The organism is Pantoea brenneri (assembly GCF_038594305.1).
Lineage (GTDB): Bacteria > Pseudomonadota > Gammaproteobacteria > Enterobacterales > Enterobacteriaceae > Pantoea > Pantoea brenneri.
The window spans coordinates 461372-562507 of sequence record NZ_JBCGBG010000003.1 but is presented as its reverse complement, the minus strand read 5'-3'; the positions used below and the strand labels follow the sequence as shown (position 1 = coordinate 562507).

The window sequence follows — 101136 nt, the reverse complement described above, 5'->3', positions numbered from 1 at the left end:
TGTAAAACGTCATAATGAATTTCATTATGTGTTCACTCGTGAGACTTGATATTTTTTACGTCCGGAGACGCTGATATCAATCCTGCGAGTGCCCACACAGATTGTCTGATAAATTGTTAAAGAGCAGTGCGAGCAGCGGGTTAACCGTCTGTCGCGAGGTGGCGTATATTACGCTTTCCTCCCTCAGAGTCAACTTCTTTTTCAGAAGTTTTTCTCCGGCGGCGCAGTCTCCTGTGCCTGCTGACCCGTCTCTCCGTAAGCCGGTGTTCCGTGTCAGTGGAGGCGCATTATAGGGAACGCTTCAGATAGCGCAAGTGCAAATTCAAACTTTTTTGCTGTTCGTCTGAAATTTGCACAAAAGCGCCGTTTTAGCCCTGTTTGATGCGTGCCGGCAGCGCGGCAAGGCTATCAATTACCCAGTCTGCTGCGGCTTCGCCTTCGGCGGTGACCGGCTTGCCGCTGCGCACCAGTACTTTTTTACCGACACCCGCAGCCTGACCCGCCAGCATATCTTCCAGCTTGTCACCCACCATATAAGAAGCGGCCATATCAATATGCAGTTCCTGCTGGGCGGTTAACAGCATGCCCGGCTGCGGTTTGCGGCAATCACACTCCTGGCGGAACTCTTCGACCGCCGCCTCAGGATGATGCGGACAGAAATAGATGCCATCCAGATCCACATCGCGATCGGCTAATGACCAGTCCATCCACTCGGTCAGGCGCATAAAGGTATCTTCAGTAAACATGCCGCGCGCAATGCCAGACTGATTGGTCACCACCACCAGCGCAAAACCCATCTGCTTCAGTTGCTGCAGCGCCTCAATAGTGCCGTCAATGAACTGGAAATCATCAATTTCATGGACATAGCCATGGTCGACGTTAAGGGTGCCATCGCGATCAAGAAAAATGGCTGGGACTTTATTCGCCACGTAGAAACTCCTGCTGTAAAAATTGCCGATCAGTATCGCATGATTGCTATAAAAGGGAGAATGCCAGATTGAATCACTTCCATTGATTTAGACGTCTGGATGCCTTACCATCCATCCAGCTTTGACAGCATATCAGGCTTAACCGCCTGCCACACCACGGACAACGCAACACGATAATAAATAACGTAATGATTAAATTAGAAAATATCACCAAGGTGTTTCAGCAAGGCAACCGTACCATTCAGGCGTTATCTGACGTCAGTCTGCACGTGCCTGCCGGACAAATTTATGGCGTCATCGGGGCTTCCGGTGCCGGCAAAAGTACATTGATTCGTTGCGTTAACCTGCTTGAACGCCCTACTTCGGGCCGGGTACTGGTGGATGGCGCTGACCTGACCGCGCTTAACGAACGCCAGCTGACCCAGGCGCGTCGTCAGATCGGCATGATCTTTCAGCACTTTAACCTGATGAATTCCCGCACCGTCGCCGGCAACGTTTCGCTGCCGCTGGAGCTGGGTAACCTGTCACGCGAGCAGATTAAGGCGCGGGTCGCTGAACTGCTGGAGCTGGTCGGCCTGTCCGATAAGCATGATGCCTGGCCCGCAAACCTTTCCGGCGGCCAGAAGCAACGCGTCGCGATTGCCCGTGCCCTGGCCAGTAATCCTAAGGTGCTGCTGTGTGATGAAGCCACCAGCGCCCTCGATCCGGCCACGACCCGCTCGATTCTGGAGCTGCTGAAAGACATTAACCGCCGGCTCGGCCTGACCATTCTGCTGATCACCCATGAGATGGATGTGGTGAAACGCATCTGTGACCAGGTCGCCGTCATCAGTCAGGGTGAACTGATTGAGAAAGATAGCGTCAGTGAAGTCTTCTCACATCCGAAAACGCCGCTGGCGCAGCAGTTCATTCAGTCGACGCTGCATCTGGATATCCCGGATGACTATCAGCAGCGTCTATCCGCCGCCGCCAGCCACGATAGTGTGCCGCTGCTGCGTCTGGAGTTCACCGGCAAATCTGTCGATGCACCGCTGTTGTCGGAAGCGGCACGCCGTTACAACGTCAATAACAACATTATCAGTGCCCAGATGGATTATGCCGGCGGTGTGAAGTTCGGCATTATGCTGGCCGAAATGCACGGCACAGAAAGCGATACCCGTCAGGCCATCGCCTGGCTGCAGGAGAATCACGTGAAAGTAGAGGTGTTAGGTTATGTCTGAGGCGATGATGTGGTTGCTGGGGCGCGGCGTATGGGAAACGCTGATGATGACCTTTGTCTCGGGCTTCTTTGGCTTTGTGTTGGGTCTGCCAGTCGGCGTGTTGCTGTATGTCACCCGTCCGGGACAGATTCTGCAGAATCAGGGGCTCTACCGCGTGCTCTCGGCGCTGGTGAATATCTTCCGTTCGATTCCTTTTATTATCCTGCTGGTCTGGATGATTCCGTTTACCCGCGTCATCGTCGGTACGTCGATTGGCTTACAGGCCGCGATTGTGCCGTTAACCGTCGGCGCCGCACCTTTTATTGCACGTATGGTGGAAAATGCTCTGCTGGAACTGCCCACCGGACTGATTGAAGCGTCACGCGCGATGGGCGCTACGCCAATGCAGATTATCCGCAAGGTTCTGTTACCTGAAGCGATGCCTGGCCTGGTCAACGCGGCGACCATCACCCTGATTACGCTGGTCGGTTACTCCGCAATGGGCGGCGCAGTGGGAGCAGGCGGTCTGGGTCAGATCGGTTATCAGTACGGTTATATCGGCTACAACGCCACGGTGATGAATACGGTATTGGTGTTGTTAGTGGTTTTGGTGTATCTCATTCAATTCTGTGGTGACCGCATCGTACGTGCGGTGTCCCATAAGTAAGCCAGCAATATCACTATTAAGGAAAGGATATGTCTTTCAGATTTAAAAAAATTGCCGCTGTGGGTGCACTGATTGGCGCAATTGCGCTGGCAGGATGCGATCAAAAAGAGAAAGATCCCAACCATATTAAAGTGGGCGTGATTGTCGGTGCTGAGCAGCAGGTAGCTGAAGCAGCGCAGAAAGTCGCGAAAGAGAAATATGGCCTCGACGTTGAACTGGTGACGTTTAACGATTACGTGCTGCCTAACGAAGCGCTGAGCAAAGGCGACATCGACGCCAATGCTTTCCAGCACAAGCCGTATCTGGATCAGCAGATCAAAGATCGTGGCTACAAGCTGGTATCAGTCGGTAACTCCTTCGTCTACCCTATCGCGGGCTACTCGAAAAAGATTAAGTCACTGGATGAGTTGCAGGACGGAGCTCAGGTCGCGATTCCTAACGACCCGACCAACCTGGGCCGTACCCTGCTGCTGCTGCAGAAAGTGGGTCTGATCAAGCTGAAAGATGGCGTGGGCCTGCTGCCGACCTCACTGGATATCACCGAGAACCCAAAACATCTGAAAATTGTTGAGCTGGAAGCGCCACAGCTGCCGCGCTCACTCGACGATCAGCAGATTGCGCTGGCGGTTATCAATACCACCTACGCCAGCCAGATCGGTCTGACGCCGGCTAAAGATGGCATCTTTGTCGAAGATAAAGATTCTCCTTACGTGAACCTGATTGTGGCACGTGAAGACAATAAAGATGCGGAAAACGTGAAGAAGTTCGTACAGGCTTACCAGTCTGACGAAGTCAACGAAGCCGCAAACAAAGTCTTCAACGGCGGCGCCGTTAAAGGCTGGTAATTCGGTTACTCCTCTCTTCCAGGGCGGCGCTATGCCGCCCTTTCTGTTATTGGGTGCCCTGCCCGACTTGTTATTTATTCTGGTCCTTGTTTCAATAACGCCACTTTTTGAAACTTGAGGATGTTGCCATGCGTTTTTTACCGCTCTGCTTGTTAGCATTGATGCTGACCGGGTGTGTTCACGAATATCACCCAATAAGCAGCGCACCTTCTCGTCCGCAGCAATCCAGCGAACCGACCCGTAAACCTACGCCACGTCCTGCGCCGGTTAAGCTCTATACCGATGCGGCCGATCTGGTCAGCAAACCGTTCCGCGATCTCGGCGAAGTCTCTGCTGAAGATTGTCAGATCAGTAATCAGAACTCACCCGCTAACATCGCCACTGCACGTAAACGCCTGCAGATCCGCGCCTCTCAGATGAAAGCCAATGCGGTACTGCTGCATAAATGCGAAATCGTAACCGGTACGCCAGGCTGCTATCGCCAGGCGGTGTGCCAGGGTTCGGCGCTGAAAGTCAGTAATCAATGAGTGACTTCGCCTTTGCGCAAATTGGGGTAATCCGCTCGCCGTGGAAAGAGAAGTTTGCCGTACCGCGCCAGCCTGGCCTGGTGCAGGATGGCGGCGGCGAGCTGCACCTGCTGGCACCTTATAACCAGCCGGAAGCAGTGCGCGGGCTGGAAGCTTTCAGCCATCTGTGGCTGCTGTTCGTGTTCCATCAGACCATGGCGGGTGGCTGGCGACCAACGGTACGTCCGCCCCGTCTCGGCGGCAATGCGCGCATCGGGGTTTTCGCGACCCGCTCAACCTTCCGACCTAATCCGATTGGTATGTCACTGGTTGAGCTTAAGGGCATCCATATCGATAAACAGCAGGTCATCCTGCAACTCGGCAGTCTGGATCTGGTCGACGGGACGCCGGTAGTTGATATCAAACCTTACCTGCCGTTTGCAGAAGCCTTACCGCACGCCGAGGCCGGTTTTGCTCAGGCAGCACCAGCCGCTGATATGCCGGTCCGCTTCTCGGATCAGGCGCAACAGCAATTGCAGCAGCTGCAGCCGCGCTACCCGCATTTAGCGCGCTTTATCAGCGAAGTCCTGGCGCAGGATCCCCGTCCGGCTTACCGTAAAGGCGAAGTGGAGCAGCGGGAATATGCCGCCTGGCTGATCGATTTTAATGTGCGCTGGCGAATCGACGCGGCCGGAACGGAAGTGATCGCCATCGACCCGCGTTAAAACCCGCTTTTGAGCCGGTGATCTCACTGGTACACTAGCCGCCAGCAAAATTCTGTCTGTGACTTTCCGATCAACTGGAATCGTAATCAATGCGTACTACTCAATATCTGCTCTCTACTCAGAAAGAGACGCCTTCCGACGCTGAAGTGATCAGCCATCAGCTGATGCTGCGCGCCGGTATGATCCGCAAACTGGCTTCTGGCTTGTATACCTGGTTACCGACCGGGGTGCGCGTGCTGAAAAAAGTCGAAAATATCGTGCGTGAAGAGATGAACAACGCCGGCGCGATTGAGATTTCAATGCCGGTCGTGCAGCCTGCCGATTTATGGCAAGAGAGCGGTCGCTGGGAAGAGTATGGCCCGGAACTGTTACGTATTGCGGATCGCCATGATCGTCCGTTCGTGCTTGGCCCGACGCATGAAGAAGTGGTCACTGACCTGATCCGTAACGAGCTGAGCTCCTATAAGCAGCTGCCGCTAAATCTGTATCAGATTCAGACCAAATTCCGTGATGAAGTGCGCCCGCGTTTTGGCGTGATGCGTTCACGTGAATTCATTATGAAAGATGCTTACTCGTTCCACGTTTCTCAGGAGTCGTTGCAGGAAACATACGAGGCAATGTACCGGGCTTACAGCCAGAGCTTCACTCGCATGGGGCTGGATTTCCGCGCGGTGCAGGCGGATACCGGCTCGATCGGCGGCAGCGCGTCACATGAGTTCCAGGTGCTGGCGCAGAGCGGTGAAGATGATGTGATCTTCTCTACTGAATCGGATTATGCGGCAAATATCGAGCTGGCCGAAGCGGTTGCCCCGGCCGGGGAACGCGCTCAGCCGACGCAGGAAATGCGCATCGTTGATACACCAGATGCCAAAACTATCGCCGAACTGGTAGAGCAATTCCAGCTGCCGATTGAGCAGACGGTGAAGACGCTGATCGTAAAAGGTGCCGAAGAGAGCGGCCATGCGCTGGTTGCCCTGCTGGTGCGCGGCGATCATCAGTTGAATGAGATCAAAGCGGAAAAAGCGGACATCGTGGCTGCGCCGCTGGTGTTCGCTACCGAAGAAGAGATCCGTGCTGCCGTAGGTGCCGGTCCAGGTTCTATCGGTCCGGTCGGCCTGAAGATGCCGATTATCGCCGATCGTACCGTGGCGAAGATGAGTGATTTCAGCGCTGGCGCAAATGTCGACGGTAAACACTACTTTGGCATCAACTGGGAGCGCGATCTGCCGCTGGCCAGCGTAGCGGATATCCGTAACGTGGTTGAAGGCGATCTCAGCCCGGATGGCAAAGGCACCTTGCAGATTAAACGCGGTATCGAAGTGGGACACATCTTCCAACTCGGCACCAAATACTCTGATGCGATGAAAGCCTCGGTTCAGGGTGAAGATGGCCGCAACCAGGTGATGAGCATGGGCTGCTACGGCATCGGCATTACGCGCGTGGTCGCGGCGGCAATTGAACAGAATCATGACGAACGCGGCATTATCTGGCCTGCGGCGCTGGCACCGTTCGAAGTGGCGATTCTGCCAATGAATATGCAGAAATCGTTCCGGGTGAAAGAGCTGGCGGAAGAGCTGTACGCGACGCTGCGTGCCAAAGGCGTGGATGTCATTCTGGATGACCGTAAAGAGCGTCCGGGCGTGATGTTTGCTGACATGGAACTGATTGGCGTGCCGCACACCATCGTGATTGGCGATCGCAATCTCGACAATCAGGAGATTGAATATAAAGCGCGCCGTGCCGGTGAGAAGCAGATGATCAAGCAGGATGAGATCGTCGACTTCCTGCTGAAAGCATTGAATAAGTAATCGTTTCAGACGCCCCGCTTGCGGGGCGTTTTTTATTGCACCTTACCGCGCATCGACTTAGTGGTACTGCGCCGGGCTTTCCCCTCCAGCCGTCGTTCTTTAGAGGCGCGGGTCGGCCGCGTGGCACGACGAGCCTTTTCTACCGTACTCAGTTCCCGAATCAGATTAACCAGACGCTGCAGCGCCGCTTCGCGGTTCATCTCCTGACTGCGGTGCTCCTGCGACTTAATCACCACAATCCCTTCGCGCGTAATCAGATGGTGACTGGCGGCCAGCAGTCGCTGTTTATAAAAGGGTGGCAACGAGGACGCGGCAATATCGAACCGCAAATGTATCGCCGTGCTGGCTTTATTGACATGTTGTCCCCCGTTGCCCTGCGCCCGAATCGCGGTCAGCTCAATTTCACTCTCCGGGATTTCAACACTGCGTGACAGCATAATCATCTGCCACCTTCCCGTACGATTAGGGTGTTTACTGCCGATAACCTGTTCATCAACTTAACCTTTTGTGCTTTGACTCTTTCCGCGTCAGACAGCGGAATCTGTCACTTTAGCAGTGTTTTGCGTGCTGTTCCTTCTTTAAGCGGGCTGATTTCCTGCAAATGGCTGTGATATAGTCGCCAGTTAACCAGAGTATTGACGCTCTGCTGAGGAGGGCCACGTGCAAAATTATTGTGAGTTAGTTCGCCGAAAATATGCCGAAATCGGCAGCGGGGATTTAGGTTACATACCCGATGCGATTGGCTGCGCATTGAAGGCGCTTAATGATATTGCCGCAAATACTGCGCTAAACTCTTCTGTCAGGGAACAGGCGGCCTACGCCGCTGCTAACTTATTGGTGAGCGACTATGTTGATAAATGAAGCGTACCAACCCATCAATTGCGATGATTACGACAACCTGGAACTCGCCTGCCAAAATAACTGGATGCTGTCGCTGGAAATGAAAAATGGCGAGCAGCTCAAAGCGAAGGCCTGCGAGATTTTTTCACGTAAAAATGTGGAATATCTGGCCATCGATCTTGACGGTGAAACCCGCGAGTTACGCCTCGACCATATCGCCAGCTTCACGCATCCGGAGCTGGGAACGGTAGTTGTCAGCGCAGAATAATCCACGCTTTCCGGGCGGGACTTCCCCGCCCTTTCCTCTTTCAGGGCTGTAACGAACCGTAGTACGCCGCTAAATCCGCCATATCTGCATCACTTAATCCCGCGACAAACGCTTTCATCACCTCGGCCTGCCCCCCGCTGCGTTCACCTTTTTTGTACGCCTGCAGGGCATGCTCAAGATAGGCCGCCTGTTGCCCGGCCAGGTTAGGATAGAGCGGCACCGAGGCCTTTCCTTCTGCACCGTGACAGGCCATACAGCTGGCTGCTTTCTGCGCCCCGCTCTGCGCATCACCCGCCGCCCAGGCCGGTAGCGCGGCGGCCAGTAAACACGCCGCGATCCACGTTTTCATCATTGCTCTCCTGCGTTTTTATTTTGAATGCCAGACAGCCTGCCAGCCATGCTGGTCGATGGCCGCGCCCTCACGGGTAATGAAGAGATCCGGCGCGCAGACCAGCGTCTGGTTGTAAAAAATTAACGGAATCCGTTCGCGTTGCCACGGCGGAATGTGCAACGCCTGCCACACCTTCTTCATTTCCCGTCCGCCGCTGCGCCCCACCAGATGAATCTGGCCGTGGGCGTGAAACCGCACGCTGATCTGCTCATCCTGTCGGGGAAGACGTAACGGGCGCTGAGACTGGCTGGCCTGCAACGTGCCCAGATCGTCAGGCAACCGCAGCGGCTGGTGAAGATCGGGCCACGCCAGCTGGATATCGCGTAACGCGCTGAGCAGCGGCAGCCAGTAGAGTTGCTGGCGATAGCGTCGCAGTTCAGCCTGACCAAACTGCAACCGCGGCTGGGCATCTTCGCGACTCGCCATCACCTCATTACGGATGCGGTTCAGGCCATCTCGTGACGGCATCACCCCGCTCTGACCCGCGATCCAGCGGCGCAGCAGCGCATTGGCGCGCGCCTCACTCATCGTCAGTAAGGGCGGAAAGTGCAAGCTGCCGTCAGGCTGGATCAGCGCACTGAGCTGTTCAGCCAGCAGCTCATCCAGCAACTGCTCCTGCTCGCTGCAGAGTGCCGCGCTACGGGCCGTCGCCTCGGCAAAATGGGGCCAGCGCTGACTGAGTTCAGGCAGCAGACGCTGGCGCAGAAAGTTGCGGTCGTAGCGCAAATCCTGATTGCTCTCATCCTCAACCCACACCAGCTGATGCGTCCGGGCATACTGCTCCAGCGACTGGCGGGAATGATTGAGCAACGGCCGTAACAGACGATGCGCGCCCAGCGAGCGGGATTGCGGCATCGCGGCTAAGCCGGCCGGGCCGCTGCCACGCTTCAGCGCCAGTAACAAGGTTTCACATTGATCGTCGAGATGCTGAGCCGTCAGTAAAATTTCGCCCGGCTGCAGCGCCGTGCTCAGCGCCTGATAGCGAGCGGTACGGGCGGCTGCTTCAATGCCGCTGTCACGCCCATCGACCCTGACCCGCAACACCTCACACGGTAACTGCCATTGCTGGCAGAGCGCCATGCAGTGCGCTGCCCAGCGATCGGCGTTCGGACTCAGTCCGTGATGCACGTGCAGTGCCCGCAGGCGGGATTGAGGAGAGTGCTGTTGCCATCGCCATGCCTGATGCAGCAGCACGGTTGAATCGAGTCCGCCGCTGAATGCCACCACCAGCGCGGCATCCGGTTGCAGCAGTGAATTAAAAGCAGACAAAGACATGGCGCAATCCAGACAATCGGGCCACCGGATGTGGCCCACTGAGCGCGCTATTTTACGCCTGATAAAGCTCCAGCGGCAAACCATCTGGATCGGCAAAGAAAGTACACTGTTTGCCGGTCAGTTCATCAATGCGGATTGGCTCGCACACGACGCCTTTCTGCGCCAGCGTTGCGACCGCTGCCTCAACATCCGGCACGGTGAACGCCAGATGACGCAGGCCGCAGGCTTCAGGATGGCTGACCCGTGCCGGTGGCTGAGGAAAAGAGAACAGTTCAATCGTGTACTGACCCTGAAGCGCCAGGTCCCCTTTCCATGAGTCGCGAGCTTCGCGGTAATATTCGCCCAGCAGGCTGAAGCCGAGCACGTCACAGTAGAACGCTTTGCTGCGCTGATAATCTGACGCGATGATCGCAATGTGGTGGATAGCCGTTAACTGCAGCATTTCAATTCCTTAAGTTCAGACGAGTGCCTACCTTACGCAGGCACCCGGTAGCTGACAATCTACAAAGTTCTTAACCAGCGTCGTTTTTCAACACCCGAACGCGATATTCCCCTTCTTCGGTCAGCGTGGCGCCATGAATATCGGTTTCAAAGCCCGGATAGTTACGACCAATGCTGCACAGCATCAGCAGGAAATCGAGTACCGCACGGCTCTCTTCGGTAATCATCTCTCCCGGCATCACCAGTGGCACGCCCGGCGGATAGGGTAAAATCATGTTGGCTGAGATCCGTCCGACCAGCTGACTGATATCGACAGTTTCAATATTGCCTTTCACCTGCTGCTGGAACGCCTGATGTGGCGTCATCTTCATCTCCGGCAGCACATCAAACGCCTGCAGCATCAGCCGCGGCAGATCGTGATGGCGGATCAACTGATGAATGCCCTGCGCCAGCGTCTGGATCCGCATGTTGCGGTAGAAGTCGGGATCTTCAGCATAGAGATCCGGCAACATGTTTTTCACCCGCAGATTAAGATCGTAGGCGCGTTTGAACTCGGTCAGCCCGCGCAGCACGCTCATCGCTTTGGTTTTGTCGATGCCAATACTGAACAGGAACAGCAGGTTATAGGGACCGGTTTTCTCTACCACGATGCCACGCTCATCCAAGAATCTGGCCACCAGCGCGGCCGGGATCCCCTCGTCAGCCATCTCACCCAGTTCGCTCATGCCCGGCGTCAGAATGGTGACTTTGATCGGATCGAGATACATATGATCGCGATCGGCCTGGGTAAAGCCGTGCCACGCCTCGTCGCCTGGCTGGATCGGCCAGCATTGCGCCTCATCGATCTGTTCCGGCTGCCAGATATCAAAGAACCAGCTATCAGACTCTTCGCGCAGGCGCTGGATCTCGCGACGGAAATGCAGGGCGCGTTCCACCGAACGATTGATCAGTCGCTTGCCCGGGTTACCGCGCAGCATCGCCGCCGCGGTTTCAATCGACGAGACAATGGCGTAATTCGGTGAGGTGGTGGTATGCATCATGTAGGCTTCGTTAAAGGTCTGCTCGTCATAGTCGCCTTTAATGTGAATCATCGATGCCTGTGAAAAGGCCGCCAGCAGCTTGTGGGTTGACTGGGTTTCATACACCACTTTGCCCGGAATACGTTCACCACTCATGCCGCTTTTACCGGCGTAAATCGGGTGGAAGTTGGTATAGGGCACCCAGGCGGAATCAAAGTGAATCGACGGCACATCCAGCGTCTCTTTGATGTACTGGGTGTTATACAGCAGGCCGTCATAGGTCGAGTTGGTGATCACCGCGTGGACCGGCCAGCTGGCACGTTCGGTCGCCGCCACTTTTTGCGTGATGCTGGCGCGAGTGAATTCCTGTTTTGGAATACCGCCCAGAATACCCAGCGCGTTGCGGGTTGGCTTCAGCCAGATTGGGACCAGATCGCTCATCATCAACAGATGAGTCAGCGACTTGTGGCAGTTACGGTCTATAAGCACCGTGCTGCCGGCGGGTGCCGCGTACATCCCGACAATTTTATTGGAGGTCGAGGTGCCGTTGGTCACCATGTAACTCTGCTCAGCGCCAAAGGTGCGCGCTACATACTCTTCCGCCTCAAGATGCGGGCCGGTATGATCGAGCAGCGAGCCGAGTTCCGTCACCGAAATTGAGATATCGGACTTCAGGGTGTTGGCGCCGAAGAAATCATAGAACAGGCAGCCGACCGGGCTTTTCTGAAAGGCGGTGCCCGCCATGTGACCGGGCGTGCAGAAGGTGTACTTACCCTCTTTGACGTAGGTGAACAACGCTTTAGTCAGCGGTGGCGTGATGTGGTCAATATAGTCATCGGTGTACTGACGGATATGCAGCGCGATATCGTCGGCTGCGTTGAGCGCGTATTCAAAGAAGTGCAGCGGCATCCGCATCTCATTGACGCTGATATCCATCTGCGAATGGGTATTGATGAAAGCATAGAGCGGCAGGTATTCATTGAGCTGATTGATCTCGCCGCACAGTTCCGGGCTGTTGTGCGCATCCCAGTCAAAGATCACCCCGCTGATACGCGGATTGTGTTCAATCAGCTTGAGCAGATCGTCGCTGTTTCTCGGATAAAGTAGCTGAAAACCTTGCAGATTTAATGCCGCGTCGAGTTCACGCAACGGCTCATCTTTATAAAACACGCCGTGCGCGCCCATGATCGCCAGAATATTCAATGCTCACCTCCCTTTGTCGTGGCATCGGGTAAGCATATACGCTAACCGATTGAAGGTGTAGGCGGAGAGCCGTGCAGGCGGCGGAGCATGCGGAATATCGGGCAGAGTGAGGCTGGCGGCATAAAAAAAGCGGACCGGAGTCCGCTTTGTTTTGACCATCAGCCTAATCAGGCGTAGCCGTAGCTCATCAGACGCTGATAACGACGATCCAGCAGCTCTTCAGTGCTCAGACCGTCGAGATCGGCCAGGTCGGCCAGCAGTTGCTGTTTCAGTGACTGCGCCATATCGACCGGATGACGATGCGCACCGCCTAACGGCTCAGGAATAACCGAGTCGATCAGCTTCAGCTCTTTCAGACGGTGAGCGGTAATGCCCATCGCTTCCGCAGCCAGAGGCGCTTTGTCAGCGCTCTTCCACAGAATCGAAGCACAGCCTTCCGGAGAGATCACCGAATAGGTGCTGTACTGCAGCATGTTAACTTTATCGCCCACGCCAATCGCCAGCGCACCACCGGAACCGCCTTCGCCAATCACCGTACAGATGACCGGCACTTTCAGACCCGACATCTCACGCAGGTTGCGTGCAATGGCTTCTGACTGACCACGCTCTTCGGCGCCCACGCCCGGATAGGCGCCAGGGGTGTCGATGAAGGTGATGATAGGCATTTTAAACCGCTCAGCCATTTCCATCAGGCGCAGCGCTTTACGATATCCTTCCGGCGCTGGCATACCAAAGTTACGACGAATTTTCTCTTTGGTTTCACGGCCTTTCTGGTGGCCGATGATCATCACCGGACGGCCGTCAAGACGCGCAATACCGCCGACAATGGCTTTGTCATCCGCATAAGCACGGTCACCCGCCAGCTCATCGAAATCGTCGAATGCGTTACGGACGTAATCAAAGGTATAAGGACGCAAAGGATGGCGCGCCAGTTGGGCGATTTGCCATGCGCCTAAATCGGCAAAGATTTTACGGGTCAGCTCAACGCTTTTTTCGCGCAGACGCTGAACTTCTTCATCCAGATTAACGTGTTTATCATCCTGACGACCAATCGACGTCAGCGAATCAATCTTCGCTTCCAGTTCTGCGATCGGCTGTTCAAAATCCAGGTAATTAAGACTCATAATGTTCCTGTTTTAGTCAAACTCCAGTTCCACCTGCTCCGATCCAATCAACGAGCGCAGATCGTTAAGTAAACGATCGCTGGGCGAAATTCGCCACGCTGCACCAAAGCGCAGCTTCGCTCGCGCGTCGGCTCTCTGATAGTAGAGATGCACCGGAATAGTCCCTGAGCGATGGGGTTCCAGGGACTGACGGAGTCGGTTTAATAGCTGGTCATCAATTTGCCTGTCCGTCAGCGATATAGCAAGTCCGCGCGCGTATTTTTCGCGCGCTTCGTCGATGTCCATGACTTCCCGGGCGGTCATTTTAAGGCCGCCGCTGAAGTCATCAAAGCTGACCTGTCCGCTGACGATCAGGATACGGTCTTTCTCCAGCAACTGCTGGTATTTGTCTAACGCATCGGTAAATAACATCACCTCAAGACGGCCGGAACGGTCGTCCAGAGTACAGATACCAATTCGGTTGCCGCGTTTGGTCACCATTACGCGCGCAGCGATCACCAGACCAGCCGCGACGGTAATTTTACCGCGATCGGTAGGATGCATATCTTTCAGTCGCACCCCGCCGACGTAACGCTCAATTTCTTTCAGATACTGATTAATCGGGTGGCCGGTAAGATATAACCCCAGCGTTTCCCGCTCGCCATCCAGCTGAACCTGCTCTGGCCACGGCGTAACGCTGGCGTAGGATTTCTCTACCTGCTCCGGCTCATCGGCCAGCACGCCAAACATATCTGCCTGTCCAATCGCTTCCGCTTTGGCATGCTGATCGGCTGCTTTCAGCGCATCGCTGAGGGAACTCATCAGCGCGGCGCGGTGCGGTCCAAGGCGATCGAAGGCACCGGACATGATCAATTTTTCCATCACCCGGCGGTTAATCTTTTTGGTATCGGTGCGGGCACAGAGATCAAACAGTTCGCGGAAGTAGCCGCCTTCGTTACGGGCGTCGATGATCGCTTCGATGGGCCCTTCACCGACGCCTTTGATCGCGCCGATACCGTAGACGATTTCACCTGCCTCATTGACGTGGAACTGATACAGACCGGAGTTGATGTCCGGCGGCAGGACCTTCAGCCCCATGCGCCAGCATTCATCGACCAGACCCACCACCTTCTCGGTGTTGTCCATATCAGCCGTCATGACCGCAGCCATAAACTCGGCCGGATAGTGGGCTTTCAGCCACAGCGTCTGATAAGAGACCAGCGCATACGCGGCGGAGTGTGACTTGTTAAAGCCGTAGCCAGCAAATTTTTCTACCAGATCGAAGATCTTCATCGACAGTTCGCCGTCGATGCCCATTCTTTCCGCACCGTCACGGAATACCGACCGCTGCTTGGCCATCTCTTCCGGTTTCTTTTTACCCATTGCACGGCGCAGCATGTCCGCTCCGCCAAGGGTATAACCGGAGAGGACCTGGGCGATCTGCATCACCTGTTCCTGATAGAGAATGATGCCGTAGGTCGGTTCAAGCACCGGCTTCAGGCTCTCATGCTGCCACTGAATATCAGGATAAGAGATCGCTTCACGGCCATGTTTACGGTCGATGAAGTTATCCACCATGCCGGATTGCAACGGACCCGGACGGAACAGCGCCACCAGCGCGATCATATCTTCAAAGCAGTCAGGCTTCAGACGCTTAATCAGATCTTTCATGCCGCGCGATTCAAGCTGGAACACCGCAGTGGTTTCCGAGCGCTGCAGCATGTCGAAGCTTTTTTTATCGTCCAGCGGGATGGCGGCGATATCGATCGGCTCCAGTCCCTGCTTTTCCCGGCGCGGGTTGATCATCTTCAGCGCCCAGTCGATGATGGTCAGAGTACGCAGGCCGAGGAAGTCAAACTTCACCAGCCCGGCATATTCCACATCATTCTTGTCGAACTGAGTCACCGGGAACTGGCCGTTTTCGTCGCAGTAAAGCGGGGCAAAATCGGTAATTTTGGTCGGCGCGATCACCACGCCACCAGCATGTTTACCGGCATTACGCGTGACGCCTTCCAGCTTACGCGCCATATCGATCAGCGCCTTAACCTCTTCGTCCGCGTCATACATGGCCGGCAGCTGCGGCTCAGCGATAAAGGCTTTTTCCAGCGTCATGCCGGGATCGGGCGGGATCAGTTTTGAAATACGGTCGACGAAACCGTAAGGGTGCCCCAGTACGCGGCCAACATCGCGGATTACCGCTTTCGCCGCCATGGTACCAAAGGTAATGATCTGCGAAACCGCCTCACGCCCGTACATATCCGCGACATGTTCAATCACCTGATCGCGCTTTTCCATACAGAAATCGACGTCGAAGTCGGGCATCGAAACACGTTCCGGGTTAAGGAAACGTTCGAACAGCAGGTCAAATTCCAGCGGGTCGATATCGGTAATTTTCAGCGCATAGGCCACCAGCGAGCCTGCACCGGAACCACGACCCGGTCCGACCGGCACGCCGTTATCCTTCGACCACTGGATAAACTCCATCACGATCAGGAAGTAGCCGGGGAAACCCATCTGGTTGATAACGTTGAGCTCAATCTCAAGACGTTCATCATATTCCGGGCGTTTCTCTGCACGTTCCGCTTCGTCAGGGAACAGGAACGCCAGACGCTCTTCCAGCCCTTCACGCGATTTCACCACCAGATAATCTTCGGTGGTCATGTCACCAGTCGGGAATTGCGGCAGGAAGTACTCACCCAGCCGGACCGTGACGTTACAACGCTTAGCAATCTCTACGCTGTTTTCCAGCGCTTCCGGGATGTCCGAAAACAGCTCACACATCTCCGCTTCGCTGCGCATATATTGCTGAGGACTGTAGTTGCGCGGACGTTTTGGATCGTCCAGCGTGTAGCCATCATGAATCGCAACGCGAATTTCGTGAGCGTCGAAATCCTCTTCATTGATGAAGCAGACTTCGTTGGTGGCGACGACCGGCACACCTTCAGCGATCGCCAGTTCAACCGCCGCGTGCAGATAGCTCTCTTCATCCTGACGACCGGTGCGCACCAGTTCCAGGTAATACCGATCGGCAAAATGCTGCTGATAAAACGCCAGACACTGCGAAACCAATGCCGTATTGCCACGCAGCAGGCTGCGACCGACATCGCCCCGACGTCCACCCGACAGCAGGATTAATCCCTCATTTAGCTCCAGCAGCCAGTCACGATCGATGATCGGTCCGGCCACACCGTAGCCTCGCTGATAGGCGCGTGAAATCAATAGCGTCAGGTTCTGATAACCGGTGTTGTTGGCGGCCAGCACTGTCAGCTGGGTCAACTCATCCCCCATCAGCTCACTGGCGACGTTGAAGTCGGCACCAATGATCGGCTTGATCCCTGCGCTGTGCGCACCACCGTAAAACTTCACTAAACCACACAGATTAGTGAAATCGGTAATCGCAATCGCGGGCATGCCAAGTGCAGCCGCCTTCTTGATCAGCGGCCCGGTTTTCGCCAGGCCATCAACCATCGAATAGTCGCTATGGACACGCAGATGTATAAAACGGGGTTCAGCCATATCAGTTTCCGGTTAAAACAGTGTCAGGCTATTAAAGCGTATGGGGCTGGCGGGCAGCCAGTACGTCAGCATCGATCAGCGCGTTGCGTACCGGAGCAAAACTGCGACGGTGGTGCGGCGTGGCACCATGCTGCGTCAATTTTTCCATGTGCAGCGCGGTAGGATAGCCTTTGTGTTGCGCAAAGCCATACTGCGGGAACAGCAGATCGAGTTCCGCCATTTCGCGATCACGCGTCACTTTGGCAATGATGGAGGCAGCGCTTATTTCCGCCACCAGACTATCCCCTTTGACCACCGCCTGCGACGGCATCGGCAGCGCCGGACAGCGGTTGCCATCAATCAGCACGTAGTCGGGCAGGATCGGCAAACCGGCGACCGCGCGCTGCATCGCCAGCATGGTGGCGCGCAGAATATTAAGCTGGTCAATCTCTTCCGGCTCTGCGCGGCCCAGGCTCCAGGCCAGCGCCTTCTCTTTGATTTCGTCATACAGCGCCAGACGGCGTTTTTCTGACAATTTTTTCGAATCCGCCAGGCCGATAATCGGTTTTGCCGGATCGAGGATCACCGCGGCAGTGACGACCGCGCCGACCAGTGGCCCGCGCCCTACTTCGTCTACGCCGGCAATCAGCCCGACGGCAGGATAGATAAAATCAGGCATTCACCAGCTCCAGTACCGCATCCGCCGCTTGTTCGTCGGCGTTCCAGCGGATCTGTTGATGTAATTCATGAAACGTCTGTAGCAGAGTGTCGCGCTCAGGTCCGGCGTGCAGCAGCGGATCTAACGCCGCCGCCAGCGCGTCCGGCTGGCATTCATCCTGCAGCAACTCGGTAACCAGTTCGCGCCCGGCCAGCAGGTTCGGCAGCGAAACGTACGGCGTTTTCACCAGCCGCTTCGCCAGCCAGAAGGTGGCGGGCTTCATCCGGTAACCCACTACCATTGGGCATTTTGCCAGCATGCATTCGAGTGCGGCAGTGCCTGACGCCAGTAATGCGGCGTCGCTCGCAATCATCGCCTCACGCCCATGCCCATCTAACAGATGCATCGGCAGTTCCGGCGCCACCTCGGCTTTGATTTTCTCAAACTGCTCGCGGCGACGGGCGTTAACCAGTGGCACCACGATCTCCAGCGCCGGATAGTGGCGGCGCAACAATTGAGCGGTTTTCAGGAAATCAGCGCTGAGCATTTCCACTTCCGCACCACGGCTGCCGGGCAACAGCGCCAGACAGAGCGCATCATCGGCAATCGCCAGGTGGCGGCGCGCAGCCAGCTTATCGGGATGCAGCGGCATCGCATCTGCCATGGTATGGCCGATAAAGCGACAGGGAACGTTATAACGATCGTAAAAGGCTTTTTCAAACGGCAGAAACGCCAGCACCAGATCGGTGTTGCGGCCAATCTTGAACACGCGTTTTTGTCGCCATGCCCAGACTGACGGGCTGACGTAATGAATAGTGCGAACCCCCGCACGCTTGAGGTTGCCTTCCAGCGTGATATTAAAATCGGGCGCATCGATGCCGACAAACACATCGGGGCGCAGTTCGCTGAAGCGCTGAGTGAGATCGCGGCGAATCGTCAGCAGACGTCGCAGTCGGCCGAGCACTTCGACGATGCCCATCACCGCCAGTTCTTCCATCTCGTACCAGGCTTCACACCCTTCCGCCTGCATCAGCGGACCGGCTACGCCAACAAAGCGTGCCTCAGGATGGCGCGCTTTTAACGCACGGATCAGGCCTGCACCAAGAATATCGCCGGAGGTTTCTCCGGCGACCAGGGCAATCGTTAAAGGACGCGCTGACATGGATTAACGAATTAATCCACGGGTTGAGCGGGCAAAGAAATCGTAGAAAGGCTGCACTTCGCTGTGCTGCTTCGCGATCGCTTCAATTTCAGGCTTCACTTCATCCAGCGTTCTGCCGCTGCGATAAAGCAATTTGTAGGCATTGCGGATCGCGTGCAGTGACTCTTTACTGAAGCCACGACGTTTCAGACCTTCAATATTGATCCCGAACGGCGTGGCGTGGTTGCCCTGGGCAATCACATAAGGTGGTACATCCTGCGCTACGCCAGAACAGCCGCCAACCATCACATGCGCGCCAATCGTGCACCATTGATGCACCGCCGTCATGCCGCCAATAATGGCGAAATCATCGACCGTGACGTGACCACCGAGGGTGGCGTTGTTGGCGAAGATACAGCGGTTGCCGATCACGCAGTCATGCGCAATGTGCGCATTCACCATCAGCAGATTATCGCTGCCAACCTGGGTGACATGGCCGCCCTGGATGGTGCCGCGATGAATCGTCACGCTTTCACGAATGCGGTTACGATCGCCGATTTCAACACGCGTCGGTTCACCGGCATATTTCAAATCCTGATTCACTTCACCAATTGAGGCGAACTGATAGATCTGGTTATCTTTGCCGATACGCGTATGGCCATTAATCACGACGTGTGATTTCAGGACCGTTCCTTCACCGATTTCAACGTTGGCACCAACAAAGCAAAACGGACCAATGTGAACATTAGCGCCAATGATGGCACCTTCTTCGATGACAGAACTGGCATGGATAGTGGCGGTTGGATCAATCACGAATTATGCCTCCCGGCTACGGGCACACATCATGGTCGCTTCACAAACGATTTTGCCATCGACGGTCGCCACGCCTTTAAAGCGGGTCAGACCACGGCGGGTTTTCTCGAAAGTGACTTCCATGATCATTTGATCGCCCGGCACAACCGGACGCTTGAAGCGAGCATCGTCGATGCCGGCAAAGTAGTAGAGTTCGCCCGGCTCCAGTTTACCCACGCTTTTAAACGCCAGAATACCGGTGGCCTGCGCCATCGCTTCCAGGATCAGAACGCCAGGAAAAATCGGTTTACCAGGGAAGTGCCCCTGGAAAAACGGTTCATTAACAGAAACGTTCTTCACTGCGCGCAGGTATTTGTGCTCTTCAAATTCCAGCACGCGGTCTACCAGCAGAAACGGATAGCGGTGCGGCAGCAGCTCTAAAATCTCTTCAATTTTCAGAGTATGAGTTTCAGTAGTCAAAATACTCTTCCTGTCCTAAAAATCTGATGACATCAATAACACGGCCTGCACAGATCAACATGATCTTCCGCAGGCCGCAAATAGGTTCTGTGGCGCCTGGCTTCCCTGCTTAACACTTTTATTATGAAAGCCGGTCAGTTTTGGGATGGCGGTCAGTCGTCTTTACCGACCTTGCGCTCGATGGCTTTTAAGCGTTTGCTCATGTCATCGATGTTCATCACCAGCGCTGCAGTTTTGCGCCAGGTTTTGTTGGGTTGTAGCGGAATGCCTGACGAGTATACACCAGGCTCTGTGATCGGACGCATGACCATACCCATACCGGTCACGGTGACTTTGTCACAGATTTCCATATGTCCGTTAATGACGCTGGCACCGCCAATCATACAATAACGACCAATTTTTAAACTACCCGCCATGATCACACCGCCTGCAACCGCAGTATTGTCACCAATAACCACGTTGTGGGCAATCTGACACTGGTTGTCTATGATAACACCATTGCCGATCAGAGTGTTATCCAGCGCACCGCGATCAATGGTGGTACAGGCACCTATTTCCACGCGATCGCCGATAATCACTGCGCCTAACTGAGGGATTTTCACCCAGTTGCCGCGATCGTTGGCATAACCAAAGCCATCAGAACCAATAACGGTGCCGGACTGAATCAGACAATCCTGACCGATCTGAATCTCGTGATAAACAGAGACATTGGCCCACAGACGCGTGCCGCTGCCAATGCGGGTCTTTTTGCCGACAAAACATCCGGCACCAATTACCACGTTATCGCCCAGTTCAACCTCTGCCTCAATCACCGCATTCGCACCGATGGCGACGTTTGCACCAAGTCGGGCGCTGGGATCAATCACGGCGCTGGGCGCAATATTTTGTGCCGGTTGGGGGGTGGTATCGAGTATTTGCGCCATACGCGCATACGTCAGGTAAGGGTTTTTCACCACCAACGCTGCGGTGTGGCACCACTCCAGATCCGCTTCCGTCAGCACCACGGCTGAGGCCTTAATCAGGGCGAGTTGCTCGCGGTAACGGCTGTTTGCAAGAAAAGTGATTTGGCCAGTTGTGGCGGATTGCATAGAAGCAATGCCGGAGATGACGATATCGCCATCTCCGTGCAATTCTGCATCCAACTGCTGGGCTAAATCAGCCAGTCGAATAGATGACATCAATTATTTAACCTGTTTCAGCACGTCAGCAGTGATGTCTTTTGCGTTTGACGCATAAGCCACCGCGTTCGCGTCGATCACGACGTCGTAACCATCGCTGTCAGCGACTTTCTTGACGGCATCCTGAATACGGCTCAGCAGCTTGTTACGCTCTTCCATCTGACGACGACGGTTATCCTGCTCGAAAGCCTGCGCTTTAGAGGAGAAAGCTTCGCGCTGTGACATGACGTCTTTTTCCATGCGGCTGCGTTCGCTGGCCTTCATGGTTGAACCGTCACGCTGCAGACGCTGCATTTTGGTTTGCAGATCGCGTTCCTGGCTCTGCAGTTCAGTCGCACGGCCTTTGAACTCATTTTCCAGCTGTTTAGCAACAGTCGCACGTTGCGGTAACTGTTGGAAAATGCTGGACACGTTTACCACTGCAATTTTGTCAGCAGCCTGAACACCAGCGGAAACCGCTAAAGCAAGACCCAGACCTGCGGCACACAACAACTTTTTCACTATAAACTCCTTACCATCAACGTTTGTGTCAGCGACACAGTGTTTGCCCCGGAACAGCCACATGAGCTGCCCGGTGGCAATACTTCAGCTATGCATCCATGCGCAGAACATTACCAGGTTTTACCGATGTTAAACTGGAACTGCTCTGACTTGTCTCCCTCGATTTTCTTGATCGGCTGGGCGTAAGAGAACACCAGTGGGCCGAGCGGCGACATCCACTGCAGCGCAACACCGCTTGATACACGGATGTTGTTTGGATCGCTGTAGTCAGGAATGCCGGCAGCACGCGTCTCCGCGGTATTTTCCCACTTGGTATCCCACACTGTACCGGCATCGACAAACACCGAGGTACGGACCGAGTTAGCATACTTCTCGCTCAGGAACGGCGTTGGCGTGATCAGCTCCAGGCTGGCAATCGCCATGGCGTTACCGCCCACCGCATCATCCGACTTACAGACACCGTTTGGATCGGCGATCCGGCAGTTGGACGAGTTGTTATTGTAGTACGCAGCCTTCGGACCAATGGTATTGGACTGGAAGCCACGCACGGTGCTGGAACCACCGGCATAGAAGTTCTCATAGAACGGCATCTCTTTGCCGTCGAGACCATCGCCATAACCGACACGGCCACGGCCTAACAGCACCCAGGTACGATCCTGGTTAATCGGCACATATTGCTGTGTATCCAGCGTGGCCTTATAGAAGCTGTTATCCGAGCCCGGAATCGTCACCTTACCGTTCAGGTTGGTGCGGTTACCGGAGGTCGGGAAGAAGCCACGGTCGAGGGTGTTGTAAGTCCAGCCGTAGTTAAAGGTGAAGTCATCTGCTGAGAAATCGCCTTCGTCATTGAGCTGTTGCGGCTTGCCGACCGAATTAAGATAACGCCACATCGCAACCTGCGGCTGCATGTTTGACAGGTCATTGTGGACATAGCCCAGACCGACACGCAGGGTGTTGTTTTCGTTAATCGGGAAGCCAAGCGTACCGTCCAGACCATAACTTTTGTTGGTATAGTCAGAAAGGTCAGCGTTATCCGCTTTAAAGTCGTTATAGAACAGGCGGCCACCCAGACTCACACCGTCAACGGTGAAGTACGGGTCAGTCAGCGAGAACTCGGCATAGGTCTGGTAATCGTTTTTGGTACCGCTGATGCCAACGGTATTACCGGTGCCCAGCCAGTTATCCTGCGTGACGCCGACCTGGAAGCTGACGCCACTTTCGGTGCCGTAGCCGACGCCGAAGTTAAAGGTCCCGGTGTTACGCTCTTTAACTTTGTAGACCACGTCCACCTGGTCAGGTGAGCCTGGTACACGCTGCGTATCGACATCAACCGTTTCGAAGTAGCCGGTACGGTTCAGACGCTCTTTGCCCTGCTCAACCAGATCGCTGCCCAGCCATGCCCCTTCCATCTGGCGCATTTCGCGACGCAACACCGAATCTTTTGAGGTGTCGTTGCCTTCGAAACGGACATTACGGACGTAGTAGCGGTTGCCGGCATCGACGTTGATATGCAGTTTTACTGTCTTATCCGCATCGTTGATTTCCGGCTGGGTGACCACGCGCGGATAGGCGTAACCATAGCGCCCCAGCAGCTTCTTGATCTCATCTTCCATCTTCGTGACTTTCGCGCCGTTATACAGCTCGCCCGCCGGAATCTTGGTCAGATGTTCAATTTCTGCTGAATGGCCTGCCATGCTGCCGTTGACGATAACGCCAGCGATTTTGTACTGATCGCCTTCGGTGATGTTAACGGTGATGTAGATGCCCTTCTTATCCGGCGTCAGGCTGACCTGCGTGGAATCGATGTTGAAGCGGGCATAACCGCGATCGAGATAGAAGCTGCGCAGGGTTTCAAGGTCGCCCGCCAGTTTCTGTTTCTGGTATTTACGATCGCCAACCACGTTCCACCACGGCACTTCATCGCGCAGCTGGAAACGGGAAATCAGTTCATCAGAACTGAAGGCTTTGTTGCCGACGATATTGATCTGCTGAATTTTGGCAGAGACACCTTCGGTGAACACCAGCTTCAGATCGACACGGTTACGCGGCAGCGGCGTAACGACCGCTTTCACGCTGGCAGTATATTTACCGACGCTGTAGTAGAAGTCCTCCAGTCCCTTCTCGATCGAAGAGATCATGGTACGGTCCAGCGCTTCGCCGACCCGTACGCCTGAGGCTTCCAGATTTTGTTTGAGCTGATCCTCTTTCACCGCTTTGTTACCGGTGAAGGTAATGCTGGCAATGGTAGGACGTTCTTTGACCTGGACAATCAGCGTTGTACCGTCTCGCAGGACCTGAACATCCTCAAAGTTGCCAGTAGCGAACAGCGAGCGAATGGTATTTCTGACATCATCGTCATTCACCGTATCGCCAACCCGTACTGGCATGCTCAGCAGAGCCGCGCCGACGGCGACTCGCTGCAGCCCTTCGAAATGAATATCCTTCACCACGAAATCGTCTGCACCGTAAACGGTGGCGCTGCTAAACAGCAGCGACGCTATGAGCAACTTTTTCATCGCCATCGTTATTATGCGTTTTCCTAACACATCCCTCGAATGTTCGCGTTCCCGCGATTACAGACGTGAGAAATCATTGAAAAGTGCAAGCCCCATTAACAGCACCAGTAAAATCGAACCGATGCGATAACTAAAGTCCTGAACTCGCTCGGACACCGGTCCACCCTTGATCTTTTCGATCGCCAGGAAGAGCAAGTGCCCACCATCTAAAACCGGCAGAGGGAACAGATTGATGATGCCCAGGTTGACGCTAATCAACGCCAGAAACATCAGGTAGTAAATCAATCCATACTCTGCTGACAATCCTGCACCCTGCGCAATCGAAATTGGCCCGCTCAGGTTGTTCAGCTTTACGTCACCGGTTATTAACTTGCCCAGCATAGAGACGGTGAGCTTCATCAGTTGCCAGGTTTTTACACTGGCCTCGCCGATAGCCGCAAACGCGCCATACTGTCTTACCGTTTTATACTCTTCTGGCAGAGGAACAATTCGTGGGATAACCCCCGCAAATCCTTCCGCTTTATTGCCAGGTTTCGCTTCCGGCGTCATCGTCAGCGCGATTGAGTCACCGCCACGATCCACCTCAAGCGCCATGCTTTTGCCCGGGTTATCCCGGACCTGGGCGACAAAAGCCTGCCACTGCGATAATGGCTGACCATCGACTTTAACGATCCTGTCGCCTGCTTGCAAACCGGCTTCACTGGCTGGCGAGTTCGCCTGAACTTCGGCCAGCGTGGTTTCTATCTGCGGACCGCGCGGACGAATTCCCAATGCCACCACCGGATCCTGCTTATCAGGTTCAAACTGCCAGTGACGCAAATCCAGCTGTTTCTGTTGCGTGGCATCTTCGCCGAAACGCGCCACGGTTAAGGTGGCATTGCTGTCGCCGATTTTGCCGACCAGCGCCATACGCACAGCATCCCAGTCAGGCGTTTCGATACCATCGACAGCCTTAAGTTCCATGCCGGGTGTAATTTGCGCTTCCGCAGCCACCGAACCGTTTAAAATTTCGCCAATCACCGGACGTACGCCAGGTACGCCGTGAATAAACACAACCCAGTAAGCAAAGATGGCGAAGAGGAAGTTGGCGACAGGACCGGCCGCAATAATCGCGGCGCGCTGCCAGATAGCTTTGTTGTTGAACGCCTGATGACGCAACTCGGCTGGCACGCTCTCGACACGTTCGTCGAGCATTTTGACGTAGCCGCCGAGCGGGATCAGCGCGATAACAAATTCGGTACCGTGACGGTCGCGGCGTTGCCAGAGTGACTTACCGAAACCGATGGAGAAGCGCTCGACTTTGACGCCGCAGCGACGAGCGACCCAGAAGTGGCCGAACTCATGTACGGTAATCAACACGCCCAGCGCGACGATAAAGGCGACAAAACTCCAGAGAATACTCAACATCGTTGCCTGTCCTTAAAGGGTGCGGAACACCAGCAGCAATAAACAGGCAAACACCGGCACCGCCGCAGTCAGACTATCGATGCGATCCAGAATGCCGCCGTGACCGGGAATCAGATGACCGCTGTCTTTAATGCCCGCTTCACGTTTGAACATGCTCTCGGTCAGGTCGCCCAGCACCGAGGCCAGAGTGGCGATAATGGCGCAGATTACCAGCGTGCCTGCTGACACCGTCAGCGGGGCCAGCGAGGCGAACAGCAGCGCAATCAGCGCCGACGAGACCAGACCGCCGAGGAAACCTTCCCAGGTTTTGCCCGGTGAAACGCGCGGTGCCAGCTTGTGCTTGCCAAACATTTTGCCAAACATATACGCACCGGAATCCGCACCCCACACCAGCAACATCACGAACAGTAACCACCAGGCACCGGCGAAATGATCGGTGTCGTAATGATACTGACGCAGCGCCATCATGCCCCAGAAGAAGGGCACCAGCGTTAACACGCCAAACAGTAATCGTAGCGGACGCGAATGGCGCCAGAACGAGGCTGACGCCGGATAAGAGAGCACCAACAGCAGCGCAACGACCCACCACACCAGCGACGCCCAAAGCGATGTCGCGACCTGCGGCAGATGCACATCATGTTGATAGGGTGGCAGAGTGAACAACATCAGCGCCAGCAGCAGCCCACAGAGCACAGCCAGCCAGATGCGTTGTTGACGGGACGCCATGCCGGCCAGTTGCCCCCATTCCCAGGCAGCCAGCATGCAGATGACGATAGTTGTAATTGCAAAACCAACCGGCGGTAACCAGAACAGAGCAGCAATTACCAGCGGAATTAATATCAACGCGGTAATCAGACGAGACTTCAGCAAAGGTTACCCCCAGATTGCTCAGGCGCCGCCTGGTGCAGCGCCGCCAAAACGACGCTCCCGCAGAGAGAATGCATTCAGTGCACCTTCAAAAACGTGTTCATCGAAATCCGGCCAGAGCACATCGGTAAAATAGAATTCAGCATAGGCAATTTGCCACAGCAGGAAGTTGCTAATCCGATGCTCTCCCCCGGTCCTTATCACTAAATCCACTGGCGCCAGCTCCTGCATGCAGAGCTGCGACGTCAGGCTCTCTTCGGTAATCTGGTCAGGACGCAGTAAACCTTCCTGCACCTGTTCTGCCAGTTTTTTCACGCCTTCGATAATATCCCAACGGCCGCCATAATTAGCAGCGATGTTGAGCGTCAGGCCATCATTATTTTCAGTCAACGCCTCAGAACGGCGAATCCGCTCCTGAATACGCGGACTGAAGCGGCTGGTATCGCCAATGATGCGTAAACGGACATTGTGCTTGTGCAGGCTCTTCACTTCACTGTCGAGTGCCCAGACAAACAGCTCCATTAATGCGGTCACTTCCTGTGCCGGACGGCTCCAGTTTTCGCTACTGAAGGCGTACAGCGTCAGGGCCTCAAGTTTGTTACTGACGGCAAAGCTGACAGCGCGGCGTACCGATTTCACGCCCGCTTTATGGCCGGAAATACGCAGTTTTCCCTGATTTTTGGCCCAGCGACCATTGCCGTCCATGATGATAGCGACGTGGCGCGGACCGGTTCCCTGCTGGTCATCAGTGTTGTTGTGATTGTTAGACGACATAACGCGTACTCTATTCCTTTCATCAGAAATGCTGTGGTTTCTGAATACATTGCGCCCGATCTAAATCCCGACACGTTGTGCCAGGCTACACCGAATCCGGTGACAGACCGTGAAACGCGAGCCAGCGACTATACCATTTTCACCTGAAGCGAACAAATGGCCTCATAATGATCGGCTTCACGACGTGAAGCGCGACAACATTTCTGTCGCCAGCGTGCGTGCAGTGCGATCGATTTCGAGGACAGCGTCCACCGAATCCGGTTCCGGACACGCCTGCGCCGCCAGCACAGCGCTGTTCAGCGCGGCGATGTCGGTAAAGCGAATCTGGTGATTCAGGAAAGCCGCAACGGCAACCTCGTTGGCAGCATTGAGCGTGGTGGTCGCCGCCTGCCCTGCTTCGCAAGCATCAATCGCCAGCTTCAGACAGGGATAGCGACCAAAATCGGGTTCTGCAAACGTCAGCGCCGACATGCGGGTGAAATCCAGCGGCGTTACGCCAGCGTGAATACGCGCCGGCCAGGCCATGCTGTGGGCAATCGGCGTACGCATATCAGGAGAACCCAATTGAGCCAGCACGCTGCCATCGCAGTATCGCACCATGGAGTGAATCACCGATTGTGGGTGCAGTATCACTTCCATCTGCGCTGCGCTGGCATTAAACAGCCAACGGGCTTCAATGTACTCAAGACCTTTATTCATCATGGTGGCCGAATCAACGGAGATTTTTCGTCCCATTGACCAGTTCGGATGTGCACAGGCCTGATCCGGCGACATGGCGCTGAGATCCGCTAAATCTGTGTCACGAAAAGGACCACCTGATCCCGTAAGGATAATCGACTCGATGCCATTATCCCGCAGGTCAGCGTAACCTAACTGATGCTGGATGGTAGCCGGTAAACTCTGAAAAATGGCGTTATGCTCACTGTCGACCGGCAGTAAACGGGCATTATGATGACGCACCGCCTCCATAAACAAACGGCCGCAGGTGACAAGCGATTCTTTATTCGCCAGCAGCACGATTTTGCCAGCGCGGATCGCCGCCAGCGTCGGCAGCAAACCTGACGCGCCGACTATCGCCGCCATCACCTGATCAACCTCATCCAGCGCCGCCAGCTCGCAGGCTGCCTGAACGCCGGAGAGCACTTCAGTGTTTACCTTGAGTGCTCTCAGTCGCTCACGCAGGGCGGCGGCGGACGCATCATCGGCCATTGCGGCATAGCGCGGCTGGAAAGTGGCACACTGTTCGGCCATCAGCGCCACGTTGTGGCCGGCAACCAGCGCGGTGACCTGATAAAGCTCGGGGTTGGCGCGAACCACCGCCAGGGTACTGGTGCCGATTGACCCGGTTGAGCCCAGCAGAGTTAATCGCTTCATGATGCTATCCATGTGAAGTCAACAGACGTGCCCGCAGACACAATGTAAAACGCCGCCAGATGTCGCATTCATACGAATACCTCTCTGTACGGCGTTTTTTCCGGCAGTGATGGGATTAGAAATCCATCAGCTCCGTCTCTTTTTCTGACAGTGCAGCATCAACTTTCTTGATGTGTGCATCGGTCATTTTCTGAATTTCATCCTGCGCACGACGCTCGTCGTCTTCGCTGATCTCTTTATCTTTCAGCAGCGCTTTGATTTTATCGTTGGCATCGCGACGGACGTTACGTACCGACACGCGGCCCTGCTCGGCTTCGCCGCGCACGATTTTGATCAGATCTTTACGACGCTCTTCCGTCAGCGCAGGCAGCGGAACACGAATATCCGTACCGGCTGAACTTGGGTTCAGACCCAGATCGGACGTCATGATCGCCTTTTCGACTGCCGGACCGAGTGAGCGATCAAACACGTTGATTTTCAGCGTGCGTGAATCTTCCACGGTAACGGAAGCAAGCTGACGCAGTGGCGTTGGCGTGCCGTAATATTCGACGACGATGCCGTCGAGCAGCGAAGGTGAAGCACGACCGGTGCGCACTTTGCTGATGGTGGTTTTGAATGCTTCGACGCATTTATCCATGCGCGTATCAGCATCTTTTTTGATGTCGTTAATCACGTTGAAACCCTTGGATTCGGTTTGACCTGGCCAGTTCCGGCATAACCGGAAGCGGGATCGATAATCATCGATAATCCTGACTGGTGCGCGATGCGTTATCATCGCGCTGACAGAATATACCTTATTTTATCTCGCCTCGGGTATTAATGCGTAATCAGGGTGCCTTCTTTTTCACCCATGACTACACGACGCAGTGCGCCAGGCTTATTCATGTTGAACACGCGGATCGGCAGTTTGTGGTCACGCGCCAGGGTAAAGGCCGCGAGATCCATCACTTTCAGCTCCTGATCCAGCACTTCGGCGTAGGTCAGTTGTTCATACAGCGTCGCGTCCGGGGTTTTCACCGGATCGGCAGAATAGACGCCATCAACCTTGGTCGCTTTCAGTACCACGTCGGCTTCAATCTCAATGCCGCGCAGACAGGCAGCAGAGTCAGTGGTGAAGAACGGGTTACCGGTACCGGCGGAGAAAATCACCACGCGGTTATTGCGCAGCAGGCTAATCGCTTCCGCCCAGCTGTAGTTGTCACAGACGCCATTCAGTGGAATCGCCGACATCAGGCGCGCGTTCACATAGGCGCGGTGCAGTGCGTCACGCATTGCCAGACCGTTCATCACGGTTGCCAGCATCCCCATGTGGTCGCCCACTACGCGGTTCATTCCCGCCTGCGCCAGGCCTGCGCCACGGAACAGGTTCCCCCCGCCAATCACAACGCCAACCTGGATGCCCAATTCAACCAGTTCTTTTACCTCTTGTGCCATACGGTCAAGCACACTCGCGTCGATACCAAAACCTTCAGCGCCTTGCAGTGCTTCGCCGCTCAGTTTTAGCAGGATACGTTGATAAACAGGTTTTGCGTTGGTCGCCATGGTCAGTTCTTCCTGGAAGATAGGGTGATAAGGAGAAGTAAAATCTGATCGATCATCCGCTTACCGCAATGAAATTGCTATTGGGATGAAACTGAAAACGTGTCTGTTGCGGTTCACAGACAAAAAAGAACCGCCTTCTGGCGGTTCTTTCAGAGCATTAAGACTGTTTGGACATGGCTGCAACTTCTGCAGCAAAGTCAGACTCAACTTTCTCGATGCCTTCACCCACTTCGAAGCGGATGAAATTGATGACGTCAGCGCCCTGCTCTTTCAGCGCCTGGCCAACGGTTTTGCTTGGGTCGATAACGAAAGCCTGACCGGTCAGAGAGACTTCACCGGTGAATTTCTTCATACGGCCTTCAACCATCTTCTCGGCAATTTCTTTCGGCTTGCCAGACTGCATCGCGATGTCCAGCTGAACCTGGTACTCTTTCTCTACCACGTCTGCAGACACGTCTTCTGGCTTAACGAATTCAGGCTTGCTCGCCGCAACGTGCATCGCGATCTGTTTGATCAGATCTTCGCTTGCGCCGGTGGTTGAAACCAGAACGCCGATACGTGCGCCGTGCAGGTAGCTGCCCAGCTCTGCGCCTTCCAGGATAGCAACGCGACGGATGTTGATGTTCTCACCGATTTTAGCAACCAGCGCAACGCGCTCTTCTTCGAACTGCGCTTTCAGCACTTCAACGTCAGTGATGCGATCCGCTGCAGCTGCATCCAGAACTTTGTCTGCGAATGCCTGGAAACCACCATCTTTTGCGACGAAGTCAGTCTGGCAGTTCACTTCCAGAATCACACCGTAGTCACCAACGATTTTGGTTTTGATTACGCCATCAGCAGCAACGTTGCCTGCTTTTTTCGCTGCTTTGATTGCGCCAGACTTACGCATGTTCTCAATCGCCAGCTCAATGTCGCCGTTCGCTTCAGTCAGCGCTTTTTTGCAGTCCATCATGCCCGCGCCAGTACGTTCGCGCAGTTCTTTTACCAATGCAGCGGTAATGTCAGCCATTCCAGAATCCTCGGTTCGTGCCTGTGTACGTTTGCACCAGCAGACACTTATTTGCGGAAAATTTACTCTGTCCCGCCGTCCGGTTGGGGGCGTGACAGACTTAGATAAAATAAAGGGGCCAGTATAGGCCCCTTACAGATCACATCTGAATGCTAAGGGCTCTTATGCAGAGCAAACCTTATTAAGCGTTTTCTAAAGACGCTTCTTCAGCTTGCTCAGCCAGGTCCTGAGAGCGGCCTTCGCGAACGGTGGTCGCAACGGCAGTCAGGTACAGGTTTACAGCACGGATCGCATCGTCGTTACCTGGGATAACGAAATCAACGCCATCTGGATCTGAGTTGGTATCAACGATAGCAAATACCGGGATACCCAGGTTGTTTGCTTCTTTGATTGCGATGTGTTCGTGGTCAGCATCGACAACAAACAGTGCGTCTGGCAGACCGCCCATATCTTTGATACCGCCCAGGCTGTTTTCCAGCTTGGCCAGCTCACGCGCACGCATCAGCGCTTCTTTTTTGGTCAGTTTGTCGAAAGTACCATCCTGAGACTGAGTCTCCAGATCTTTCAGACGCTTGATTGACTGACGCACGGTTTTCCAGTTAGTCAGCATGCCACCCAACCAGCGGTGGTTTACGAAGAACTGGTCGCAGCTCAGTGCAGACTCTTTTACCGCTTCAGCAGCAGCGCGCTTAGTACCTACGATCAGGATCTTACCTTTACGGGAAGCGATCTTGTTCAGTTCAGCCAGAGCTTCGTTGAACATAGGGACAGTTTTTTCCAGGTTGATGATGTGAACCTTGTTACGGGCACCAAAGATGAATGGCTTCATTTTTGGGTTCCAGTAACGGGTCTGGTGACCGAAGTGAACACCAGCCTGGAGCATGTCGCGCATGGAAACAGTTGCCATGATAACCTCTAAAGTTTGATTGGGGTTGGGCCTCCATGTATCCCATACGACCGACCTTTTTCAAGGCACCCCGGCGTATGTGTCGATACATGTGTGTTTTATTACACATAATGAGAGTTATGCGTTTCCTGCTGACCGAAACGGCCATACAGAGAATCGTCGGCGCGCTTTATACCACAATCAGCCCAGTGACGCCAATAAATGATCGCTGACCGCGGCCAGCGTGTTCTCTATTTGGCAGCCCATTTGCTGACTGCTAACATGACAGCACAGAGTTCATTATTGTCGGAAATTTCGACAAATGCGGATTAATTTAATGGCAATTTCAATTAAAACCCCTGAAGAAATCGAAAAAATGCGCGTCGCCGGCCGTCTGGCTGCCGAGGTGCTGGAGATGATCGAGCCACACGTTCAGCCGGGCGTGACTACCGGTGAACTCGATCGCATCTGCCATGACTACATCACACAGCATCAGCAGGCGATTTCTGCCTGTCTGGGCTATCACGGCTTTCCGAAATCGGTCTGCATTTCGGTCAATGAAGTCGTTTGTCACGGTATTCCCAGCGATGACCGCCAGCTAAAAGACGGCGACATCATCAATATTGATGTCACCGTAATTAAAGATAGCTATCACGGCGATACCTCTAAGATGTTTATCGTCGGCAAGCCGACCATCCAGGGCGAACGTCTGTGCCGCGTCACTCAGGAGAGCCTCTATCTCTCATTGCGTCTGATCAAGCCCGGTATCCGTCTGCGTGAGCTGGGCCGGGCGATTCAGAAATATGTCGAAGCGAATGACTTCTCGGTGGTACGTGAGTATTGCGGCCACGGCATCGGCAAGGGCTTCCATGAAGAGCCACAGGTGCTGCATTATGATGCCGACGATGGCGGCGTGGTGCTGCAGGCGGGCATGACATTTACCGTGGAACCGATGGTGAATGCGGGCGATTACCGCATCCGCACCATGAAAGATGGCTGGACGGTAAAAACCAAAGATCGCAGCTTGTCCGCGCAGTATGAGCATACTATTGTGGTGACGGAAAACGGCTGTGAGATCTTAACCCTGCGCAAAGATGACACCCTGCCTGCGGTGCTGGTTGCTGAAGGGTAATTCCCCCACTACAGAATCAAGCCGGCGCTAAGCCGGTTTTTTTTTGGCTGAAGAAGAGAAGAGCTGCATGAGCGTGAGCCTGTCGGAAGAGGTACAAAACGGTCTGATCGATTCCCCGGCCGAATGGGATGACGATCAGCTCACCCGCGACATTCTGAAACAGCGGCTGGAGCAGTTTCAGCACCATCTGTCTGCCGCTTTCGACGCCGGTGAAGCCGTCGAGCCGCTGATTGATGCCCGCACGCTGTTTATCGATCGCCTGCTGCGTCGTCTGTGGCGCTTTTTCGGCTTTGATCAGATGAGCGCCATCGCGCTGGTGGCCGTTGGCGGCTATGGCCGTGCCGAGCTGCATCCGCTCTCAGACATAGACGTGCTGATCCTCAGCCGTCAGCCGCTGGATGAACAGGCTGCACAGCGCACCAGCGAACTGCTGACCCTGATGTGGGACCTGAAGCTGGAGGTTGGCCACAGCGTGCGCACGCTGGAGGAGTGTCTGCTGGAGGGCTTATCGGATCTGACGGTAGCCACCAATCTGATTGAATCGCGGATGCTGACCGGTGACGTGGCGCTGTTCCTTGAACTGCAAAAAAACGTCTTCAGCGACGGCTTCTGGCCTTCATCGTGCTTTTTCGCCGCCAAAATTGAAGAGCAGCAGGAGCGTCATAAGCGCTATCACGGCACCAGCTACAACCTTGAGCCAGACATCAAAAGCAGCCCCGGCGGCCTGCGCGATATTCATACCCTGCAATGGGTGGCGCGCCGCCACTTTGGCGCCACCACCCTGGATGAGATGGTCGGCTTCGGTTTCCTCACTGAAGTGGAGCGCAGCGAGCTGAATGAGTGTCAGGAATTTCTCTGGCGGATCCGTTTCGCATTGCATCTTTCGCTGCCCCGCTACGACAACCGTCTGCTGTTTGATCGCCAGCTCAGCGTGGCGCAACGTCTTAATTATCAGGGCGAAGGCAACGAGCCGGTCGAGCGGATGATGAAAGACTTTTACCGGGTGACGCGCCGGATTGGCGAGCTGAACCAGATGCTGCTGCAGCTGTTCGATGAAGCGATTCTGGCGTTGTCCACCAGCGAAAAACCCTGCCCGATCGACGATGACTTTCAGCTACGCGGCGACCTGATTGACCTGCGCGATGAAACGCTGTTTGAGCGTGAGCCGCAGGCAATTCTGCGCATGTTCTACGTCATGGTGCGTAACGACAGCATCAAAGGCATCTACTCCACCACCCTGCGCCATCTGCGTCATGCGCGCCGCCATCTGAAGCAGCCGCTGTGTCAGATTCCGGAAGCGCGCCGCACCTTTATGTCTATTCTGCGTCATCCTGGCGCCGTCAGCCGGGCGCTGGTGCCGATGCACCGTCACAGCGTGCTGTGGGCTTACACCCCGCTGTGGGGCCATATTGTCGGCCAGATGCAGTTTGATCTGTTCCACGCCTACACCGTTGATGAGCACACCATTCGCGTATTGCAGAAGCTGGAAAGCTTCGCCAGCGAAGCCACCCGCTCGCAGCATCCGCTGTGCGTTGAACTCTGGCCGCGCCTGCCGCAGCAGGAGCTGTTGCTGATGGCCGCGCTGCTGCACGATATCGCCAAAGGGCGCGGCGGCGATCACTCGATTCTCGGCGCACAGGACGCACTCGACTTCGCTGAAATGCACGGCCTGAACTCGCGTGAAACGCAGCTGGTTGCCTGGCTGGTGCGCCATCATCTGCTGATGTCGGTCACCGCGCAGCGCCGCGATATTCAGGACCCGACGGTGATCCAGCAGTTCGCCGAGGTGATGCAGAATGAAAATCGCCTGCGCTATCTGGTCTGCCTCACCGTAGCGGATATCTGCGCCACCAACGAAAGCCTGTGGAACAGCTGGAAGCAGAGCCTGTTGCGCGAACTGTTTTTCGCCACCGAGAAACAGCTGCGACGCGGCATGGAGAACAGCCCGGACCTGCGTGAGCGGGTGCGTCACCATCGTCTGCAGGCGCTGGCGCTATTGCGGATGGACAATATTGATGAAGAGCGGCTGCATCAGATCTGGAACCGCTGCCGCGCCGATTATTTCCTGCGGCATACGCCGAATCAGATCGCCTGGCATGCCCGCCATCTGATGGGCCACGATCTGACAAAACCGCTGGTGCTGGTCAGCCCGCAGGCCACGCGCGGCGGCACTGAAATCTTTATCTGGAGTCCGGATCGGCCGCACCTGTTTGCCGCAGTGGCGGGCGAACTGGATCGCCGTAATCTCAGCGTGCACGATGCGCAAATCTTTACCAGCCGCGACGGCATGGCGATGGATACGTTTATCGTGCTGGAGCCCGACGGCAGCCCGCTGGCACCGGATCGCCATCCGATGATTATTCAGGCGCTGGAGCAGGCGATTACCCAGTCAGACTGGGTGCCGCCGCGAACCCGTCGTCCGTCGGCCAGGCTGAAGCACTTCAGCGTCGATACCGAAGTCAATTTTCTGCCAACCCATACCGATCGCCGCAGCTACCTCGAGCTGGTGGCCCTTGATCAGCCCGGCCTGCTGGCGCGAGTGGGCGAAGTGTTTGCCGATCTCGGCGTCTCGCTGCACGGCGCGCGCATCAGCACCATCGGTGAACGGGTCGAGGATTTGTTTATTCTCGCCAACAGTGAGCGTCAGGCGCTGGATGAAGAAATGCGTAAAGCGTTGCAACAACGGTTGACAGAAGCCCTTAATCCAAACGATAAAGTGTGACCAAAGTCGATTTGTGAACCTTAAACTTTTTACTCGTGTCGGGTGATTATCCGGCACTGCACATGACAGATCAGGAAAAAAATATGCAACAGTTACAGAGCGTTATTGAATCCGCCTTCGAACGTCGTGCTGATATCACCCCAGCCAGCGTTGACAGTGAAACCCGTGATGCCATCAACCAGGTTATCTCTCTGCTGGACAGCGGTGCACTGCGCGTTTCCGAAAAGATCGACGGTGAGTGGGTAACGCATCAGTGGCTGAAGAAAGCGGTACTGCTCTCTTTCCGCATCAACGACAACCAGGTGATGGAAGGTGCTGAAACCCGTTTTTATGACAAAGTGCCGATGAAATTTGCTGGCTGGGATGAAGCGCGTTTCAAAGAGGCCGGTTTCCGTGTGGTTCCGCCAGCGGCTGTGCGTCAGGGTGCCTATATCGCCCGCAACACGGTGCTGATGCCCTCTTACGTTAACATTGGCGCATTCGTGGATGAAGGCACCATGGTGGATACCTGGGCAACCGTTGGCTCCTGTGCGCAGATTGGTAAAAACGTTCACCTCTCCGGCGGCGTAGGCATCGGCGGCGTGCTGGAACCGCTGCAGGCCAACCCGACCATCATCGAAGATAACTGCTTCATTGGCGCACGCTCTGAAATCGTCGAAGGCGTGATTGTTGAAGAAGGCTCAGTGATCTCAATGGGCGTTTACATCGGTCAGAGCACCAAAATCTATGACCGTGAGACCGGCGAAGTGCATTACGGCCGCGTGCCAGCCGGTTCCGTAGTGGTCTCAGGTAACCTGCCGTCTAAAGATGGCAGCTACAGCCTCTACTGTGCGGTAATCGTGAAGAAAGTCGATGCGAAAACGCTCGGCAAAACAGGTATCAACGAACTGCTGCGCACCATCGACTGATTTAAGTGACGGGCTGGAAACCGGCCCGTCATCTTTTCTTTACACTTCCCCGCCAACATCCTGTTTTGCGCCGCGAATTAACTGGTGCGTTTATTTTTTATTCAGGTCATAATCCGCGCCAGTTAAATCCCGTCGCGCAATGTTCATCCTGCTTATTTATGTCTACAGTTGTCAGACGTCATGAACAAGACTGCGCGCTTCTCACCTTTTGATGGAAACAACGCTATGTATGACAATCTGAAAAGCTTAGGTATCAGTAATCCGGATGATATTGATCGTTACAGCCTGCGTCAGGAAGCCAATAACGATATTCTGAAGATCTACTTCCGCAAAGATAAAGGCGAGTTTTTCGCGAAAAGCGTGAAATTCAAATACCCGCGTCAGCGTAAAACAGTGGTGGCCGATCACGCTACCCAGGGCTACAAAGAAGTACAGGAAATCAGCCCGAATCTGCGTTACGTGATTGACGAGCTGGACCAGATTTGCCAGCGCGACCAGGTTGAAGTGGATCTGAAACGTAAAATTCTTGATGACCTGCGCCACCTGGAAAGCGTAGTGTCACACAAAATTACCGAAATCGAATCTGACCTCGAAAAACTGACCCGCAACGGTCGTTAATCGGCTGTCAGTGACGAAAAAGGCCAGCTCTGCTGGCCTTTTTTATGTCGGCGTTACCGCCCCGCTCATCCCTGCTCATCCAGCTGCAGCGCCACATAGAGCAGCAGCCGATCGTCAAAGTGCCCGAGATTCAGCCCGGTTAACTCCGAAATCCGATTCAGCCGATACTCCAGCGTATTACGGTGAATAAACAGCGCACGCGCAGTCGCGCTCGGCTGCACATTATGGGTGAACCAGGCGATCAGCGTTCGCCGCAGCAAACCGTTGTTATCCATACTCTTGAGTTTCGCCAGTGGCCGCGCCAGCTCATTGGCCTGCCAGCCGCCACGCAGACTGTCGAGCAGCACCGGCAGCACCAGATCCTGATAAAAATAGCTGCGCACCTCGGGCATACGCTGTTTGCCAACCATCATGGTGGTGCGGGCGGTACGATAGGAACGCGCAATACTGCCGGGGCCGGTGAAAAAGTTTCCCAGCGCAATCCGCATCCGCAGATGGCCGCTCTCTTTCATTCGCTGTAATAACTGCTCGACCCGCCGACGATGATCCTCCTGATCGTAACGGCCGTGCCCATTCAGGGCCGGCTTCAGCACCACCATTTCGGTCAGCGAAACAATGGCGATCAGGTTGTCGCGCTCCGGCGTGATCAGCAACGTTTGCAGCTGCTGCAACTCTGACATTGCGCTATCGACGCCCAGCTGGCCGCTATCGACCTCAACCACGGCCACCACGCGCGGCTGATTAAGATCGATGCCGAGCCGCTGCGCCCATTCGGTCAGCTGCGGCGACAGGGTATCGCTGCGAATCAGATTCAGCACCAGCTCTTCGCGCAGACGGCTGTCCTGCGCCAGCATATGCAGCAGTCGCGCCTGCTCCAGCATCATCTCCGCCGTCATACAGACCAGCTCACCATAATGCCGCAGCGCCAGCGGCTCACCGGTCAGGCCGATGACCCCGACAATATCGCCGTCTATCCGCAGCGGCAGATTAATGCCGGGCCGCACCCCGTGCAGATGTTTCGCCACCGCTTCATCAATGTCCACTACCCGCCCCTGAGAGAGCACCAGCAGCGCGCCTTCGTGCAATTCCCCAATGCGCTCGCGATCGCCGCTGCCAATAATCCGGCCGCGCGCATCCATCACGTTGACATTGCTGTCAATAATTTTCATGGTGCGCGCCACGATATCCTGCGCCAGCCGGGCATCAAGATGATAGGTAGCCATCCATTACTCCTGAAAAAGAGGGGGAGAGATAGAATACGCATGCAAGGCGGCCAGAACATTGTGCAACTGCACAGAGCCAGGTGGGCATTTAGTGAATTTGCGGTCAGCATCACACTCTGACCGGCACGAATTGAGGCAATAAAAAAGGCGGACCGAAGTCCGCCTGATAGCAATGCCTTGCCGCTTACTGCATCAGCAGGTAGATGCTGCTGTCGCCGCGCTTGACGTTCAGCGCCAGCACCGACGGTTTGGAATCAAGGATTTTACGCAGTTCGCCCAGGTTGGTCACCGGCTGCTGGTTCACGCCCTGAATCACGTCGCCTTTTTTCAGGCCGATACGAGCGGCAGCGCTGCCCGCTTTGACGTTATCCACGCGAACCCCTTTATCGCCAGCGTCGCTATTGCTGAGATCGGCCCCTTCAATGCCGGTGTAGATGGTGGCCGACTGGACTTTCGCCTGGCTGCTCTGCTGCAGCTGAACCGACACATCCAGCGGTTTGCCATCACGCAGCAGACCCAGTTTCAGGGTGGTGCCAATCGGCAATGAACCGACTTCAGCACGCAGCGCAGCAAAGCTGGTCAGCGGCTTGCCGTTCATCGACACCACCACATCGCCCGCTTTGATACCGGCTTTCGCCGCCGCCGAACCAGGCAGTACCTGGCTGACAAAGGCTCCGCGCTGTGCATCGACCTTCATCGCTTTCGCCAGCTCAGAGTTAAGCTCGGTGCCCATCACACCCAGTTCACCGCGTTTAACCTGACCAAACTCCACCATCTGCGCCGTCAGGTTTTTCACCATGTTGCTCGGGATAGCAAAGCCGATACCGATGTTGCCGCCATCCGGTGCCAGAATCGCGGTGTTGATGCCGATCAGTTCACCGTTAAGGTTAACCAGCGCGCCACCGGAGTTACCGCGGTTAATCGCCGCGTCCGTCTGGATAAAGTTCTCGTAGTTTTCCACATTCAGGCCGCTACGGCCCAGCGCGGAGACGATACCTGAAGTGACTGTTTCACCCAGGCCATACGGGTTACCGATCGCCACGGTGTAGTCACCGACCCGCAGATTGTCAGAGTCGGCCAGTTTCACCGCCGTGAGGTTTTTAGCGTCCTGCAGCTGGATCAACGCAATGTCGGAGCTGGGATCTTTACCGATCACTTTGGCGTCATAGCGGCGGCCATCGCTCAGCTGGACCTGAATTTTAGTGGCATTATTCACTACGTGGTTGTTGGTCACCACATAGCCTTTTTCAGCATTGATCACCACGCCCGATCCCAGCGCACGGAATTTTTCCTGCTGGGTATTTGGTGCCGGCGCGCCGCCAGCAGAGCCGTCGCCGCTCTGGCACATCGGTGAACTCTGGAACGGCGAGCCATCCTGACAGAAAGGCGAGTTATCACCAAAGAATTGCTGGAACTGCTGCGGCATACGCGGCGTTTTCACCGTGGTGGTGCCTTCAACGCTGATACTGACCACTGACGGCATCACCTTCTCCAGCATCGGTGCCAGGCTCGGCAGTTGCTGACTATCAGAAGAGGCGGTTTGCGCAGCGGAAACCGTGACGGGCGCCAGGGCCATACTCAGGCTCAGGGCCAGCGCACTTAACATTAAACTCTTTTTTTTCATTTTTGGTTTCTCTTGAGGATAACTGTTCAGACCATTGCTGTGGTCGGTGTTGAGATAAATGTTTTAGCGCGAAGTTCCTTTTAAAGTTTCAAGCAAAGGTAAAAATTTATTCGCGCTCTTTACAATTGGTGATTATTCGACAGCCATCAGCCGCCGGTACTCATCCCAGGCATAGAGATCGGTCATTCCGCTAATATAATCCTGAATCAGACGAAAACGATAATATCGCTCCCACAGCAGGCGCTCATATTTATGTTCCACCACCAGGGTGCGCATTTTATGCAGATAAGCTTTACGATGCTTGCCGGAAAGTTTATGAAAAAGCCGGGTCTCAATCGGATGGTGCCGCAGAAAGTCTTCATTTATCAGCGTGGTAAACGATTCATAATTGAGCAGCATCAGCGGCTGATAAATTTCCAGTAATCCCTTAATAACCCGATATCCCTGTAATTCCAGCTGCTCGACTTCGGAATGATTAAATACCTGCTGGCGCGCCACCGTTTTGAACAACTGCAACAAACGGCCCTCTTCGCCATCATCTTCCAGCAAGGCATGATTGAAATTACCGTCAAATATGGCGGGCAGATTATCAACAAAACGCTTCACTGCATAGGTCACCAGCACGCTCTGAACATTTACGCGTAATGACATAAAGAATTGATCGCTACGGCTGCGGCGCTTTTTACTGCAGGCCTCACGCCAGGCTTCGCCGATGGTACGGCTGAAAGCGTCATTATTTTTTACCGGCCCCCAGGCTTTATTGAGAAACTCATACAAACTCTCAACATTAAATATATCTTTTTCTACAGCGTCGTCCAAATCGGCAATGCAATAGGAGATATCATCGGCGGCTTCCATTATATAGGTCAGCGGAAAGCGATGGTGCTCTGCCATATTGGTCGCGGCGCGCAGGTCGCTAATATAGTCCTGCTCGGAGAGATAAAAGCCCGGCTTTTTCATTAACACGCTGAATTCGGCGGGCTTCTCGCCCTGCCACCAGGCGGGGGCGGTATATTTAAGAATGCAGGCAACCTGTGAGTAGCTGAGGTTAAGTTGCAGCAGCGTATGAACCATACGAATCGCCTGCGCATTGCCTTCAAAGTGGCACAAATCCTGTCGAATCATCGCGTTTAGCTGATCGAAGGCGCGGCGTTGCATCTCGCCTTCTACCCCGGCCACCAGCGGATCAACCAGTTCAGCCGGCAGATTATCTTCAAACCAGTCGTTGATCGCCGCCTCACCAAAATGCCCGAACGGGGGATTCCCCACGTCGTGCATCAGACAGGCCATCTCAATCAGGCTCTCAAACGCGCCTTCCAGCTCGTCCAGTCCATATTGCGCCAGTCCGCCCTGCATTTTCAGGGTCTGCAGGATCTCCTTGGTGATATAGCGTCCGGTCTGCTGCACCTCCAGCGAATGCGTCAGCCTTGAACGCACCGCGGCATTGCGCTCCAGCGGAAACACCTGGGTTTTTTGCTGCAAACGGCGAATCGCTGCGGAGTTAATAATCCGTCCACGATCGCTCTCGAAGTGGCGGGTAATGTAATATTCCCCCTCCGGATCTTTTCGACTGGTATAAGGGCGCGAGAAGCTGATCTTCTTCCTGAAATTGATCGCTGACATTCATTACCCCTTATTTTTTGGTGAATTAATCCCCTGTTAGCCATGGTAGACTATGCCTTAAATTATGACTTTTTACATTAGCGGGACTCACTATGAAAGCAGGCATTATTGGTGCGATGGAGCAGGAAGTTACCCTGCTGCGCGACAAAATCGAAAACCGTCAAACTTTATCGCTGGCTGGCTGTGAAATTTATACCGGCACCCTGAATGGCGTTGAAGTTGCGCTGTTGAAATCGGGCATTGGCAAAACCTCCGCCGCGCTGGGTACCACCCTGCTGCTGCAACTGTGTAAGCCAGACGTGGTGATCAACACCGGTTCGGCTGGCGGCTTAGCGGCTTCGCTGAGCGTGGGCGATATCGTGGTATCAGAAGAAGTGCGCTATCACGATGCCGACGTCACGGCTTTTGGCTATGAGCCCGGTCAGATGGCAGGCTGCCCGGCAGCCTTTGTTGCCGACAGGGGTTTGATTGCAGCAGCCGAAGCCTGCATTAAGCAGCTCGATCTGAATGCGGTGCGTGGTCTGGTGGTGAGCGGAGACGCCTTTATCAACGGCGCCGAGCCGCTGGCGCGCATTCGTCAGCAGTTTCCACAGGCTATTGCCGTGGAAATGGAGGCCGCAGCTATCGGTCACGTCTGCCACCAGTTCCAGGTGCCTTTTGTGGTGGTTCGTGCCATTTCTGACGTCGCTGATCAGGCCTCGCATCTGAGCTTTGATGAGTTCCTCAGCGTCGCGGCTAAGCAGTCGTCGCTGATGGTGGAGAACCTGCTGGCGCGTCTGGCGCGTGGCTAAAACTCTGCTGTTCTGCTGGCTGCTGCTGATCAGCGGCAGCCTGCTGGCTTCCTCTCCGCGCGTTATCACCCTCGCGCCCCACCTGACTGAACTCGCCTTCGCCGCCGGCATTACGCCGATTGCGGTCAGCGCCTGGTCCGACTATCCGCCGCAGGCGAAACCGATTGAGCAGGTAGCCAACTGGCAGGGGATTAACCTCGAGCGTATTCTGCAACTGAAGCCGGATCTGGTATTAGCCTGGCGTGGCGGCAATCCGCAGCGACAGATCGACCAGCTGCAGCAGCTCGGGTTGAAAATCGAATGGATCGATCCGGTCACGCTGGATCAGATGATTGCCTCACTGGAAAAACTGGCGCAGTGGAGTCCGCATCCTGAACAGGCGGTTAAGGCCGCGCAGCAGTTGCGTCAGCAGCAAGCCGCGCTGCGCCAGCGCTACGCTCACCTGCCGGTGGTGCCGCTGTTTTTACAGTTTGGTCAGCAGCCGCTGTTTACCGCCGCAAAATCGACCTTACAGAATGAGATCATTGAACTGTGTGGCGGCAGGAATATCTTTGCCGACAGCCGGGTCAGCTGGCCGCAGGTCAGCCGTGAACAGGTACTGATGCGGCACCCGCAGGCGATTGTGATCGGCGGCAGTGACCACCAGGCTGACAACGTCCGGACCTACTGGCAACCGCAGCTCAGTGTGCCGGTGATTGCGATTAATGATGACTGGCTCAGCCGTCCCGGCCCGCGCCTGTTACTGGCGGCAAAACAGCTGTGCGCTGCGCTGCATCCCGCACAAAAATCCAACTAATCGATTAAAGAAACAGCCTTTTTTGCCGTTAATCAAGATATGAGACGCGCGCGCCACGTATGCTCGCCGTCCTTTTTAGCGCTTAGCGCTTTTTGAACAACACCAGGAACTTTACATGACCAGAGCACTGCTACTGGCGATGGGGCTGCTGATCCCGGCGTACACGCTGGCGGGATCGGTCACCGGCTCTATTGGCGTCAGGCTTGTCATCTTTTCACGCTGTGAAATTCACAGTCCTGATGCGCAGGCTGTGCCGCAGATCGATTGCGGCAGACAGGCAAGCGCGCAACCGCGGGTGACACGCAGTGTCATTCAATCAGAGGGGAATCAGAGACGGAACCATCAGCTGGTAACGATAGAGTGGTAAACGAGGCCGTCAGGAAGACGGCCTGCGTCATCAGATACTGAAAGAAGAACCACAGCCGCAGGTGGTTTTCGCGTTCGGGTTAGTGACGATAAAACGCGATCCTTCCAGCCCTTCGGTGTAGTCCACCGAGCCGCCCACCAGATACTGCAGGCTCATCGGATCGACCACCAGCGAGACGCCCTGCTTCTCAATGGTCATATCGCCGTCATTCATCTGGTCATCAAAAGTAAAACCGTACTGGAAGCCGCTGCAACCCCCGCCGGTGATATAAACGCGTAATTTCAGCGCCGGGTTCTCTTCGTCGGCAATCAGGTTCTTCACCTTGGTGGCTGCTGCGTCGGTAAACTGCAACGGCAGTGCTGCTACATCATCACTCATGTTTTACTCCGCTAAACGTCCAGGTCAGAAAACGACCTTAATACCGCTATTATCTGCCAGCACCTCAGCGCAATCAAGCTCTGCCCTTCGCACTCTGTGCCGCTTTCACTAAGGTTAAGTATAGCGGCTGGTGAAACCGGCTTTCGTCTGCTGCGCCTCTTCCGTAGAATGGCGCGATATTTTTATGAACCGCTGGAGCCGAAAATGAGTAAGTCCGAACAACTGTTTGCCGAGGCACAACGCCTGATTCCGGGTGGCGTAAACTCGCCGGTACGCGCATTTACCGGTGTGGGCGGCGTTCCGCTGTTTATCGAACACGCCAACGGTGCCTACCTGTATGACGCCGATGGCAAAGCCTACATTGATTATGTCGGATCATGGGGCCCGATGGTGCTGGGGCACAATAACGCCGGGATTCGCAACGCGGTGATTGAGGCCGCTGAGCGCGGTCTGAGCTTTGGCGCACCAACGGAGATGGAAGTCACCATGGCGCAACTGGTGTGCGAACTGGTGCCGAGCATGGAGATGGTGCGCATGGTCAACTCCGGTACCGAAGCCACCATGAGCGCCATTCGTCTGGCGCGTGGCTTTACCGGCCGCGATAAAATTATCAAATTTGAAGGCTGCTACCACGGTCACGCCGATCATCTGCTGGTCAAAGCGGGTTCGGGCGCATTAACCCTCGGCCAGCCCAATTCGCCAGGCGTCCCGGCCGATTTCGCTAAGCATACCCTGACCTGCACCTACAACGATCTCGATTCGGTCCGCGCCGCCTTTGAACAGTACCCGGAGGCTATCGCCGCGATCATCGTTGAGCCGGTGGCCGGCAACATGAACTGCATTCCGCCGCAGCCAGACTTCCTGCCGGGCCTGCGGGCGCTGTGTGATGAGTTTGGCGCGCTGTTGATCATTGATGAAGTGATGACCGGCTTCCGCGTGGCGCTGGGCGGTGCGCAGGAGTATTACAACGTCCGTCCTGACCTGACCTGCCTCGGTAAGATCATCGGTGGCGGTATGCCGGTTGGCGCGTTTGGCGGTCGTCGTGAGGTGATGGCGGCGCTGGCTCCGACCGGTCCGGTCTATCAGGCTGGCACGCTGTCGGGCAACCCGATCGCCATGGCAGCCGGTTATGCCTGTCTGACCCAGATAGCGCAGCCCGGCACCCATCAGACGCTGGATGCCCTGACCCGCAAACTGGCGACTGGCCTGCGTGATGCGGCGCAGCAGCAAAATATTCCGCTGGTGGTCAACCACGTTGGCGGGATGTTTGGCCTGTTCTTCACCGATGCTGACAGCGTGACCTGTTACGCCGACGTGACCCGCTGTGATGTTGAGCGTTTCAAAACTTTCTTCCACCTGATGCTGGAAGAAGGCGTCTACTTTGCTCCGTCGGCCTTTGAGGCTGGCTTTATGTCGCTGGCCCACAGCGAGGAAGATATTCAGCGCACCATCGACGCCGCACGTCGTTGCTTCGCGAAGCTGTAAAATGGGTAATAAGACCGGCTGAGGCCGGTCTTTTTTAGCCTGAACGTCGCAGCAGCCAGATGAAGTAAGGCGCGCCGAGAAAGGTCGCCATCAGCCCGGCCGGAATCTGATCCGGAAACGCCAGCATCCTCCCGCACCAGTCCGCCAGCACCATCAGTCCCGCCCCAAGCAAGCCTGACAGCAGCAACTGCGGTAATGCCCGACGGAAGCCCAGCATCCGTGCCATATGTGGTGCCATCAATCCGACAAAACTCAGCGGGCCGATGGTCAGCGTGGCGCTGGCCGTCAGCGCGGCTGCCAGCAGCAGCAGGCTGAGGCGGGCCGGGGTTAACGCCATGCCAGCTGAGCGTGCCGTGGCACTGCCGAGCGGCAGCAGCGTCAGCCAGCGGCTGGCCAGCGGAGCCAGCGCCACCAGCAGCAGCGCGCAGCCAGCGCTCTGTATCGCCTGGCTGGCACTGATATTGTAGGTTGAGCCGGAGATCCAGCTCAGCAGGCCGCCCATGCGCGGATCGCCACTGGCCAGCAGCAGCATCAGCAGCGTGACAAAGGCGCTGTTCAGCGCCATCCCCGCCAGCAGCATCCGCTCCGGTGAAAAACCGCCACGGCTGGCCACCAGCATAATCACCATCAGGGTCAGCGCCGCGCCGATTGCGCCGGCTGGCAGCAGCCACATCAGCGCATCGCCGGGCACCAGGAACATCATCACCACCACACCACAGGCGGCACCGGAACTGATGCCAAGCACTTCCGGGCTGGCCATCGGATTGCCGGTCAGCCGCTGGATCAGGCTGCCCGCTACGCCCAGCATCAGGCCGGTCACCAGCGCGGCCAGTACCCGCGGCGCGCGCCACGGCAGCAGCTGATGGAGCATATCGCCCGCAGACCAGATCCAGCCCTGGGCATTGCGGCCAAACGCCAGGCCGCCCCACGCCAGCAGCGCCAGCGCCAGCAGGCCAGTCAGCACCCAGCGCAGCAGATGCTGGCGCTCGGCCGGAACGTTATCCCCCTGATCCAGCGCCGGTGGCACCGAACCGGTACGCAGCCGCGGCAGCAGCCACAGCAGAATCGGCACCCCCAGCAGCGCGGTGGCGGTACCGGTCGGAATCTCGCGCCAGTGAACGCTTAGCCACTGCACGCACCCATCCGCCAGCCACAGCAGTAGCGCGCCGATCAGCGGTGCCAGCAGCATGCGGCTGAGTAACCGCCGGCCACCCAGCAGCTTCGCCAGCAGCGGCGCAAACAGCCCGATAAAGCCGATAATACCGGCGGCATTAACCAGCTGTGCGCTGAGCAGGATCGCCAGGGTCAGGCCGCCAATTCGCGCCAGCGACAGCGCCAGTCCCAGATTTTTTGCCACGCCATCATCCAGCCCCATCAGCGTCAGCGGACGCAGCAGTGCCAGCGTCAGCAACAGCGCCAGCAGCAGACGCGGCCAGAGTTGCAGCACGTTTTCCCAGCTCATCTGATTCAGCGCACCGGTGCTCCACAGGAACATGTTCTGCAACTGGTCGTGATTGAAGATGGCGAAAATCTGGTTCACCGCGCCGCTGTAGAGACTCAGCACCAGGCCAGCCAGAATCAGGGTGACCGGCGACAGACGTTTGCGCCACGCCACGCCAAACACCAGCACGCCAACCACCACCGCCCCGATCAGGGCAGCAAACTGCTGGGTCACCGCGCCGCCGGGCAACTGCCACAGGGTCGCCACGGTGATGCCGAGCTGTGCGCCAGATGAGACGCCCAGCGTGGTCGGTTCGGCCAGCGGATTACGCAGCACCTGCTGAAACAGCAAGCCTGCTAATCCCAGCCCGGCCCCCACCAGCAGTGCCAGCACCAGCCTTGGCAGCAGGCTGTAGTGAAATACCATCTGCGATACGTTATCGGTGGCAGGCGACCACAGCGCCTGTGACCACTGCGCCAGCGGTAACGCCTGCTGCAGGTTAACCAGCGTCAGGCCAAGCGCCAGCAGAAACAGCAGGCTGAGCAGCGCCGCAGGGAACAGAGCATGGCGCATCAGTGCGTCTCCAGCGCGCGTTCCAGCACGCGAACAAAGTGCAGCGCCGACAGCGTTGCACCGTAATACCAGACCGCCGGTACGCGCTGAAAGCGTCCGGCACGCACAAACGGCAGCGACTGCCACAGCGGGCTGCGCATCAGCTGCTGCATATCTGCCTCGTTATCATGATCAAAGCAGATGACATCCACATCGCCCAGCGGGGCCAGTTGTTCGATCCCAACCACCGCACTGCCCCAGAAGTTAGTTTCGCCCTGCCAGCCATTCTTCAGGCCCAGCAGGGTCATGATTTCAAGAAACAGGCTGTTTTTACCGAAGGTGATAGCATGACGGCTGTCGAGCAGCGACATCAGCAGCAGCGTCCGCCCGGCGTAAGGTGCCAGACGCTGACGCGCTGCGGCCAGCTCGCTGTCGACCGCGCGCAGGTGCTGCTCTGCCCTGCGGCTCAGCCCCAGCTGCGCAGCCAGCTGACGTAACGAGGCGCGCGCGGTGCTGAACGGTTTACCATCACCGCTGTTGAGGTCGAACCCCATAATCGGCGCGATGCGCATCAGTTTCTCTTTTGAAGGGCCGTAGCCATTGGAGCAGAGGATCAGCGAAGGCTGCATCTGCGCCATCAGCTCAAGGTTCGGTTCGGTGCGCAGGCCGACGTCAACCACACCGGCGGGCAGTGACGGCTCACCGACCCAGATGTTGTAATTGTGGAGATCCGCGACCCCATAGGGCGTAACGCCAAGCGCCAGCAGCAGTTCGGTGGGTAACCACTCCAGGGCAATAATGCGCGACAGGTCGGGCGTGGCGGCCTGCAGCGGCAGGCTGCGGAGCAACGGGGCAGCCGCCAGTGCCAGCATCAGCCGACGGCGTAACAGATCGGGCATGAAGCCATCCTTAGTAGACAAAACTGACCGGGGCACCGCCCTGCGGGTGCGGTAAAATGCCCATCGGGATGCCATATATCGTCCCGAGCACCTCAGCCTGCATCATCGTCTCTGGCCCGCCTTCGGCGATCAGTGCACCCTGACGCAGCGCCACCAGATGATCGCAGTAGCGCGCCGCCATGTTGATATCGTGCAGCACCGCGATGACGGTCAGCCCACGCTCACGGCTTAGCGTCTGAATCAGCGCCAGCACCTCAACCTGATGGGCGATATCCAGCGCGGAAGTCGGCTCATCCAGCAACAGACAGCGGCTATTCTGCGCCACCATCATCGCCAGCCAGGCGCGCTGACGCTCGCCGCCCGACAGGCTGTCGACCAGACGCCCGGCAAACGCGTTCAGTCCGACCCGTGCGATGGCGTCATCCACCCGATCGCGATCTTCCTGACCAAAGCGCCCCAGCGCACCGTGCCACGGGTAACGACCAATCGCCACCAGCTCGCGAACCGTCATCCCTTCCGCGGCGGGCAACTGTTGCGGCAGATAGGCGACCTGACGGGCAAAGGCCTTGCTGTTCCAGCGATCAACCGGCTGCTGGTTGAGCAGCACCTGTCCGGCGCTGGCGCGATGATGCCGACCCAGCATTTTCAGCAGCGTCGATTTGCCTGAGCCGTTATGGCCGATCAGCGCGGTGACCTTGCCTGGCGGAAAGGTCAGCGACAGCGGTTGAAGGAGGGTACGGCCCGGCACCTGGAAGCTGGCGTTATCCAGGGCAAAGGTCACGTCTTCTGCGTGCGGATACGACATGGTAATCCCTGTGAACGGGCGCCGCAGCGCCCGGCTAAATCAAAATCTGAAGGTGGCGGTGCCGACAATCTGGCGTTCCGCGCCCCAGTAACAGGCGTAGTCACGATAGCAGCTGGCAACATACTCGCGGTCAAACAGGTTGTTGACGTTGACGCCGACTGACGAACCGGGCAAACCGAAGCGAGCGAGATCATATTTCAGCGCGGCGTCGACCGTGGTGTAACCGGCAACCTTAAAGTTCTGGTTCGAGAGTCCAGCAGCGGTATTAGCTGGGGTCTCAGCATACAGCCCCTGGCTTTCCCCCACGTAACGAACTCCGGCGCCGATTGTCACCCCTGACAGGGCGGTTTCGTGGAAGGTGTAATCACTCCACAAGGAGGCCATATGCTTCGGTACCTGTACTGGCGTTTTGCCTTTCAGCAACGTGTCTTCGGTATATTCCGCATCGGTGTAGGTGTATGACGCGGTCAGGTTGACGTTAGCGTTGAGCGCCGCTTTGGCTTCCAGTTCGACACCGCGCGACCGGATTTCACCACCCTGTACGCTAAAGAGAACGTTGTCAGGATCGGCGGTCAGGTTTTTGGTTTTGGTCAGCTGATAAACCGCGGCGGTGAGCACGACCGGACGATCTTTCGGTACGTATTTCACGCCAGCTTCATACTGCTTAGCCCGCGACGGGTCAAAGGCTTCGCCGTTTAACGTTGAACCGGCATTAGGAATAAAGGCTTCGCTGTAGCTGAAGTAAGGCGCGATGCCGTTATCAAACACATAATTCAGGCCGCCGCGCCAGGTGAAGGCCTGATCGTTTTGCCGATCGACACTCTTCGTCACCCGATCGTAGACGGAGTTCATGGCGTAATCATAGCGGCCACCAAGGGTCAGTACCCAGCGATCCCACTCCATCTGATCCTGCAGATATAAACCGGTCTGACGCTGCTTATCCAGATGTTGATAAGGCTGGTCATAGGGCGTCACGCTGTCGTTGCCATATTGCGGATTGATCGCATTCAGACTGGAAGCCATACCAAACTGGGCATCAATATCGTTACGGGTTCGCTGGAAGTCCACCCCCAGCAACAGCGTATGATCGAGCTGGCCGGTGGCGAATTTCGCCTGCGCCTGGGTATCGACCGCAAACTGATTGAGCTTCTCTTCAGAGACCGCCGAACCGCGCGTGATTTGCTGGGTTTCCGGCAGGAAGCCGTTGCCATAAATACTGCGGTAATCGGTACGCAGGTCGGCATAGCGCAGGTTCTGGCGCACCGTCCAGGTATCGTTAAAGCTGTGCTCGGCGTTATAGCCGACCATTTTGGTGTTACGCGAAATCTTATTGCTCTGTTCGCCTTCATCAAAATTGGTCGGCAGCTTGTACTCGCTGCCGTCGGCACGGGTAATCGGCACTACCGTGCCCTGACGCGGCAGCCAGCCGTAATAGCCGGTTTCAGGCTCGTTCTGGAAATAGGTCAGCAGATCAACGCGGGTGCGATCATCCGGACGCCAGCTGAATGCCGGGGCGAGGGTGTAACGCTTCTCTTTGTTCATTGCCTGCTGCGCATCCTGACTGCGCGCCTGGCCGGTCAGACGGTAGCTGTAGACGCCGTCATCATCCAGCGCGCCACCAAAGTCAAAGCCGGTCGAGAACAGGTTATCGTTACCCATCTGAAACTGAACTTCACGCAGCGTTTCCTGCACCGGCCGCTTGCTGACCAGCGCGACGACCCCGCCAGGGTTGCTCTTGCCGTATAGCACCGAGACCGGCCCGCGCAGCAGCTCCGCGCGCTCCAGGAAGTAAGGATCGATAGCGAACTCAGAGTAGTTATCGCCCTGCAGTTTCAGGCCATCCAGATACTGGTTGGTATTGGTTTCGCTAAAGCCGCGAATCGACAGCGCATCAATCACGTCAGAGCTGCCGCGGTTCCCGGTCAGCACGCCAGGCGTATAGTTAAACGCCCCTTTGACGCTGGTGACGTTACGCATCTCCATCTCTTCACGCGTCACTACGGAAACCGACTGCGGATTTTTTTCAATCGGCGTATCGGTTTTGGTGCCGGTGGCACTCTGTTTCGCCGCAATGGTCGGCGCAGGTCCCCATGCGCTTTCGCCCGCCACGCCAGCGCCGCCGTCTGCTGACACCACCAGGGTCTCTTCCGCGAACAGGTTGCTGCTCAGGCTGGTCAGCGCCAGCGCAATCATTATTGCCAAAGGCTGGCGGTAAAAGTGTTTCTTAGTACAACAAACTGAAGTCGTTCGCGCATTCATAAAGGTGTCTCTTAGCTATGAAGGATGTGCAGGCGAATCGAAACGATAATGATTATTATAACGGTCGAATAATATGCGAAACGATGTCGCGACTGCAAGGATAAATCCCAGGCGTGACGCCGTTTGCAGCGCGATTAACCGGTATTGATCAGGCACAAAAAAAGGGCGCCGAAGCGCCCTTTTTAACCAGTCTGTAAAATTATTTACCAAACATATCTTTTATCCATCCCGCTACGCCGTCGCTCTCTTTCTGCTCCTGCGGTTGCTGGGAAGGTTGCTGCTGCTGCTGTTGCTGTTGATCAAACAGCTGTTGCTGCTGCTGAACCTGTTGTTGCTGTTGCTGACACAGCGCATTCGGGTCCAGCGCCCACACTGGCAGCGAACGCCAGGTGCTGCTGCCGGTGCCGCAGACAAAGTTACCGGCCGAGTCGATATTCATCAGCGATACATCTTCCGGTGGCGTCAGCTGCAACGGCATAGGCGCCTGGTTGTCGAGGTAACGACGATAGAGCTGCATCGCCCCGCTGGCGCCGTACAGTTTGGTCGGCTGGTTGTTATCCCGTCCAACCCAGGTGATCGCCACTTCTTTGCCATCGATACCGGCAAACCAGCTGTCGACCAGATCGTTGGTGGTACCGGTTTTCCCCGCCAGATGTGCATTCGGGAATCGCGCGCCCAGCGCACGTGCGGTACCGTGATCGGCCACCTGCTGCATGGTGTAGAGCGTCAGGTAAGCGGCCTGAGCCGGCTCAACGCGCTGCGCCTGCGGATAGCTCTGATACAGCACGCTGCCATCTTCAGCAATCACCGAGCGCACCGCCGACAGTGAGGCGCGGTTGCCGCCGCTGGCGATCGACTGGAACGCCTGCGCCACTTCAACCGGCGTCAGGTTTAACGCCCCCAGCAGCATCGCTGGCACCGGGTGCAGCTGCTCTTTCGGCACGCCCAGCTTGTTCCAGGTATCGACAACCGCATCCAGACCCAGCGTCATCCCCAGGTTAACCGTAGGCACGTTCATCGAGTTGGTCAGCGCATCCACCAGCATCACTTTCCCGCTGAAGCGACGATCGTCGTTCATCGGTTTCCAGACGCTGCCATTCGGCTGTTTCAGCGCGATGGGCTCATCGGCAATCCAGCTGTTAAGACGATAGCTGTTCGGCTGGCTCAGCGCGGTCAGATAGGTGGCCGGTTTTGCCAGCGAACCGATAGAACGACGCGCCTGCAGCGCACGGTTATAACCGGCATACTGCGGATCGGCACCGCCGACCATGGCGCGCACTTCGCCGCTGAAGCGGTCAACGACTACCATCGCGGTTTCCAGATCCTTCAGGCCACGCTGTTTTTTCAGCGTCGGAATGCCGTCGATTACCGCTTTTTCTGCCGCATCCTGCGAGACCGGATCGAGGGTGGTGAAAATCTTCACGCCGGAGAGATCTTTCACCTTGTCACCGAGCTTCGCCTGCAGCTCATTACGCACCATCTGCATAAAGGCTGGCTGCGGCGTAATGACTCCGCCTTTAGGCTGTACGCCCAGCGGACGCGCCGACAGCATGTCATACAGCTCCTGGTCGATCACTTTCTGCTGCTGCAACAGGCGCAGCACCAGGTTGCGGCGTTCCAGCGCCAGTTTCGGGTTACGCCATGGGTTATAGAGCGAGGCTCCTTTCACCATGCCGACCAGCATCGCCTGCTGATCGAGGCTCAGCTCATCAACCGGGCGACCAAAGTAGTAGAGGCTGGCCAGCGGGAAACCGCGGATCTGATCGCTGCCGGCCTGACCGAGATAAACTTCGTTCAGATAGAGTTCCAGAATGCGATCTTTGCTGTAGCGCGCATCCATGATCACCGCCATATAGGCTTCACGCGCTTTACGCCACAGCGAACGCTCGTTGGTGAGGAACAGGTTTTTTACCAGCTGCTGGGTCAGGGTACTGCCGCCCTGCACCGCTTTACCGGCGGTGATGTTGGCGAGGAAAGCGCGACCAATCGAATAGGGGCTGATGCCGTCATGTTCGTAGAAGTGGCGATCCTCGGTGGCAATCAGCGTATCGACCAGCAGATCCGGGAAGCCGGCGCGCGGTACAAACAGACGCTGTTCGCCATTTGGCGACTGCAGCATGGTAATCAACCGCGGATCGAGGCGGAAAAAACCAAAATCACGGCCGGTTTCGAGGTTTTTAATCTCGCTCAGCTCATCCTTACTGAAACTCATGCGCGCGTGGATCTGCCCCTCTTTACTGTCGGGGAAATCGAACGGACGACGCAACAAATCAATGGTATTGCCTTTAACCGAAAACTCGCCAGGGCGGGTGATACGTGACACCTCGCGGTACTGGGTGCCCTCGAGCAGCGCCACCATTTCACTTTTGTTGTAGGCCATACCCGGTTCCAGGCTGACCATACGGCCATAGACGGTAGCGGGCAGTTGCCACACTTTTCCGTCAATCCGGCTGCGAATTTCCGAGTCGAGGTAGACGCCCCATGCGGCCATCACCACAACAAACACCAGGAACAGCTTGATTAACCATCCCAGCCAACGGCGTTTGCCGCGCGGCGGTTTTCCACCTTTACCTTTACGTGGCACCGGCGCTTCCTCCTCGTCATCATTAAAATCATCCTGATCGATATCCTGTTCGATATCCCTGCGGCGTCCCCGGCGCGCACTGCTGCGCGGCGGCAACGGTTTACCTTTGCGCCCAATAGGTTCGCGATCGTTCCCAGACATTGCTTTTATTCTCCAGGCATAGCTTACGGCTGCGCCGCTACTCTAACTGCTTTCTGGTGTTCCGCATGGCAGAACCCTCTGAATTCGATCCAGCGGCCTCAACCTTGCGGGGACATTTTTTTGGTGCGCCTTGTCGGCAAGGCGGTGGCCGGATCGTCTGGCCAGGGATGTTTAGGATAGCGCCCTTTCATCTCTTTGCGGACCTCCGGATATGCACCGCGCCAGAATGCCGCCAGGTCGCGGGTAATCTGTAACGGGCGCTGCGCCGGCGATAACAGCTCCAGCACCAGCGGCACCCGGCCTTCAGCGACGGCGGGATTAGTGGCTTCGCCAAACATCTCCTGAATCCGCACCGCCAGTGCCGGGGGCTTGTCCGCATGGTAGCGGATTGGCAGCCGGCTTCCGGTCGGCACAGTGTAATGAGTTGGCAGCGCACTATCCAGCCGCTGGCGTTGTGACCATGTGAGTAAATGTAATAGCGCGTTGACGAGGTCCACCGATTGCAGCGTTTTCAGATCGCGGACGGCGGACATCTGCGGCAGCAACCATTGTGGCAGGCTGTCGAGCAGCGCGGCGTCATCGACCGCTGGCCACGGCTCTTCCGGCAACCATTGTGCGGCACACTGGATGCGCAGGCGCAGCTGCTCCGCCTGAGGCGTCCAGCCCAACACCGACAGCCCCTTTTCCGCCACCCAGCGCAGAATAGCCGCCTGCAGCACCGCCGGTTCCGGACGGGCCAGCGGCTGGGTTTTCAGCACCAGCGCGCCAATCTGCTCACGTCGCAGGGTGCGCAGGGTGCCCTTCTCCTCATCCCATTCGACTTCAGTCCGCCGCTCAATCAGCGCAGGCTGCTGCTGACACAGCGCCTCAATGTCGACCGGCAACGCCAGCAACATCCGCGCATCCGGCGTGGTGCTGCCCTGTAACAACGCCGGAGCGATCAGCCACGCATTGCGCGTCAGACCATCCTGCTGATCCAGCATGGCACCCAGGCCGTTGGCCAGCTGATAGCGGCCGCTCTCGTCACGCCGGCGCGCCAGCCGATCACCGAAGCCCACCGCCAGTAAGGCGGCAAAACGGTCGTCGTCCACCCGGCCGCCGCTGACCTTAAGCCGTCGCTGCCACTGCTGCGCCCGACGCAGCCACTGCGGTTGCGGCCGGTGCAGCGCATCGCGCAGATCGGCGCTGCCGCTGCGCGGGGGATCTTCCAGAATCGCCACCAGCAGCGCGGCAGTAGCGACCGCATCGGCATCCTGACCGGCGGCGCACAGCATGGCCGCCAGCCGGGGATCGCAGCCCAGCGCTGCCATCCGCCGTCCCAGCGTGTTGAGCAGTCCATGACTGTCCAGCGCGCCAAGGCGGGTTAACTGCTGCTGTGCCGCCGCCAGATGTCTGGCCGGAGGCAGATCAAGCCACTGTAGCTGTTGCGGCTGGGTACAGCCCCACTGCAGCAAATCGAGCCACAGCGATGACAAATCACTGTGCAGGATCTCCGCCTCGCTCTGTGCCGCCGCGCGAGACGCCTGCTCCTGTGGCAGCAGATGCAGACAGATGCCCGGCATTAAACGCCCGGCACGTCCGGCGCGCTGGGTCATGGAGGCCTGGCTGATGCGCTGGGTCTGCAGACGGGTCACGCCGCTGCGGGCATCAAACAGCGCGCTGCGTTCCAGCGCACTGTCGACCACCAGCCGGATCCCTTCTATCGTCAGGCTGGTCTCGGCAATATTGGTGGCGAGCACCACTTTCCGGCGTCCTTGCGCCGCAGGAAGGATCGCCCGACGCTGCGCCGCCAGCGGCAGTGCGCCATACAGCGGCGTCAGATCGACGTCATCGCTAATGCGTGATTCCAGCTCGCGTCTGACCCGTTCGATCTCCGCCACGCCGGGCAAAAACAGCAGTAACGATCCCCACTCATCGCGCAGCAGCTGCGCCACTTCACGCGCCACGGCTTCCTCGAAACGCACGGTTGTGTTCAGTGACGCGTAGCGCCGTTCAACCGGATAGCTGCGCCCTTCCGACACGATCAGCGGCGCGTCTGGCAACAGCGCCGCCAGCCGCGCATTGTCCAGCGTGGCTGACATCAGCATGATCTTCAGATCGTCGCGCAGCCCCTGCTGGACATCCAGCAGCAACGCCAGCGCCAGATCGGCCTGCAGGCTGCGCTCGTGGAACTCATCAAGGATCACCAGCGAAACCCCGTCCAGCATCGGATCGTGCTGTAGCATCCGCGTCAGCATCCCTTCGGTGACCACTTCCAGCCGGGTCTGCGGCCCGACACAGCTTTCGCCGCGCATCCGGAAACCGACCGTGCCCCCCGGCTGCTCACCCAGTTGCTCCGCCAGCCGTTGCGCCACGTTGCGCGCCGCCAGCCGACGCGGCTCCAGCATGATGATCCGGCCTGGCAGATCCGCCTGCTGCAATAGCTGCAGCGGCAGCCAGGTTGATTTGCCCGCGCCGGTCGGCGCCGCCAGCAGGATTTGTGAGGCGCGGCTCAGTGCCGCCAGGATGTCAGGCAGCACCGCGCTGACCGGTAAATCGCTCACAGCAAACTCCGCTTCTGCCTGTGCTAAGATGGCGCGCATTGTAGCATCCATCCGTGATATTTGCCGGAGAGCGCCATGTCGACCCAACGCTTATTTTTTGCCATCAGCCTGCCTGACGCGATGCAGCAACAGCTGGTGCGCTGGCGGGCCGATACCTTTTCCGCCGAGGCGGGCCGCCCGGTAGCCGCCGCCAATCTGCACCTGACGCTGGCGTTTCTTGGCGAGGTGACGCCAGAGACCGCACAGCGGCTGCAAACCCTGGCGTCGCGCATTGTACAGCCGGCGTTTGATCTTGATCTGGATGACGCCGGTCACTGGCCACGTCCCGGCGTGGTGTGGCTCGGCTGCCAGCGCGCGCCGCGCGGTCTGTTGCAACTGGCCAGCCTGTTGCGAGCGCAGGCCGCCCGCCACGGCTGTCATCAGAGCCCGCAGCCGTTTCATCCGCACATCACGCTATTGCGACAGGCAACGCAGCCGGTCGCCCTGCCGCCACGCGGCTTTCACTGGCGCTTTCGCGTCGCGCAGTTTTCCCTGTTCGCCTCTGACTTCGCTCAGGGCCGGACCCGCTATCGTGCGCTGGCCAGCTGGCCGTTACAGCCTTAATCAGGACGCTTATGGATTTTTCTCCGCCCCTCAAACCCGCTCGCTTGATCGCCCGTTACAAGCGTTTTCTGGCCGATGTCGAAACCCCCTCCGGCGAGATCCTGACGATTCACTGCGCCAATACCGGTGCCATGACCGGCTGCGCCACGCCAGGCGATCGGATCTGGTACTCCACCTCAGACAACCTGACGCGAAAATACCCGCACAGCTGGGAGCTGACCGAGACACAACAGGGCCACTGGATCTGCGTCAATACCCTGCGCGCCAATCAGCTGGTGGCTGAAGCGCTCGATCAGCAACGCTTGCCCGAACTGGCCGGTTATCAGCAGCGACAGGCAGAAGTGAGATATGGCAGTGAAAAAAGCAGAATTGATTTTCTGCTCAAGGCGCAGGACCGACGCAACTGCTATATTGAGGTGAAATCCGTAACCCTTTTACATGAAGGAAAAGGTTATTTTCCGGATGCGGTGACGGTTCGGGGACAGAAACATCTGCGCGAGCTGGCTATGGTCGCGGCAGAAGGTCATCGGGCCGTTTTGTTGTTTGCCGTTCTGCACTCGGGGATTGAGGACGTTTCCCCGGCGCGTCACATTGACGTGGCTTACGCAGAGCAACTGGTCCAGGCGCAGCGGGAAGGCGTGGAGGTTTTAGCGTATCAGGCGGGCTTATCCGCAGCGGGCATGTTTCTTAAAACGCCGCTTAACGTAAGCTTGTAATATCTTTTGCAATTTTATGTGATAAGAATGTTCTATGCTAAGGCCCGATTACGCTGTTCCTCACAGGCTTGTCAAGGTGTGTTCACGAATAATTGCCAACCTTGACTGCTTCTGTTATTTATAGCGGCCTGTTTTTTTCCCCAATGGGGGATCGATGTACCCCGTAGATGTCAAACAGCAGGCTAGCAGCAACGCACCTGCAAGACGAAAGTCGAAGGGTATAGTGCGTGTTATCCAGGAGAAACAACATGCAAGAAGGGCAAAACCGTAAAACATCGTCCCTGAGTATTCTCGCCATCGCTGGGGTGGAGCCTTATCAGGAGAAGCCGGGCGAAGAGTATATGAACGACGCGCAGCTGACCCATTTTCGCAAGATTCTGGAAGCCTGGCGTAATCAATTGCGGGACGAAGTCGATCGTACCGTATCGCATATGCAGGATGAAGCTGCCAACTTCCCGGACCCGGTTGACCGTGCCGCGCAGGAAGAGGAGTTCAGCCTGGAGCTGCGTAACCGCGATCGCGAACGTAAACTGATCAAAAAGATCGAGAAGACGCTGAAGAAAGTCGAAGATGACGACTTTGGCTATTGCGATTCCTGTGGCGTTGAGATCGGTATCCGCCGTCTCGAAGCGCGTCCAACGGCCGATCTCTGCATCGACTGTAAGACGTTAGCAGAAATTCGTGAGAAACAAATGGCCGGCTAATGCCGCGTCCAGCACGTTGCCACGCAGGGGAACACCAACCGGTTTTTCCGCTGCGTGGTCACGTTTAACGCCTATGACCGCCTCCTGCATTGGTCGCTTCGCCCCCTCCCCGTCTGGTGAACTTCATTTCGGCTCGTTGATTGCTGCGTTAGGCAGTTACCTGAGCGCACGTGCTCAGCAGGGTATCTGGCGGGTACGGATTGAAGATATCGATCCGCCACGTGAAGTGCCGGGCGTAGCCTCGCGTATTCTGCATCAGCTGGAACATTACGGGTTAACCTGGGATGGCGAGGTATTGTGGCAGTCACAGCGCCATCAGGCTTACCGCGACGCGCTGGCCTGGCTTCAGCAGCATCGTCAGAGTTATTTCTGTACCTGTACCCGTCGTCGCATTCAGCAGATCGGCGGTTTCTATGATGGCTACTGCCGCGATCGGCAGCGCGGGCCGGAGAATGCCGCCCTGCGTTTGCGGCAGCATAACCCGGTCCTGGCGTTTGACGATCGGTTGCGCGGCCACGTGCAGGCGGACCCGCGACTGGCGCAGGAAGATTTTATCATTCACCGGCGCGATGGCCTGTTTGCCTACAACCTGGCGGTGGTGGTCGACGATCATTTTCAGGGCGTCACCGAAGTCGTTCGCGGGGCGGATTTGATTGAGCCTACAGTGCGGCAGATTGCGCTTTATCAGCAGTTTGGCTGGCCGGTCCCTGACTATCTGCATTTACCGCTGGCGCTGAATCACGACGGCAATAAGTTGTCGAAGCAGAATCATGCGCCATCACTGCCGGATGGCGATGCCCGGCCGCTGTTAGTCGCGGCGTTACGCTTCCTCGGACAGCCGGTTTCCAGCGGCTGGCAGGACTTAACACAGGACAAACTGCTGTCTGACGCGGTGTCGCAGTGGAATATCGCTTTGATGCCCCAGGACAACGCCCTGAAACCGGATGCAGAGACAACAGCATTCTCAAATGGTTCTCAACAGGCTATGATTAGCCGCTGATTTTACCTACACCCTTTTACGCCACTGTCGAGGTGTCCCATTTTTACCCGAGTAGCTAATTTTTGCCGGAAAGTCCTGAAGCGTGATGAAGAGGAAGCCCCTGCAGAGGTTGAACCAGAGAGTCATATGACCATCATTCCTCGTGAAAGCCACACCATCTCACGCAAAGACATCAGCGAAAATGCCCTCAAAGTGCTCTATCGCCTGAATAAAGCCGGTTATGAAGCCTATCTGGTAGGCGGTGGCGTGCGCGATTTGCTGCTGGGGCAAAAACCCAAGGATTTCGATGTCACCACCAACGCCACGCCAGAGCAGATGCGCAAGCTGTTCCGCAACTGTCGCCTGGTTGGCCGCCGTTTTCGTCTGGCGCACGTGATGTTTGGTCCGGAAGTGATTGAAGTTGCTACCTTCCGTGGTCACCACCAGGTGGAAGAGAGCGAAGACGATCGCAACAGCTCGCAGCGCGCCCAGAGCGGCATGCTGCTGCGCGACAACATTTTCGGCACCATCGAAGATGATGCCCAGCGCCGCGATCTCACCATCAACAGCCTCTACTACAGCGTCGCCGATTTCAGCGTCCGTGACTATGTTGGCGGTCTGCAGGATCTGCAACAGGGCATCATTCGTCTGATTGGCGATCCGGAAACCCGCTATCGCGAAGATCCGGTGCGGATGCTGCGCGTTGCGCGCTTTGCCGCCAAACTCAACATGAGCATTGCGCCGGAAACGGCTGAGCCGATCCCGCGTCTGGCCTCGCTGCTGCGTGATATTCCGCCCGCGCGCCTGTTCGAAGAGTCGCTTAAGCTGCTGCAGGCTGGCTACGGTTACAGCACCTATCTCAAGCTGTGTGAATACCAGCTGTTCCAGCCGTTGTTCCCGACGCTGGCGCGCAACTTCACCGAGCAGAGCGACAGCCTGATGGAGAAGATGCTAGCTCAGGTGCTGAAAAACACCGATAACCGCATCCACAACGACATGCGCGTCAATCCGGCCTTCCTGTTTGCGGCGATGTTCTGGTATCCGCAGCTTGAAGCGGCCGAACGCATTGCGCAGGAAAGCGGCCTGACCTATTTTGAAGCCTTTGCGATGGCGATGAACGATACGCTGGATGAAGCCTGTCGTGCGCTGGCGATCCCGAAACGTATCACGTCGCTGATCCGGGATATCTGGCAGCTTCAGTTACGCATGTCGCGTCGCCACGGTAAACGTGCCTGGAAACTGATGGAGCATCCTAAGTTCCGCGCCGCGTATGACCTGCTGGCGTTGCGCGCTGAAGTGGAGAATAACCCGGAACTGCTGCGCCTGAGCCAGTGGTGGGGTGAATTCCAGGTGGCGGCACCGCCACACCAGAAAACCATGCTCAACAACCTTGGCGACGATCCGGCACCGCGGCATAAATCACGCCGTCCACGCCGTCGTCCTTCGGCACCGCGTCGCGATAATCAAAACGCCTCATGACCCGGGTTTACCTCGCGTTAGGCAGTAATCTGGCCGATCCGCTGCATCAGGTTGATGCAGCGCTGAGCGCACTGGATGCGTTGCCAGAGACGCAACGCATCGCCACCTCGCCGTTCTATCGCACGCCGCCCTACGGCCCACCCGATCAGCCTGACTTTCTTAACGCCGCCGTGGCGCTGGAGACCGGGCTGAGCGCGGAGGCGTTGCTGGATCATACCCAGCGGATTGAGCGGGAGCATGGCCGGGTGCGCAAGGCAGAGCGCTGGGGTCCACGCACGCTGGATATCGACGTGATGCTGTTTGGCGACGCGGTGATTAACAGCGATCGCCTGATTGTGCCGCACTATGACCTGCTGAACCGCGCCTTTATGCTGGTGCCGCTGCTGGCAATCGCACCCGACGCCACGCTGCCGGATGGCCGGGCGCTCAGCGCCGTGCTTGCCACGCTGGATAGCAGCGCTATCCGTCTCTGGCACGCCTGAGCACACAATCACACATCTTCGATTCCGCTCTTTAACGCTATCCAGTAAACTGCGCCCATCAGAATTTCTGAGTTGAGAGCGCCATGAAACCCACCACAATGTCCCATCTGCGTCAGTGGAAAGCCGACGGCAAAAAATTCGCCACGCTGACCGCCTACGATTTCAGTTTTGCCCGCCTGTTTGCCAACGAAGGCATTCAGGTGATGCTGGTTGGTGATTCCCTCGGCATGACGGTGCAGGGCCACGATTCCACCCTGCCGGTCACGGTCAGCGATATCGCCTACCATACTGCCGCCGTCCGGCGCGGCGCGCCACAGGCGCTGCTGCTGGCCGATCTGCCATTCATGAGTTATGCCACACCACAACAAACCTTCGACAATGCCGCACAGCTGATGCGTGCCGGTGCCAACATGGTGAAGCTGGAAGGCGGAAGCTGGCTGGCAGAGACAGTACAGATGCTGACCGAGCGTGCGGTACCGGTCTGCGGGCACCTTGGTCTGACGCCACAGTCGGTCAATATCTTTGGCGGCTACAAGGTTCAGGGCCGGGATGAGGCAGGCGCAGAGCAGCTGATGACCGATGCGCTGGCGCTGGAAGCGGCGGGTGCACAGCTGATGGTGCTGGAGTGTGTACCGGTTGCGCTGGCTCAGCGCGTAACCGCTGCCCTCTCCATTCCGGTGATCGGCATTGGGGCCGGCAACGTAACCGATGGGCAGATTCTGGTAATGCACGATGCGCTGGGCGTGACCGGCGGGCATATCCCCAAATTTGCTAAAAACTTCCTCGCCGCGACCGGCGATATCCGCGCCGCGATTCGCCACTATATCGCCGAAGTCGAAGCCGGAACCTACCCGGCGGCAGAGCACAGCTTCCAGTAATTCAGGAGAGTAACCGTGTTGATCATTGAAACGCTGCCGATGCTGCGCCGTGAAGTGCGTCGCTGGCGGCAACAAGGTAAGCGCATCGCGCTGGTGCCCACCATGGGCAATCTGCACGAAGGACATTTAACGCTGGTCGATGAAGCACGTTCGCGCGGCGACATCGTAATCGTCTCCGTCTTCGTCAACCCGATGCAGTTTGATCGCGCTGACGATCTGGCGCGCTATCCGCGTACCCTGCAGCAGGATTGCGAGAAACTGAACCGCCATCAGGTTGATGTGGTGTTCGCCCCGTCACCGGCTGAGGTCTATCCGCACGGCCTGAAGAATCAGACCTTTGTTGAAGTGCCGGTGCTCTCTTCGCTGCTGGAAGGGGAAACCCGCCCCGGTCATTTTCGCGGCGTGGCAACCATTGTCAGCAAGCTGTTTAACCTGGTTCAGCCGGACATTGCCTGTTTCGGTGAAAAGGATTTCCAGCAGTTGGCTATCATTCGCAAGATGGTGGCTGACATGGGCTTTGACATTGAGATTGTCGGCGTGCCTACGGTGCGCGCCAAAGATGGCCTGGCGCTGAGTTCGCGTAATGGCTACTTAACCGCTGACGAGCGTAAGCTGGCGCCTGCGCTGAGTCAGGTAATGAATCAGATGGCGGCGCGGCTGGCTAACGGCGAGCGCCACATTGAAGAGATCATCGAAGCGGCCAATCAGACGCTGCTGGAGCGGGGATTACGCCCGGATGGCCTGGCCATCTGCGATGCGGAAACCCTGCAACCGCTGACGGTTGACAGCCAGCGCGCCGTGGTACTGATGGCGGCCTGGCTGGGTAATGCCCGTTTAATCGATAATCAAACTGTCGACCTGACGCAGTAAGCTGCATCCGCTGAAGGTCATTTTATTTCTCGTCTGACAAGGTTTCTGGCTATGATTCGCACTGTATTACAAGGCAAGTTGCACCGCGTGAAGGTTACGCAGGCGGACCTCAACTATGAAGGCTCCTGTGCTATCGATCAGGACTTCCTTGATGCGTCCGGCATTCTGCAATATGAAGCGATTGATATTTACAACGTCACCAACGGCCAGCGCTTTTCGACCTACGCCATCGCCGCTGAACGTGGCTCCAAAATCATTTCGGTCAACGGGGCGGCAGCGCGCTGCGCCTGTGAAGGCGACATTCTGATCATCTGTTCCTACGTGCAGGTCGAGGATGCGGAAGCGCGCCAGTGGCAGCCTAAAGTGGCCTACTTTGAGGGCGATAACCAGATGAAGCGGCTGGCGAAAGCGGTGCCGGTGCAGGTTGCCTGATCGAAAAAAGGGCCGCCGATCAGCGATCGGCGGCCCTTTTTTTTGCTGACCTGACGGTCGTTACACCGGTTTAGTGGCGAGCGATTTAGACGGCTTTTTCATGGTAAACAGGAAGTTGAACCAGCCACGTTTTCTCAGCAGACACAGCGTCCACGGCAGCGCCAGCGCCACCAGAAAAGCGGAGATAAACTTCAGGTCGTTTACCCAGGCTGACGGGCTTTCAAATTTCACAATCTTACTGAAGAACTGAATCGCCAGATAATGCGACAGGTAAAAGACGATTGAGTTGACCCCGATGTAGTAAACCAGATCCGACTTCAGCTTCAGCGCAATCCAGACAAAGAACGGCACCGACAACAGCGCCAGCGGCGACAGTAAAGCCGGCGAGTTGGTCTCCAGCACAAAGATATTCAAGCAGGAGAGCAGCACAAAGCTTAACAGTGAAATAAATAACGTCGGGCCATGCTGCACTTTATCCGCAATATCGACCTGTTTTCTTACCACGTAGTCACCGAGGTAGAAGAAAACGAACAGGTAGAACGACTTATTCACGTGGGTGTTATCGAAGCTGGCGAATACGCTGTCAGGATCGATCGCCGGAAGGCCCCAGCTCAGCCCCATACAAACCGCAAACACCAGCAGGAACGGCAGGTGACGGGCAAAGATAATCACCACAAAGAAAATAAACAGCGACTGCAGGAACCATGTCATATCGCCCCCGCCCGTCAGGTGGGACAGAATGATATTCAACGGTGACTGCGGCGTATTGGCCATTGAGCTAAAGACGATCTTTAACCCGCCATAAATAATCACCCATACCACGAAAGGATAGAGGATGCTGCGGATCTTATTATTAAAAAAGGGACCCAGGCCTTTTCTTAATCCCGCATCGACAAATAAACCTGAAACGAAAAACATCAGTCCTAATCGAACTGGTGCAAGCATTTCATTTAACAGGCTACTGAAGGCGGTAAAGTGTCCGGCATTATTATGCACGGCGATAGTGCTATGCAAAAAAATGATTGCGAGAATACTCAATCCCCGCAGATTATCGATCCACGTAATACGATTCATCTTTTCCTGCCTTTTAATTAAGACTGGCCCTGATTTACCGGCCATCTTTCTTACTGAACTCTCAACATTCCCCCATTTCCATCCATGATCAAGGAAATAACGTTAATCTGACGGTATTTTGCTAACTCGGCTTCAATTAAACAACAGCCAGCTATTCATCCAATTCCTAAAAATTTTTTAACTGAGTTAAATCAGCGCGATATAAAGGAAGCAGGGGTTATTATCAGATAATACTTAGGGTTATTTTATTGCCAGTACCGCGGAGACTGGCATTAATGCCAGCAGCAGAGGAAGAATAATCAGCCGGGGTGGGATTAAGATGTTATTAAAAGGTTAAATTAGATACCGGCCGCCAGCTTAAATCGGCCAGTCTTTATACGGTCAAAAAAAAGCCACGCCGTTTTCACCGCGTGGCTGATTTGTTGAGAGCGGCAATCAGGTACGTAATCCGCGACCGCGCTGAATCAGGGTATATACCAGACCATAGAACACCACGATAAAGGCAATCAGCACCGACAGAGTAAATACCAGTGGCACGTCGTTAATACCGAGGAAGCCGAAACGGAAACCGCTGATCATATAAACGATCGGATTAAGCTTCGAGACCGCCTGCCAGAAAGGCGGCAGCAGCGTCAGGGAATAGAATACCCCGCCGAGATAGGTTAACGGCGTCAGCACAAAGGTCGGGATCAGGCTGATGTCATCAAAAGTCCGGGCGAAGACTGCATTCAGCAGGCCGGCCAGCGAAAACAGCACCGCGGTCAGCAGCAGCGTCACCGCCACCATGGCCCAGGAGTGGACATGGAACGGCACAAAGAACAGCGAAATGGCGGTAACCAGAATGCCGACGCAGACGCCACGCGCTACCCCGCCGCCCACGTAACCGGCGATGATAATGTGGGTCGGCACCGGTGCGACCAGCAGCTCTTCAATATTGCGCTGGAACTTGGCGCTGAAGAACGACGAGGCCACGTTGGCATAGGCGTTGGTGATCACCGCCATCATGATCAGACCCGGCACGATGAACTGCATATAGCTGAAACCGTGCATCTCACCAATCCGCGAGCCGATCAGGTTACCGAAGATGATGAAGTAGAGCGTCATGGTGATCACCGGTGGCACCAGCGTCTGGATCCAGATGCGGGCAAAACGGTTGATCTCTTTGGCCCAGATGCTCTTCAGCGCCACCCAGTACAAATGTGTCATGCTTTTGCTCCTGTTTTTCCCTGCGTCAGGCCGACGAACAATTCTTCCAGACGGTTGGCTTTGTTACGCATACTCAGCACCTGCACGCCCTGCGCGCTGAGCTGGCTGAACACGCTGTTCAGACCCTGCTCCCGTAACACTTCCACTTCCAGCGTCGAGGTATCCACCAGACGATACTGGAAGCCTTCCAGCGTCGGTAACGGACTGCGCGGCGCCAGATCGAGGATGAAGGTTTCCGATTTAAGCTTGGAGAGCAGTTCTTTCATTGAGGTGTTCTCGACCAGTTCCCCGCTCTGAATAATGCCGATATTGCGGCACAGCATTTCTGCCTCTTCCAGATAGTGGGTGGTGAGAATAATGGTGGTGCCCTTGGCGTTGAGATCTTTCAGGAACACCCACATTGAGCGTCGCAGTTCGATATCAACCCCGGCGGTTGGTTCATCGAGGATCAGCAGCTTAGGTTCATGCATTAACGCCCGGGCGATCATCAGACGGCGCTTCATGCCGCCAGAGAGCATCCGCGCCCGTTCGCTACGTTTTCCCCACAGATCGAGCTGCTTCAGGTACTTTTCCGCCCGCTCATTGGCTTCGCGACGTTCGACGCCATAGTAACCCGCCTGGTTAACTACGATTTGCATCACCGTCTCAAACGGGTTGAAGTTAAATTCCTGCGGCACCAGACCGAGCTGGCGTTTGGCGTTGACCACATCTTTTTCCAGATCGTAGCCAAATACCCGGACGCTGCCGTCAGATTTGTTGACCAGCGAACTGATAATACCGATGGTGGTTGATTTACCGGCGCCATTCGGTCCCAGCAGTGCATAAAAATCACCGGCCTCAACGTTAAGATCGATACCCTTCAGCGCCTGCACGCCGCCGGGATAGGTCTTGGTCAGCCGGGAAAGTTCCAGTGCATAAGTCATTCCGAATCCATACCCTGTTTTGATGGCAATTTAATGCCGTTTAAATTTGTGAAGCCTTCGCCTATAGTACGCGCACGCACTCTGCGCAGTAACCGGTCGCTCAACGCCATGACAGATATCGATACCCTGATCAGTAATAACCGTGAATGGTCCAAATTACTGGTCGAAGAAGATCCCGGCTTTTTTGAGCGGCTCGCCCAGGCTCAGAAACCGCGCTTCCTGTGGATTGGCTGTTCTGACAGCCGCGTCCCCGCCGAACGTCTGACCGGACTGGAACCGGGTGAACTGTTTGTCCACCGCAACGTCGCCAATCTGGTGATTCACACCGATCTCAACTGTCTTTCCGTGGTGCAATACGCCATCGAAGTGCTGGAAGTTGAACACGTCATTGTGTGTGGTCATTATGGCTGCGGCGGCGTGCAGGCGGCGATGGATAACCCGGAACTGGGGTTGATCGACAACTGGCTGCTGCACATCCGTGACCTCTGGTACAAGCATAGCGTGTTGCTGGGGGAACTCCCGCCGGATAAACGTCTGGATAAACTGTGCGAAATCAACGTCGTTGAACAAGTCTATAACCTGGGACACTCGACCGTGCTGCAATCTGCCTGGAAACGCGGGCAGAATGTCTCACTGCATGGCTGGGTTTACGGCATTCAGGACGGCTGCCTGCGTAACCTTGATGTTACGGCAAACAGCCGCGAAATCCTTGAACAACGCTACCGTCACGGCATCGCTAATCTGTTGAATAGCGATAAATAAGCGGAGTCAGGCGCGACACAGCCTACACGAAGCAGGCGGTGCTGGCCTTGGAAGAATGTGCGGTGCGCTGTACTCAGGATTCGATCGGCACCACTTTGCCGATATACGGCAGATGGCGATAGTGCTGCGCATAGTCGATACCAAACCCAACCACGAACTCATCCGGGATGGCAAAGCCGACGTACTCAACGTTGACCTCTACTTCACGGCGTTCCGGCTTATCCAGCAGGGTACAGATCGCCAGTGATTTTGGCTGACGCAGCTGCAGGATTTCGCGCACCTTACTCAGAGTGTTGCCGGAGTCGATGATATCTTCGACGATCAGCACATCTTTGCCACGGATATCTTCATCCAGATCTTTCAGGATTTTCACATCGCGGCTGCTGGACATGCCGCTGCCGTAACTCGACGCGGTCATAAAGTCGACTTCGTGCGGGACATCAATCGCGCGGCACAGGTCGGCCATAAACATAAAAGAGCCACGCAGCAGCCCCACCAGCACCATATCGCTGCCGCTGTCACGGTAATGGTCGTTAATCTCTTTGCCCAGTTCAGCGATGCGCGCGGCGATTGCCTGTTCAGGGATCATCACTTCAACAGTGTGTTTCATTGCTTTCAGCCCGGTTACGTCAGAAAAGCCACGAAGTCTATCATAGAGAGTAGCGCGGCGGCTGCGCCAGCCTTAAAGCAAACGATACCGTGGTGAAAATTATTGCGCCCCGGCGAGGGGCGGTGCAAATGCGCATTACCTTAGAACTTTCTGGCATTTACCAGCATGATTCGCTGCATGGTAGCCTTTATCCAACATATCGTTACTCCACTCGTGCCGCTGGCCGGAGATCTCAATGACTTCATCATCAAGTAAAAAAACCCACATCGGCGATCGCCCGCTGCATCCTGAAACCCAGATGCTGAATTACGGCTATGACCCTCGCCTCTCTGAAGGCGCGGTAAAGCCGCCGGTGTTTCTGACCTCAACCTTTGTGTTTGACAGCGCTGAAGAGGGACGGGATTTCTTTGACTATGTGTCAGGCCGGCGTGAACCGCCAGAAGGCAAATCGGGTGGACTGGTCTATTCGCGGTTTAACCATCCCAACAGTGAAATCGTTGAAGATCGGCTGGCGGTCTATGAGCAGGCGGAGAGCTGTTCGCTGTTCTCTTCCGGTATGTCAGCAATCGCCACTACCCTGCTGACCTTTGCCCGGCCGGGTGAGGTTATTCTGCATTCTCAGCCGCTGTATGGCGGTACCGAAACGCTGCTGAGCAAGACGCTGCACAATCTGGAGATTAAGGCGGTCGGCTTTAGCGACGGCAATGACGAGGCCAAAGTGCGGGAGGCGGCGCAGCAGGCGATGGCGCTGGGTCGGGTAGCGATTATCCTGATCGAGACGCCGGCCAACCCGACCAATAACCTGGTGAACATCCGTCTGATGGCGCGGATCGCCGATGAGATCGACCAGCAGCAGGGTTCACGTCCGATTATCGCCTGCGACAACACCCTGCTCGGCCCGCTGTTTCAGCAGCCGCTGACGCTGGGCGCGGACCTGTCGCTCTACTCGCTGACCAAATACGTTGGCGGCCATTCCGACCTGATTGCCGGTGCGGCGATGGGCAGTAAAAAGCTGATGGGGCAGGTCCGGGCGCTGCGCAGTGCTATCGGCACTCAGCTCGATCCGCACTCCAGCTGGATGATCAGCCGATCGCTGGAAACGCTGTCGCTACGAATGGAGAAAGCGTTTCACAACGCCGAAGCGGTGGCCGCCTTCCTGCGCGATCATCCTAAAGTGGCGAAACTGCACTGGCTGCCTTATCTGGATGAAGCGAGTGCAGAAGGCAAAACCTACCGCGAGCAGTGCAGCGGAGCCGGTTCGACCTTCTCGTTTGATATAGCTGGCGGCCAGCAGGCAGCCTTCCGTTTTCTCAACGCCCTGTCGCTGTTCAAGCAGGCGGTCAGCCTTGGCGGCACCGAGTCGCTCGCCAGCCATCCCGGCAGCACCACGCACTCCGGTGTGCCGCAGGCGGTGCGTCAGCGTATCGGCATCACTGACGCCACGGTGCGGCTGTCGATTGGTATTGAGAACGCGGGTGACCTGATTGAAGATATCAGGCTGGCGCTGGATCAGGCCTGATTTAGCTGACGGTGAACCCGAGCATCATGCCGGTATCTTCATGCTCCAGCAGATGACAGTGGGCCATATAGGCATGTTCGGCGGCGGCGACGTAACTGAAGCGCACCAGCACTTCACTGCGCCAGCCGTCGACATTCACCATGTCTTTCCAGCCCTGACGATGCGGCGCCGGTGGTTTGCCGTTCTCTGACAGGATACGGAACTGCGTACCGTGAATATGGAACGGATGCAGCATCGCGTCACCCTCGCCGGAAATGGTCCATTGTTCCGTTTCATCCAGTTTTACCGCGAATGACGGCTGGGTCATATTGAATGCCTGGCCGTTGATCTTATTGCCGCTACGGAAATCGTAACCGGCCGGTTGCGCCATGCCGTGCATGCTGTGATCCATCGGCTGATCGTGACTGACCACCGGTTTATCGTGCGCCATCGGCATCGTAGGATGACCGCCTTTGCCCATCGCCTTGTCACCGTAGCGCTGCATCAGCGCCTGCATCCCCTGCTGATCCAGCTGAGGATCCATCATCAGTTGTAGCCAGCGACTGGTCAGCCCCTCGGTTTTCGGCAGCGGCGGCAGCGTTGCCAGCCGATCCGGCAGCGTGCCGCTGGCCATCACCCGCAGCGGTAAAATCTGCACCAGCGGCAGCGGTTGATCGAACGGTGCCAGCGTCATGCCCATCTGCCCGACCGGCAGAGTCACCAGATCAAAAGCCTTACCATCCCCGGTATCGATCATCACTTCAAAGCGCTCGCCCGGCAGCATCGGCAGTGATTCCAGCCTGACCGGCTCTGCCAGCAGTCCGCCATCACTGGCGATGACATAGAGTGGACGCCGATCGCTGGCGGCGATGTCCAGCGAACGGGCATTGCAGCCGTTGAGTAAGCGCAACCGCAGCCAGCCGCGCGGTACGGCTTGCTGCGGATATTGCACGCCATTGGTCAGCATCATGTCACCAAACCAGCCGACCGCAGCGCGCATCACGTCCAGCTGGTAATCGATGCGGCTGCCATCCTGGGTCAGCTGTTTGTCCTGAAAGATCAGCGGTACGTCATCCGCGCCCCACTGAGTAGGCAGCCGCAGTTTGCCGATCTCGTTATCTTCCAGCAGGATCAGCCCCGCCAGTCCCTGTGCCACCTGATGACCGGTTTTCCCGTGCAGATGCGGATGATACCAGCAGGTTGCTGCCGGTTGATCGGGCGTGAAAGAGACCTGCCGGGTGTCGCCAGCAGCGATGCTGGCCTGCGGCCCGCCGTCAACCGCGCCAGGGATCTCCAGCCCGTGCCAGTGCAGCGTTGTCGCTTCATTCAGCCGGTTATGAATGTTCACCGTGGCGGGCTTGCCGCTTTGCAGCCGGATCGCCGGACCGAGCAAATTGCCGTTATAGCCCCAGGTCGGCACCGCTTTGCCATTCCACTGACTGGTACCCTGCATCGCGGTCAGCGTGTACTGGCCGTTAGCATCCGGCGTCAGCAGCGAGGGAACGGGCAGCAGCGGGCGGCTGGCGGCCATCAGCGAGCGGCTCCAGAGCGGCAGCGCCCCGGCGGCACTCAGGGCGGCGGTGAGTTTCAGGAAATGGCGACGTTGCATGGTGATCATCCTTGTGGCATGAGAGCAGACAGCCTAAACCCTGACCTTATGGGAAGGTCAAGTGTTACCCGCCAGAATGAGCCGAAAAAAGCCGGAGAGCCGCACGGTACGGCAAATTAATCGAAAACCTGATAGCAACTGTGCTAACGTCATTAACAATATCCATTGAAGAGAACGATTATGAAGCAAAGCATTAAGATCCTGCTGCTGACGGGACTCCTTGGCTTCTCCTCCACCAGTTTTGCCCTGAGCGAATCCGAAGCGGAAGATCTGGCCGATCTGACGGCGGTGTTCGTCTATCTGAAAAATGATTGCGGCTATCAGGATCTGCCGGATGCGCAGATTCGTAAAGCGCTGGTGTTTTTTGCTCAGCAGAACCGCTGGGATTTAAGCAACTACAGCAATTACAACATGAAGGCGCTGGGTGAAGAGAGCTATCGTGACCTGAGCGGCATCGCCATCACTAACGATAAAAAATGCAAGTCGCTGGCGCGTGATTCGCTGAGTCTGCTGGCCTACGTCAGATAACCCTCTCCCCTCTCTTCTGCTGGACATTTGACCGTGCAACCACGGTCAGAGTTAGCTATGATGTGCCGCCCATTTTCATGGCGATGTCATCAGAGGAGAGCCCCACCATGGCCCAAAATGAAATGTGGTATGAAACCCTTCATGCCGGTTTTGGCCAGTATTTCACGATTGATAAACAGCTCTATCGTGAGAAAACTGCGCATCAGGATTTAATCATTTTCGAAAATGCCGCGATGGGTCGCGTGATGGCGCTGGACGGTGTGGTACAGACCACCGAGCGCGACGAATTTATCTATCATGAAATGATGACCCACGTTCCTCTGCTGGCGCACGGTGCGGCGAAAAGCGTGCTGATTATCGGCGGCGGTGATGGCGCAATGCTGCGCGAAGTGTCACGTCATCCGCAGATCGAAAAGATCACCATGGTGGAGATTGATGCGGGCGTGGTGACGTTCTGCCGTCAGTATCTGCCGAACCACAGCGCCGGTGCCTATGACGATCCGCGCTTTACCCTGGTGATCGACGACGGGGTTAACTTTGTTAACCAGACCCGCGAAAAATTCGATGTCATCATCTCGGACTGCACCGATCCGATCGGTCCTGGCGAAAGTCTGTTTACCTCAGAATTTTATGCCGGCTGCAAAGCGGCCCTTAATGAAAATGGCATCTTTGTGGCGCAGAATGGCGTCTGCTTCCTGCAGCAGGACGAAGCGGTCAACAGCCATCGCAAACTGGGTCACTATTTTGCCGATGTCAGCTTCTATCAGGCGGCGATTCCGACCTATTATGGCGGCATCATGACCTTTGCCTGGGCCAGTGACAATCCGGCGCTGCGCCAGCTCGATAGCGCGACGTTACAGGCGCGTTTCGAGGCCGCTGGCCTGACCTGCCGTTACTACACACCGGCAATCCATACCGGCAGTTTTGCCCTGCCGCAATATCTGTTGAATGCGTTATCCGCCACGCGCTGATGGCACATTTCTAAGGGGGTGAGTGAAATTGCAAAAGCTAAAACTACATGGCTTCAACAACCTGACTAAGAGCCTGAGTTTTTGTATTTACGATATTTGCTATGCGAATACTGAAGCTGAACGTGATGGTTATATTGCCTATATTGATGAGCAATATAACGCCAACCGTCTGACCGAAATTCTGACCGAGACCTGCTCGATCATTGGTGCCAACGTGCTGAACATTGCGCGCCAGGATTATGAGCCGCAGGGCGCGAGCGTCACCATTCTGGTCAGCGAAGAACCGATCGATCCGAAAGATATCGATAACTCGGAACACCCTGGCCCGTTACCGAATTCGGTGGTGGCCCATCTGGATAAGAGTCATATCTGCGTACACACCTATCCGGAAAGTCATCCGGAAGGCGGACTGTGTACCTTCCGCGCCGATATTGAAGTCTCTACCTGCGGCGTGATTTCACCGCTCAAAGCGCTGAACTACCTGATTCACCAGTTGGAATCTGACATCGTCACGGTCGATTACCGGGTGCGCGGGTTTACCCGTGATGTGAAGGGGATGAAGCACTTTATCGATCACGAAATAAACTCGATCCAGAACTTCATGTCGGAAGATATGAAAGCGATGTATGACATGGTGGATGTGAACGTTTATCAGGAAAACATCTTTCATACCAAGATGTTGCTGAAAGAGTTCGATCTGAAGCACTACCTGTTTAATACCAAACCTGAAGATCTCAGCCCACAGGAGCATAAACGGATTACCGACCTGCTGTGGAAAGAGATGCGTGAAATTTATTACGGCAGAAATATCCCGTCTGTGGGTCTGAAGACGCTGTAATCCTTGCGGGCGGCGCGCTGTGTCTGGCAGCCGCCGCTTACCGTTGTTGCCGCTGGCGGTTATGCCGTCAGCAACAAGCCGATCCCACGCTCCCGCAGCCCATGCCGGGCAGCCTCTTCCAGCCGCTCATCGGTCACAATATCGGTCAGGCTCTCCAGCGGCGCGGCGCAAAACAGCGACCAGGAACCATATTTACTGCTGTCCGCCAGCAACACCCGACGCCCGGCATTGGCCAGCAGATCGTGCTTCAGCCCGGCTTTCTCCTCGGTTGGAGTAGTAATGCCGCGCTCAAGGCTCCATGAATTACAACTGACAAAGGCGATATCCGGATTGATGCTGCGCAACAGTCGACGGCCATGTTCGCCAATACAGGACTGGCTGGAGTCGTCGATGCGGCCACCGATAATCGTTACCTCAATCTGCCTGAATTCCGATAAAAACAGCGCAATGTGCAGATCGGCGGTAATCACCCGCAGCGGCAGATGGGTCAGCTGGCGCGCCAGTTCCAGCATAGTAGTACCGGCATCCAGCACCACCGCGTCGCCCGCCTGAACAAAGCTGGCAGCACAGGCGGCTATCGCCTGCTTTTCCGCCAGATTACGCTGCATTTTTTCCAGCGTGGTCGGCTGCGTAGGAATGAACCGGTTGAGGGTGACGCCGCCATGACTGCGGCTGATCACCCCTTCTTTATCCAGCTTAATCAAATCACGTCGAATCGTGGCCGGCGAGGCGGAAATCGCACTGACCAGTTGCTCAACAGTCACCAGATTATGGCTTTTCAGGTAATCCATAATCTGGTCAAGACGGCTCTGTCCCTTCATATTTCCCTATGCGAGCTGCATCGCGAGTTTGATAGAGATCGCCATGCTCTCAGACTTCGCTTTACCTGTCCAGGCGATATCAAACGCCGTGCCGTGGTCCGCCGAGGTGCGGATAAACGGCAGGCCCGCAGTGATGTTCACCCCATCGTAGAATCCCAGCAGCTTCAGCGGAATGTGTCCCTGATCGTGGTACATTGCCACCACCATATCGTACTGCCCTTCCTGACATTGCAGGAATACCGTATCCGGTGGACAGGGGCCCGACACCGCGATGCCCTGTGCTTTCATTGCCGCAATCGCCGGGGCGACCGTAGTCATTTCCTCATCACCAAACAGGCCATTTTCACCGGCGTGCGGATTGACGCCCGCCACGGCGATGCGCGGCTGGGTAAAGCCGACCCGACGCAGGAAGGTGTCCGCCATGCCGATCACCGTCTCAATGCGTGAACGGCTCAGGGTATCGAGGAATTTACGCAGCGCGATATGGGTGGTGACGTGAATGACCTTCAGCTTATCGGTATAGAGCACCATGGCGTAATCCTGAGTGCCGGTCAGGTGCGCCAGCAGTTCAGTGTGACCCGGATAGAGATGACCCGCCGCGTGCAGCGCCTCTTTGTTGAGTGGCGCGGTGGCAATAGCTTGTACCTCGCCCGCCAGCGCCAGTTCGGTGGCGCGCTTCACGCAGCGCCACGCCAGATCGCCCGCCTGCTTCTGCACCATACCTGGCTTTAGCGCTTCAGGATCGGCTAACGGTTCATCGATCACGTTAATGATGCCGGGCGCAAAGTGGGCCGATGCCACCCGATCCACAATCCGCAGTTCCGCCTGTGGCGTAATGTTCATCGCCATAATCCGCCGCAGCGTCGCAGCGCAGCCGACAACCACCGCTGGCACGCCATTCAACTCACCTTCCAACAGCGATTTGATAATGATTTCCGGGCTGATGCCCGCCGGATCGCCCATGGTGACCGCAATAATTTTACTCACTCGACTTCTCCTCAATAAAACCAATGGCTGCTACCAGGGTGTTTTCATCACCAAAGCCACCGGCTTTGGTCATCACCGGCAGGGTAAATTCACTGTTAAGCAGAACCCCGTGCGGCACACAGCCCGCCACCAGGCCCTGAATCTGAAATCCGCTGGCACCCAGAGCCTGAGCGACGGCAATCGCCACGTCGCCGCCAGACAGATAGAGCGCATGCGGGAGCTGGCTGTCACACAACGTGCGGGTCATCTCACCGAGCAACTGACAAATCGCTTCGCCCAGTTGCTGGCGCGTCAGCTGAAACTGCTGGCAGAGCATTTCAATCTCATGCCGCTGTGAAGCATGCTGACAGGTGCGGATCACCGTATGTCGTCCCTGACGTAGCGCCGCTGTGGCTTGTCCCAGCCAGTCCGCTGCATCGGGCCAGGCGGGCTGGCGGAACAGCTGACGGATATCAACATCCACCACCGTCACCTGCCGCTGGGTCGCCAGCGTGGCGATCTGCTGCTGTGCGCGGCTGCTCATCGAGCCGATAACCGCCAGTACCGGTCGTGCTGCGTGGACACCTGCGTCAACCGCCGTACCGCTAACTCTCCTTTCCGCCGATGACGACGGCGCAGGCCGGGCGGCGAGATGGCGGCCCAGTGCCTCGCTTAAGCCTGCCGCACCCACCAGCAGCGGTTTTTCACTCAGCCGTGCCGCGGCTGCCATCAGGCGAGCCAGGTCAGTGTCGTTTTCAGCATCGACCACCAGCACGCCGCGGGCGTCCGTTAAGCGCTGCTCAAGCCGATCGCTGCGCAGGGTGGCGAGATCGATCTGATCCCCGTCGATGTGCAGTTGCTGAAGCACGCTGGCGCTGACGATGGGGGTTTTGGGATCGCTGGCAAATTCGGTATCCGTCAGCAAACGATCGCCAAGCCAGACCTGACCGGCACGCGTAGTGCGGCCGAGGTACGGCACGGCCGGTGCTACCAGCGCCAGACGTTTACCGCTGGCTGCCAGCGCCGCCCGCAGTTCAGCAGCGACATTGCCCCGCAGCGTGGAGTCGATCTTTTTAAACAGCCAGCCCTGCGCAATCTGCGGAGCGTAGTGGCCCACCGCCTCAGTGATCCGCTCTGCCGCCACCACGGGCGTGACTGCCCGACTGTCGGTGCTGATTACCCAGACATCCGCTGCCTCGCTATCTGCAGGCGTCGTTGGGCTGAACAGCACCTGAACCCGGGCACCGGCCTGTGCCAGCCCACTGCCTGCATCATTGGCTCCGGTAAAGTCATCGGCGATGACCACTACCGGGGTTTTCCACCATGACGAACTCATCGTCTCTCCTGTCAGGCTATTGCCGCTGCAATTGATTATATTCAATCATGATTGATTATATGTGAGCAAGATCAAATTAATCGAAATCGATATGTCCTATAAAATTAGCCACAGCAAGGGGATTACGTCAGCGTTACTCTGAGCGATATCAATCATTGCTTCAGAAATTACCAACAAGGGTGTGAGATGAATATCAACAGCACGGTGATCAGCGGCTATCAGACGTTGAACGACATGCGCTATCTGCTCGACGGCATCACGACAGCGTTAGTGGTAACCGATAACAACATTGAAGCCATTCCCGCCGTGCAGGCACTGGTGGGACAACTCCGGCAGCAGATCCCCGGACTCAGTGTGGTGAACAGCGTTCCGCCAGAGCCAGGTCAGCATGATGTGGCGGCGATTGTCAGCGCCCTGCCAGCGCAGGAGGTTGAACTGGTGATTGGCATCGGCGGCGGCAGCGTGCTGGATGTCGCTAAGCTGCTGTCAGTGCTGTGCGCCGGGGATGCGCCGTCACTGGATGCGCTGCTGGCAGGCGAGAAACCGCAGCGCCGCGTTCGCTCGCTGTTGATTCCGACCACCGCCGGGACCGGCTCGGAGGCCACGCCGAATGCGATTCTGGCGATTCCGGAGAAACAGACCAAGGTTGGCATTATTTCACCGGTGATGTTGCCCGACTGGGTCGCGCTGGTGCCGGAACTCACCACCAGCATGCCGCCGCATATTGCTTCATCCACCGGGATTGATGCGCTGTGCCATCTGATTGAGTGCTTCACCGCCACGGTCGCCAATCCGGTGAGCGATAACTATGCGCTGATCGGCATGAAGAAGCTGTTCGCCAGCCTCGAAACCACGTTACGTGAACCACACAATTTAGCGGCGCGACTGGAGATGCTGTGGGCCTCATACTACGGTGGTGCATCGATTGCCCACGCCGGGACGCACCTGGTCCACGCCATGTCCTACCCGCTCGGCGGCAAATATCATCTGCCGCACGGCGTTGCCAATGCCATTCTGCTGGCCCCCTGCATGCGCTTTGTCCGGCCCGCGGCGGTGAGCAAATTTGCTCAGGCTTACGATCTGCTGCCCGAGGCTGATACCGGCTTAAGCGAGGAGCAGAAATCTCATGCGCTGGTCGATTACTTCAGCGCACTGGTTCAGCGCCTGCAGCTGCCGGCCAGCCTGGAAGCGCTGGGCATCAGCCCGGATCACCTGCCCTATTTAGTCGATGCGGCGCTCGACGTGCAGCGCCTGATGAAAAACGTGCCGCTGGCCGTGACGGCGGACGATGTGCGCGCAGTCTACCTGACGCTGTTTCCTTCTCACCCGGCGCAATGAGGATTGCCATGAACAAAAAAATAACCGGGGTACTGACCGCCATCGTTACCACTTTTGATCGCGACGGTGAGTTTAATCCGGCTGCCCAGCGTGAGCAGGTGCGACGCCAGCTCGATGCCGGTAACGGTATTTTCTGCGGCGGCACCAACGGAGAATTCTTTGTGCTGAATCAGCAGGAGAAGATCGCGGTCACCGAAACCTGCGTCGATGAAGTCAACGGCCGTGCGCCGGTGGTGGCGCACATCGGCGAGATATCAACCCGTGAAACCATCCGCCTCGGTAAGCAGATCGCCAGGCTGGGCGTTGATGCCGTCTCGGTGATTACGCCATGGTTCGTGCCGTTAAAGCAGCAGGAGCTGATCGCGCATTACCACGCCGTTGCAGACGCGCTTGAGGTGCCGCTGTTCCTTTACAACATCCCGGCGCGTACCGGCAATACTCTGCAGCCTGACACCGTCAGGACGCTGGCGGCACATCCGAACATCATCGGTATCAAAGATTCAGCCGGCAGCTACCAGAGTCTGAGTGGCTTCCTGCAGGCTGCCGACGGCATCGATCACTTCGATGTGCTGAACGGCCCCGACTCGCTGATTCATCAGGGGTTCGTCGATGGCTGCTCCGCCTGCATTTCCGGGCTGGCAAACGTGGCGCCCGAGGCGATCAACGCCATCTGGGCGCAGTTTAACGCCGGCGATATTGCCGGTTCGCATCAGGCACAGGAGCGCGTCACCGGTTTACGCACCGATCTCTATAACATCGGCTTCTCTCCTGCTGCGGTGAAAAAGGCGGTCAGCCTGCTGGGCTTTGACGTAGGTGACAGCCGCTATGCGGTGCAGTTCAGCGCCGATCAGCAGCAGCAGATCCGCCAGATCGTCAATCAGTACCTGCAGTAATCGCCAGCAGGGCGGATGCCCTGCGTCTTCGGCAGGACCGGGGTGAGGTCCTGAAACGACACCGCGAACCGCTCGCGGCTGGCACCAATGACTCATCACCTTTTGGCGTGTCGTCAGCCTGCCCTGCCGGGGAACGACCATCATCTTTGTATCCTACCGGTCAGATGAGAACGAACCTGATGGTCGCCATCTGCCAGAACAATCGAGGTCATGATGAAAGCATTTTCTACTGAGAGCACCCTGCTGATCGTTGGCATGGTGGTCGCCTATATCCTGTTTACCACCTGGCTGACCTGGCGGCTGCGCAGCAAAAGCAGCGGTGACTTTATGGAAGGCTCACGCGCGATGCCGGCATTTATCGTCGGCGTGATGCTGATGTCAGAATATATCGGCGCCAAGTCGACCATTGGCACCGCCCAGGCGGCTTTTGAAGATGGCTTTGCCGCCTCGTGGTCGGTGATTGGTGCGGCGATCGGCTTCCCGCTGTTTGGTCTGATCCTGGTGAAACGCATCTATAACACTGGCAAAATCACTATTTCGGGCGCGATTGCCGAGAAATATGGCACCTCAACCAAAAATATCATCTCTCTCATCATGATTTATGCGCTGCTGCTGGTGAACGTCGGCAACTACATCAGCGGCGCAGCGGCCATTTCAACCGTGTTGAAAATCGACCTGACGCAGGCGGCCTTTATCACAGCAGTGGTCAGCACCTTCTATTTTGCCTTCGGCGGGATGAAAGGGGTCGCGTGGGTCACGCTGCTGCACAGCGCGCTCAAATATGCCGGGATCCTGATAATCCTCTTCGTGGCGCTGAAGATGACCGGCGGCGTAGCACCAATGATCGAAAAAATGCCGGCGTTCTACTGGACGTGGGATGGTCACGTCGGGGCCAGTACCATTGTGGCGTGGTTGATCGGGACGGTCGGATCGATCTTCTGTACCCAGTTTGTGATCCAGGCGATCTCATCGACCAAAGATGTGAAGTCCGCGAAGCGTGCCACCTGGGTCGCCTTCTTTTTCTGCCTGCCGATTGGTCTGGCGATGGCACTGATTGGCGTGGCGGCGAAATTTGCCCATCCTGATATCAAAAGCCTGTATGCGCTGCCGGTGTTTCTGCAGGATATGTCACCGTGGCTGGCGGGCATTGTCACCACCTCGCTGGTAGCGTCGATCTTCGTCAGCGTCGGTACCGTGGCGCTGGCGATCGCCTCGCTGGTGGTGAAGGACTTTTACGTGCCCTACCGCAATCCGACCCCGGAGCGTGAATTTAAAATGACGCGCTGGATCTCAATCGCTATCGGCTTCTTCCCGCTGCTGTTCGTGCTGTTCTTCCCGGAAGTGCTGAAGCTGTCATTCTTTACCCGCGCCATTCGTCTGTCGATTACCGTGGTGGCGATCATGGCGTTCTACCTGCCGTGGTTTAAAAGCACCCGCGGTGCCAATGCCGGTTTGATCGGCGCCTGTCTGGCGACGTCGGTGTGGTTCATCCTCGGTAACCCATTCGGCATCGATAATATGTACGTGGCGCTGGCGACGCCGGCGATCATCATGGTGATTGACCGCTGCATCCCGTCACGCCAGTCTCAGCCCAATACGCAACGCAATGCACAAAACAGTGGAGCCTAATATGACTCAGGAAACCGTCACCGTCGAACGCACCGGCCAGCTGGCGCCGCACCCGCAGGATAGCGCGCAACAGGTGGCGATGCTGCCATCGTCCTGCCCGCAAAACCATGCCGCCAATCTGCTGCCGCTGCCCAATGGCGATCTGCTCTGCGTCTGGTTTGGCGGTACCCAGGAAGGCATCGCCGATATTTCGATCTGGTGTTCGCGGCTGGCAGAAGGCAGCTCTCGCTGGAGCGAGGCGCAACAACTGTCGGACGATCCGAGCCGTTCGGAACAAAATCCGGTGCTGTTCCTCGACCCGGATCAGGTGCTGTGGCTGCTGTGGACCGCGCAAAAATCGGGGAATCAGGACACCGCGATTGTACGCTATCGTCAGTCGCACGATCTAGGCCGCAGCTGGGGTGCCATCGCCACACTGCTGGATAAGCCGGGCACCTTTATCCGCCAGCCGGTGGTGGTGCTGCCCAACGGTAACTGGCTGCTGCCGGTGTTTTACTGCCTGACCCGGCCAGGTGAAAAGTGGGTCGGCAGTTATGATATCAGCGCGGTAAAAATCTCTGAGGACAAGGGGCAAAGCTGGCGTGATGTTGAGGTCCCGGACAGCACTGGCTGCGTCCACATGAACGTCACGCTGCTGGATGACGGCACGCTGCTGGCACTCTATCGCAGCCGCTGGGCCGATCATATTTACCAGAGCCGCTCCGTCGATCAGGGCGAAAGCTGGAGTGCCCCACAGCCGTTGTCGCTGCCTAACAATAACTCATCGATTCAGGTCACCACGCTGCGCAATGGTCATCTGGCGCTGGTGTTCAATGCGATGAGCGCGCAAGGCGCGAGTGAGCGGCGGCTGTCGCTGTATGACGAAATTGAAGATGAGGATGATGAGGTAGCTGTCGCCGCCCAGCCAGTGGCACACGGCGCGCGAACGGCCTTCTGGGGTGCACCGCGCGCGCCCATGACGCTGGCGATTTCGCATGACGGCGGCAAAAGCTGGCCGCTGCAGCGTAATCTGGATGAAGGCGATGGCTACTGCATGACCAATAATTCACAGCAGAAGCTGAACCGTGAATTCTCTTATCCAAGCATCAAACAGGGAGCCGGCGGTGAACTGCATATCGCCTATACCTTTTATCGTCAGGCAATCAAGTATGTTCGCGTTGAAGAGTCGTGGGTGGCGGGAGGTCGCGCGTGATTGACCAAATGGCGCTGGTCACCGGTGCCAGTTCAGGCATCGGCCAGGCGATTGTTGACCGCTTGCTGGTGGAGGGCTGGCAGGTGATCGGCCTGAGTCGCTCGGCGCTGACGCGGCAGCATCCGGCCCTGCAGAGTTATCAGGTGGATGTCAGTGATGCCGCCGCCTTACAGAAGGTGTTAGCCCGACTGCCGGTGCCCCAGGCGCTGGTACACGCGGCAGGCATGATGCAGGCTGCGCCGCTGGGTGAACTCGATCTCCACGCCAGCGCGCGCTTATGGCAGTTGCATGTGGCAGCGGCGGAGCAACTGGCTAATCACTGCGCGCCACGGATGACCAGTGGCGGCAGGATTGTGCTGCTGGGCAGCCGCACCTCAGGCGGAGCGGCAGGACGCAGTCAGTATGTGGCGACCAAATCCGCAATGATCGGGATGGTGCGCAGCTGGGCGGCAGAACTGGCACCGCGCGGCATTACCGCCAATATTGTGGCGCCTGGCGCAACCGACACGCCGATGCTGCAACAGCCGGGTCGGGGCAGCTCACCGCCGAGGCTGCCGCCAATTGGCCGCTTTATTCAGCCGGAGGAAGTGGCCGGGCTGGTGCATTTTCTGCTCACGCCTGCCGCAGCGGCGATGACCGGACAGCAGCTGGTGCTGTGTGGCGGGGCGTCTCTCAGTTAACCGGCCGGGCGGCTCAGGTCGCCCGGCTTTTATTACCGTACTGATTCACAAACTGGCGATAAGCAGCGATCACCAGCAGAAAATCTTCAATGCCGCAGAATGAGAGGCTCTCTTCGTCGTAGTAGTTCATCCCCTCCTCCATGCCGTCATCTTCCAGCGCCAGCAGATTGGCACGGATCATCACCTCTTCCTCGTCCAGCAGGATAGTGTATTCGCTGCCGACGCGCTGCCATTGCCGCACGCTGCCTTTCACATCTTCAATCGCCGCTTCGACTTCATCCAGCAGGCCGGGATCGTCCCTGACTTCTTCATTGAACCAGTGGCCGACCGCTTCGTGATCCATCGACATGCGCACCTTAATCTGGCCGGTCACATCGCGTAAAAATTCATATTCCATCGCCCGTTCCTCTCAACATCATCGCGTCACGTTATCAGTGTCAGCGCTGCCCCAACGGCAAAGTGTGACAAGTGGCGCATTATTGCAGGCTGTCCGGCGAAATCCAGCTTTTCATCGCACCGGTTGCCGTTGCACAGACGAAAAAAAGGGGCGAATCATCGCCCCTTTTTACTGCTGCTGGTCAGTGAATCAGACCGCAGTCTGGAAAATCACGCCGTCAGCTTTATCGGTGTACTGGGTCAGCTGGTCGAAGTTGAGATAGCGATAAGTGTCGCTGGCAGTTTTATCCACCTGCGCCATAAATTGCTGATACTCATCCGGCGTTGGCAGACGACCTAACAGTGAAGCCACCGCCGCCAGCTCGGCTGACGCCAGGTAGACGTTAGCGCCGGTACCCAGACGGTTCGGGAAGTTACGGGTTGAGGTGGAGACCACCGTCGCACCGTCCGCCACACGCGCCTGGTTACCCATGCAGAGTGAACAGCCTGGGATCTCAATACGCGCGCCGCTCTTACCGAATACGCTGTAGTAACCTTCCTCAGTCAGCTGCGCCGCATCCATCTTGGTTGGCGGAGCCACCCACAGACGGGTCGGTAACTGGCCTTTATGGCTATCCAGCAGCTTACCGGCTGCACGGAAGTGACCGATGTTGGTCATGCACGATCCGATAAAGACTTCATCGATCTTCTCGCCCTGCACATCAGACAGCAGACGGGCATCGTCTGGATCGTTTGGTGCGCAGAGGATCGGCTCTTTAATATCAGCCAGATCGATCTCAATCACTGCGGCATATTCCGCATCCGCATCCGCTTCAAGCAGTTGTGGATCCGCCAGCCATTTCTCCATGCCTTCAACACGACGCTCCAGGGTACGGCGATCGCCATAGCCTTCAGCAATCATCCACTTCAGCAGAACGATGTTGGAGTTGAGGTATTCAATGATTGGGTCTTTATCCAGCTTGATGGTACAGCCGGCCGCTGAACGTTCAGCTGACGCATCTGACAGCTCAAACGCCTGCTCGACTTTCAGATCCGGCAGCCCTTCAATCTCAAGGATGCGGCCAGAGAAGATGTTTTTCTTACCCTTCTTCTCAACGGTCAGCAGACCCTGTTTGATGGCATACAGCGGAATGGCATGAACCAGATCGCGCAGCGTAATGCCCGGCTCCATTTTACCTTTGAAGCGAACCAGCACGGATTCCGGCATGTCGAGCGGCATAACGCCGGTCGCTGCGGCAAACGCCACCAGGCCAGAACCCGCCGGGAAGGAGATGCCGATCGGGAAACGGGTATGTGAATCGCCGCCGGTGCCGACGGTATCCGGCAGCAGCATGCGGTTCAGCCAGCTGTGGATAATGCCGTCACCCGGGCGCAGCGACACACCGCCACGGTTCATGATGAAGTCAGGCAGCGTATGGTGTGTATTCACATCCACCGGCTTAGGATAAGCCGCGGTGTGACAGAATGACTGCATCACCAGATCGGTTGAGAAGCCGAGGCAGGCCAGATCTTTCAGTTCATCACGGGTCATCGGACCGGTAGTATCCTGCGATCCCACCGAGGTCATTTTCGGTTCGCAATAGGCGCCCGGACGGACACCGTCGACGCCACAGGCGCGACCGACCATTTTCTGTGCCAGCGAGAAACCGCGGGTGCTCTCCGCGACATCTTTCGCCTGACGGAATACGGTGCTGTGCGGCAGACCCAGCGACTCACGCGCTTTGGTGGTCAGGCCACGACCGATGATCAGCGGAATACGGCCACCGGCGCGCACTTCGTCAATCAGCACTTCGGTTTTCAGTTCGAAGCTGGCCAGCAGTTCGTTGGTCTGGTGGTTACGCACTTCGCCTTTGAATGGATAGATGTCGATGACATCGCCCATGTTCAGGTTGTTCACGTCGACTTCGATCGGCAGTGCACCGGCATCTTCCATGGTATTGAAGAAGATAGGAGCAATTTTGCTGCCCAGCACCACGCCGCCGCCTTTTTTATTCGGCACGTTCGGGATGTCGTCGCCCATAAACCACAGCACCGAGTTGGTGGCGGATTTACGTGAGGAACCGGTACCGACCACGTCACCGACGTAAGCCAGCGGGAAGCCTTTTTCCTGCAGCGCTTTAATCTGTTTGATCGGGCCGACGTTGCCTGGCTCATCCGGCTCAATGCCTTCACGGGCATTTTTCAGCATCGCTAACGCGTGCAGTGGGATGTCAGGACGTGACCAGGCATCCGGTGCCGGAGAGAGGTCGTCGGTATTGGTTTCGCCGGTGACTTTGAACACGGTGACGGTAATCTTTTCCGCCAGTTCTGGTCGTGACAGATACCATTCCGCATCTGCCCACGACTGCATCACCTGCTTCGCGTAGTCATTGCCCGCTTTGGCTTTCTCTTCTACATCGTAGAAGCTGTCGAACATCAGTAGCGTGTGTGACAGGGCTTTGACCGCGATAGGAGCCAGTTTTTGGTCGTCCAGCGCCTCGATCAGCGGATGAATATTGTAACCGCCCTGCATGGTGCCGAGCAGTTCAACCGCTTTTTCAGGAGAGATCAGAGGAGAGGTGGCTTCGCCTTTGGCGACAGCGGCCAGGAAACCCGCTTTAACGTACGCCGCTTCATCGACGCCGGGTGGAACACGGTTGACCAACAGATCGGTCAGAAATTCTTCTTCACCCGCAGGTGGATTTTTTAGCAGTTCAACCAGCGCGGCCATTTGGGAAGCATCTAAAGGCTTAGGTACGATCCCTTCGGCGGCACGCTCGGCAACGTGCTTACGGTATTCTTCTAGCACGACGTTATCCTCGCTCTCATTATGTAGGGCTTTCCGACCACCTTGCTCACTTATAGAGAACAACCTTACCTTATGATGTCCAGGTTGAGGTGCCCGGTTTCGCGGAGGGCAGAATAGCAGGATTTCGGGTGTTTGTTAATCTGTTTACAAAAATACAACATTAAATGCATAACCAATTGCGACGGTTTTACGCCGCCAGCCATCGCCCTTCCGGACGGCAAACTGGCCCGCAAAGCACGCCATTACGCCGCCGGAAAACATCACCACGCGTTGACCTGCCGGTCAGGGTTTTACCAGCAATGATTTATCTGAAATGTATAACGGCGAGGAATAGAACGCCGGCCTGAAGATAATTTTTGGCGAGTTGCTGGCAGAATCAGATACTGTTTCGCAGCAGACAGCAGATGGTTTTGGCGGGTAAGAAAAGCAGAAGAGCCCGGCATGGGCTCTTCTGAACGAGGTTAGTTTTTCAGATTGGCAGGAAAATCGGCGGGCAGTTCACTGGCCGGGCAATCAATCACGCTGTCATTGTTTTCGCCGGCATCGCGGATAAAGGTCAGCGTAGCGAACTCATCAATCACTTCAGTCGGATAAGCCGGACCTGCCTCGCGATATTGTGCCATCTCTTCCAGATGTTCGTTCTGGAAGCAGACAGTTTTTTCCGGATTGTTCATCACCCAGCGAGGGAAGAAGATGGTGCCGTGGAAAATTTTATCGGTCAGGTTAACCGCCAGGCTGACATCGGTGCCGGTTGGTTCGGTCCAGGAGACTTTATAGACATCCTGTGCCAGACGGACGATATAAGCGTGCTGATTTTTCACCCAACGGTTACCCACCATTCCGCTGTGAATCCGGTAATCAACGGTGTTGGCATTTTTTATATAGAGCTCGTAGTTCCAGCCGTTGTCATAGGTATAAACCAGATGTTTGCCGACCAGACCAGACAGGTTGTTTTTATCAAAAGTGCTCATGATGATTTCCTCATTTATTTGCCTTGAGGAGATTATTGCGCGTTACAAAACCGATTAATAACGCTATTTCTAGCACTTATTCATTCAAATTTTAGATAGATTGTTATGCATAAAACGACGCTCGAACAGTGGTTTCTTCTCGACTCGGTAGTTAACGAAGGAAGCTTTGCACTGGCGGCAGAGAAAAATAACCGCAGCCAGTCTTCAGTCAGTTACCAGATTGGTTTGCTGCAGCAGCGGCTGGGCGTAGCGCTACTGCAACAGGAAGGACGCCGGGCGGTTCTGACGGCGGAGGGCCAGCAGTTACTGGCGCAGGCGCGGCCGCTGCTGACCGGTTTTAGTAGTCTGGAAGCGCAGGCGGCGGCGTTACAGCGCGGCGAGCCTTCCCGTGTCGACCTGATGGTCGATGCCATCGCACCCAAACCGCTGCTGTTTAAGGTGTTACACCAGTTTCAGCAGCGTTATCCGCACGTCCGCGTCTGGTTCAGTGAAATCGTCCGCAGCGAAACGCCGCTCAGGCTGGCTGAACAGCAGGCCGATCTCTGGCTGGTGGCACACAGCGACGACCAGCCATTGGCAGGTGAGAGTCTGATGAGCGTCGATTTTATTGCCGTCGCCCATCGCGATCATCCCCTGCACAGCGAACCGGCTCCGCTCAGTGCGACGACGCTGGCGCGCTGGCCCTGCATTACCATCCTCGATCGGCAGCAACAGCAGCAGTCAGAAGTCAGTGGCGAGCAGGCAGAGAACTGGTCATTCACTACCCTGTCGGCGGCTATTGAGGCGGTGCAGCATCAGTTGGGCTATGGCTGGTTGCCGGAGAAGAACATTGCCGCCTTGCTGGAGAGCGGCGAACTGCGCCCGCTTCCGCTGCTGCAGGGACGCCGACGTTCAACCTCGCTGATGTTGCGCATCAATGAGGAGAGATTACCGGGCAATGCGGCCATCGCGGTACTGGCGCAGATGTTTATCGACCAGGTGGCGGTTGATCGGCGGGTGTGATGGTACGTGTTTCGTTCGTGGGAGAGGATGAGTGCGGGTTGAGGTAGTTAGTCCCCGCAGAAACGGGGAACACCACCAGCAGGATCCGCATCATTTTTTCACGTCCGGTTTATCCCCGCTCACGCGGGGAACACGCTGGATAGGAGAATGATATGCGCCCTGCTCCCGGTTTATCCCCGCTCACGCGGGGAACACCCTAAAATTATCTGATTGATTACTAAATTTTTTTTTAAGCCCGATAATTCTACCGAATTCTACCCCCAGACTTAAGCCAGATGCACAGTTAATCGCCAGTCCAAAATTCAGGCAAAAAAAAGCTCCCTTATCGGGAGCTTTTTCTATCAGGCAGAGTGACTTATTTCTTTTTCGCTTTCGCGTTAGGCAGATCGGTGATGCTGCCTTCAAAGATTTCAGCCGCCAGGCCCACTGACTCATGCAGGGTTGGGTGAGCATGGATGGTCAGCGCGATATCTTCCGCATCACAACCCATCTCGATCGCCAGACCGATTTCACCCAGCAGCTCGCCGCCGTTGGTGCCGACAATCGCGCCACCGATAACCCGGTGCGTTTCTTTGTCGAAAATCAGTTTGGTAATGCCGTCTGCACAGTCAGAAGCGATAGCACGGCCAGAGGCTGCCCACGGGAAGGTGGCGGTCTCGTAGCTGATGCCTTTCTCTTTCGCTTCTTTCTCGGTCAGGCCGACCCAGGCAACTTCTGGCTCGGTATAGGCGATGGATGGGATCACTTTAGGATCGAAGTAGTGCTTCAGACCCGAGATCACTTCCGCCGCAACGTGGCCTTCGTGCACGCCTTTGTGCGCCAGCATTGGCTGACCGACGATGTCGCCGATAGCGTAGATGTGCGGCACGTTAGTGCGCATCTGCTTATCGACACGAATGAAGCCGCGATCGTCCACTTCCACGCCCGCTTTGCCCGCATCCAGACCTTTACCATTCGGTACACGACCGATAGCAACCAGCACTGCATCGTAACGCTGTGCTTCGCCTGGCGCTTTTTTACCTTCCATCGAAACGTAAATGCCATCGTCTTTTGCTTCAACGGCGGTCACTTTGGTTTCCAGCATCAGGTTAAATTTCTTGCTGATTTTCTTGGTGAAGACTTTCACCACGTCTTTATCCGCAGCCGGGATGACCTGATCGAACATCTCGACCACATCAATCTCTGAACCCAGCGCATGATAAACCGTCGCCATTTCCAGACCGATGATACCGCCACCCATAACCAGCAGGCGCTTCGGTACTTCTTTCAGTTCCAGTGCATCGGTTGAATCCCAGACGCGTGGATCTTCATGCGGAATGAACGGCAGTTCGATTGGGCGTGAACCCGCAGCGATGATAGCGTTATCGAAGTTGATGGTGGTCGCGCCGCCTTCTCCTTCAACCACCAGGGTGTTAGCACCGGTGAATTTGCCCAGGCCATTAACCACTTTGACTTTACGACCTTTTGCCATACCTGACAGGCCGCCAGTCAACTGGTTGATCACCTTCTCTTTCCAGCTGCGAATCTTGTTGATATCAGTCGATGGCTGACCAAACACAATGCCGTGCTCTTCAAGGGCTTTCGCCTCTTCAATCACTTTAGCAACGTGCAGCAGCGCTTTAGATGGGATACAACCGACGTTCAGACAAACACCACCGAGGGTGCTGTAACGCTCTACCAGTACGGTTTCCAGACCTAAATCCGCGCAACGGAAGGCTGCAGAGTATCCTGCAGGACCCGCCCCAAGTACTACGACCTGGGTTTTAATCTCTGTACTCATCATGACCTCTTATTTGATATCCGGCGGGTCAGACGTTCTTATGATGCCCTTGTTCCACCGGGACTTTCACCGCAAGAGTTTACAGAATTGTTAACAAACTGCCAACCGCGGTGCGACGAATCGTTACAGGAAGGCCGGCTTTCGCCGGCCTTCTTCACATTTACATAACTAAACGACGAATGTCGGAGAGCATATTGCCGATCAGAGTGATGAAACGCGCACCATCAGCACCGTCGATAACACGGTGATCGAAGGAAAGAGAAATTGGCATCATCAGACGCGGCGTAAACTCTTTACCATTCCATACCGGCTCCATCGCCGATTTGGAGACACCAAGGATCGCCACTTCCGGCGCGTTAACGATCGGCGCGAAGTGGGTGGTTCCCAGGCCGCCAAGGCTGGAGATAGTAAAGCATCCGCCCTGCATGTCCCCTGCCGTCAGCTTACCGTCACGCGCTTTCTTCGAAATCGCCATCAGTTCACGCGACAGCTCGGTGATGCCTTTTTTGTTCACGTCTTTGAAGACCGGAACCACCAGGCCATTTGGCGTATCAACCGCCACACCGATGTTGATGTATTTTTTCAGCGTCAGCTTCTGGGCATCTTCAGACAGCGAGCTATTGAAGCGTGGCATCTGCTCAAGCGCCGCAGCAACCGCTTTCATGATGAACACCACCGGGGTGTACTTCACGTCCATCTTACGCTTCTCGGCTTCCGCGTTCTGCTGCTTACGGAATGCTTCCAGGTCGGTGATGTCGGTTTTGTCGAAATGCGTAACGTGTGGGATCATCACCCAGTTACGGCTCAGGTTAGCACCGGAAATTTTCTGGATGCGTCCCAGTTCGACTTCTTCGATTTCACCAAACTTACTGAAGTCCACTTTCGGCCATGGCAGCATGCCTGGCAGACCACCGCCGCTGGCAGCAGCTGGTGCCGCTTCAGCGCGTTTGACCGCCTCTTTCACGTAGCTCTGCACGTCTTCTTTCAGGATGCGACCTTTGCGGCCGGTGCCTTTGACTTTCGCCAGGTTAACACCGAACTCACGCGCCAGACGACGGATCACCGGGGTAGCGTGAACGTACGCATCGTTCTCGGCAAACTCACCTTTGCTCTCCGCTTTCGCTGCTGGTGCTGCGGCCGGTTTGGCTTCGGCTTTTTCTGCCGGTGCGGCTGCGTCCTGCTTCGCGGCGGCCGGTGCTGCGGCTGGCGCGGCACCTTCCACTTCAAACACCATGATCAGCGAACCGGTGCTGACTTTGTCGCCGGTGGCCACTTTCAGCTCTTTCACGGTGCCGGCGAATGGCGCAGGAACTTCCATTGAGGCTTTGTCGCCTTCCACCACGATCAGTGACTGCTCAGCCTCAACTTTGTCGCCGACTTTAACCAGCACTTCAGTAACTTCTACTTCGTCACCGCCGATGTCCGGTACGTTAACCTCTTTTGCGCCCGCAGCCGCAGCCGGAGCCGTTGCTGCTTCTTCTTTCACTTCAGGTTTCACGTCAGCGGCTGGCGCTGCGCCTTCCGCTTCAAACACCATGATGTGCGAACCGGTGCTCACTTTGTCGCCGGTGGCAATCTTGATCTCTTTCACGGTGCCGGCGAACGGTGCCGGGACTTCCATCGAGGCTTTGTCGCCTTCCACCACGATCAGAGACTGTTCTGCTTCAACTTTGTCGCCAACCTTCACCAGAATCTCAGTGACTTCAACTTCGTCACCGCCGATATCCGGCACATTGACATCTTTGCTGGCGGTAGCAGAGGCAGCCGCTGGCGCCGGGGCCGCGTCGGCTTTTTTCTCTGCGGCCGGGGCCGGTGCAGCTTCTGCCGCACCTTCCGCTTCAAACATCATGATCAGCGAGCCGGTTTCCACTTTGTCACCGGTGGCGATTTTGATCTCTTTGACCACGCCAGCCTGCGGCGAAGGCACTTCCATTGAGGCTTTGTCGCCTTCCACGGTGATCAGCGACTGTTCGGCTTCCACCTTGTCGCCAACTTTCACCAGAATCTCGGTGACTTCAACTTCGTCAGACCCGATATCCGGTACCTTAATTTCGATAGCCATTACTCTATTACCTCTTAAGCCAGACGCGGGTTAACTTTATCGGCATCGATATTGAATTTGGTGATCGCGTCAGCCACCACTTTCTTCTCAATCTCGCCACGTTTAGCCAGCTCACCCAGCGCGGCAACCACGACATAAGATGCATCCACTTCGAAGTGATGACGCAGATTTTCGCGGCTGTCAGAGCGACCAAAGCCATCGGTACCCAGCACGCGATAGTCGCTGGCTGGCACATAGCTACGAACCTGTTCAGCGAACAGCTTCATGTAGTCGGTTGAGGCGACGGCCGGTGCATCGTTCATCACCTGAGCAATGTAAGGCACGCGCGGTGCTTCTGTCGGATGCAGCATGTTCCAGCGCTCACAATCCTGGCCATCACGTGCCAGTTCGGTGAACGAGGTCACGCTGTAGACGTCAGAGCCGATACCGTAGTCTTTCGCCAGGATCTGCGCGGCTTCACGTACGTGACGCAGGATAGAACCTGAACCCAGCAGCTGGACTTTACCTTTGCTGCCGTCGACCGTTTCCAGCTTGTAGATACCCTTACGGATACCCTCTTCCGCACCCTGCGGCATCGCCGGCATGTGGTAGTTTTCGTTCAGCGTGGTGATGTAGTAGTAGACGTTCTCTTGCGCTTCGCCATACATCCGCACCAGACCGTCATGCATGATCACCGCGACTTCATATGCGTATGAAGGATCGTAGGAGATACAGTTCGGGATGGTCAGCGACTGAATGTGGCTGTGACCATCTTCATGCTGCAAACCTTCGCCGTTCAGCGTGGTACGACCGGAGGTGCCGCCGACCAGGAAGCCGCGCGCCTGTTGGTCGCCCGCCAGCCACATCAGATCGCCGATACGCTGGAAGCCGAACATCGAATAGTAGATGTAGAACGGGATCATCGGCAGGTTGTTGGTGCTGTAAGAGGTCGCCGCCGCCAGCCAGGATGAACCTGCGCCCAGCTCGTTGATCCCTTCCTGCAGAATCTGGCCTTTCTCGTCTTCTTTGTAGTAAGCAACCTGCTCACGGTCCTGCGGCGTGTACTGCTGGCCGTTCGGGCTGTAGATACCGATCTGACGGAACAGACCTTCCATACCAAAGGTACGCGCTTCGTCCGCCAGAATCGGAACCAGACGATCTTTGATCGACTTGTTCTTCAGCATCACGTTCAGGGCACGCACAAAGGCGATGGTGGTAGAGATCTCTTTGTTCTGCTCTTCCAGCAGCGCACCGAACTCTTCCAGCGCTGGCATTTCCAGCTTCTCGGTGAACTTCGGCTGACGCGTCGGCAGGTAGCCGCCCAACTTCTCACGCTGACCGTGCAGATAGTTGTACTCTTCAGAGCCTTTGTCGAAGGTCACGTACGGCAGTGATTCAATCTTGTCATCGGCTACCGGTACGTTGAAGCGATCACGGATATAGCGCACGCCATCCATGTTCATCTTCTTCACCTGGTGAGCAATGTTTTTGCCTTCCGCGGTGTCGCCCATACCATAACCTTTAATGGTATGCGCCAGGATCAGCACCGGCTTGCCTTTGGTGTCCTGCGCTTTTTTCAGTGCCGCGTAGATTTTCTTCGGATCGTGGCCGCCACGGTTCAGTGCCCAGATTTCATCATCGGACATATCTTTAACCAGCGCGGCGGTTTCCGGATATTTACCAAAGAAGTGCTCACGCACATACGCGCCATCACGCGATTTAAAGGTCTGGTAATCGCCGTCAACGGTTTCGTTCATCAGCTGAATCAGCTTGCCGCTGGTATCTTTGCGCAGCAGCTCATCCCAGCGACCGCCCCAGATGACTTTGATCACTTCCCAGCCAGCACCGGCAAAAATGCCTTCCAGCTCGTTGATGATCTTACCGTTACCGGTGACCGGGCCATCCAGACGCTGCAGGTTGCAGTTGATGATGAAGACCAGGTTATCCAGTTTTTCACGGGTAGCGATGGTGATTGCGCCTTTTGATTCCGGCTCATCCATCTCGCCATCGCCGAGGAAGGCGTACACGGTCTGCGCGGAGGTATCTTTCAGGCCACGGTGTTCCAGATATTTCAGGAACTTCGCCTGGTAGATAGCCGACAGCGGACCCAGACCCATAGAAACGGTCGGGAACTGCCAGAATTCCGGCATCAGTTTCGGGTGTGGATAAGAAGAGAGGCCTTTACCGGCCACTTCCTGACGGAAGTTGTTCATCTGCTCTTCGGTCAGTCGACCTTCAAGGAACGCACGGGCATAAATGCCTGGGGAAATGTGGCCCTGGAAGTAAACCAGGTCGCCGCCATCCTTCTCACTGCGCGCGCGGAAGAAGTGGTTAAAGCACACTTCATAAATGGTGGCAGAAGACTGGAAGGAGGACATATGGCCACCGAGTTCCAGATCTTTCTTCGATGCGCGCAGCACCGACATGATGGCGTTCCAGCGGATCGCGGAACGGATACGACGTTCAAGAGAGGTGTTGCCCGGATAATCCGGTTCATCTTCAACGGCAATAGAGTTGATATAGTTGCTGATTGCAGAAGATCCTGCAGCAACGTTCACGCCGCCTTTGCGGGCTGCACCCAGTACCTGATCAATCAGATACTGCGCACGTTCAACACCTTCTTCACGGATGACCGATTCGATCGCCTGTAGCCAGTCACGAGTTTCAATCGGATCCACGTCATTGTGTAAACGTTCTGACATGGGTGTGTTCCTTATCTGTGTCTAATACGTTGAATAATCGGGAGCCTGTTACAGCACATGCAGGCAGGCTCGTCGCACATGTCCGTACGATCTTTGTCGCACGTTATTCCTTACGTTGCTGTAAACGACGCAGGGAGCGTTCTCGACGGCTCTGCTCCCGACTTCTGTCCAGCAAGATTTCCTCAATGAACGCCAGGTGACGGTGTGAAGCCTCGCGCGCTTTTTCCGGCTCACGAGCCACAATCGCCTCAAAGATTCTGGCGCGGTGACCGCTCACTTTCGCCAGCATTTCCCGGCGCGAGTAGAGCAATTCAAAATTCTGACGGACGTTTCGTTCCAGCATAGGGCCCATAGAGCGTAGCAAATGCAAAAGCACGACATTATGGGCGGCTTCTGTGACAGCGATCTGATACTGCATCACTGCGTCCGCTTCGGCGTCTAAGTCGCCGCTGTCCTGTGCCTGCTGGATCTGCAGATGGCAATCGCGAATCCGCAGCAGATCCTCTTCGGTGCCGCGCAGTGCCGCATAATAGGCAGCAATGCCTTCTAAGGCATGGCGCGTTTCCAGCAGATCAAATTGTGATTCCGGATGGTCGGCGAGAAGCTCTACGAGTGGATCGCTCATGCTTTGCCAGAGATGCTCCTGTACGAACGTTCCGCCACCCTGACGGCGTAGCAGTAATCCTTTGGCTTCTAAGCGCTGGATCGCTTCGCGGAGAGACGGACGTGAGACATCGAATTGTTTGGCGAGTTCGCGCTCGGGGAGCAGCTTCTCTCCCGGACGCAGCGTCCCTTCCATGATCAGGGATTCGAGCTGTTGCTCGATAGCGTCGGAGAGCTTGGGTTGGCGAATCTTACTGTAAGCCATCTTCTTTTCTTATTAAGCCAATCGTCCGGAGTAAATTGGTAATACCAATTGCCAAAAGGTGCCGGTAAAGTAACAAAGTATTCACCTTGTGTCTATACGGTCCGGATGACATTCCAGCGCGGCTAAAGCCAGTGCTGACGCTAACTTACGGTTAAAAAAATGAAAAATTACCGTGGAAGCAAATGTTAAATATTTTCACTTTTACCAAACCTTACACCCGCTTAGCCGCTAAACGCAGCGGCAACCATAAGTGAAACCTATTCGTCATCAGTAACATTTCATGGCAGAAATTTGGGCAACACCAACGTGAGCCGGACGCTGTTTTTTCAGTCAATGCCCAGCACGAAAAGCGAAAGCAGGTGCAAAGCGATTCGCTTATCACTATTCTTGTCGCCAGGGTAGCGCATGGCAGCAGACAGCACGCCAGATACCGTAAAATAATCAATACATTAATGTAACTCCTTCCTTACAGCGGTCTGCGCTGCGAACGAAGAATAAAAACATCACGAGGTTTGTATGGAACAACAGCAAGGCGAAGCGCTGAAACGTGGTCTGAAGAACCGCCATATTCAGCTCATCGCGCTGGGTGGTGCGGTGGGGACCGGCCTGTTTCTCGGCAGTGCATCGGTCATTGAATCCGCCGGACCGGCAGTCATTCTGGGGTATGCCATTGCCGGTTTTATCGCCTTTTTAATTATGCGCCAGTTAGGCGAGATGGTGGTGGAAGAGCCGGTTGCCGGCAGCTTTAGCCACTTCGCTTATAAGTACTGGGGCAACTTTGCTGGCTTCGCGTCGGGCTGGAACTACTGGGTACTCTATGTGCTGGTGGCGATGGCGGAACTGACCGCAGTAGGCAAATATATCCAGTTCTGGTGGCCTGACTTTCCCACCTGGGCCTCAGCCGCCATCTTCTTTGTGATGATCAACGCCATCAACCTGACCAACGTAAAAGTGTTTGGCGAGATGGAATTCTGGTTCGCCATCATCAAAGTAGTGGCAGTGATTGGCATGATCCTGTTCGGCGGCTGGTTGCTGTTCAGCGGCAGCGGCGGCCCGCAGGCAACGGTGCGCAATCTGTGGGAACAGGGCGGATTTTTCCCTCATGGCCTCGGTGGGCTGGTGATGGTAATGGCGATCATTATGTTCTCGTTTGGCGGCCTGGAACTGGTAGGGATTACCGCGGCAGAAGCCGATAATCCGGAAACCAGCATTCCCAAAGCCACCAACCAGGTGCTGTGGCGCATCCTGATTTTCTATATCGGTTCGCTGGCCGTGCTGCTGTCACTGATGCCGTGGACCCGGGTCACTGCCGAAGTCAGCCCGTTCGTCTTCATCTTCCACGAGCTGGGTGATGCGATGGTGGCCAATGCGTTGAACGTGGTGATCCTGACTGCCGCGCTGTCGGTCTATAACAGCTGCGTTTACTGCAACAGCCGCATGCTGTTTGGTCTGGCGCAGCAAGGCAACGCGCCAAAAGCGCTGCTGAAAGTGGATCGCCGCGGTGTGCCGGTGCTGACCATTCTGGTCTCCGCCGTCGCCACTGCGCTGTGCGTATTGATTAACTACCTGATGCCGGGCGAGGCTTTCGGCCTGCTGATGTCTCTGGTGGTTTCTGCGCTGGTGATCAACTGGGCGATGATTAGCCTGGCCCATCTGAAATTCCGTCGTAAGAAAGATCAGCAAGGGGTCACCACCCGCTTTAAAGCGCTGCTCTATCCGGTAGGTAACTGGATTTGCCTGATCTTCCTGGCCGCGATTCTGGTCCTGATGGCAAACACGCCGGGCATGGCGATTTCCGTCTGGCTGATCCCGGTCTGGCTGGTCATTCTGGGCATCGGTTACTTCATTAAAAATCAGACGCAGAAAGCCTGATAAGCACTTTCCTGCTGCGACACCGTTGGCGGTCGCAGCAGGCTACTCTCCCCCGCCGGCGTACGCTGCCAAAGACCGATCCAGCTCACACTTCTCCCCGCGCACCTGATTTGTCCATCTTCACGACGATTTATTCCCAGTCATCTCTCTGATTTAGCGACAATAATTCCTGTTCACACCGGATGCGCAGGAGAGAACCATGAAAGGTGCAGCCCTCTCGTTTCGAGAAAAACTGGGTTATGGCATGGGCGATGCCGGATGCAACATGATTGGCGGTGCCATCATGCTGTTCCTTAACTACTTCTATACCGATGTTTTCGGTTTAGCCCCGGCGCTGGTCGGCACGCTGCTGCTGTCAGTGCGGGTACTGGATGCGGTAACCGATCCGATTATGGGCGCGATTGCCGATCGCACCCAGAGTCGCTGGGGTCGTTTCCGCCCGTGGCTGCTGTGGGTTTCCGTCCCCTATGTGCTGTTCAGCGTGCTGATGTTTACCACGCCGGACTGGACCTACCATAACAAGGTGATCTGGGCCTTCGTCACCTACTTCCTGATGTCGCTGACCTACACTGCCATCAACATTCCCTACTGCTCGCTGGGCGGCGTAATTACCAACGATCCCGGTGAGCGCGTCTCCTGTCAGTCTTACCGTTTCGTGATGGTCGGCATCGCAACGCTGATCCTGTCGATGTCGCTGCTGCCGATGGCGGAATGGTTTGGCGGCGAAGACAAGGCGCGGGGTTATCAGATGGCGATGACCGTGCTGGCAACCATCGGCCTGGCGATGTTCCTGTTCTGCTTTGCCACGGTGCGTGAGCGTATTCATCCTGCCGTCCCCAGTAATGACGATCTGAAGAAAGATCTGCGCGACGTCTGGAAAAACGACCAGTGGGTGCGCATTCTGCTGCTGACCTTCTGCAACGTCTGTCCCGGCTTTATCCGCATGGCCGCCACCATGTATTACGTCACCTGGGTAATGGGACAATCGACCCACTTCGCCACGCTGTTTATCAGCCTTGGCGTGATCGGCATGATGTTCGGCAGTACGCTGGCAAAAGTGCTGACCGACCGCTGGTGTAAGCTCAAGGTCTTCTTCTGGACCAACATTGCACTGGCGCTGTTCTCCAGCGCATTTTACTGGATCGATCCGCACGCCACGCTGATGGTGGTGATCGCCTACTTTGTGCTGAACATCCTGCATCAGATTCCGTCGCCGCTGCACTGGTCGCTGATGGCCGATGTCGACGACTATGGCGAATGGAAAACCGGCAAGCGCATCACCGGTATCAGCTTCTCCGGTAACCTGTTCTTTCTCAAAGTGGGACTGGCGGTCGCCGGGGCGATGGTTGGCTTCCTGTTGTCGATCTACGGCTACAATGCCGGGGCGAAACAGCAGTCGCCGGAAGCGATCAACGGCATCATGCTGCTGTTTACCGTGATTCCGGGCGTTGGCTATCTGATTACGGCGGGTGTGGTACGCCTGATGAAGGTCGACCGTAAAATGATGATCACTATCCAGCAGGATCTCGCGCTGCGCCGCGAAAATTTCCGAGACTTACAGACGACTCGCCCACGCGACGGCGTTGTCCCGCAAACCGGAGAAGTAAAATGACCGCTACCTGGCCTAATCCCTTTATTGAACAGCGCGCCGACCCGTTTATACTGCGTCATGATCAGCACTACTATTTTATCGCCTCGGTGCCGGAATATGACCGGCTGGAGATCCGGCGTGCCGATACGCTGGCAGGCCTGCGCAGCGCTGAACCGGTGGTGGTATGGCGCAAACCGGACAGCGGCCCCTGCAGCGAGCTGATCTGGGCGCCGGAACTGCACATTATTGATGGCCAGTGGGTGATCTACTTCGCCGCTGCTCCGACACGCGACATCAAAGATGGCCTGTTTCAGCACCGGATGTATGCGCTGGTGTGTGATGCCGCCGATCCGCTGCAGGGTGAATGGCAGCCGTGTCGTCGGGTATTCAGCCAGTTCGACAGTTTCTCGCTTGATGCCACGCACTTCGTGCATCAGGGTAAGAACTGGTATCTGTGGGCGCAGAAAGATCCGGCCATCCCGGGTAACTCCAACCTCTACCTGGCCGAGCTGCTCAATCCCTGGACACTGAAAGGCACGCCGGTGATGCTGAGCCGGCCTGAATATGAATGGGAATGTGCCGGATTTAGCGTTAACGAAGGCGCGGCGGTAATCAGCCATGGCGATCGGCTGTTCGTGACCTACTCTGCCAGCGCCACCGATGAGAATTACTGTCTGGGTTTACTGTCGATTGCGATTGATGCCGATCCGCTCGACGTCACCGCCTGGCAGAAATCTGCGCGGCCGGTGTTTGTATCGAGCTGGGATAATCATCAGTATGGACCGGGCCATAACAGCTTTACCCAGGATGAGGCGGGACGCGACGTGCTGGTTTACCACGCGCGTAACTACACCGAAATTGAAGGCGATCCGTTATGGGATCCGAATCGCCATACCCGGCTGAAGTACTTTGACTGGCGGGCAGATGGCACACCTGACTTTGGCGTGCCGCCCGCCGATCACACCAGCGTGCCGTAGATCGTCAGCAACGCAACGGCCACCACCAGCACCAGCGACGTTCGTTTCGCTAACGCCACGGCAACCCGTGGCGTTTCCACTTTATCAGTGTGCGGATCGCGCGACAGCGAGAACTGGGCCAGGCTGGTCAGCACCTGATACTGCGAACGATGACGGTCGGTCAGCGAGGCAAACCATGCCGGCAACGCTTTCTCGCCGTGTCCCAGCAAGGCGTAGGCCACACCTGCCAGCCGCACCGGGATCCAGTCGAGCACATGCAGTATGCTATCCACGCCCGACTGCGCACGCGCCATCGGCGTGCCCTGTTTTGCCAGCCAGCCCTGCCAGGCGCGCAGGAATGCGTAACCCACCAGCAGCACCGGCCCCCATGCGCCGCCCACCACCAGCCAGAACATCGGCGCGAGGTAGAAGCGGAAGTTAATCCAGATCAGCGCATTCTGCAGTTCGCGCAGGAATTCACGCTCGCTGCACTCAACCGGCACACCGTGGATCAAGGTCAGCTCTGCCGCCATCGCCTGATGGGCTGCGGCATCATCGTGGCTGGCCGCCTTCAGATAGGTGTGATAGTGCAGACGGACCGATCCCGCGCCGATACATAACAGCCCAATGACGATCCAGAACAGCAGTTGCAGCACACCAAACAGCAGGCCTTTCAGGCTCCAGACCACCAGCGCCGTCACGGCCATCGCCAGCACCGTCATCAGCAGGGTGCGCATCAGAGAGAAATGCTGACGACGACGAAAAAACGGCTCCAGCCGATGTTCGAGTTGCCAGTGCTCGCCCAGCTTAAACAGGCGCTCCCAGCCTAAAACCAATAACAAGGTAAACAACGTCATACTGACTCCGCAAAAATCACGATTTTTGCTGCGTTAACAGCTGCTTATAGTAGTCCCAGTCAAATGCAGGTCCGGGATCGGTTTTGCGCACCGGCGCGATATCACTGTGTCCGGTAATGCGCGCAGGCGTGATGGGATAGTGCTGCAACAACACCCGTGTAACCTGTTGCAGCGCCCGGTATTGCGCCTCGGTATAGGGTTGGTTATCCGTCCCTTCCAGTTCAATGCCAATCGAGAAGTCGTTGCAGTTTTCCCGGCCGTCGAACTGTGACACGCCCGCATGCCAGGCGCGTTTATCAAACGGCACATACTGTACAATCTCACCTTGCCGGCGAATCAGGCAGTGCGCTGCCACGCGCAGGCTGGCGATATCCGCAAAATAGGGATGAGCATCCGGCGGCAGCGTACCGGTGAACAGTTTGTCGATCCACGGACCGCCAAATTCGCCCGGCGGCAGACTGATATTGTGGATCACCAGCAGCGAAGGCGCCTCGTCGTCGGGTCGATCATTGCAATGCGGCGAGGGGACCTGACGCACCCCGGTCAGCCAGCCATGTTCAAGTTT

The 101136-nt window shown here is 56.4% G+C and carries 89 protein-coding genes (1 of these 89 running past the window's edge); 39 read left to right on the top strand and 50 right to left on the bottom strand.

Annotation, left to right across the window (positions count from 1 at the left end; genetic code table 11):
- Positions 1 to 368: 368 nt before the first annotated feature.
- Positions 369 to 929 (bottom strand): D-glycero-beta-D-manno-heptose 1,7-bisphosphate 7-phosphatase, encoded by a 561-nt coding sequence (gmhB, locus tag AABB92_RS16085; protein WP_031375301.1) that lies wholly within the window; start codon positions 927 to 929, stop codon positions 369 to 371.
- A 188-nt stretch (positions 930 to 1117) separates the two neighbouring features.
- Here gmhB and metN point away from each other — a divergent pair, with 188 nt between their 5' ends.
- The 6 genes from metN (at position 1118) to proS (ending at position 6679) form a co-directional block, all read left to right on the top strand.
- Positions 1118 to 2149 carry a methionine ABC transporter ATP-binding protein MetN gene (gene metN, locus AABB92_RS16080; protein ID WP_031375300.1) on the top strand — a complete coding sequence of 344 codons (1032 nt, stop codon included), beginning with the start codon at positions 1118 to 1120 and terminating at the stop codon, positions 2147 to 2149.
- Positions 2142 to 2795, top strand: coding sequence for a methionine ABC transporter permease MetI (locus AABB92_RS16075; protein ID WP_031375299.1), 654 nt, complete (start codon positions 2142 to 2144; stop codon positions 2793 to 2795). Before metN ends, AABB92_RS16075 begins: the two co-directional genes overlap by 8 nt.
- Before the next feature lie 29 nt (positions 2796 to 2824).
- Positions 2825 to 3640, top strand: a complete 816-nt coding sequence (locus AABB92_RS16070; protein WP_031375298.1) for a MetQ/NlpA family lipoprotein — start codon at positions 2825 to 2827, stop codon at positions 3638 to 3640.
- 128 nt (positions 3641 to 3768) lie between these two features.
- A complete protein-coding gene (gene rcsF, locus AABB92_RS16065; protein WP_031375297.1) occupies positions 3769 to 4167 on the top strand; it encodes an Rcs stress response system protein RcsF in 399 nt (132 codons plus the stop codon).
- On the top strand, positions 4164 to 4871 hold the full coding sequence (tsaA, locus tag AABB92_RS16060; protein WP_031375296.1) for a tRNA (N6-threonylcarbamoyladenosine(37)-N6)-methyltransferase TrmO: 708 nt from the start codon (positions 4164 to 4166) through the stop codon (positions 4869 to 4871). The genes rcsF and tsaA overlap by 4 nt, the downstream gene beginning before the upstream one ends.
- Before the next feature lie 89 nt (positions 4872 to 4960).
- Positions 4961 to 6679 carry a proline--tRNA ligase gene (gene proS, locus AABB92_RS16055; RefSeq protein WP_031375295.1) on the top strand — a complete coding sequence of 573 codons (1719 nt, stop codon included), beginning with the start codon at positions 4961 to 4963 and terminating at the stop codon, positions 6677 to 6679.
- 32 nt (positions 6680 to 6711) lie between these two features.
- Here proS and arfB read toward each other — a convergent pair whose 3' ends face one another.
- Positions 6712 to 7122: an alternative ribosome rescue aminoacyl-tRNA hydrolase ArfB gene (gene arfB / locus AABB92_RS16050; protein WP_031375294.1), complete on the bottom strand. Its 411-nt coding sequence runs from the start codon at positions 7120 to 7122 to the stop codon at positions 6712 to 6714.
- Between the two features lie 217 nt (positions 7123 to 7339).
- On the opposite strand from arfB, the gene AABB92_RS16045 reads away from it, so the two are divergent.
- Both AABB92_RS16045 and rof read left to right on the top strand, forming a co-directional pair.
- Positions 7340 to 7540, top strand: a complete 201-nt coding sequence (locus AABB92_RS16045; RefSeq protein WP_031375293.1) for a YaeP family protein — start codon at positions 7340 to 7342, stop codon at positions 7538 to 7540.
- The gene (gene rof, locus AABB92_RS16040; protein ID WP_046289210.1) at positions 7527 to 7787 is read left to right on the top strand and encodes a Rho-binding antiterminator; all 261 of its coding nucleotides are present in this window, start codon (positions 7527 to 7529) and stop codon (positions 7785 to 7787) included. Before AABB92_RS16045 ends, rof begins: the two co-directional genes overlap by 14 nt.
- A gap of 40 nt (positions 7788 to 7827) precedes the next feature.
- On the opposite strand, the gene AABB92_RS16035 is transcribed toward rof, so the two are convergent.
- From AABB92_RS16035 to rpsB, 21 genes are all read right to left on the bottom strand, one after another.
- Complete coding sequence (locus AABB92_RS16035; RefSeq protein WP_031375292.1) at positions 7828 to 8136, bottom strand: c-type cytochrome; 309 nt, start codon at positions 8134 to 8136, stop codon at positions 7828 to 7830.
- Positions 8137 to 8154: 18 nt separating this feature from the next.
- A complete protein-coding gene (gene tilS / locus AABB92_RS16030) occupies positions 8155 to 9453 on the bottom strand; it encodes a tRNA lysidine(34) synthetase TilS (protein WP_046289209.1) in 1299 nt (432 codons plus the stop codon).
- 52 nt (positions 9454 to 9505) lie between these two features.
- A complete protein-coding gene (locus tag AABB92_RS16025) occupies positions 9506 to 9895 on the bottom strand; it encodes a VOC family protein (protein WP_031375291.1) in 390 nt (129 codons plus the stop codon).
- 70 nt (positions 9896 to 9965) lie between these two features.
- A complete protein-coding gene (locus AABB92_RS16020; RefSeq protein ID WP_031375290.1) occupies positions 9966 to 12116 on the bottom strand; it encodes a lysine decarboxylase LdcC in 2151 nt (716 codons plus the stop codon).
- Between the two features lie 167 nt (positions 12117 to 12283).
- Complete coding sequence (gene accA / locus AABB92_RS16015) at positions 12284 to 13240, bottom strand: acetyl-CoA carboxylase carboxyl transferase subunit alpha (RefSeq protein ID WP_031375289.1); 957 nt, start codon at positions 13238 to 13240, stop codon at positions 12284 to 12286.
- 12 nt (positions 13241 to 13252) lie between these two features.
- Positions 13253 to 16735, bottom strand: coding sequence for a DNA polymerase III subunit alpha (gene dnaE / locus AABB92_RS16010; RefSeq protein ID WP_046289208.1), 3483 nt, complete (start codon positions 16733 to 16735; stop codon positions 13253 to 13255).
- A gap of 31 nt (positions 16736 to 16766) precedes the next feature.
- Positions 16767 to 17393 (bottom strand): ribonuclease HII, encoded by a 627-nt coding sequence (gene rnhB, locus AABB92_RS16005; protein ID WP_031375288.1) that lies wholly within the window; start codon positions 17391 to 17393, stop codon positions 16767 to 16769.
- Complete coding sequence (lpxB, locus tag AABB92_RS16000) at positions 17386 to 18534, bottom strand: lipid-A-disaccharide synthase (protein WP_046289207.1); 1149 nt, start codon at positions 18532 to 18534, stop codon at positions 17386 to 17388. The genes rnhB and lpxB overlap by 8 nt, the downstream gene beginning before the upstream one ends.
- A gap of 3 nt (positions 18535 to 18537) precedes the next feature.
- Positions 18538 to 19326, bottom strand: coding sequence for an acyl-ACP--UDP-N-acetylglucosamine O-acyltransferase (lpxA, locus tag AABB92_RS15995; protein ID WP_031375287.1), 789 nt, complete (start codon positions 19324 to 19326; stop codon positions 18538 to 18540).
- 3 nt (positions 19327 to 19329) lie between these two features.
- Complete coding sequence (fabZ, locus tag AABB92_RS15990; RefSeq protein ID WP_031375286.1) at positions 19330 to 19785, bottom strand: 3-hydroxyacyl-ACP dehydratase FabZ; 456 nt, start codon at positions 19783 to 19785, stop codon at positions 19330 to 19332.
- Between the two features lie 152 nt (positions 19786 to 19937).
- Positions 19938 to 20963, bottom strand: a complete 1026-nt coding sequence (lpxD, locus tag AABB92_RS15985; RefSeq protein WP_031375285.1) for a UDP-3-O-(3-hydroxymyristoyl)glucosamine N-acyltransferase — start codon at positions 20961 to 20963, stop codon at positions 19938 to 19940.
- A gap of 3 nt (positions 20964 to 20966) precedes the next feature.
- Positions 20967 to 21464, bottom strand: coding sequence for a molecular chaperone Skp (gene skp / locus AABB92_RS15980; protein ID WP_003852644.1), 498 nt, complete (start codon positions 21462 to 21464; stop codon positions 20967 to 20969).
- 110 nt (positions 21465 to 21574) lie between these two features.
- Positions 21575 to 23986 (bottom strand): outer membrane protein assembly factor BamA, encoded by a 2412-nt coding sequence (bamA, locus tag AABB92_RS15975; protein ID WP_031375284.1) that lies wholly within the window; start codon positions 23984 to 23986, stop codon positions 21575 to 21577.
- 51 nt (positions 23987 to 24037) lie between these two features.
- Positions 24038 to 25387 (bottom strand): sigma E protease regulator RseP, encoded by a 1350-nt coding sequence (rseP, locus tag AABB92_RS15970; protein WP_031375283.1) that lies wholly within the window; start codon positions 25385 to 25387, stop codon positions 24038 to 24040.
- Between the two features lie 12 nt (positions 25388 to 25399).
- Complete coding sequence (gene cdsA / locus AABB92_RS15965) at positions 25400 to 26257, bottom strand: phosphatidate cytidylyltransferase (RefSeq protein ID WP_031375282.1); 858 nt, start codon at positions 26255 to 26257, stop codon at positions 25400 to 25402.
- A gap of 18 nt (positions 26258 to 26275) precedes the next feature.
- The gene (gene ispU / locus AABB92_RS15960; protein ID WP_031375281.1) at positions 26276 to 27028 is read right to left on the bottom strand and encodes a (2E,6E)-farnesyl-diphosphate-specific ditrans,polycis-undecaprenyl-diphosphate synthase; all 753 of its coding nucleotides are present in this window, start codon (positions 27026 to 27028) and stop codon (positions 26276 to 26278) included.
- 177 nt (positions 27029 to 27205) lie between these two features.
- Positions 27206 to 28402, bottom strand: a complete 1197-nt coding sequence (gene ispC / locus AABB92_RS15955) for a 1-deoxy-D-xylulose-5-phosphate reductoisomerase (protein WP_031375280.1) — start codon at positions 28400 to 28402, stop codon at positions 27206 to 27208.
- 115 nt (positions 28403 to 28517) lie between these two features.
- A complete protein-coding gene (frr, locus tag AABB92_RS15950) occupies positions 28518 to 29075 on the bottom strand; it encodes a ribosome recycling factor (RefSeq protein WP_031375279.1) in 558 nt (185 codons plus the stop codon).
- A gap of 143 nt (positions 29076 to 29218) precedes the next feature.
- Positions 29219 to 29944, bottom strand: coding sequence for a UMP kinase (gene pyrH / locus AABB92_RS15945; protein WP_031375278.1), 726 nt, complete (start codon positions 29942 to 29944; stop codon positions 29219 to 29221).
- Positions 29945 to 30101: 157 nt separating this feature from the next.
- Positions 30102 to 30953 (bottom strand): translation elongation factor Ts, encoded by an 852-nt coding sequence (gene tsf / locus AABB92_RS15940; RefSeq protein WP_031375277.1) that lies wholly within the window; start codon positions 30951 to 30953, stop codon positions 30102 to 30104.
- Positions 30954 to 31134: 181 nt separating this feature from the next.
- A complete protein-coding gene (gene rpsB, locus AABB92_RS15935; protein WP_031375276.1) occupies positions 31135 to 31860 on the bottom strand; it encodes a 30S ribosomal protein S2 in 726 nt (241 codons plus the stop codon).
- A gap of 316 nt (positions 31861 to 32176) precedes the next feature.
- Between rpsB and map the strand changes: the two genes are divergently transcribed.
- The 4 genes from map to AABB92_RS15915 all read left to right on the top strand — a co-directional run bounded on the left by map (position 32177) and on the right by AABB92_RS15915 (position 37219).
- Entirely contained in the window at positions 32177 to 32971 is a 795-nt protein-coding gene (gene map / locus AABB92_RS15930; protein WP_031375275.1) for a type I methionyl aminopeptidase, read from the top strand.
- Between the two features lie 67 nt (positions 32972 to 33038).
- Positions 33039 to 35693 (top strand): bifunctional uridylyltransferase/uridylyl-removing protein GlnD, encoded by a 2655-nt coding sequence (gene glnD / locus AABB92_RS15925; protein ID WP_046289206.1) that lies wholly within the window; start codon positions 33039 to 33041, stop codon positions 35691 to 35693.
- An 83-nt stretch (positions 35694 to 35776) separates the two neighbouring features.
- Entirely contained in the window at positions 35777 to 36601 is an 825-nt protein-coding gene (gene dapD / locus AABB92_RS15920; RefSeq protein WP_031375273.1) for a 2,3,4,5-tetrahydropyridine-2,6-dicarboxylate N-succinyltransferase, read from the top strand.
- 225 nt (positions 36602 to 36826) lie between these two features.
- A complete protein-coding gene (locus tag AABB92_RS15915; RefSeq protein ID WP_010254085.1) occupies positions 36827 to 37219 on the top strand; it encodes a DUF3461 family protein in 393 nt (130 codons plus the stop codon).
- Positions 37220 to 37284: 65 nt separating this feature from the next.
- Here the strand turns inward: AABB92_RS15915 and AABB92_RS15910 are convergent, their stop codons facing one another.
- The 3 genes from AABB92_RS15910 to dgt all read right to left on the bottom strand — a co-directional run bounded on the left by AABB92_RS15910 (position 37285) and on the right by dgt (position 41689).
- Entirely contained in the window at positions 37285 to 38442 is a 1158-nt protein-coding gene (locus tag AABB92_RS15910) for a CdaR family transcriptional regulator (RefSeq protein WP_031375272.1), read from the bottom strand.
- 184 nt (positions 38443 to 38626) lie between these two features.
- Complete coding sequence (degP, locus tag AABB92_RS15905) at positions 38627 to 40066, bottom strand: serine endoprotease DegP (protein WP_031375271.1); 1440 nt, start codon at positions 40064 to 40066, stop codon at positions 38627 to 38629.
- 132 nt (positions 40067 to 40198) lie between these two features.
- The gene (gene dgt / locus AABB92_RS15900) at positions 40199 to 41689 is read right to left on the bottom strand and encodes a dGTPase (RefSeq protein WP_031375270.1); all 1491 of its coding nucleotides are present in this window, start codon (positions 41687 to 41689) and stop codon (positions 40199 to 40201) included.
- Between the two features lie 92 nt (positions 41690 to 41781).
- Here dgt and mtnN point away from each other — a divergent pair, with 92 nt between their 5' ends.
- The 3 genes from mtnN (at position 41782) to AABB92_RS15885 (ending at position 43643) form a co-directional block, all read left to right on the top strand.
- Positions 41782 to 42480, top strand: a complete 699-nt coding sequence (mtnN, locus tag AABB92_RS15895) for a 5'-methylthioadenosine/S-adenosylhomocysteine nucleosidase (protein ID WP_031375269.1) — start codon at positions 41782 to 41784, stop codon at positions 42478 to 42480.
- The gene (gene btuF, locus AABB92_RS15890) at positions 42473 to 43276 is read left to right on the top strand and encodes a vitamin B12 ABC transporter substrate-binding protein BtuF (RefSeq protein ID WP_031375268.1); all 804 of its coding nucleotides are present in this window, start codon (positions 42473 to 42475) and stop codon (positions 43274 to 43276) included. The genes mtnN and btuF overlap by 8 nt, the downstream gene beginning before the upstream one ends.
- A gap of 115 nt (positions 43277 to 43391) precedes the next feature.
- Entirely contained in the window at positions 43392 to 43643 is a 252-nt protein-coding gene (locus tag AABB92_RS15885; RefSeq protein WP_031375267.1) for a hypothetical protein, read from the top strand.
- Between the two features lie 30 nt (positions 43644 to 43673).
- Here AABB92_RS15885 and erpA read toward each other — a convergent pair whose 3' ends face one another.
- The gene (gene erpA / locus AABB92_RS15880; RefSeq protein WP_031375266.1) at positions 43674 to 44021 is read right to left on the bottom strand and encodes an iron-sulfur cluster insertion protein ErpA; all 348 of its coding nucleotides are present in this window, start codon (positions 44019 to 44021) and stop codon (positions 43674 to 43676) included.
- 204 nt (positions 44022 to 44225) lie between these two features.
- On the opposite strand from erpA, the gene hemL reads away from it, so the two are divergent.
- Positions 44226 to 45506: a glutamate-1-semialdehyde 2,1-aminomutase gene (gene hemL / locus AABB92_RS15875; protein WP_046289220.1), complete on the top strand. Its 1281-nt coding sequence runs from the start codon at positions 44226 to 44228 to the stop codon at positions 45504 to 45506.
- Positions 45507 to 45540: 34 nt separating this feature from the next.
- Here the strand turns inward: hemL and fhuB are convergent, their stop codons facing one another.
- The 6 genes from fhuB to hrpB all read right to left on the bottom strand — a co-directional run bounded on the left by fhuB (position 45541) and on the right by hrpB (position 56769).
- Complete coding sequence (gene fhuB / locus AABB92_RS15870; protein ID WP_046289205.1) at positions 45541 to 47520, bottom strand: Fe(3+)-hydroxamate ABC transporter permease FhuB; 1980 nt, start codon at positions 47518 to 47520, stop codon at positions 45541 to 45543.
- Entirely contained in the window at positions 47520 to 48398 is an 879-nt protein-coding gene (gene fhuD, locus AABB92_RS15865) for a Fe(3+)-hydroxamate ABC transporter substrate-binding protein FhuD (RefSeq protein WP_046289204.1), read from the bottom strand. The genes fhuB and fhuD overlap by 1 nt, the downstream gene beginning before the upstream one ends.
- Before the next feature lie 10 nt (positions 48399 to 48408).
- On the bottom strand, positions 48409 to 49203 hold the full coding sequence (fhuC, locus tag AABB92_RS15860; protein ID WP_031374708.1) for a Fe3+-hydroxamate ABC transporter ATP-binding protein FhuC: 795 nt from the start codon (positions 49201 to 49203) through the stop codon (positions 48409 to 48411).
- A gap of 39 nt (positions 49204 to 49242) precedes the next feature.
- Positions 49243 to 51462 (bottom strand): ferrichrome porin FhuA, encoded by a 2220-nt coding sequence (gene fhuA / locus AABB92_RS15855; protein WP_031374707.1) that lies wholly within the window; start codon positions 51460 to 51462, stop codon positions 49243 to 49245.
- 199 nt (positions 51463 to 51661) lie between these two features.
- On the bottom strand, positions 51662 to 54187 hold the full coding sequence (gene mrcB, locus AABB92_RS15850; RefSeq protein ID WP_046289203.1) for a bifunctional glycosyl transferase/transpeptidase: 2526 nt from the start codon (positions 54185 to 54187) through the stop codon (positions 51662 to 51664).
- A 98-nt stretch (positions 54188 to 54285) separates the two neighbouring features.
- Positions 54286 to 56769, bottom strand: coding sequence for an ATP-dependent helicase HrpB (hrpB, locus tag AABB92_RS15845; RefSeq protein WP_046289202.1), 2484 nt, complete (start codon positions 56767 to 56769; stop codon positions 54286 to 54288).
- A 36-nt stretch (positions 56770 to 56805) separates the two neighbouring features.
- Here hrpB and thpR point away from each other — a divergent pair, with 36 nt between their 5' ends.
- The 9 genes from thpR to panD all read left to right on the top strand — a co-directional run bounded on the left by thpR (position 56806) and on the right by panD (position 63873).
- Positions 56806 to 57333 carry an RNA 2',3'-cyclic phosphodiesterase gene (thpR, locus tag AABB92_RS15840; RefSeq protein WP_046289201.1) on the top strand — a complete coding sequence of 176 codons (528 nt, stop codon included), beginning with the start codon at positions 56806 to 56808 and terminating at the stop codon, positions 57331 to 57333.
- An 11-nt stretch (positions 57334 to 57344) separates the two neighbouring features.
- On the top strand, positions 57345 to 58049 hold the full coding sequence (gene sfsA / locus AABB92_RS15835; protein ID WP_031375734.1) for a DNA/RNA nuclease SfsA: 705 nt from the start codon (positions 57345 to 57347) through the stop codon (positions 58047 to 58049).
- 248 nt (positions 58050 to 58297) lie between these two features.
- Complete coding sequence (gene dksA / locus AABB92_RS15830) at positions 58298 to 58753, top strand: RNA polymerase-binding protein DksA (protein ID WP_031375735.1); 456 nt, start codon at positions 58298 to 58300, stop codon at positions 58751 to 58753.
- Between the two features lie 73 nt (positions 58754 to 58826).
- The gene (gluQRS, locus tag AABB92_RS15825) at positions 58827 to 59753 is read left to right on the top strand and encodes a tRNA glutamyl-Q(34) synthetase GluQRS (RefSeq protein ID WP_046289200.1); all 927 of its coding nucleotides are present in this window, start codon (positions 58827 to 58829) and stop codon (positions 59751 to 59753) included.
- Positions 59754 to 59792: 39 nt separating this feature from the next.
- A complete protein-coding gene (pcnB, locus tag AABB92_RS15820; RefSeq protein WP_206108874.1) occupies positions 59793 to 61211 on the top strand; it encodes a polynucleotide adenylyltransferase PcnB in 1419 nt (472 codons plus the stop codon).
- Entirely contained in the window at positions 61208 to 61693 is a 486-nt protein-coding gene (gene folK / locus AABB92_RS15815; protein ID WP_031375737.1) for a 2-amino-4-hydroxy-6-hydroxymethyldihydropteridine diphosphokinase, read from the top strand. Before pcnB ends, folK begins: the two co-directional genes overlap by 4 nt.
- Before the next feature lie 83 nt (positions 61694 to 61776).
- Positions 61777 to 62571: a 3-methyl-2-oxobutanoate hydroxymethyltransferase gene (gene panB / locus AABB92_RS15810; protein WP_031375738.1), complete on the top strand. Its 795-nt coding sequence runs from the start codon at positions 61777 to 61779 to the stop codon at positions 62569 to 62571.
- A 15-nt stretch (positions 62572 to 62586) separates the two neighbouring features.
- Complete coding sequence (gene panC, locus AABB92_RS15805; protein ID WP_031375739.1) at positions 62587 to 63441, top strand: pantoate--beta-alanine ligase; 855 nt, start codon at positions 62587 to 62589, stop codon at positions 63439 to 63441.
- 51 nt (positions 63442 to 63492) lie between these two features.
- On the top strand, positions 63493 to 63873 hold the full coding sequence (gene panD / locus AABB92_RS15800) for an aspartate 1-decarboxylase (RefSeq protein ID WP_031375740.1): 381 nt from the start codon (positions 63493 to 63495) through the stop codon (positions 63871 to 63873).
- Positions 63874 to 63933: 60 nt separating this feature from the next.
- Here the strand turns inward: panD and AABB92_RS15795 are convergent, their stop codons facing one another.
- The 3 genes from AABB92_RS15795 to AABB92_RS15785 form a co-directional block, all read right to left on the bottom strand.
- Entirely contained in the window at positions 63934 to 64947 is a 1014-nt protein-coding gene (locus tag AABB92_RS15795; RefSeq protein WP_046289199.1) for an acyltransferase family protein, read from the bottom strand.
- Positions 64948 to 65382: 435 nt separating this feature from the next.
- Positions 65383 to 66153, bottom strand: a complete 771-nt coding sequence (locus tag AABB92_RS15790; RefSeq protein ID WP_031375741.1) for an ABC transporter permease — start codon at positions 66151 to 66153, stop codon at positions 65383 to 65385.
- Positions 66150 to 67076 (bottom strand): ABC transporter ATP-binding protein, encoded by a 927-nt coding sequence (locus AABB92_RS15785; RefSeq protein ID WP_031375742.1) that lies wholly within the window; start codon positions 67074 to 67076, stop codon positions 66150 to 66152. Before AABB92_RS15785 ends, AABB92_RS15790 begins: the two co-directional genes overlap by 4 nt.
- Positions 67077 to 67184: 108 nt before the next feature.
- On the opposite strand from AABB92_RS15785, the gene can reads away from it, so the two are divergent.
- The gene (gene can / locus AABB92_RS15780) at positions 67185 to 67838 is read left to right on the top strand and encodes a carbonate dehydratase (RefSeq protein ID WP_031375743.1); all 654 of its coding nucleotides are present in this window, start codon (positions 67185 to 67187) and stop codon (positions 67836 to 67838) included.
- A gap of 73 nt (positions 67839 to 67911) precedes the next feature.
- Here the strand turns inward: can and hpt are convergent, their stop codons facing one another.
- The gene (hpt, locus tag AABB92_RS15775; RefSeq protein WP_046289198.1) at positions 67912 to 68448 is read right to left on the bottom strand and encodes a hypoxanthine phosphoribosyltransferase; all 537 of its coding nucleotides are present in this window, start codon (positions 68446 to 68448) and stop codon (positions 67912 to 67914) included.
- 235 nt (positions 68449 to 68683) lie between these two features.
- Between hpt and AABB92_RS15770 the strand changes: the two genes are divergently transcribed.
- Positions 68684 to 69967 (top strand): cystathionine gamma-synthase family protein, encoded by a 1284-nt coding sequence (locus AABB92_RS15770; RefSeq protein ID WP_031375744.1) that lies wholly within the window; start codon positions 68684 to 68686, stop codon positions 69965 to 69967.
- A 1-nt stretch (position 69968) separates the two neighbouring features.
- Here AABB92_RS15770 and cueO read toward each other — a convergent pair whose 3' ends face one another.
- Complete coding sequence (cueO, locus tag AABB92_RS15765) at positions 69969 to 71555, bottom strand: multicopper oxidase CueO (protein WP_046289197.1); 1587 nt, start codon at positions 71553 to 71555, stop codon at positions 69969 to 69971.
- A gap of 180 nt (positions 71556 to 71735) precedes the next feature.
- Between cueO and AABB92_RS15760 the strand changes: the two genes are divergently transcribed.
- The 3 genes from AABB92_RS15760 to speD all read left to right on the top strand — a co-directional run bounded on the left by AABB92_RS15760 (position 71736) and on the right by speD (position 73892).
- A complete protein-coding gene (locus AABB92_RS15760; RefSeq protein WP_009092068.1) occupies positions 71736 to 72083 on the top strand; it encodes a YacC family pilotin-like protein in 348 nt (115 codons plus the stop codon).
- Positions 72084 to 72190: 107 nt separating this feature from the next.
- Positions 72191 to 73054, top strand: a complete 864-nt coding sequence (speE, locus tag AABB92_RS15755) for a polyamine aminopropyltransferase (protein WP_046289196.1) — start codon at positions 72191 to 72193, stop codon at positions 73052 to 73054.
- Positions 73055 to 73082: 28 nt separating this feature from the next.
- Complete coding sequence (speD, locus tag AABB92_RS15750) at positions 73083 to 73892, top strand: adenosylmethionine decarboxylase (protein WP_046289219.1); 810 nt, start codon at positions 73083 to 73085, stop codon at positions 73890 to 73892.
- 59 nt (positions 73893 to 73951) lie between these two features.
- Here the strand turns inward: speD and AABB92_RS15745 are convergent, their stop codons facing one another.
- The 3 genes from AABB92_RS15745 to dtnK are packed head-to-tail and all read right to left on the bottom strand — an operon-like array spanning position 73952 to position 77015.
- Positions 73952 to 74713, bottom strand: coding sequence for a DeoR/GlpR family DNA-binding transcription regulator (locus AABB92_RS15745; protein WP_046289195.1), 762 nt, complete (start codon positions 74711 to 74713; stop codon positions 73952 to 73954).
- 6 nt (positions 74714 to 74719) lie between these two features.
- Positions 74720 to 75700, bottom strand: coding sequence for a D-threonate 4-phosphate dehydrogenase (locus tag AABB92_RS15740; RefSeq protein WP_031376678.1), 981 nt, complete (start codon positions 75698 to 75700; stop codon positions 74720 to 74722).
- Entirely contained in the window at positions 75693 to 77015 is a 1323-nt protein-coding gene (gene dtnK, locus AABB92_RS15735; protein WP_031376679.1) for a D-threonate kinase, read from the bottom strand. The genes AABB92_RS15740 and dtnK overlap by 8 nt, the downstream gene beginning before the upstream one ends.
- Positions 77016 to 77201: 186 nt before the next feature.
- On the opposite strand from dtnK, the gene AABB92_RS15730 reads away from it, so the two are divergent.
- From AABB92_RS15730 to AABB92_RS15710, 5 genes are all read left to right on the top strand, one after another.
- On the top strand, positions 77202 to 78353 hold the full coding sequence (locus AABB92_RS15730; protein WP_046289194.1) for an iron-containing alcohol dehydrogenase: 1152 nt from the start codon (positions 77202 to 77204) through the stop codon (positions 78351 to 78353).
- A gap of 8 nt (positions 78354 to 78361) precedes the next feature.
- The gene (locus AABB92_RS15725) at positions 78362 to 79246 is read left to right on the top strand and encodes a dihydrodipicolinate synthase family protein (RefSeq protein ID WP_031376680.1); all 885 of its coding nucleotides are present in this window, start codon (positions 78362 to 78364) and stop codon (positions 79244 to 79246) included.
- Positions 79247 to 79459: 213 nt separating this feature from the next.
- Positions 79460 to 80875: a sodium:solute symporter family protein gene (locus tag AABB92_RS15720; RefSeq protein WP_031376681.1), complete on the top strand. Its 1416-nt coding sequence runs from the start codon at positions 79460 to 79462 to the stop codon at positions 80873 to 80875.
- A gap of 1 nt (position 80876) precedes the next feature.
- Positions 80877 to 82067 carry a sialidase family protein gene (locus AABB92_RS15715; RefSeq protein ID WP_031376682.1) on the top strand — a complete coding sequence of 397 codons (1191 nt, stop codon included), beginning with the start codon at positions 80877 to 80879 and terminating at the stop codon, positions 82065 to 82067.
- 8 nt (positions 82068 to 82075) lie between these two features.
- Positions 82076 to 82747: an SDR family NAD(P)-dependent oxidoreductase gene (locus AABB92_RS15710; protein ID WP_031376683.1), complete on the top strand. Its 672-nt coding sequence runs from the start codon at positions 82076 to 82078 to the stop codon at positions 82745 to 82747.
- A gap of 13 nt (positions 82748 to 82760) precedes the next feature.
- Here the strand turns inward: AABB92_RS15710 and yacL are convergent, their stop codons facing one another.
- The 3 genes from yacL to AABB92_RS15695 form a co-directional block, all read right to left on the bottom strand.
- Positions 82761 to 83144 carry a protein YacL gene (yacL, locus tag AABB92_RS15705; protein ID WP_031376684.1) on the bottom strand — a complete coding sequence of 128 codons (384 nt, stop codon included), beginning with the start codon at positions 83142 to 83144 and terminating at the stop codon, positions 82761 to 82763.
- A 189-nt stretch (positions 83145 to 83333) separates the two neighbouring features.
- The gene (gene acnB / locus AABB92_RS15700; RefSeq protein ID WP_089561388.1) at positions 83334 to 85931 is read right to left on the bottom strand and encodes a bifunctional aconitate hydratase 2/2-methylisocitrate dehydratase; all 2598 of its coding nucleotides are present in this window, start codon (positions 85929 to 85931) and stop codon (positions 83334 to 83336) included.
- A 461-nt stretch (positions 85932 to 86392) separates the two neighbouring features.
- Complete coding sequence (locus AABB92_RS15695) at positions 86393 to 86905, bottom strand: phenolic acid decarboxylase (RefSeq protein ID WP_031376685.1); 513 nt, start codon at positions 86903 to 86905, stop codon at positions 86393 to 86395.
- A 102-nt stretch (positions 86906 to 87007) separates the two neighbouring features.
- Here AABB92_RS15695 and AABB92_RS15690 point away from each other — a divergent pair, with 102 nt between their 5' ends.
- Positions 87008 to 87904: a LysR family transcriptional regulator gene (locus AABB92_RS15690; protein ID WP_031376686.1), complete on the top strand. Its 897-nt coding sequence runs from the start codon at positions 87008 to 87010 to the stop codon at positions 87902 to 87904.
- Between the two features lie 355 nt (positions 87905 to 88259).
- Here AABB92_RS15690 and lpdA read toward each other — a convergent pair whose 3' ends face one another.
- The 4 genes from lpdA to pdhR form a co-directional block, all read right to left on the bottom strand.
- A complete protein-coding gene (gene lpdA / locus AABB92_RS15685; protein ID WP_031376687.1) occupies positions 88260 to 89684 on the bottom strand; it encodes a dihydrolipoyl dehydrogenase in 1425 nt (474 codons plus the stop codon).
- A 160-nt stretch (positions 89685 to 89844) separates the two neighbouring features.
- Positions 89845 to 91746 (bottom strand): pyruvate dehydrogenase complex dihydrolipoyllysine-residue acetyltransferase, encoded by a 1902-nt coding sequence (aceF, locus tag AABB92_RS15680; protein ID WP_046289191.1) that lies wholly within the window; start codon positions 91744 to 91746, stop codon positions 89845 to 89847.
- 14 nt (positions 91747 to 91760) lie between these two features.
- A complete protein-coding gene (gene aceE / locus AABB92_RS15675; RefSeq protein ID WP_031376688.1) occupies positions 91761 to 94427 on the bottom strand; it encodes a pyruvate dehydrogenase (acetyl-transferring), homodimeric type in 2667 nt (888 codons plus the stop codon).
- A gap of 103 nt (positions 94428 to 94530) precedes the next feature.
- Positions 94531 to 95295 (bottom strand): pyruvate dehydrogenase complex transcriptional repressor PdhR, encoded by a 765-nt coding sequence (gene pdhR / locus AABB92_RS15670; RefSeq protein WP_031376689.1) that lies wholly within the window; start codon positions 95293 to 95295, stop codon positions 94531 to 94533.
- Positions 95296 to 95811: 516 nt separating this feature from the next.
- On the opposite strand from pdhR, the gene aroP reads away from it, so the two are divergent.
- The 3 genes from aroP to AABB92_RS15655 all read left to right on the top strand — a co-directional run bounded on the left by aroP (position 95812) and on the right by AABB92_RS15655 (position 99735).
- Positions 95812 to 97167 carry an aromatic amino acid transporter AroP gene (gene aroP, locus AABB92_RS15665; protein ID WP_031376690.1) on the top strand — a complete coding sequence of 452 codons (1356 nt, stop codon included), beginning with the start codon at positions 95812 to 95814 and terminating at the stop codon, positions 97165 to 97167.
- Between the two features lie 199 nt (positions 97168 to 97366).
- Entirely contained in the window at positions 97367 to 98779 is a 1413-nt protein-coding gene (locus AABB92_RS15660; protein WP_031376691.1) for a glycoside-pentoside-hexuronide (GPH):cation symporter, read from the top strand.
- Complete coding sequence (locus tag AABB92_RS15655) at positions 98776 to 99735, top strand: glycoside hydrolase family 43 protein (protein ID WP_031376692.1); 960 nt, start codon at positions 98776 to 98778, stop codon at positions 99733 to 99735. Before AABB92_RS15660 ends, AABB92_RS15655 begins: the two co-directional genes overlap by 4 nt.
- Here AABB92_RS15655 and ampE read toward each other — a convergent pair.
- Positions 99717 to 100571, bottom strand: a complete 855-nt coding sequence (gene ampE / locus AABB92_RS15650; RefSeq protein WP_046289190.1) for a beta-lactamase regulator AmpE — start codon at positions 100569 to 100571, stop codon at positions 99717 to 99719. The genes AABB92_RS15655 and ampE overlap by 19 nt on opposite strands.
- Before the next feature lie 16 nt (positions 100572 to 100587).
- A protein-coding gene (ampD, locus tag AABB92_RS15645) for a 1,6-anhydro-N-acetylmuramyl-L-alanine amidase AmpD (RefSeq protein WP_031376693.1) crosses the window boundary here: on the bottom strand, positions 100588 to 101136 show its 3' portion. 3 nt of this gene lie beyond the right edge of the window; 549 of the gene's 552 nt are visible here — the last part of the coding sequence; its start codon lies beyond the right edge, outside the window; the stop codon is at positions 100588 to 100590.

Coding starts and splice junctions, on each gene's coding strand:
- metN (WP_031375300.1), top strand. CDS start 1,118: ATGATTAAATTAGAAAATATCACCAAGGTGTTTCAGCAAGGCAACCGT.
- AABB92_RS16075 (WP_031375299.1), top strand. CDS start 2,142: ATGTCTGAGGCGATGATGTGGTTGCTGGGGCGCGGCGTATGGGAAACG.
- AABB92_RS16070 (WP_031375298.1), top strand. CDS start 2,825: ATGTCTTTCAGATTTAAAAAAATTGCCGCTGTGGGTGCACTGATTGGC.
- rcsF (WP_031375297.1), top strand. CDS start 3,769: ATGCGTTTTTTACCGCTCTGCTTGTTAGCATTGATGCTGACCGGGTGT.
- tsaA (WP_031375296.1), top strand. CDS start 4,164: ATGAGTGACTTCGCCTTTGCGCAAATTGGGGTAATCCGCTCGCCGTGG.
- proS (WP_031375295.1), top strand. CDS start 4,961: ATGCGTACTACTCAATATCTGCTCTCTACTCAGAAAGAGACGCCTTCC.
- arfB (WP_031375294.1), bottom strand. CDS start 7,122: ATGATTATGCTGTCACGCAGTGTTGAAATCCCGGAGAGTGAAATTGAG.
- rof (WP_046289210.1), top strand. CDS start 7,527: ATGTTGATAAATGAAGCGTACCAACCCATCAATTGCGATGATTACGAC.
- AABB92_RS16035 (WP_031375292.1), bottom strand. CDS start 8,136: ATGAAAACGTGGATCGCGGCGTGTTTACTGGCCGCCGCGCTACCGGCC.
- tilS (WP_046289209.1), bottom strand. CDS start 9,453: ATGTCTTTGTCTGCTTTTAATTCACTGCTGCAACCGGATGCCGCGCTG.
- AABB92_RS16025 (WP_031375291.1), bottom strand. CDS start 9,895: ATGCTGCAGTTAACGGCTATCCACCACATTGCGATCATCGCGTCAGAT.
- accA (WP_031375289.1), bottom strand. CDS start 13,240: ATGAGTCTTAATTACCTGGATTTTGAACAGCCGATCGCAGAACTGGAA.
- dnaE (WP_046289208.1), bottom strand. CDS start 16,735: ATGGCTGAACCCCGTTTTATACATCTGCGTGTCCATAGCGACTATTCG.
- rnhB (WP_031375288.1), bottom strand. CDS start 17,393: ATGCCTGATTTTATCTATCCTGCCGTCGGGCTGATTGCCGGCGTAGAC.
- lpxB (WP_046289207.1), bottom strand. CDS start 18,534: ATGTCAGCGCGTCCTTTAACGATTGCCCTGGTCGCCGGAGAAACCTCC.
- lpxD (WP_031375285.1), bottom strand. CDS start 20,963: ATGTCATCTATTCGACTGGCTGATTTAGCCCAGCAGTTGGATGCAGAA.
- bamA (WP_031375284.1), bottom strand. CDS start 23,986: ATGGCGATGAAAAAGTTGCTCATAGCGTCGCTGCTGTTTAGCAGCGCC.
- rseP (WP_031375283.1), bottom strand. CDS start 25,387: ATGTTGAGTATTCTCTGGAGTTTTGTCGCCTTTATCGTCGCGCTGGGC.
- ispU (WP_031375281.1), bottom strand. CDS start 27,028: ATGTCGTCTAACAATCACAACAACACTGATGACCAGCAGGGAACCGGT.
- ispC (WP_031375280.1), bottom strand. CDS start 28,402: ATGAAGCGATTAACTCTGCTGGGCTCAACCGGGTCAATCGGCACCAGT.
- pyrH (WP_031375278.1), bottom strand. CDS start 29,944: ATGGCGACCAACGCAAAACCTGTTTATCAACGTATCCTGCTAAAACTG.
- tsf (WP_031375277.1), bottom strand. CDS start 30,953: ATGGCTGACATTACCGCTGCATTGGTAAAAGAACTGCGCGAACGTACT.
- rpsB (WP_031375276.1), bottom strand. CDS start 31,860: ATGGCAACTGTTTCCATGCGCGACATGCTCCAGGCTGGTGTTCACTTC.
- map (WP_031375275.1), top strand. CDS start 32,177: ATGGCAATTTCAATTAAAACCCCTGAAGAAATCGAAAAAATGCGCGTC.
- glnD (WP_046289206.1), top strand. CDS start 33,039: ATGAGCGTGAGCCTGTCGGAAGAGGTACAAAACGGTCTGATCGATTCC.
- dapD (WP_031375273.1), top strand. CDS start 35,777: ATGCAACAGTTACAGAGCGTTATTGAATCCGCCTTCGAACGTCGTGCT.
- AABB92_RS15915 (WP_010254085.1), top strand. CDS start 36,827: ATGTATGACAATCTGAAAAGCTTAGGTATCAGTAATCCGGATGATATT.
- AABB92_RS15910 (WP_031375272.1), bottom strand. CDS start 38,442: ATGGCTACCTATCATCTTGATGCCCGGCTGGCGCAGGATATCGTGGCG.
- degP (WP_031375271.1), bottom strand. CDS start 40,066: ATGAAAAAAAAGAGTTTAATGTTAAGTGCGCTGGCCCTGAGCCTGAGT.
- dgt (WP_031375270.1), bottom strand. CDS start 41,689: ATGTCAGCGATCAATTTCAGGAAGAAGATCAGCTTCTCGCGCCCTTAT.
- mtnN (WP_031375269.1), top strand. CDS start 41,782: ATGAAAGCAGGCATTATTGGTGCGATGGAGCAGGAAGTTACCCTGCTG.
- AABB92_RS15885 (WP_031375267.1), top strand. CDS start 43,392: ATGACCAGAGCACTGCTACTGGCGATGGGGCTGCTGATCCCGGCGTAC.
- erpA (WP_031375266.1), bottom strand. CDS start 44,021: ATGAGTGATGATGTAGCAGCACTGCCGTTGCAGTTTACCGACGCAGCA.
- hemL (WP_046289220.1), top strand. CDS start 44,226: ATGAGTAAGTCCGAACAACTGTTTGCCGAGGCACAACGCCTGATTCCG.
- fhuB (WP_046289205.1), bottom strand. CDS start 47,520: ATGCGCCATGCTCTGTTCCCTGCGGCGCTGCTCAGCCTGCTGTTTCTG.
- fhuD (WP_046289204.1), bottom strand. CDS start 48,398: ATGCCCGATCTGTTACGCCGTCGGCTGATGCTGGCACTGGCGGCTGCC.
- fhuC (WP_031374708.1), bottom strand. CDS start 49,203: ATGTCGTATCCGCACGCAGAAGACGTGACCTTTGCCCTGGATAACGCC.
- fhuA (WP_031374707.1), bottom strand. CDS start 51,462: ATGAATGCGCGAACGACTTCAGTTTGTTGTACTAAGAAACACTTTTAC.
- mrcB (WP_046289203.1), bottom strand. CDS start 54,187: ATGTCTGGGAACGATCGCGAACCTATTGGGCGCAAAGGTAAACCGTTG.
- hrpB (WP_046289202.1), bottom strand. CDS start 56,769: ATGCGCGCCATCTTAGCACAGGCAGAAGCGGAGTTTGCTGTGAGCGAT.
- thpR (WP_046289201.1), top strand. CDS start 56,806: ATGTCGACCCAACGCTTATTTTTTGCCATCAGCCTGCCTGACGCGATG.
- sfsA (WP_031375734.1), top strand. CDS start 57,345: ATGGATTTTTCTCCGCCCCTCAAACCCGCTCGCTTGATCGCCCGTTAC.
- dksA (WP_031375735.1), top strand. CDS start 58,298: ATGCAAGAAGGGCAAAACCGTAAAACATCGTCCCTGAGTATTCTCGCC.
- gluQRS (WP_046289200.1), top strand. CDS start 58,827: ATGACCGCCTCCTGCATTGGTCGCTTCGCCCCCTCCCCGTCTGGTGAA.
- folK (WP_031375737.1), top strand. CDS start 61,208: ATGACCCGGGTTTACCTCGCGTTAGGCAGTAATCTGGCCGATCCGCTG.
- panB (WP_031375738.1), top strand. CDS start 61,777: ATGAAACCCACCACAATGTCCCATCTGCGTCAGTGGAAAGCCGACGGC.
- panD (WP_031375740.1), top strand. CDS start 63,493: ATGATTCGCACTGTATTACAAGGCAAGTTGCACCGCGTGAAGGTTACG.
- AABB92_RS15795 (WP_046289199.1), bottom strand. CDS start 64,947: ATGAATCGTATTACGTGGATCGATAATCTGCGGGGATTGAGTATTCTC.
- AABB92_RS15790 (WP_031375741.1), bottom strand. CDS start 66,153: ATGACACATTTGTACTGGGTGGCGCTGAAGAGCATCTGGGCCAAAGAG.
- AABB92_RS15785 (WP_031375742.1), bottom strand. CDS start 67,076: ATGACTTATGCACTGGAACTTTCCCGGCTGACCAAGACCTATCCCGGC.
- can (WP_031375743.1), top strand. CDS start 67,185: ATGACAGATATCGATACCCTGATCAGTAATAACCGTGAATGGTCCAAA.
- hpt (WP_046289198.1), bottom strand. CDS start 68,448: ATGAAACACACTGTTGAAGTGATGATCCCTGAACAGGCAATCGCCGCG.
- AABB92_RS15770 (WP_031375744.1), top strand. CDS start 68,684: ATGACTTCATCATCAAGTAAAAAAACCCACATCGGCGATCGCCCGCTG.
- cueO (WP_046289197.1), bottom strand. CDS start 71,555: ATGCAACGTCGCCATTTCCTGAAACTCACCGCCGCCCTGAGTGCCGCC.
- AABB92_RS15760 (WP_009092068.1), top strand. CDS start 71,736: ATGAAGCAAAGCATTAAGATCCTGCTGCTGACGGGACTCCTTGGCTTC.
- speE (WP_046289196.1), top strand. CDS start 72,191: ATGGCCCAAAATGAAATGTGGTATGAAACCCTTCATGCCGGTTTTGGC.
- AABB92_RS15745 (WP_046289195.1), bottom strand. CDS start 74,713: ATGAAGGGACAGAGCCGTCTTGACCAGATTATGGATTACCTGAAAAGC.
- dtnK (WP_031376679.1), bottom strand. CDS start 77,015: ATGAGTTCGTCATGGTGGAAAACCCCGGTAGTGGTCATCGCCGATGAC.
- AABB92_RS15730 (WP_046289194.1), top strand. CDS start 77,202: ATGAATATCAACAGCACGGTGATCAGCGGCTATCAGACGTTGAACGAC.
- AABB92_RS15725 (WP_031376680.1), top strand. CDS start 78,362: ATGAACAAAAAAATAACCGGGGTACTGACCGCCATCGTTACCACTTTT.
- AABB92_RS15720 (WP_031376681.1), top strand. CDS start 79,460: ATGAAAGCATTTTCTACTGAGAGCACCCTGCTGATCGTTGGCATGGTG.
- AABB92_RS15715 (WP_031376682.1), top strand. CDS start 80,877: ATGACTCAGGAAACCGTCACCGTCGAACGCACCGGCCAGCTGGCGCCG.
- AABB92_RS15710 (WP_031376683.1), top strand. CDS start 82,076: ATGGCGCTGGTCACCGGTGCCAGTTCAGGCATCGGCCAGGCGATTGTT.
- yacL (WP_031376684.1), bottom strand. CDS start 83,144: ATGGAATATGAATTTTTACGCGATGTGACCGGCCAGATTAAGGTGCGC.
- AABB92_RS15690 (WP_031376686.1), top strand. CDS start 87,008: ATGCATAAAACGACGCTCGAACAGTGGTTTCTTCTCGACTCGGTAGTT.
- lpdA (WP_031376687.1), bottom strand. CDS start 89,684: ATGAGTACAGAGATTAAAACCCAGGTCGTAGTACTTGGGGCGGGTCCT.
- aceF (WP_046289191.1), bottom strand. CDS start 91,746: ATGGCTATCGAAATTAAGGTACCGGATATCGGGTCTGACGAAGTTGAA.
- aceE (WP_031376688.1), bottom strand. CDS start 94,427: ATGTCAGAACGTTTACACAATGACGTGGATCCGATTGAAACTCGTGAC.
- pdhR (WP_031376689.1), bottom strand. CDS start 95,295: ATGGCTTACAGTAAGATTCGCCAACCCAAGCTCTCCGACGCTATCGAG.
- aroP (WP_031376690.1), top strand. CDS start 95,812: ATGGAACAACAGCAAGGCGAAGCGCTGAAACGTGGTCTGAAGAACCGC.
- AABB92_RS15660 (WP_031376691.1), top strand. CDS start 97,367: ATGAAAGGTGCAGCCCTCTCGTTTCGAGAAAAACTGGGTTATGGCATG.
- AABB92_RS15655 (WP_031376692.1), top strand. CDS start 98,776: ATGACCGCTACCTGGCCTAATCCCTTTATTGAACAGCGCGCCGACCCG.
- ampE (WP_046289190.1), bottom strand. CDS start 100,571: ATGACGTTGTTTACCTTGTTATTGGTTTTAGGCTGGGAGCGCCTGTTT.